Source organism: Rhodococcus sp. IEGM 1318 (genome assembly GCF_033142465.1).
GTDB lineage: Bacteria > Actinomycetota > Actinomycetes > Mycobacteriales > Mycobacteriaceae > Rhodococcus_F > Rhodococcus_F qingshengii_B.
On record NZ_JAWLSC010000005.1, the window covers coordinates 286094 to 401436 of the forward strand.

Annotated in this window: 108 protein-coding genes and 2 tRNA genes (2 of these 110 running past the window's edge); 63 read left to right on the forward strand and 47 right to left on the reverse strand. The window is 62.4% G+C overall.

Features of this window, described 5'->3' with window-relative positions; translation table 11 throughout:
- Positions 1–1054, reverse strand: partial view of a class I adenylate-forming enzyme family protein gene (locus R4P65_RS14570; protein WP_080909408.1) — the 5' portion only. Its footprint begins 452 nt before the window's first position; 1054 of the gene's 1506 nt are visible here — the first part of the coding sequence; the start codon lies at positions 1052–1054; its stop codon lies beyond the left edge, outside the window.
- Positions 1055–1090: 36 nt separating this feature from the next.
- Complete coding sequence (locus R4P65_RS14575; protein ID WP_007735239.1) at positions 1091–1726, reverse strand: TetR/AcrR family transcriptional regulator C-terminal domain-containing protein; 636 nt, start codon at positions 1724–1726, stop codon at positions 1091–1093.
- Between the two features lie 175 nt (positions 1727–1901).
- On the opposite strand from R4P65_RS14575, the gene R4P65_RS14580 reads away from it, so the two are divergent.
- The 11 genes from R4P65_RS14580 (at position 1902) to R4P65_RS14630 (ending at position 14090) form a co-directional block, all read left to right on the forward strand.
- Positions 1902–2882, forward strand: coding sequence for a helix-turn-helix domain-containing protein (locus R4P65_RS14580; protein WP_317827042.1), 981 nt, complete (start codon positions 1902–1904; stop codon positions 2880–2882).
- Positions 2883–3086: 204 nt separating this feature from the next.
- The gene (locus tag R4P65_RS14585) at positions 3087–4148 is read left to right on the forward strand and encodes a phenylacetaldoxime dehydratase family protein (RefSeq protein WP_317827043.1); all 1062 of its coding nucleotides are present in this window, start codon (positions 3087–3089) and stop codon (positions 4146–4148) included.
- 114 nt (positions 4149–4262) lie between these two features.
- Complete coding sequence (locus R4P65_RS14590; RefSeq protein ID WP_230817753.1) at positions 4263–4631, forward strand: ArsR/SmtB family transcription factor; 369 nt, start codon at positions 4263–4265, stop codon at positions 4629–4631.
- Positions 4632–4676: 45 nt separating this feature from the next.
- On the forward strand, positions 4677–6083 hold the full coding sequence (locus R4P65_RS14595; protein ID WP_317827044.1) for a substrate-binding protein: 1407 nt from the start codon (positions 4677–4679) through the stop codon (positions 6081–6083).
- A gap of 114 nt (positions 6084–6197) precedes the next feature.
- Positions 6198–7763, forward strand: a complete 1566-nt coding sequence (locus R4P65_RS14600) for an amidase (RefSeq protein ID WP_317827045.1) — start codon at positions 6198–6200, stop codon at positions 7761–7763.
- A gap of 73 nt (positions 7764–7836) precedes the next feature.
- Complete coding sequence (nthA, locus tag R4P65_RS14605) at positions 7837–8460, forward strand: nitrile hydratase subunit alpha (protein WP_317827046.1); 624 nt, start codon at positions 7837–7839, stop codon at positions 8458–8460.
- Positions 8461–8486: 26 nt separating this feature from the next.
- Entirely contained in the window at positions 8487–9125 is a 639-nt protein-coding gene (gene nthB / locus R4P65_RS14610; protein ID WP_317827047.1) for a nitrile hydratase subunit beta, read from the forward strand.
- Between the two features lie 99 nt (positions 9126–9224).
- The gene (gene zigA / locus R4P65_RS14615) at positions 9225–10424 is read left to right on the forward strand and encodes a zinc metallochaperone GTPase ZigA (protein ID WP_317827048.1); all 1200 of its coding nucleotides are present in this window, start codon (positions 9225–9227) and stop codon (positions 10422–10424) included.
- Positions 10425–10455: 31 nt separating this feature from the next.
- Complete coding sequence (locus R4P65_RS14620) at positions 10456–11370, forward strand: SMP-30/gluconolactonase/LRE family protein (RefSeq protein WP_317827049.1); 915 nt, start codon at positions 10456–10458, stop codon at positions 11368–11370.
- 151 nt (positions 11371–11521) lie between these two features.
- Positions 11522–13339 carry an ABC transporter substrate-binding protein/permease gene (locus R4P65_RS14625; RefSeq protein ID WP_317827050.1) on the forward strand — a complete coding sequence of 606 codons (1818 nt, stop codon included), beginning with the start codon at positions 11522–11524 and terminating at the stop codon, positions 13337–13339.
- Positions 13340–13343: 4 nt separating this feature from the next.
- A complete protein-coding gene (locus tag R4P65_RS14630; protein WP_020909781.1) occupies positions 13344–14090 on the forward strand; it encodes an amino acid ABC transporter ATP-binding protein in 747 nt (248 codons plus the stop codon).
- On the opposite strand, the gene R4P65_RS14635 is transcribed toward R4P65_RS14630, so the two are convergent.
- From R4P65_RS14635 to R4P65_RS14665, 7 genes are all read right to left on the reverse strand, one after another.
- Entirely contained in the window at positions 14076–15260 is a 1185-nt protein-coding gene (locus R4P65_RS14635; protein WP_317827137.1) for an RNA polymerase sigma factor, read from the reverse strand. The genes R4P65_RS14630 and R4P65_RS14635 overlap by 15 nt on opposite strands.
- 8 nt (positions 15261–15268) lie before the next feature.
- Complete coding sequence (locus R4P65_RS14640) at positions 15269–15676, reverse strand: YciI family protein (RefSeq protein WP_230817763.1); 408 nt, start codon at positions 15674–15676, stop codon at positions 15269–15271.
- Between the two features lie 153 nt (positions 15677–15829).
- Positions 15830–16444, reverse strand: coding sequence for a response regulator transcription factor (locus R4P65_RS14645; protein ID WP_308371631.1), 615 nt, complete (start codon positions 16442–16444; stop codon positions 15830–15832).
- On the reverse strand, positions 16441–17583 hold the full coding sequence (locus R4P65_RS14650; protein ID WP_317827051.1) for a sensor histidine kinase: 1143 nt from the start codon (positions 17581–17583) through the stop codon (positions 16441–16443). Before R4P65_RS14650 ends, R4P65_RS14645 begins: the two co-directional genes overlap by 4 nt.
- Before the next feature lie 21 nt (positions 17584–17604).
- Positions 17605–18396, reverse strand: a complete 792-nt coding sequence (locus tag R4P65_RS14655; RefSeq protein WP_317827052.1) for an ABC transporter permease — start codon at positions 18394–18396, stop codon at positions 17605–17607.
- Entirely contained in the window at positions 18393–19331 is a 939-nt protein-coding gene (locus R4P65_RS14660) for an ABC transporter ATP-binding protein (RefSeq protein WP_317827053.1), read from the reverse strand. Before R4P65_RS14660 ends, R4P65_RS14655 begins: the two co-directional genes overlap by 4 nt.
- Positions 19328–19564, reverse strand: a complete 237-nt coding sequence (locus R4P65_RS14665; RefSeq protein ID WP_317827054.1) for a hypothetical protein — start codon at positions 19562–19564, stop codon at positions 19328–19330. Before R4P65_RS14665 ends, R4P65_RS14660 begins: the two co-directional genes overlap by 4 nt.
- Positions 19565–19798: 234 nt before the next feature.
- Between R4P65_RS14665 and R4P65_RS14670 the strand changes: the two genes are divergently transcribed.
- Positions 19799–21880 carry a PhoX family phosphatase gene (locus R4P65_RS14670; RefSeq protein ID WP_317827055.1) on the forward strand — a complete coding sequence of 694 codons (2082 nt, stop codon included), beginning with the start codon at positions 19799–19801 and terminating at the stop codon, positions 21878–21880.
- Positions 21881–21883: 3 nt separating this feature from the next.
- Here R4P65_RS14670 and R4P65_RS14675 read toward each other — a convergent pair whose 3' ends face one another.
- Positions 21884–22630: a glycoside hydrolase family 25 protein gene (locus tag R4P65_RS14675; protein WP_084325600.1), complete on the reverse strand. Its 747-nt coding sequence runs from the start codon at positions 22628–22630 to the stop codon at positions 21884–21886.
- A 56-nt stretch (positions 22631–22686) separates the two neighbouring features.
- Positions 22687–24024 carry a glucosylglycerate hydrolase gene (gene ggh, locus R4P65_RS14680; RefSeq protein WP_317827056.1) on the reverse strand — a complete coding sequence of 446 codons (1338 nt, stop codon included), beginning with the start codon at positions 24022–24024 and terminating at the stop codon, positions 22687–22689.
- A 110-nt stretch (positions 24025–24134) separates the two neighbouring features.
- Here ggh and R4P65_RS14685 point away from each other — a divergent pair, with 110 nt between their 5' ends.
- The 4 genes from R4P65_RS14685 to R4P65_RS14700 all read left to right on the forward strand — a co-directional run bounded on the left by R4P65_RS14685 (position 24135) and on the right by R4P65_RS14700 (position 27191).
- A complete protein-coding gene (locus tag R4P65_RS14685; RefSeq protein ID WP_317827057.1) occupies positions 24135–24833 on the forward strand; it encodes a haloacid dehalogenase type II in 699 nt (232 codons plus the stop codon).
- A 114-nt stretch (positions 24834–24947) separates the two neighbouring features.
- Positions 24948–25145, forward strand: coding sequence for a hypothetical protein (locus R4P65_RS14690; protein WP_317827058.1), 198 nt, complete (start codon positions 24948–24950; stop codon positions 25143–25145).
- Between the two features lie 265 nt (positions 25146–25410).
- Entirely contained in the window at positions 25411–25677 is a 267-nt protein-coding gene (locus R4P65_RS14695) for a hypothetical protein (protein WP_317827059.1), read from the forward strand.
- A 119-nt stretch (positions 25678–25796) separates the two neighbouring features.
- Complete coding sequence (locus R4P65_RS14700; protein WP_317827060.1) at positions 25797–27191, forward strand: HNH endonuclease signature motif containing protein; 1395 nt, start codon at positions 25797–25799, stop codon at positions 27189–27191.
- Between the two features lie 74 nt (positions 27192–27265).
- Here R4P65_RS14700 and R4P65_RS14705 read toward each other — a convergent pair whose 3' ends face one another.
- Positions 27266–28267 (reverse strand): PHP domain-containing protein, encoded by a 1002-nt coding sequence (locus R4P65_RS14705; protein WP_317827061.1) that lies wholly within the window; start codon positions 28265–28267, stop codon positions 27266–27268.
- 60 nt (positions 28268–28327) lie between these two features.
- Here R4P65_RS14705 and R4P65_RS14710 point away from each other — a divergent pair, with 60 nt between their 5' ends.
- Positions 28328–28738 (forward strand): TIGR03668 family PPOX class F420-dependent oxidoreductase, encoded by a 411-nt coding sequence (locus R4P65_RS14710; protein ID WP_317827062.1) that lies wholly within the window; start codon positions 28328–28330, stop codon positions 28736–28738.
- 131 nt (positions 28739–28869) lie between these two features.
- Positions 28870–29622, forward strand: a complete 753-nt coding sequence (locus tag R4P65_RS14715) for a cyclase family protein (RefSeq protein ID WP_317827138.1) — start codon at positions 28870–28872, stop codon at positions 29620–29622.
- Here the strand turns inward: R4P65_RS14715 and R4P65_RS14720 are convergent.
- From R4P65_RS14720 to R4P65_RS14735, 4 genes are all read right to left on the reverse strand, one after another.
- Complete coding sequence (locus tag R4P65_RS14720) at positions 29619–31214, reverse strand: GGDEF domain-containing protein (protein ID WP_317827063.1); 1596 nt, start codon at positions 31212–31214, stop codon at positions 29619–29621. The two genes, R4P65_RS14715 and R4P65_RS14720, sit on opposite strands and share 4 nt — an antisense overlap.
- 149 nt (positions 31215–31363) lie before the next feature.
- Positions 31364–32242, reverse strand: coding sequence for a metal ABC transporter permease (locus tag R4P65_RS14725; protein ID WP_317827064.1), 879 nt, complete (start codon positions 32240–32242; stop codon positions 31364–31366).
- Positions 32243–32245: 3 nt separating this feature from the next.
- Positions 32246–32980, reverse strand: a complete 735-nt coding sequence (locus R4P65_RS14730) for a metal ABC transporter ATP-binding protein (RefSeq protein WP_411742544.1) — start codon at positions 32978–32980, stop codon at positions 32246–32248.
- Positions 32977–33903, reverse strand: coding sequence for a metal ABC transporter substrate-binding protein (locus tag R4P65_RS14735; protein WP_317827065.1), 927 nt, complete (start codon positions 33901–33903; stop codon positions 32977–32979). The genes R4P65_RS14730 and R4P65_RS14735 overlap by 4 nt, the downstream gene beginning before the upstream one ends.
- Positions 33904–33980: 77 nt before the next feature.
- Between R4P65_RS14735 and R4P65_RS14740 the strand changes: the two genes are divergently transcribed.
- The 4 genes from R4P65_RS14740 (at position 33981) to R4P65_RS14755 (ending at position 37374) form a co-directional block, all read left to right on the forward strand.
- Positions 33981–34658 (forward strand): SDR family oxidoreductase, encoded by a 678-nt coding sequence (locus R4P65_RS14740; protein WP_317827066.1) that lies wholly within the window; start codon positions 33981–33983, stop codon positions 34656–34658.
- 138 nt (positions 34659–34796) lie between these two features.
- The gene (locus tag R4P65_RS14745; protein ID WP_317827067.1) at positions 34797–35576 is read left to right on the forward strand and encodes a TIGR04222 domain-containing membrane protein; all 780 of its coding nucleotides are present in this window, start codon (positions 34797–34799) and stop codon (positions 35574–35576) included.
- Positions 35573–36496 (forward strand): TIGR04222 domain-containing membrane protein, encoded by a 924-nt coding sequence (locus tag R4P65_RS14750; protein ID WP_317827068.1) that lies wholly within the window; start codon positions 35573–35575, stop codon positions 36494–36496. The genes R4P65_RS14745 and R4P65_RS14750 overlap by 4 nt, the downstream gene beginning before the upstream one ends.
- Positions 36493–37374 (forward strand): TIGR04222 domain-containing membrane protein, encoded by an 882-nt coding sequence (locus R4P65_RS14755; protein ID WP_317827069.1) that lies wholly within the window; start codon positions 36493–36495, stop codon positions 37372–37374. The genes R4P65_RS14750 and R4P65_RS14755 overlap by 4 nt, the downstream gene beginning before the upstream one ends.
- Here the strand turns inward: R4P65_RS14755 and R4P65_RS14760 are convergent.
- From R4P65_RS14760 to pdhA, 5 genes are read right to left on the reverse strand one after another with little or no spacing between them, the layout of a single operon-like run.
- Entirely contained in the window at positions 37303–38409 is a 1107-nt protein-coding gene (locus tag R4P65_RS14760) for a Glu/Leu/Phe/Val dehydrogenase family protein (RefSeq protein ID WP_230816241.1), read from the reverse strand. The two genes, R4P65_RS14755 and R4P65_RS14760, sit on opposite strands and share 72 nt — an antisense overlap.
- Before the next feature lie 24 nt (positions 38410–38433).
- Positions 38434–39828 carry a dihydrolipoyl dehydrogenase gene (lpdA, locus tag R4P65_RS14765; RefSeq protein WP_317827070.1) on the reverse strand — a complete coding sequence of 465 codons (1395 nt, stop codon included), beginning with the start codon at positions 39826–39828 and terminating at the stop codon, positions 38434–38436.
- Complete coding sequence (locus R4P65_RS14770) at positions 39828–41063, reverse strand: dihydrolipoamide acetyltransferase family protein (protein WP_317827071.1); 1236 nt, start codon at positions 41061–41063, stop codon at positions 39828–39830. The genes lpdA and R4P65_RS14770 overlap by 1 nt, the downstream gene beginning before the upstream one ends.
- Entirely contained in the window at positions 41060–42064 is a 1005-nt protein-coding gene (locus tag R4P65_RS14775; protein ID WP_317827072.1) for an alpha-ketoacid dehydrogenase subunit beta, read from the reverse strand. The genes R4P65_RS14770 and R4P65_RS14775 overlap by 4 nt, the downstream gene beginning before the upstream one ends.
- A gap of 2 nt (positions 42065–42066) precedes the next feature.
- On the reverse strand, positions 42067–43194 hold the full coding sequence (gene pdhA, locus R4P65_RS14780; RefSeq protein WP_317827073.1) for a pyruvate dehydrogenase (acetyl-transferring) E1 component subunit alpha: 1128 nt from the start codon (positions 43192–43194) through the stop codon (positions 42067–42069).
- A gap of 154 nt (positions 43195–43348) precedes the next feature.
- Here pdhA and R4P65_RS14785 point away from each other — a divergent pair, with 154 nt between their 5' ends.
- From R4P65_RS14785 to R4P65_RS14795, 3 genes are read left to right on the forward strand one after another with little or no spacing between them, the layout of a single operon-like run.
- Positions 43349–43819: an Lrp/AsnC family transcriptional regulator gene (locus R4P65_RS14785; protein ID WP_042447206.1), complete on the forward strand. Its 471-nt coding sequence runs from the start codon at positions 43349–43351 to the stop codon at positions 43817–43819.
- A 46-nt stretch (positions 43820–43865) separates the two neighbouring features.
- The gene (locus R4P65_RS14790) at positions 43866–44690 is read left to right on the forward strand and encodes a DUF692 domain-containing protein (protein WP_230816235.1); all 825 of its coding nucleotides are present in this window, start codon (positions 43866–43868) and stop codon (positions 44688–44690) included.
- Positions 44687–45013 (forward strand): hypothetical protein, encoded by a 327-nt coding sequence (locus R4P65_RS14795; RefSeq protein ID WP_019746170.1) that lies wholly within the window; start codon positions 44687–44689, stop codon positions 45011–45013. Before R4P65_RS14790 ends, R4P65_RS14795 begins: the two co-directional genes overlap by 4 nt.
- On the opposite strand, the gene R4P65_RS14800 is transcribed toward R4P65_RS14795, so the two are convergent.
- From R4P65_RS14800 to R4P65_RS14835, 8 genes are all read right to left on the reverse strand, one after another.
- Positions 45002–45796, reverse strand: a complete 795-nt coding sequence (locus tag R4P65_RS14800) for a family 1 encapsulin nanocompartment shell protein (RefSeq protein ID WP_230816233.1) — start codon at positions 45794–45796, stop codon at positions 45002–45004. The genes R4P65_RS14795 and R4P65_RS14800 overlap by 12 nt on opposite strands.
- Positions 45793–46851, reverse strand: coding sequence for a Dyp-type peroxidase (locus R4P65_RS14805; protein ID WP_230816232.1), 1059 nt, complete (start codon positions 46849–46851; stop codon positions 45793–45795). The genes R4P65_RS14800 and R4P65_RS14805 overlap by 4 nt, the downstream gene beginning before the upstream one ends.
- A gap of 68 nt (positions 46852–46919) precedes the next feature.
- Entirely contained in the window at positions 46920–47876 is a 957-nt protein-coding gene (locus R4P65_RS14810; RefSeq protein ID WP_317827075.1) for an SMP-30/gluconolactonase/LRE family protein, read from the reverse strand.
- A gap of 33 nt (positions 47877–47909) precedes the next feature.
- Positions 47910–48866 (reverse strand): alpha/beta hydrolase, encoded by a 957-nt coding sequence (locus R4P65_RS14815; RefSeq protein ID WP_317827076.1) that lies wholly within the window; start codon positions 48864–48866, stop codon positions 47910–47912.
- A gap of 1 nt (position 48867) precedes the next feature.
- Positions 48868–49242 carry a nuclear transport factor 2 family protein gene (locus tag R4P65_RS14820; protein ID WP_003942502.1) on the reverse strand — a complete coding sequence of 125 codons (375 nt, stop codon included), beginning with the start codon at positions 49240–49242 and terminating at the stop codon, positions 48868–48870.
- A gap of 65 nt (positions 49243–49307) precedes the next feature.
- The gene (locus tag R4P65_RS14825) at positions 49308–49988 is read right to left on the reverse strand and encodes a HEAT repeat domain-containing protein (protein ID WP_317827077.1); all 681 of its coding nucleotides are present in this window, start codon (positions 49986–49988) and stop codon (positions 49308–49310) included.
- 54 nt (positions 49989–50042) lie between these two features.
- On the reverse strand, positions 50043–51473 hold the full coding sequence (locus R4P65_RS14830) for an APC family permease (protein ID WP_317827078.1): 1431 nt from the start codon (positions 51471–51473) through the stop codon (positions 50043–50045).
- A 98-nt stretch (positions 51474–51571) separates the two neighbouring features.
- Positions 51572–52294, reverse strand: a complete 723-nt coding sequence (locus tag R4P65_RS14835; RefSeq protein WP_007729085.1) for a FadR/GntR family transcriptional regulator — start codon at positions 52292–52294, stop codon at positions 51572–51574.
- Positions 52295–52480: 186 nt separating this feature from the next.
- Between R4P65_RS14835 and R4P65_RS14840 the strand changes: the two genes are divergently transcribed.
- The 5 genes from R4P65_RS14840 to R4P65_RS14860 are packed head-to-tail and all read left to right on the forward strand — an operon-like array spanning position 52481 to position 57429.
- Entirely contained in the window at positions 52481–53287 is an 807-nt protein-coding gene (locus R4P65_RS14840) for a gamma-glutamyl-gamma-aminobutyrate hydrolase family protein (RefSeq protein WP_317827079.1), read from the forward strand.
- A complete protein-coding gene (locus tag R4P65_RS14845) occupies positions 53271–54044 on the forward strand; it encodes an SDR family NAD(P)-dependent oxidoreductase (protein WP_021332597.1) in 774 nt (257 codons plus the stop codon). Before R4P65_RS14840 ends, R4P65_RS14845 begins: the two co-directional genes overlap by 17 nt.
- Positions 54041–55417, forward strand: a complete 1377-nt coding sequence (locus R4P65_RS14850; RefSeq protein ID WP_317827081.1) for a glutamine synthetase family protein — start codon at positions 54041–54043, stop codon at positions 55415–55417. Before R4P65_RS14845 ends, R4P65_RS14850 begins: the two co-directional genes overlap by 4 nt.
- Positions 55418–55448: 31 nt before the next feature.
- The gene (locus R4P65_RS14855) at positions 55449–56912 is read left to right on the forward strand and encodes an aldehyde dehydrogenase family protein (RefSeq protein ID WP_317827082.1); all 1464 of its coding nucleotides are present in this window, start codon (positions 55449–55451) and stop codon (positions 56910–56912) included.
- A gap of 19 nt (positions 56913–56931) precedes the next feature.
- Complete coding sequence (locus R4P65_RS14860) at positions 56932–57429, forward strand: hypothetical protein (RefSeq protein ID WP_317827083.1); 498 nt, start codon at positions 56932–56934, stop codon at positions 57427–57429.
- Positions 57430–57496: 67 nt separating this feature from the next.
- Here R4P65_RS14860 and R4P65_RS14865 read toward each other — a convergent pair whose 3' ends face one another.
- Positions 57497–58945: an MFS transporter gene (locus R4P65_RS14865; protein WP_185564507.1), complete on the reverse strand. Its 1449-nt coding sequence runs from the start codon at positions 58943–58945 to the stop codon at positions 57497–57499.
- Between the two features lie 322 nt (positions 58946–59267).
- Positions 59268–62114 (reverse strand): leucine--tRNA ligase, encoded by a 2847-nt coding sequence (leuS, locus tag R4P65_RS14870; RefSeq protein WP_317827084.1) that lies wholly within the window; start codon positions 62112–62114, stop codon positions 59268–59270.
- 101 nt (positions 62115–62215) lie between these two features.
- Here leuS and R4P65_RS14875 point away from each other — a divergent pair, with 101 nt between their 5' ends.
- Together R4P65_RS14875 and R4P65_RS14880 are read left to right on the forward strand one after the other, a co-directional pair.
- Positions 62216–62710, forward strand: coding sequence for an SdpI family protein (locus R4P65_RS14875; RefSeq protein ID WP_230816221.1), 495 nt, complete (start codon positions 62216–62218; stop codon positions 62708–62710).
- Positions 62711–62715: 5 nt separating this feature from the next.
- Positions 62716–63675: a DUF1648 domain-containing protein gene (locus tag R4P65_RS14880; protein ID WP_317827085.1), complete on the forward strand. Its 960-nt coding sequence runs from the start codon at positions 62716–62718 to the stop codon at positions 63673–63675.
- Here the strand turns inward: R4P65_RS14880 and R4P65_RS14885 are convergent.
- Entirely contained in the window at positions 63644–64339 is a 696-nt protein-coding gene (locus R4P65_RS14885) for a FadR/GntR family transcriptional regulator (protein ID WP_317827086.1), read from the reverse strand. The genes R4P65_RS14880 and R4P65_RS14885 overlap by 32 nt on opposite strands.
- A 62-nt stretch (positions 64340–64401) precedes the next feature.
- On the opposite strand from R4P65_RS14885, the gene R4P65_RS14890 reads away from it, so the two are divergent.
- Both R4P65_RS14890 and R4P65_RS14895 read left to right on the forward strand, forming a co-directional pair.
- Complete coding sequence (locus R4P65_RS14890) at positions 64402–65679, forward strand: MFS transporter (protein ID WP_317827087.1); 1278 nt, start codon at positions 64402–64404, stop codon at positions 65677–65679.
- Positions 65676–66656 carry a bile acid:sodium symporter family protein gene (locus R4P65_RS14895; protein WP_230816217.1) on the forward strand — a complete coding sequence of 327 codons (981 nt, stop codon included), beginning with the start codon at positions 65676–65678 and terminating at the stop codon, positions 66654–66656. The genes R4P65_RS14890 and R4P65_RS14895 overlap by 4 nt, the downstream gene beginning before the upstream one ends.
- 266 nt (positions 66657–66922) lie before the next feature.
- Here the strand turns inward: R4P65_RS14895 and R4P65_RS14900 are convergent, their stop codons facing one another.
- Together R4P65_RS14900 and R4P65_RS14905 are read right to left on the reverse strand one after the other, a co-directional pair.
- On the reverse strand, positions 66923–67528 hold the full coding sequence (locus R4P65_RS14900) for a YqgE/AlgH family protein (protein WP_003942572.1): 606 nt from the start codon (positions 67526–67528) through the stop codon (positions 66923–66925).
- A 53-nt stretch (positions 67529–67581) separates the two neighbouring features.
- Positions 67582–68277, reverse strand: a complete 696-nt coding sequence (locus R4P65_RS14905; protein ID WP_317827089.1) for a TetR/AcrR family transcriptional regulator — start codon at positions 68275–68277, stop codon at positions 67582–67584.
- A gap of 134 nt (positions 68278–68411) precedes the next feature.
- Here R4P65_RS14905 and R4P65_RS14910 point away from each other — a divergent pair, with 134 nt between their 5' ends.
- On the forward strand, positions 68412–69353 hold the full coding sequence (locus R4P65_RS14910; RefSeq protein ID WP_317827090.1) for an NAD-dependent epimerase/dehydratase family protein: 942 nt from the start codon (positions 68412–68414) through the stop codon (positions 69351–69353).
- A 12-nt stretch (positions 69354–69365) separates the two neighbouring features.
- Here R4P65_RS14910 and R4P65_RS14915 read toward each other — a convergent pair whose 3' ends face one another.
- Complete coding sequence (locus R4P65_RS14915) at positions 69366–70523, reverse strand: hypothetical protein (RefSeq protein ID WP_317827091.1); 1158 nt, start codon at positions 70521–70523, stop codon at positions 69366–69368.
- 60 nt (positions 70524–70583) lie between these two features.
- On the opposite strand from R4P65_RS14915, the gene R4P65_RS14920 reads away from it, so the two are divergent.
- Genes R4P65_RS14920 through R4P65_RS14930 form a run of 3 tightly spaced genes read left to right on the forward strand, consistent with a single transcriptional unit; the run spans position 70584 to position 74150 of the window.
- On the forward strand, positions 70584–71207 hold the full coding sequence (locus R4P65_RS14920) for a TetR/AcrR family transcriptional regulator (protein WP_317827092.1): 624 nt from the start codon (positions 70584–70586) through the stop codon (positions 71205–71207).
- Positions 71191–72828: an acyl-CoA dehydrogenase family protein gene (locus R4P65_RS14925; RefSeq protein ID WP_317827093.1), complete on the forward strand. Its 1638-nt coding sequence runs from the start codon at positions 71191–71193 to the stop codon at positions 72826–72828. The genes R4P65_RS14920 and R4P65_RS14925 overlap by 17 nt, the downstream gene beginning before the upstream one ends.
- Before the next feature lie 23 nt (positions 72829–72851).
- Positions 72852–74150, forward strand: a complete 1299-nt coding sequence (locus tag R4P65_RS14930; RefSeq protein WP_317827094.1) for an MFS transporter — start codon at positions 72852–72854, stop codon at positions 74148–74150.
- On the opposite strand, the gene R4P65_RS14935 is transcribed toward R4P65_RS14930, so the two are convergent.
- Positions 74147–75598, reverse strand: coding sequence for a CCA tRNA nucleotidyltransferase (locus R4P65_RS14935; RefSeq protein WP_230816210.1), 1452 nt, complete (start codon positions 75596–75598; stop codon positions 74147–74149). The genes R4P65_RS14930 and R4P65_RS14935 overlap by 4 nt on opposite strands.
- 192 nt (positions 75599–75790) lie before the next feature.
- Between R4P65_RS14935 and R4P65_RS14940 the strand changes: the two genes are divergently transcribed.
- From R4P65_RS14940 to R4P65_RS14960, 5 genes are read left to right on the forward strand one after another with little or no spacing between them, the layout of a single operon-like run.
- Positions 75791–76312 (forward strand): NUDIX hydrolase, encoded by a 522-nt coding sequence (locus R4P65_RS14940; RefSeq protein ID WP_317827096.1) that lies wholly within the window; start codon positions 75791–75793, stop codon positions 76310–76312.
- Positions 76309–78663 (forward strand): DUF6049 family protein, encoded by a 2355-nt coding sequence (locus R4P65_RS14945; protein WP_317827097.1) that lies wholly within the window; start codon positions 76309–76311, stop codon positions 78661–78663. The genes R4P65_RS14940 and R4P65_RS14945 overlap by 4 nt, the downstream gene beginning before the upstream one ends.
- The gene (locus R4P65_RS14950) at positions 78660–82661 is read left to right on the forward strand and encodes a lipid II flippase MurJ (protein ID WP_317827098.1); all 4002 of its coding nucleotides are present in this window, start codon (positions 78660–78662) and stop codon (positions 82659–82661) included. Before R4P65_RS14945 ends, R4P65_RS14950 begins: the two co-directional genes overlap by 4 nt.
- Positions 82662–82708: 47 nt before the next feature.
- Complete coding sequence (sigM, locus tag R4P65_RS14955; RefSeq protein WP_230816207.1) at positions 82709–83335, forward strand: RNA polymerase sigma factor SigM; 627 nt, start codon at positions 82709–82711, stop codon at positions 83333–83335.
- 53 nt (positions 83336–83388) lie between these two features.
- Positions 83389–84105, forward strand: a complete 717-nt coding sequence (locus R4P65_RS14960; protein ID WP_317827099.1) for a hypothetical protein — start codon at positions 83389–83391, stop codon at positions 84103–84105.
- Positions 84106–84114: 9 nt separating this feature from the next.
- Here the strand turns inward: R4P65_RS14960 and R4P65_RS14965 are convergent, their stop codons facing one another.
- Entirely contained in the window at positions 84115–84681 is a 567-nt protein-coding gene (locus R4P65_RS14965) for a helix-turn-helix domain-containing protein (protein WP_230816205.1), read from the reverse strand.
- A 98-nt stretch (positions 84682–84779) separates the two neighbouring features.
- Here R4P65_RS14965 and nox point away from each other — a divergent pair, with 98 nt between their 5' ends.
- The 4 genes from nox (at position 84780) to R4P65_RS14985 (ending at position 88822) form a co-directional block, all read left to right on the forward strand.
- Complete coding sequence (gene nox / locus R4P65_RS14970) at positions 84780–85988, forward strand: 4,4'-dithiodibutanoate disulfide reductase (protein WP_317827100.1); 1209 nt, start codon at positions 84780–84782, stop codon at positions 85986–85988.
- A 145-nt stretch (positions 85989–86133) separates the two neighbouring features.
- Positions 86134–87141: a thioredoxin-disulfide reductase gene (gene trxB, locus R4P65_RS14975; RefSeq protein ID WP_230816203.1), complete on the forward strand. Its 1008-nt coding sequence runs from the start codon at positions 86134–86136 to the stop codon at positions 87139–87141.
- Between the two features lie 38 nt (positions 87142–87179).
- Positions 87180–87503 (forward strand): thioredoxin, encoded by a 324-nt coding sequence (trxA, locus tag R4P65_RS14980; RefSeq protein ID WP_003942530.1) that lies wholly within the window; start codon positions 87180–87182, stop codon positions 87501–87503.
- 128 nt (positions 87504–87631) lie between these two features.
- On the forward strand, positions 87632–88822 hold the full coding sequence (locus R4P65_RS14985) for an N-acetylmuramoyl-L-alanine amidase (RefSeq protein WP_317827101.1): 1191 nt from the start codon (positions 87632–87634) through the stop codon (positions 88820–88822).
- 20 nt (positions 88823–88842) lie between these two features.
- Here R4P65_RS14985 and R4P65_RS14990 read toward each other — a convergent pair whose 3' ends face one another.
- The 4 genes from R4P65_RS14990 to rsmG all read right to left on the reverse strand — a co-directional run bounded on the left by R4P65_RS14990 (position 88843) and on the right by rsmG (position 92587).
- On the reverse strand, positions 88843–89526 hold the full coding sequence (locus R4P65_RS14990) for a GNAT family N-acetyltransferase (RefSeq protein ID WP_317827102.1): 684 nt from the start codon (positions 89524–89526) through the stop codon (positions 88843–88845).
- Positions 89527–89781: 255 nt separating this feature from the next.
- Positions 89782–90822 (reverse strand): ParB/RepB/Spo0J family partition protein, encoded by a 1041-nt coding sequence (locus R4P65_RS14995; protein WP_317827103.1) that lies wholly within the window; start codon positions 90820–90822, stop codon positions 89782–89784.
- Position 90823: 1 nt separating this feature from the next.
- Positions 90824–91825 carry a ParA family protein gene (locus tag R4P65_RS15000; protein ID WP_003942510.1) on the reverse strand — a complete coding sequence of 334 codons (1002 nt, stop codon included), beginning with the start codon at positions 91823–91825 and terminating at the stop codon, positions 90824–90826.
- 81 nt (positions 91826–91906) lie between these two features.
- On the reverse strand, positions 91907–92587 hold the full coding sequence (rsmG, locus tag R4P65_RS15005; protein ID WP_019746204.1) for a 16S rRNA (guanine(527)-N(7))-methyltransferase RsmG: 681 nt from the start codon (positions 92585–92587) through the stop codon (positions 91907–91909).
- Between the two features lie 998 nt (positions 92588–93585).
- Here rsmG and R4P65_RS15010 point away from each other — a divergent pair.
- Complete coding sequence (locus tag R4P65_RS15010) at positions 93586–93774, forward strand: hypothetical protein (protein ID WP_317827104.1); 189 nt, start codon at positions 93586–93588, stop codon at positions 93772–93774.
- 109 nt (positions 93775–93883) lie between these two features.
- Here R4P65_RS15010 and R4P65_RS15015 read toward each other — a convergent pair whose 3' ends face one another.
- The 6 genes from R4P65_RS15015 to rpmH form a co-directional block, all read right to left on the reverse strand.
- Complete coding sequence (locus tag R4P65_RS15015) at positions 93884–94174, reverse strand: hypothetical protein (protein ID WP_317827105.1); 291 nt, start codon at positions 94172–94174, stop codon at positions 93884–93886.
- A 158-nt stretch (positions 94175–94332) separates the two neighbouring features.
- A complete protein-coding gene (locus tag R4P65_RS15020) occupies positions 94333–94896 on the reverse strand; it encodes a protein jag (RefSeq protein WP_317827106.1) in 564 nt (187 codons plus the stop codon).
- A gap of 20 nt (positions 94897–94916) precedes the next feature.
- Entirely contained in the window at positions 94917–96023 is a 1107-nt protein-coding gene (gene yidC, locus R4P65_RS15025) for a membrane protein insertase YidC (protein ID WP_317827107.1), read from the reverse strand.
- 4 nt (positions 96024–96027) lie between these two features.
- Positions 96028–96408, reverse strand: a complete 381-nt coding sequence (gene yidD / locus R4P65_RS15030) for a membrane protein insertion efficiency factor YidD (RefSeq protein WP_007729147.1) — start codon at positions 96406–96408, stop codon at positions 96028–96030.
- Positions 96405–96785, reverse strand: coding sequence for a ribonuclease P protein component (gene rnpA, locus R4P65_RS15035; protein ID WP_317827108.1), 381 nt, complete (start codon positions 96783–96785; stop codon positions 96405–96407). The genes yidD and rnpA overlap by 4 nt, the downstream gene beginning before the upstream one ends.
- Positions 96786–96811: 26 nt before the next feature.
- Positions 96812–96955 carry a 50S ribosomal protein L34 gene (rpmH, locus tag R4P65_RS15040; RefSeq protein ID WP_003942540.1) on the reverse strand — a complete coding sequence of 48 codons (144 nt, stop codon included), beginning with the start codon at positions 96953–96955 and terminating at the stop codon, positions 96812–96814.
- Between the two features lie 780 nt (positions 96956–97735).
- On the opposite strand from rpmH, the gene dnaA reads away from it, so the two are divergent.
- From dnaA to R4P65_RS15115, 15 genes are all read left to right on the forward strand, one after another.
- Entirely contained in the window at positions 97736–99298 is a 1563-nt protein-coding gene (gene dnaA / locus R4P65_RS15045; protein WP_003942491.1) for a chromosomal replication initiator protein DnaA, read from the forward strand.
- 585 nt (positions 99299–99883) lie between these two features.
- Positions 99884–101068: a DNA polymerase III subunit beta gene (gene dnaN / locus R4P65_RS15050; protein ID WP_007729165.1), complete on the forward strand. Its 1185-nt coding sequence runs from the start codon at positions 99884–99886 to the stop codon at positions 101066–101068.
- A 44-nt stretch (positions 101069–101112) separates the two neighbouring features.
- Positions 101113–102021, forward strand: coding sequence for a phosphogluconate dehydrogenase (NAD(+)-dependent, decarboxylating) (gene gnd, locus R4P65_RS15055; RefSeq protein WP_230816195.1), 909 nt, complete (start codon positions 101113–101115; stop codon positions 102019–102021).
- Positions 102022–103251: a DNA replication/repair protein RecF gene (recF, locus tag R4P65_RS15060; RefSeq protein ID WP_317827109.1), complete on the forward strand. Its 1230-nt coding sequence runs from the start codon at positions 102022–102024 to the stop codon at positions 103249–103251.
- Positions 103244–103789, forward strand: a complete 546-nt coding sequence (locus R4P65_RS15065) for a DUF721 family protein (protein ID WP_003942471.1) — start codon at positions 103244–103246, stop codon at positions 103787–103789. Before recF ends, R4P65_RS15065 begins: the two co-directional genes overlap by 8 nt.
- Positions 103790–103913: 124 nt before the next feature.
- Positions 103914–104825 (forward strand): metal-dependent hydrolase, encoded by a 912-nt coding sequence (locus R4P65_RS15070; RefSeq protein WP_003942578.1) that lies wholly within the window; start codon positions 103914–103916, stop codon positions 104823–104825.
- A complete protein-coding gene (locus R4P65_RS15075) occupies positions 104825–105946 on the forward strand; it encodes a PDR/VanB family oxidoreductase (protein WP_317827140.1) in 1122 nt (373 codons plus the stop codon). The genes R4P65_RS15070 and R4P65_RS15075 overlap by 1 nt, the downstream gene beginning before the upstream one ends.
- Positions 105947–105986: 40 nt before the next feature.
- On the forward strand, positions 105987–106910 hold the full coding sequence (locus R4P65_RS15080) for an alpha/beta fold hydrolase (protein ID WP_317827110.1): 924 nt from the start codon (positions 105987–105989) through the stop codon (positions 106908–106910).
- 197 nt (positions 106911–107107) lie between these two features.
- The gene (gene gyrB / locus R4P65_RS15085) at positions 107108–109144 is read left to right on the forward strand and encodes a DNA topoisomerase (ATP-hydrolyzing) subunit B (RefSeq protein WP_003942515.1); all 2037 of its coding nucleotides are present in this window, start codon (positions 107108–107110) and stop codon (positions 109142–109144) included.
- Between the two features lie 95 nt (positions 109145–109239).
- Positions 109240–111771, forward strand: a complete 2532-nt coding sequence (gyrA, locus tag R4P65_RS15090) for a DNA gyrase subunit A (protein ID WP_019746215.1) — start codon at positions 109240–109242, stop codon at positions 111769–111771.
- A complete protein-coding gene (locus tag R4P65_RS15095; protein ID WP_317827112.1) occupies positions 111771–113186 on the forward strand; it encodes a DUF3566 domain-containing protein in 1416 nt (471 codons plus the stop codon). Before gyrA ends, R4P65_RS15095 begins: the two co-directional genes overlap by 1 nt.
- Before the next feature lie 75 nt (positions 113187–113261).
- A tRNA-Ile gene (locus tag R4P65_RS15100) sits at positions 113262–113335 on the forward strand.
- A 176-nt stretch (positions 113336–113511) separates the two neighbouring features.
- Positions 113512–113584: transfer RNA gene (locus tag R4P65_RS15105), tRNA-Ala, on the forward strand.
- A gap of 262 nt (positions 113585–113846) precedes the next feature.
- The gene (locus R4P65_RS15110; protein WP_317827113.1) at positions 113847–114956 is read left to right on the forward strand and encodes a hypothetical protein; all 1110 of its coding nucleotides are present in this window, start codon (positions 113847–113849) and stop codon (positions 114954–114956) included.
- Between the two features lie 62 nt (positions 114957–115018).
- Positions 115019–115343, forward strand: the 5' end (the start) of a protein-coding gene (locus R4P65_RS15115; RefSeq protein ID WP_317827114.1) for an alpha/beta hydrolase. Its footprint extends 1340 nt past the window's final position; only the first 325 of its 1665 coding nucleotides appear in the window; the start codon lies at positions 115019–115021; its stop codon lies off the right edge, out of view.

A 115343-nucleotide genomic window follows, 5' to 3' on the forward strand; every position in this document is an offset into this window, starting at 1 on the left:
CGCCGATCTGATCGGGCTCCGCGTCGGTGCCGTCATCGGCAACCAGGCGCAGGTCGACGCCGGCCAGCGCGACGCGGCCGATCGAGCCCGCCTTACTCAACTGCTCCTCGGGGTACAGCACAGTGCCCACTGGCCCGGTCTCGGTCATGCCGTAGACCTGCCGGAATTCGGTGGTGCCGTACGACTCCACCAGTCGCCGAGCGACATCCGCGCCGATCGGTCCGCCGCCGTACAACCACGCACGAACGCTTCCGAGGTTGTAATCGGCAAAGTTCGACACGAGGTTGAGTGCAGTGGTGTAGATGACCGGCGGGCCGAAGCAGAGGGTAATACGTTGTTCCTGAACAGTTTCCAGGAATTTGACGGGATGGTACTCGCGCAGCAGCACGACGGTTCCGCCCATGTAGAGCGTGGACATGAACCAGTTGTTGAGCGGGGAAGCGTGCCAGATCGGGACGGCCATGAGCAGTCGCTCGTCCCGAGTCGTCGACACGGCGAGGGCAGCGGTGACGGCAACACCGACGACGTTGCGGTGGCTGTGGACGCAGCCCTTGGGCGAGCCGGTAGTCCCCGAGGTGTAGAGGATTTCAGCCGGATCGTTCTCGTCGATGTCGATACCGTCAACGCCCTCCTGGCGGGTGATGGCGTCGTCGAAGAAGTCGAAACCGTCTGCGACAGAGTCCGTGCTGATCAGCTTGGCCGTTGTCTCCAGTCGACCGACAACCGGCGCCAACTCACCGTCGAAGACGCACACCGACACCTTCGCGTGTCCCAGCACGTAGGCAACTTCCGGAGTCTGCATCTTGTGGTTGATGGGGACCACGACGGCGCCCAAGCGCCAGGCACCGAGCATCGCGTACACGAATCCCGGAGTGTTGTAACACATCAGCGCGACGCGGTCGCCCGGCTGCACGCCCAGCGACTGCAAATAGCCTGCGGCGCGTCGACTTCCGTCCTGAACCTGGGAGTACGTGTGATCGTGACCGTCGAATATCAGGAAGGGTTTGTCCGGGGTCTTGGTGACGTTGCTGTCGAATACGCGAACGATGTTCATCGAAGTCCTTGTCGGAGAATCACGCTCGAAGAGAGTTCATTCCATCGAGCTGTTGAGTACGGCGTCGGGTATCTGGAGAGTGGCGAAGATGACGGCGACCGCCTCCTCGAGGGAGTAACCGAAGCTTTCGCCGGTGGCAGTCTTCTGAATGACGAGGCCGAAGATCGCAGACCAGAAGGCCTTGGATTCGACGTCGATGCCCGCGCGCAGCTGCCAGCCGGTGCGGATCAAGGTACGGAGGAGGGCTGTTTCGCCCGAGGAATGAAGAGTGCGAAGCGTCTCGGAGATCAGATCGCGGAGTTCACCACGGCGACCCGTCATCATCATCGCTTCCACGAACAGCTCGACGCTGGGAGCGCCCGAGCCGAGGAGTGATCCGACCAGCTTCTCGGTGTAGTCGCCCACGGTGTCGGCGTCGGCGGCATCGACCTCGGCACGCTTGCCTGCGCGCAGAACGGCTGCACACGCCACCTCGACGAAGAGCTTCTCTTTTGAGCCGTAGTAGTAGGTCACCTGGTTGGGATGGGCGCCGGCGGCGGTGCAGATCTGCGCGATGGACACGCTGTCGCCGTGCTCGAGGAAGAGCTCGGTTGCAGCGTTGAACAGTGCCATGCGCGTCTGCTTGCCCGACTCACGCGTGGCGCGCGCTGCGGGAACTGACTCGGTGACCATCACGAACTCCTACTTGTTTGTATGACAAACAATAACTCGGCGTTGTTTGTATGGCAAACAATTTCTCCCAACGCGATGACATGTCGACTCCTATCGACATGTCCGATGTGCGGGATTACTCTCTGAACATCGAGCACCCGAGAACTTCTGCTTTTCTGCGAGGAGGCGCCCTGCAATGCTCGCGCGATCCGGCTTCTCCCTGCCCACACGCACGACTCTCACGGGCGACTGGGCAGATTTGTTGCGTGAGCACTTTGTCGCGCTCGACGTATCCGATATCGAAGACGGCGATGGATTCAGCGGGGCCGTGCACTCGGCCCAACTCGCACACGTTCGGGTGTCCGCAGTTCAATCGATGGAACAACGAATAGTCCGTAGCAGCAGCCTGATCAAGAGCGACGGTGCGGACTATCTGCAAATCGGCATGATCCGCCGCGGTAGCGCGGTAGTGCGGCAAGACGACCGCGAATGCGTCCTACGACGTGGCGACTACGTCCTGTACGACACCACGCGCCCCTTCGATTGGCAGATCGAGGGACACGCACACGACGGCATCTGGGGACTCGAGGTGTTCACCTGGCCACGGTCGTACCTGTCACTCAGCGACGCGGAGGTCACGAGCTTGACCGCCATTGCCTTCGACGGACACGCGGGCCTGAGTGGCCTGCTGGGTCGCTTTCTTCACGATCTTGCCTCCGTCCGCATGACGTCCGACGCGAGCGGAGACGAAGAGGAAGTCGTCAACGAGATCGGCAGCCTGGTCAAGTCGGTTCTTCACGCAACCGCGCGTCCGATCGTCTCCCGGCGAACTGGCCTGTACGAATCCGCTCTGTCCGTCATAGACGCCCGCATCGCTGACCCGGCCCTGTCTCCGGTGGACATCGCGGGATCAGTCAAAGTCTCCATTCGCCAGTTGCACCGAGCCTTCGCCGAACACGGCACAACGGTGTCGCGTTCGATTCGCAGCCGTCGACTCGACGGTTGCCGTCGTGAGATCGTGCAACGCCACGGTGTAGAGCGGTCGCTGACCCAGATTTCTCACCGCTGGGGATTCACCGACCTGGCCGCCTTCAGTCGCGCATTCAAGGCGGAGTTCGGGATCAGCCCGCGGCGATACCGGTCGCAAGCAGTGGCCCCCACAAGCACTGCCCGCTGATCTGTAACATCATCGGACACTTACCCATTCAACATGATGTTCAAAACGTTCTGTCGCCGACGCCTATCCACAATTCTCGGCGCGGTAGGCCAAGTATCGGGCGCTGACGGCCAAGTTTGCTCGGCCTCGCGGGCGTAGATTTTCGGCACGGCGTTGCCAAGTGCCAGGCACCCGATCCGACCACCTACATCACAGGGAGCACTCATGGAATCTGCAATCGGTGAACACCTTCAATGCCCGCGCACGCTGACCAGGCGCGTTCCGGATACCTATTCGCCACCATTTCCCATGTGGGTCGGGCGTGCGGACGACACATTGCACCAGGTCGTGATGGGCTATCTCGGCGTGCAGTTCCGCGGCGAGGATCAGCGCTCGGCAGCACTGCAGGCAATGCGGGATATCGTCGCCGGCTTCGACTTGCCGGACGGACCGGCACACCACGATCTGACCCACCACATCGACAACCAGGGCTACGAGAATCTGATCGTGGTCGGGTACTGGAAAGATGTTTCGTCCCAACATCGTTGGAGCAAGTCGACTCCAGTGGCATCCTGGTGGGAGTCCGATGACCGCTTGTCCGACGGATTGGGGTTCTTCCGAGAGATCGTGGCACCACGAGCCGAACAATTCGAAACGCTCTACGCGTTCCAGGACGATCTCCCCGGAGTGGGAGCCGTCATGGACGGTGTCAGCGGCGAGATCAACGAGCACGGCTACTGGGGTTCGATGCGCGAGCGATTTCCGATCTCCCAGACCGACTGGATGCAGGCCTCGGGCGAACTACGGGTCGTAGCCGGTGACCCCGCCGCGGGCGGACGCGTAGTAGTGCGGGGGCACGACAACATCGCACTGATCCGGTCCGGGCAGGACTGGGCCGACGCGAAAGCAGACGAGCGCAGCCTCTACCTGGACGAAATTTTGCCCACTCTTCAATCGGGCATGGATTTCCTCCGCGACAACGGCCCTGCCGTCGGGTGTTACAGCAACCGATTCGTACGCAACATCGACATCGACGGAAACTTCCTCGACCTGAGCTACAACATCGGCCACTGGGCCTCGCTCGACCAACTCGAGCGGTGGTCGGAATCCCACCCGACCCATCTGCGGATCTTCACGACATTCTTCCGAGTTGCCGCGGGTCTGTCGAAATTGCGCCTCTACCACGAGGTCTCGGTGTTCGACGCCGGCGATCAGCTGTACGAGTACATCAATTGTCATCCCGGCACCGGAATGCTGCGCGACGCGGTGACCACCGCCGAACACTGAACGTAAACGCCAGAGCATTCGGCCACGTTCTTTCCCTCGGAGGCAACTCGAGATATGTTGACGAGTGTCGACATATCCCAATAGAGGCCATCGAGGAAGCGCGGACAGCAGACAGTGACTACTCAACGAAACGAAGAGTTGGCATTTGCTGTGCTGGCCGACCAAGTGCGTCGACAGATTCTCGACACTCTGGCTACCCACGGCGAGTGCAACGCAGGCTTCATCAGCGATCAGATTTCGACAGTCGGTCGCACCACGGTATCCACACATCTCAAGGCGCTGCGGCTGTCCGGAGTGATCGTCGAACGACGTCAAGGACGTCATCGCTTGTTCTCGATCGATCCGGCGGGGCCGGCCAACGATGCACTCCAGTTCCTGCGCGACGTCCTCGGGCGAGCATTGGAAGCCGGTTCGAACTCCTCCGACTCACCGACCACGGCGACTGAGGATTCCGACGTCGCGTCGGAGCGTCGCCGGGCGTGAGGCCCTGTTTGAGCCCCAGCATCTATTTCAGGCAGGAAGTAGAACGTGCCAGGTCTCTCCGTAACGGCACAGATCGTGACAACCGACCCACCAGGGTCAGCCTTCGAGCGCCTCGAAACTGGGCAACTGCTCGAACTCGAATGTGAGCAACTGACGGTCGGGGCCGCTGTCGCCATCTCCCTTCCCGTAGGCGACGGCGCACGCGCAGATCTAGCCGGAATGCCGATCACGCTGTTGGGATACGTCGCCGGCGTGAAGCGGGGCCGATCGGTAATGATCGTGCACCACCAACCGTGGCGCGGCCGCCTGACGATCCGGTTCTTTCCCGACGGCACCGGGACCCGGATCGTTCTCGAATCCAGCCTCGATCAGGACGGCATTTCCTGGCTTGCGAACAAGCGTGGATTTGCCCCGCCCGAGCCGCCGCGCTCCGACCGCCATCGCATTGGACTGCTGGTCAGCAAATCCGGCTCGGCAGCTGTATTCGCGCAGGCCACAGAGACACTCGCCGCACTGGCTGTCGAACAGATCAACGCCGACGGCGGTATCGGGGGTGTTGTCGTCGATTTGGTGATAGGCGACGATGCTTCCGACTCCGCGGCCGGAGCGGCGACCGCACTACGACTGGTGAAGAGCGGATGCCGCGCAGTTTTCGCGTGTGTGACCTCGTCAACCTTCAATGCCGCTGCATCTGCCTTGCAGAACACCGGTGTGCTGTTGGTGCACACAGTTCTCAACGAAGGAGGTCGATCGCGTCCAGGGGTTCTCCGCTTGGGGGAGCGACCACTCGACCAGACGCGAGCGGGCATACCCGCAATGATGTCCGAAACTGATTCTCGCACTTGGTTCCTGGTCGGGCAGCAGTACTCTTGGTCGTTCGGAGCACATTGGGCGGCCCGGCGCGTGATTGCCGAATCCGCCGGATCGGTAGCCGGTGAAGCCTACGTACCGTTGGGGACAACTGACTTCTCACGCGTCATCGAGTCGATAGCCGACTCCGGCGCCGAACTGATACTTTCCTCCCTGGTCGGTCACGACGAGGTCTTCTTCGAAAGACAATGCGCCCAGCAGGGACTGCGAGCCACCACGCGCACCTTTGCACTGGTCCTCGACGAAGCCACTCAACAACTCATCGGCAATTCCGACGCCGACGGAGTCTGGGCGGCATTCGGCTACTTTCAAACCGCAGCCGGCAATCACGACCTCGAAAAGCGATACAGCGCAAGCTCGAACGACCTCCTACCTCCGCTGAGCTCTCTGTCGGAGACAACGTACGAAGCGATCGTGGCTTACGCCCGCGCAGCCCGGACAACGTCGATCGGCGATCCCGAAACCGTGCTTCGGCAGCTCGTCACTACGTCGAAAAGCTCCACAGGCAACGAAGTTCCACTGCATCGGCCGATTCTGATCGCTGAATCACGCCGCGGGCGCCTGTACCCCCGCTCTCTCTGAGCGCGCGTAACCCGAACTTAACGAGTCAATATGTCGATACCTATTGACGCAATTGCAGATCTGGCCCTAGTCTGAGCAACAAGTGAAGCCGATCACATCAGGAGCACACTTCTCATGGCGACAATCCGACCTGACGACAAAGCAATAGACGCCGCCGCAAGGCATTACGGCATCACTCTCGACAAAACAGCCCGGCTCGAGTGGCCGGCACTGATCGACAGAGCACTGGGCTCCTACGACGTCGTCGACCAGTTGTACGCCGACGAGGCAACCCCGCCGACCACGTCACGCGAGCACGCGGTGCCAACTGCGAGCGAAAACCCTTTGAGCGCTTGGTATGTGACCACCAGCATCCCGCCGACGTCGGACGGCGTCCTGACCGGCCGACGCGTGGCGATCAAGGACAACGTGACCGTGGCCGGAGTTCCGATGATGAACGGATCTCGGACAGTAGAGGGATTCACTCCGTCTCGCGACGCGACTGTGGTCACTCGACTACTGGCGGCCGGTGCAACTGTCGCGGGCAAAGCTGTGTGTGAGGACCTGTGTTTCTCCGGTTCGAGCTTCACGCCGGCAAGCGGACCGGTCCGCAATCCATGGGACCCACAGCGCGAAGCAGGTGGATCATCCGGTGGCAGTGCAGCTCTCGTCGCAAACGGTGACGTCGATTTTGCCATCGGCGGGGATCAAGGCGGATCGATCCGAATCCCGGCGGCATTCTGCGGCGTCGTCGGACACAAGCCGACGTTCGGGCTCGTCCCGTATACCGGTGCATTTCCCATCGAGCGAACAATCGACCATCTCGGCCCGATCACACGCACGGTCCACGATGCCGCACTCATGCTCTCGGTTATCGCCGGCCGCGACGGCAACGACCCACGTCAGCCGGACAGTGTCGAAGCGAGTGACTATCTGTCCACCCTCGACTCCGATGTGGACGGCCTGCGAATCGGGATCGTTCGAGAAGGTTTCGGGCACGCGGTCTCACAACCCGAGGTCGACGACGCAGTCCGCGCAGCGGCACACAGTCTGAGCGAAATCGGCTGCACAGTAGAGGAAGTAAGCATCCCGTGGCACCTGCATGCTTTCCATATCTGGAACGTGATCGCCACTGACGGTGGCGCCTACCAGATGCTCGACGGCAGCGGATACGGCATGAACGCGGAGGGTTTGTACGATCCGGAACTGATGGCACACTTTGCTTCTCGACGCATTCAGCACGCCGACGCTCTGTCCGAAACCGTCAAACTGGTGGCCCTGACCGGCCACCACGGCATCACCTCCCTCGGTGGCGCGAGCTACGGCAAAGCGCGCAACCTGGTGCCGCTCGCCCGCGCCGCCTACGACACTGCCTTGAGACAGTTCGACGTCCTGGTGATGCCCACAGTGCCCTACGTCGCATCCGAGTTGCCGGCAAAGGACGTGGACCGCGCCACCTTCATCACGAAGGCTCTCGGGATGATCTCCAACACAGCACCATTCGACGTGACCGGACATCCGTCCTTGTCCGTTCCGGCCGGCCTGGTAAACGGGCTTCCGGTCGGAATGATGATCACCGGCAAGACCTTCGACGATGCGACGGTCCTCCGGGTCGGGCGCGCATTCGAAAAGCTTCGCGGCGCGTTTCCGACGCCTGCATACCGCACCTCCGATTCTGCATCACAACTCAGCCTCACCTAGTTCTGTATCCGCACTTGCACAACGAATTCCACCGATTCACACATGATCAGCCCGCATAGAAAAGGTGAACCAGATGTCAGTAACGATCGACCACACAACGGAGAACGCCGCACCGGCCCAGGCGCCGGTCTCCGACCGGGCGTGGGCACTGTTCCGCGCACTCGACGGCAAGGGATTGGTACCCGACGGTTACGTCGAGGGATGGAAGAAGACCTTCGAGGAGGACTTCAGTCCAAGGCGCGGAGCGGAATTGGTAGCGCGCGCATGGACCGACCCCGAGTTCCGGCAGCTGCTTCTCACCGACGGTACCGCCGCGGTTGCCCAGTACGGATACCTGGGCCCCCAGGGCGAATACATCGTGGCAGTCGAAGACACCCCGACACTCAAGAACGTGATCGTGTGCTCGCTGTGTTCATGCACCGCGTGGCCCATCCTCGGTCTGCCACCTACCTGGTACAAGAGCTTCGAATACCGTGCGCGCGTGGTGCGTGAACCACGGAAGGTTCTCTCCGAGATGGGAACCGAGATCGCGTCGGGCATCGAGATCCGCGTCTACGACACCACCGCCGAAACTCGCTACATGGTCCTCCCGCAGCGTCCCGCCGGCACCGAAGGCTGGAACCAGGAACAACTGCAGGAAATCGTCACCAAGGACTGCCTGATCGGGGTTGCAATCCCGCAGGTTCCCACCGTCTGATCACCCCGACAAGAAGGAAGCACACCATGGATGGAGTACACGATCTTGCCGGAGTTCAAGGCTTCGGCAAAGTCCCGCATACCGTCAACGCCGACATCGGCCCCACCTTTCACGCGGAATGGGAACACCTTCCGTACAGCCTGATGTTCGCCGGCGTCGCCGAACTCGGAGCATTCAGCGTCGACGAAGTTCGATACGTCGTCGAGCGGATGGAGCCCCGCCACTACATGATGACCCCGTACTACGAGAGGTACGTCATCGGCGTCGCGGCTCTGATGGTCGAAAAGGGAATCCTGACGCAGGACGAGCTCGAAAGCCTTGCGGGAGGCCCGTTCCCACTCTCACGGCCCAGCGAATCCGAAGGCCGACCGGCTCGCACCGACACAACCACCTTCGAGGTCGGTCAGCGAGTACGTGTGCGAGACGAATACGTTCCCGGGCATATTCGAATGCCTGCTTACTGCCGTGGACGGGTGGGAACTGTCTCTCATCGGACCACCGAGAAGTGGCCGTTCCCCGACGCAATCGGTCACGGCCGCAACGACGCCGGCGAAGAGCCCACCTACCACGTGACGTTCGCTGCGGAGGAACTGTTCGGCAGCGACACCGATGGCGGGAGCGTGGTGGTCGACCTCTTCGAGGGTTACCTCGAGCCGGCGGCCTGATCTTCCAGCAATGCCGGTCGGCGGTCATGCGATCACAGCGCTTCGCATGACCGCCGTCTGCCCACAGCGATTCACTCATTCGGAAGGACACTGGAAATCATGGTCGACACACGACTTCCGGTCACGGTGCTGTCAGGTTTCCTGGGCGCCGGGAAGACGACGCTACTCAACGAGATCCTGCGCAATCGGGAGGGTCGTCGAGTCGCGGTGATCGTCAACGACATGAGCGAAATCAACATCGACAGTGCGGAAGTCGAACGCGAGATCTCGCTGAGTCGATCCCAGGAGAAGCTGGTCGAGATGACCAACGGCTGCATCTGCTGCACTCTGCGAGAGGATCTTCTCTCCGAGATCAGCGCCTTGGCCGCCGACGGCCGATTCGACTATCTGCTCATCGAATCTTCGGGCATCTCCGAACCGCTTCCCGTCGCCGAAACGTTTACCTTCATCGACACCGACGGTCACGCTCTGGCTGACATCGCCCGGCTCGACACCATGGTCACCGTCGTCGACGGCCACAGTTTTCTCCAGGATTACGCCACAGGGGGCCGAGTCGAAGCCGATGCCCCGGAAGACGAACGAGACATCGCGGATCTGCTTGTCGATCAGATCGAATTCGCCGATGTGATCCTGGTGAGCAAGGCCGATCTGGTCTCGCGGGAGCATCTGATCGAGCTGACCGCGGTCCTACGATCTTTGAATGCCACTGCCGCGATAGTGCCGATGACGCTTGGCCGCATCCCACTCGACACGATTCTCGATACCGGTTTGTTCTCGCTCGAGAAAGCTGCACAGGCCCCCGGATGGCTACAAGAACTCCAGGGTGAACACATCCCCGAAACCGAAGAGTACGGAATCAGTTCGGTGGTGTACCGCGAGCGCGCGCCCTTCCACCCCCAACGGCTACACGAATTCCTGAGCAGCGAGTGGACCAACGGGAAGCTACTTCGCGCCAAGGGCTACTACTGGAATGCCGGTCGGTTCACCGAGATCGGGAGTATTTCTCAAGCCGGGCATCTCATTCGCCACGGATACGTCGGCCGTTGGTGGAAATTCCTGCCCCACGACCATTGGCCCGCCGACGAGTACCGTCGCGACGGGATCCTCGACAAGTGGGAAGAACCCGTCGGAGACTGCCGACAAGAACTCGTCTTCATCGGCCAAGCCATCGATCGGGCTCGGCTTCACGATGAACTCGATGCCTGCCTACTCACCACAGCCGAGATCGAACTCGGGCCAGACGTGTGGACCACCTGGAGCGACCCCCTGGGCGTCGGCTATACCGACCAGACCGTTTGATATTGGTCCGGTTTGCCGTAAGTTGTGCGCAATGGGGGTATCACGCAACCGAACTCAGGCGTTGTTGATCGTCGCGGCGATCGCAGCCGGGACCGTGGCCGCAGCTACGCCGGCGGGGGCCACCTGGACAGTCGCGCCGATGTGCGGCGAGTGGCGGGTCGAAACCGTAGCGCAAGGGTTGGAGCAGCTCGAAAACCTCGAGGCCGATGACAACGGCGGGTTCTACCTCTCCGGCGAGTCGAAGATCTATCACGTCGACGCCGCAGGGCAGGTGCGAACTGTCCTCGACGGCATGGCTGCCCCTGGCGGTTTGCAACTCGATGGTTCGAGGCTGTCCTTCCTCACCAGACAGGACGGCAAGCTGTGGCACCTGGACACCACGACGGATCAGCTGTCCGCACCCGTCGACTTCGCGGGCAACGGCCTGCTCCGCCTACCCGACGGCGATCTACTGACCACGTGGGTCGGAACAGAAGGCGGCCAGTCGAAGGGTGTGTCGCGCTATGACCACGACTCCGGAACCGTCGTACCCAATTGGTCTGCAGTGCCGCGTTCGGAGGGACTCGCACTCAGTCCGGATCAGCGAGCCGTGTACACAGATGATCTGTTCACCGGTCAGATCATCCGGGTCCCCTTGGATACCCCTGACTCGTGGACAGTTGTAGCGACGGTCCCGAGCCTGATACCCGGCCTCGACGATTTGACCATGTCGCAGGATGGAATGCTCTACGCCGCAGCTCACGTCGAAGGCTCGATCTATCGCGTAAACCCTGAAACCGGCGCGTCCTGCGTCGTCGCTTCGGGTCTTTCGAATGGGTGGACCGGACCGAGTTCAGTGCGTATAGGACAGGACGGCGACGGCTGGGCGCTCTACGTCACCGGGTTCGACGGGACGCTGCGTCGCCTGGTACCTCCGTCGGGCGTCGAACTCGCACCCGTCCGCTGACGCCGATCTCTTCAGCACGAGATTCTCCGACCTGGCGATACTTAAAATCACGCTGATTTGAATGCATGCCCGCAGCGCAACGGCCGCTTGTCCGCAAACTGTCAACAGTTCTACACGGAGAAATGGCTACCCTTAGGTTTACGCTGCACGCATGTTTTCTTCCGTCGCAGCGAAGATCCGCCTGGTGGTGGCACTGCTCCTCACTGCCCTCCTGGCGCTGACTCTGTCATCGTGCTCGAGTGGCTCGGATTCGTCGGCAGCCCCCACAGACCTGTGCGCACCTCCTGGAGTGGGAGCCGCAACCGCGGCGCCCACCAATCTGGACGCGGCAGCGGGTGCGGGCGCCGAAGACCGCTACACTACGGCCACCGTCACCCCGGTCGATCAGATCGACACCTCGAAGCTGAACTTGATCAAACCCGGGGTCATCACGGTCGGCACGCTCGGTGACGCGCCCCCGAGCATCTGCGTCAACTCCGAGAATCAGTACACCGGATACGACAACGAGCTGCTGAAAGCCGTCGCGGACAAGCTGGGCCTGAAGGTCGAGTTCGTCGGCACCGAGTTCGCCGGTCTCCTCGCCCAGGTTGCCGGCCGACGCTTCGACGTCGGCTCGTCGTCCATCACCACCACAGACGACCGTCGCAACACCGTCGGCTTCACCAACGGCTACGACTTCGGATACTTCTCCCTCGTCGTACCTAACGGCAGCGCCATCACCGGCTTCGGCGACCTGGACGCGTCCAAGCGCATCGGCGTCGTGCAGGGAACCGTTCAGGACGACTACGTCGTGAACACGCTCAAGCTCGATCCCGTGAAGTTCCCCGACTACGCCACGGCGTACGCGAACCTCAAGTCCGGCCAGATCGACGCCTGGGTAGCTCCGTCTCAGCAGGCCGAAGGCGCAATCGCTCCCGGTGATCCGACCTCGATCATCCAGAACACCTTCTCGGTCAACAACTTCGTCGGCTGGGCGGTGAACAAGGAGAACCAGCCGCTGATCGACGCCCTCAACTCGGGCCTCGACGCAGTCATCGACGACGGAACCTGGTCTCAGCTGTACGCCGACTGGGTACCGCGCCAACTCCCCGAAGGCTGGAAGCCCGGATCCAAGGCCGCGGCCACCCCGGAGCTGCCCGACTTCGCAGCCCTCGCAGCAGAAAACGCGGCCAACGGCGACGGTGGAGATACCGCGTCGTACCAACCGAAGTCGACGCTCGAACAGCTCAAGGACACGTTCTTCGACTGGGATCTGTACAAGAAGGCATTCCCCGATCTCCTCAAGACCGGTCTGCCCAACACCCTGATCCTCGCGCTCGCGTCGGGCATCATCGGCACGATCCTCGGCATGCTGCTCGCTGTGGCCGGTATCTCGCGCACCCGTTGGCTGCGCTGGCCGGCCCGCGTCTACACCGACATCTTCCGTGGCCTGCCCGCCGTCGTCATCATCTTGATCATCGGGCTCGGCGTCGGACCGATCGTCAAGGGAATCACCGGCAGCAATCCGTACTGGCTGGGTGTCGCGGCGCTGTCGCTGCTCGCGTCGGCGTACATCGGTGAGATCTTCAGATCCGGTATCCAGAGCGTCGAGTCCGGGCAGCTCGAGGCTTCCCGTGCCCTCGGTTTCAGCTACCGAAAGTCCATGTCGCTGGTCGTCATCCCGCAGGGTGTACGACGCGTTCTGCCGGCGTTGATGAACCAGTTCATCTCGCTGATCAAGGACTCGTCGCTGATCTACTTCCTCGGTCTCCTCGTCACCCAGCGGGAACTCTTTGCCGTCGGACGTGACCTCAACGCCCAGACCGGAAGCCTGTCCCCGCTCGTTGCGGCAGGCTTGTTCTACCTTGCTCTGACCATCCCGCTGACGCACCTCGTCAACTACATCGACAACCGGCTCCGGACCGGACGCGCCGACACTTCAGGCACGTTGGATCCGCTCGAGCAGGCCATCGTCGTGGAAAGGGGCTGAGGATATGACCACCAGCTCTGAACTGAAGTCCGTATCGCTCACCGGCAAGGACCTGCATCTGTCCTTCGGCACCAACAAGGTGCTTCGCGGCGTCAACCTGCACGTCGACGCCGGAAACACCGTCACCGTCATCGGGCCCTCCGGTTCGGGCAAGTCGACGCTCCTGCGGGTGCTGAACCGTCTGCACGAGCCCGAGCAGGGTGACGTACTGCTCGACGGGAAGTCCGTCTTGAAGGACAACCCGGACGAGCTTCGCCAGCGAATCGGCATGGTGTTCCAGCACTTCAACCTGTTCCCGCACAAGACCGTCGCCGAGAACATCGCACTGGGGCCGAACAAGCTCAAGGGGTTGTCCAAGGAGCAAGCTCGGGCGCTCGCACTCGAGCAGCTGGATCTGGTGGGGCTCAAGGAGAAGGCCGACTCGCGGCCCGGCAACCTTTCGGGAGGTCAGCAGCAGCGCGTCGCCATTGCCCGCGCCTTGGCGATGAAGCCCGAGGTCATGTTCTTCGACGAGGCGACGTCGGCTCTGGACCCCGAGCTGGTCAAGGGCGTTCTGGCGTTGATGGCCGACCTGGCGAAGTCCGGCATGACCATGGTCGTCGTGACGCACGAAATGGGCTTCGCTCGCTCGGTGTCCGACAAGGTGCTCTTCATGGATCGTGGCGCCGTCGTCGAAACCGGAACTCCTGAGCAGCTTTTCGACGATCCCGAAACCGATCGACTGCAGGCGTTCCTGTCACAGGTTCTCTGACTCGGGCGTGCTTGCGCGAGATCGACGGGCGTTGATCCTGGACGCCTGAAGCATCAGATGGTCACGTTCGGCGAGGTTGGATGCCTTGTGCGCTGCATCGGCATACAACCTCGCCGCCGTCACCAGGTCTCCGTCGCGCTCACGGAGATAGGCCTCGACTGCGGCATGGCGCGGAAGTGAATCATCCAGCGCTGCAAGAGCTGCCAAGCCGGCGCGTGGTCCGTCCGCCTCGCCGACGGCCACCGCTCGGTTGAGCCGGACGATCGGGCTGTCGGTCAGGGCTGCGAGTTCGTCGTACCACTCCACTATCTGCACCCAGTCGGTCTCGTCTGCTGTGAGAGCGTCGGCGTGGAGCGCAGCAATCGCGGCCTGGGCCTGGAACTCACCGAGCCGGTCGCGAGCGAGAGCTGCCTGGAGGATCACGACTCCTTCGGCAATCGAATCGGTGTCCCACCGGCTGCGATTCTGCTCCGCTAGCGGAACCAGGCTGCCGTCCGCGGCAGTGCGCGCGGCGCGGCGAGCGTGATGAAGCAGCATCAGAGCGAGCAACCCCGCCACCTCGGGATGATCGATCGCAGCGGCGAGCTGCAGGGTGAGCCTGATGGCCTCGGCAGCCAGGTCGACGTCGCCGGAGTACCCCTCGTTGAAGACCAGATAGAGAACGCGCAGAACGGTGGCGACATCGCCGGGTTGGTCGAACCGCACGCCGGAGACCGTGCGCTTGGCTCGGCTGATGCGCTGAGCCATCGTCGCTTCGGGCACCAGGTAGGCCTGCGCAATCTGGCGAGTGGTCAGCCCGCCGACAGCGCGCAGCGTGAGTGCAACGGCAGACGACGGCGTCAACGACGGGTGAGCGCACAGAAAGTAGAGCTGGAGTGTGTCGTCCACGCCCGGCACCGACCCGCTGACCGGCCGCTCGCCTGGCTGCTCGTCAACCAGAAACTCCCGCTTGCGACGAGCCGCATCCGACCGGATCCCGTCGAGGAACCGCCGCCAGGCCACTGTGACCAGCCAGCCCTTGGGATCCCTCGGCGGGTTGTCCGGCCAGGCCCTGACCGCCTCGAGCAGAGCGTCCTGCACGGCGTCCTCGGCCGACGCGAAATCTGCTCCGCGGCGGACGAGGATGCCGAGCACGCTCGGAGTCAGACTTCGAAGCAGGGCGTCGTCCATGAGAGTCGTCAGTCCGTGATGGTCGGCGGCTCGGTCAGGAACGGGCGCAGTTCGAGCCATTCGTGAATCGGCTTCCCGCCTGCGCCGGGCGCGGCCGAGAGCTCCCCGGCCAATTCGACAGCTCGGTCGTAGTTGTCGACGTCGATCACCATCCAGCCGGCAATGAGGTCCTTGGTTTCCGCGAACGGGCCGTCGGTGACCGGCGGGCGACCCTCACCGTCGTACCGGACAAAGGTGCCCTCAGGAGCGAGAGCCTGACCGTCGACGAATTCGCCCGTCCCCTCGAGCCGATCCGCGAAGTCCTGCATGTACTTCACGTGGGCCGTGATCTCGTCCGGTGTCCACTGGTCCATCGGCACGTCGTTGACTGCAGCCGGAGCGCCGCGGTAGTGCTTGAGCAGCAAGTACTTGGCCATCGTGAATCTCCTCTGTGTCGGTGCCACCCATTCTGGTCGCACGTCACTACAGGGACGAAGCAAGTCGGGGATTCTCGACATCGCGGGGCCTTCGGCCCTGTGCGCCTTTTTGGTAGTGCCCGCAACCAGAAAGGCGCACGGGGGCCGGAGGCCCTAAATCCACCCCTGCCGGCGGGCGATCACTGCAGCCTCGTGCCGATTCGCAGCACCGAGTTTGGTGACAGCTGACGACAAATAGTTTCGGGTGGTACCCGCAGACAGGTGTGCCCGGGAAGCGATCTGCTCGATGGATGCCCCGTCGGCCGCGTACTCGAGTACGTCCGCCTCGCGCGGAGTAAGCGGTGAGTCGCCGGCGCCGATCGCCTCGGCAGCCAACGACGGGTCGACGTACCTCCCACCGGCATGGACGCTGCGGACCACCTCGGCGAGCGTCGCCGCAGGCGTCGTCTTCGGTAGAAATCCGCGGACACCTGCTGACAGTGCCTTCTTCAGGTACCCAGGACGCCCGTGGCTCGTCACGATGATCGAGACGCACCCCGAGACCGTCTGCGCAATCTGCTGCGCTGTCTCGATGCCGTCGATACCCGCCATCTGAAGGTCGAGCACGGCTACGTCAGGTTGATGCTTTGCAGCAGCGATCACGGCATCCTCGCCGGATTCGGCTTCCGCCACGACAACGATGTCGTCCTCGAGCGACAACATCATGGCCAGAGCCGAGCGGATCAGGTTCTCGTCGTCAGCCAGCAGTACCTTGATCGGCTCGGTCACCGAGACTCCTTCGTTCGGGACGGAAAGTGGGCGGTGAGGGTGAAGCGATCTTCGTCCTGCACGGTTTCGACAGTTCCTCCGACGGCGCCGACGCGCTCGCGCAATCCGTTCAGGCCGGTTCCGTTGTTCGGCTCTGCGATACGTGCGCCGTCGTTGGCGATCACGACACCGTCCGCCAACACCTCGATGCTGCAATTCTCGGCACTGGAGTGCCGGAGAATGTTGGTCACGCCTTCACGGACGACCCAGGCAGCGGCTTCGGCCAGTCCCACCGGCAGTTGATCTGCCGATCCACGTATCGCGGTGGAGATTCCGGCGGCCTCGAGCAGAGACTGCGCACCGGCCAGCTCGGACGCCAAGGCGATGGACCGGTATCCGCGAACCAACTCGCGCGCTTCGTCGAGTGAATCTTGCGCAAGTTCGCGCACTTCGTCCATCTGCGCGGCGGCACGATCGTCGCCGCGTCGTGAAAGAGTGGCTGCAAGTTCACTTTTCACAGCAATTGCAGACAGTGCCCGCCCGACGACGTCATGGAGATCGCGCGAAAATCGCAACCGCTCCTCGGCGACGGACAGAGCGGCGGCGGCTCCGCGTGCCTCGTCCAATTCGGTGACCATGCGAAGCAGCCACACCGACATGTAGACGGTCAGCCCCATGAAGCCAGCGACGATTCCGACGGACACTCCACTTTCCGGACCCGCAAGCAGGCCCAGTACAACCCCGGCGGCCACCGAACCCACGATCAACCAGCGCAACGACGTCAACCCCGCAAGGGGAACGACAAGGATTGCCGCCAGCCAGAAGTACGGGCCGTTCTCGGCATTGCTTCCCAAGGCAATTCCCGCCGAGCAGAACGCCGACAACGTCATCACGGCAAGAGGAATCTGGACGGGCTTCGCCACGATCCCGCCCAGATCAGGCATCCGGGACACGGCGACGGCGCACGCAATCGCACTGATTCCCAGGAATGCCCCCGACAGATACCGATCCGTCACGATCTCGGTGAACGTACCGAAGCCACCGAAGACGAAGGCGAACATGATGAACGACTGCCGCGTGTAGAGACGTACCTTGTCGACGTTCGACGCGGTTCGCCATGTCCGTCTCGGATTCCAGCGTCCGAAGTTCTGCGCGATCATGCCCACTACCTTCTCAGAGTTCTACGAACGCGGTTCCCAGCGGAAGTGGACGTTCGCAATCAGAACCGAACCGACGATCCACGCCAGCATGACCAACAGCGGTTGCCCAGCCGAACCGAAGGTGTCGACAAATCCGGCCGCAGCACCGGGCGCATCGCCCAGATCGGCCAGTTCGCCAGTGGTTCTCCCCAGCCATCCAAGATTGAGAAGGTCGACTATCGCGGCCAGCGGAGTGAAATCGAGAATGCGAGCAACGTTGTCCGGCACGACGTTCCTGATCGAAGACATACCTGCCGTCGCCAGAATCAGAATCGGCATGCAGGTGATCTGCGCCGCCTCTGCGTTCCGAGTGACAGCCGAAGTGATCAACGCCAGCGCGGTGAAGAGCGCAGCGCCGCCGATCACCGCGACCAGCACCAGCACCGGATTGACCGGAGCACTTCCGCCGAGAACCATCACGGCAATTCCGATGACCACCGTCAACAGGCCGGTGAGAACCCACGACGGCACTGCCGGGCCCGCAAGGATCTCGGCATCGCTGCATTCCCCGGTGCGTAGTCGCTTGAGAACCAACTCGTCACGACGCGTCGCATACACCGACAGGAGGTTGTAGAAGACCACAAAAACGAGAAGGAAGAGCGCAAACACCTCGAGGCCTGCCGACACCGACTTGTCCGACAGCCCGCCATCTCGCGACAGATACAGCATTCCCACGGGAAAGATCAACGGGAGAACGATTGCGTTGAAGAGCAACAGTCGATTTCGTCCCAGGAGCGTGAACTCCGAACGAGACAAGGTTGCTATGCGGTTCATGCCGACACTCCTTCGAGAGTTGCGTGATGATCGAATTGGTCTGCAATGGAGAGGAATACGGTCTCCAGGGATGCCGCGCGGGCATCCAAGCCGGTCAGCAGGATGTTGTTGTGCTGCGCCCACAGCAGCAGTTCCGTCAGGGTCTCCTGGACTGTACGAGTCGTGATGACCACAAGATCGTTTTCGACGCGTATCTCGGCGCCGACCAGGGCGGGGAGCGGAAGACCTGGACGGTGCAGTTTGATCTGAGCAGGATGATCCGCGACGACGTCCGCCACGGTACCGCTACGCACCACCGCCCCACGGTGCATGATCGCCAATTGGTCGCACAAGGACTCGGCTTCGTCCAGGTAGTGCGTCGTCAACATGATGGTGACGCCCGACGCTTTCAAATCAGCGATCAATTGCCAAGTGTTACGACGACTTTCGGGATCCAAACCAGTAGTCGGTTCGTCGAGAAACAGGACGAGTGGCCGACCGATGATCGCGCACGCCAGATCCAGTCGCCGCGCTTCACCGCCCGAGAGGAACTTCACGCGGGTCTCCCCACGGTCACGCATGTCCACGCGCTCGAGCACCTCGTCGACGGGAAGCGGATTCGAGCACGTCCCGGCCCACATCGCCAAACTCTCACGAGCAGTCAGGTCTTGAGGCAAGCCACCCTTCTGGAGCATGATGCCAAGCGACGGGCGAATCTGCTTGCGGTTGCGCACCGGATCCATGCCCAGAACGCGCACCGTACCGGCACTGGCTCGTGAAAGACCTTGAATTACTTCGAGAGTGGACGTCTTGCCGGCACCATTTGTTCCGAGGAGGCCGAACAGCTCGCCTTCCTGAACACTCAGATCCAGATTGCGAACAGCATCGAATGCCTCCTTACCGGAGCCGTAACGCCGCGACATTCCGACAACGTCGATCACGGGATCGCCCTTCATCGCTGCGCCTCCTCTCGGTTCCAGGCGCGCAGTCCGATCGCGAATCGAATACCCGCGTAGACAGCGAGAGCGGCAACAAGAATCCAGAACACCGGATTGGAACCGATGATCGCGAACACCACTCCGATGATCGCGATGTTCACGACGATCACTACAAGTTCGCGGCCCATCGTGGGTGCGGGTCCGATATCCATCAGGTCCGTCAGGAGGCTTCCCTCATGTGGTTCTCTCATGCCTCCAAGCCTCGCGGGAAGTCCGCCACGAAAACAGTGCACAGCGTCATCACCTGCGGTGACACCGTCATGGATCGGCGATGACAAATGTCATGCGAGGTTCCCGCCGGGACGCGTCGCAAATTGCAGGTAAGGGTCGACTCGTTGTTTTACTGTTCATTTTGACGTTCCTTTACCCTCGCTTAGAGCTTCTACGGTTCCCGAAGTCCGTACATCGAATCTCGGGAGTTCACGGTGGCTATCAAGCCTTTGGCCTTGTTCGTCAAACACGACGGTGTGTCTGCACGCGCGTCGATCACCTGCCAGTACAAGTGCGGAAATGCGTGCTCTCACGAGGCCCCCAACACCTCGGGCGGCGAGTACTTCCGCGACATCGCACGCACGGCACTGACTCGTCGCGGCATGCTTCGGGGCAGCGGCATGGCGGTCCTCGCGGTGGGAGCTGGTAGCGCCCTCGTCGCGTGTTCGGACGAATCTGCAAGTGCCGAAACGGGAACCGGTTCGACGAGTGGCAGCAGCAGCGGATCGACACCGGCGGGAACGAACTTCAGCGCTGTCGCTCCCAACAAAGAAGACAAGGTCACCGTCCCTGACGGATACGATCAGGCCGTCGTGATTCGTTGGGGTGACGCCGTTCTCGCCGGTGCCCCGGCCTTCGACTTCGACAAACAGACTGCAGCAGCGCAGGAACTGCAGTTCGGATTCAACAACGACTTCGCCGGATTGCTTCCGGTCGACGGGCAGCCCAACACCTACCTACTCGTGGTCAACCACGAATACTCCACCGAGCCCGCGATGTTCCGCGGCTACGATGCGGAGAACCCGACCGAGGAGCAGTTCAAGATCGGCCTGGCCAGCCACGGATTGTCGGTCGTCCAGGTCAAGGGAGAATCCGACAACGGCAAGCTGGTGCCCGAGATCGGATCGAACAACCGCCGCATCACCGGAACCACGGAATTTGTCGTGACCGGCCCCGCTGCCGGTAGCGACTTCCTCAAGACGAGCGCCGATCCCACCGGAACCAAAGTGCTCGGCACCCTCAACAACTGCGCCGGCGGCGTCACGCCCTGGGGCACAGTGCTTTCTGGCGAAGAGAACTTCAACCAGTACTTCGCGAACGCCGAGGGTGTCACCGATCCCACGGTCGGAGCGCGACTGAAGCGCTACGGTCTTGCCGGCGCCGCTTCCGAGCGCAAGTGGGAACGCTTCGACAAGCGGTTCGATCTGGTCGCAGAACCCAACGAGGTCAACCGATTCGGATACGTCGTCGAGATCGATCCCTGGGATCCGTCGTCGACTCCGATCAAGCACACAGCGCTCGGACGTTTCAAGCACGAAGCCGCCACCATTTACATCACGTCGGACGGCACCGTCGTCGCCTACAGCGGCGACGACGAGCGCTTCGACTACATGTACAAGTTCGTCTCCAGCCGAAAGATGCAGGACGGCAAGAGTCAAGCAGCCATGCGTCACAACATGACTCTGCTCGACGCCGGAACGCTGTACGTCGCAAAGCTCAGCGGAAACTCTGCCGGTGAGATCGACGGCAGCGGCAAGCTCCCCTCGGACGGCAAGTTCGACGGAAGCGGCGAATGGGTAGCCATCCTGCGCACCGGCGAAGACGGCAAGGGTGAATCGCTGGTCGACGGCATGAGCGCCGAAGAGGTAGCCGTCTTCACCCGCCAGGCCGGCGACAAGGTCGGGGCAACGAAGATGGACCGCCCCGAGGACTTCGAGGCAAACCCGAAGAGTGGCAAGGTTTACGTCGCACTGACCAACAACACCAAGCGCGGCGTCGACGGCGGCGCAGCGGCCGACGAGGCGAACCCACGTAACAACAACAAGAACGGCCAGGTCCTCGAAATCACCGACGACCACGCCGGCACCACCTTCGGCTGGAATCTGCTTCTCGTCTGCGGAGATCCAGCCACAGCCGATACCTACTTCGGTGGATTCGACAAGAGCAAGGTCAGTCCCATCTCGTGCCCGGACAACCTTGCCTTCGACCCGCACGGAAACCTGTGGATCTCCACCGACGGCAACGCCCTCAAGTCCAACGACGGACTGTTCAGTGTTGTCCTCGAAGGCGAAAATCGGGGTGAGACAAAGCAGTTTCTCACCGTCCCCGTCGGCGCCGAAACCTGCGGACCGATTGTGGACGAGAAGCGCGTCATCGTCTGCGTCCAGCACCCCGGCGAGACCGACGACGCCAGCATCGAAAGCCCCGCATCCCATTGGCCCGACGGCGGTTCAGCACAGCCACGCCCGTCGGTAGTTGCAGCGTGGAAGAAGGACGGATCTCGTCTCGGCTCGTAGAGGTCAGCTACTCCCGAACCCCACGCTGTTGGCATAACGATCGAAATCGCCCTGGGCTCCGCTGTAGACGTTGATGTCGGTATTCCCGGTGATACCGGGGATGCGTCCGGTGCTGGTGTACTGCCAGAAGGTCCAGTTGGACCAACCACCGGGTAGCGGTCCCGGGGCATTCTGCCCGTTGTAGTCGGCGATCCACAGCGGGTAGTGGTTGAACTCAGTGGTGTTGGCCATCTGAGTGCGCCAGAAGTTGGGGTACGTGTAAATGATGGGCTGCCGCCCGGTGAGTGCCTGGACTGTATTCAGGTAGCGATGAGTCCAGTCGATGACCTGCCCGGCGGGCAGTCCCTTTGCGTCCTCGAGATCCAGGACGGGAGGGAGGTCGCCAGGTCCGTTGATACCCAAGACGATCGCCGAGTAGAAAGCGGCCTGGGCTTCGGGGGACTGGCGAACATCTGCGTAGTGGTACGCCCCGCGCGAGACACCGGCAGCACGCATGACCAGGCAATCCTGGATGAAGTACGGATTGACGTAGTTGAGCGACTCGGTGGCCTTGACCATCGCGAACTCGTGCCCTGACGCCTTGACCTGGAACCAGTCGATTCCGGTTCCGTCCACGTGCTGCCACGAAGAGACGTCCGGGCCGCGTGGAGCGTCGGCCGCGGCGAGGCCGGGTGCCGTGATCGCGATGGCAGCAGCCATCGCGATCGGGGTGAGCTTGCCCAGTGTCCTGACGATCCGTCGCTCGGCCATTTCCCGAGGGTAAGGTTAATTAGTCCGTTTTGTCGGCTAATTCAGGGAATGTTCACTCAACCGAGCCAGTCGAGAACGGCCGCCGCGGTCCACGACTGTTGCATGCTCCCCAACGGTTCTCCGGTGAAAGGCTCGTAGTACTCGGCAAATGTACCGTCGCTGGCCTGCCTCAACCCCTCCGAACGCAAGACGTGTGATCGCTCGGCCCATCCCCGGCGCGCGAACGCCCACGAGAACAACCACGTGATGACCGGCCACACCGGACCACGCCAATACTCGCGCGGGCGAAAATCACCGGAAACCGGAGACGTCGACGGCGGAACGGCAAAACGCATGTCCGGGTGCCCACAGAATTTAGGCCCCTCGAAAGTGCGCAACAAAGCGCGCTCGGCATCGCGACTCAAACCGCCGCAGAGCAACGGCGCAAACATCGCGATGGTCTCGGTATGAACCCACCGTCCAGTGCGCAGGTCGAAATCCTTTGCTGCACCCGATCGTTCATCGGTGGTGGCAATCACGCCCTGTCGGAAGCGATCTGCCCACCCGCGTAGATCTCGGACGTCGGAGTTCGGCCGGGAATGCTCCTCGCCGATCGTCGCCAGGACGTCGCACGCCATCGAGAAAACCGCGCTGACAAACACGTCCTCGACGGCAAAACTCATGGCCGTGGCAAGCTGCGAGTCCTCGTACCGCACGGCCTTCATCTCTTCGAGAAGCCAAAGGTAGCGGTCGTATTCGTGATCTGTGGGCCGCTGAGACAGGTCGGTCACCACCGCGAGATCCGCCCGCTGATACGCAGGCACTCGTCCCGAAACAACATTCGCGTAGGCCAGATCCCAGCGCGGGGAATTGTCCATCCCCGATTCCCACCCGTGGTAGAGCGCGATGCGGCCGTTACCGTCGAGATCCCGCGCCTCCGCCAACCACCGGTGCCACCGAACAAGATCGCTCCAGCGACGGTCGAGAAACTCTTCGGCCACCGCACGCGTCGTACGTCCGTGCCGACGCGAATGATCGAGAATCCGCTGCACCGCGATCGCATGGACGGGGGGTTGGGTGATTCCCGACGTAGCGGTGCCCAAAGGCGCATGCGCTGCCAAGGCGTTGACGTCCCACCGCGTCGGCCCGGGGAAGTAGCCGTCGACACCGTTCGCGAACACGATGTGCGGAATCATCCCGTTCTTCCACTGAGCAGAGAGCAAAGTATCGAGCTCTACCACCGCCCGTTCGACGCTGAGCGGCGCCAAACCTACCGCGACAAACGCCGCGTCCCAGCTCCACATGTGGGGATACAGCTTCGGGGCGGCGCTGGTCATCGTGCCCAGGTCGTTTCCGCGCAGCAGGTAGGCAGCTCGGGCGGCGAGCTGAGTCGGGGTGAATCCGCGGTCGGCCATAGATGTCTATTTTGCGACGCGTCGAGCCTTTGCGCTCATCGAGCACGAATCGGGCGCTGCACCCGCGCTAGGGTGGCATCACCGTCAGGCGATCTCGGGTTGGAGGCCTTGTGCGCGAGAAGATCAAAGCACTGCTGTTCGACGTCCAGGGCACAGCAACAGATTTTCACAGCACTCTCTGTAGAGAGGCCGGTCGAATCACCGACGCCGACGTCGACTGGCCGCAATTCGTCAATCTCTGGCGCGCTGAATACTTTGCGAACACCTCCGACGCCGGTGACGCTACAGGCGAGTGGGTGACAGTACATTCGGTGTACCGCGAGGCCCTGCGCAAGCTGCTGGCCCGTGAGGACATCGAACTTTCGGACGCGGAACAGGAAGAACTGACCGCCGCCTGGAAATTCCTGGACCCCTGGCCGGACACCGTCGCCGGTCTGACAACCCTGCGTCAGCAGTACACCGTCGCTGCCTTGTCCAACGCCGACGTGAACGCTGCAGTCAGCATCTCGCGGCACGGAAACCTGCCCTGGCATGCCGTCTTCACCGCCGAGATGGCCGGCGTGTTCAAACCCGATCCGAAGATCTACCATCTGGCTGCTCGATACCTCGGATACGACCCGGCCGAGATCATGATGGTTGCCAGCCACAAATACGACATTCGGGCGGCCAAAACTCTCGGATTCCGCACCGCCTTCATCGCCCGACCCCTCGAATTCGGAGCCAGGGGCAATCCCGATGTGTCATTCTCCGACGAGTTCGACATCAACGCCGAGGACTTTCTCGATCTGGCAGCGCAATTGGTTCTCTGATGCCGTCGCTGCGCGTCGTTGCTGGTATCCCTACGTGAAGGAATATCGAAACGCACAGGCGGTTTGGAATTCAGGGGAACCAAGCAAGACAGCGCTACCCGCGAAAGCAAGGCCATGCGGTACTCGCTCGTGGTCGCCCCGGCGTTGGCTGTTCTCGCCGCATTCTGGGGCTGGATCTCACAGTCCCAGGTGATACTTCTCGACGGTGTGTCCGCCCTCATCGGAATGGTGCTGACAGCGTTGTCGCTACGGGTCTCGCGGATAGCCGACTCGGGCCCACGGCGCGCTTCCCGTTCGGTAAGGAGGCATTGATCCCGGTAGTCATCGCGGTCCAGGGCATGGCACTACTGGCGACGCTCGCCTACGCCACAGTCGAGGCAGTTCGTGTCATCCTCGCGGGCGGGGCCGACGTCACACATCCGATCTGCTCGTCGCCGAAGCCAGGCAGTGGGGAGCGTCGGCTGCCTTCAGTGCGCTGGTCGCAGTCGGTGCTGTCGTCGCAATATATTGGGCCGCAACGACTTCTCCGACGCCGACCGATATGTCGACTCCGTCTTAGTCCTCCTCGGGCTGCGCGATGTTGGCCCCACAACCGTACGCACTTCTGCGAACCGCACTGACCGAACCCCTCGAAGGTACTCCCGGAGAACACGTTCCGACTCACACCATGAGCAAGGTGGGCCGCAAGCTGTATATCGAAGCGACGTTCATGGTCGCACCGTACAGCTGGGACATCGACGGCGAAGACGCAGCACGACGCTCGTTCGCCACCAACCTCGCCTACCTTCCCTACGAACCATGGCTGAACATCGAACTGACCACAGATCCGGCGCTGATGCTCTAGCGACGGGATCTGCTCTCGAACAACAGAATCACGTCAACGCGATCGTCTTCGCCTTCCCGGAAGAATCCTTGACTCGAAAGTTTGTTCGAGTATGATGGGAGATGGAACGGGGGGTTCTCATGACGATCAACATCACCGACGACGCTGTCACCGGCGACGCTGTCACCGGCGAAGATGCTGTCACCGACGTGGTCAACAGCTCCGCCGTGGGTGTGCGCGGACGATTGTGGCGGCTGCACCCCACCGACGTCCGCGAGATCGCCATCGCCGCATCAGCGGAAATCCTTCGCCTGGAAGCCATTCGAGTGGCCGCCGTCGACACCCTGACATTGAACCCGGACGAACAAGTACTCTGCTACCGCGGCACCGGAGAATGGCTCGCGAACCACACCATGCTGCAAATCTCCGCCGGCAGAAGAATCGCAGCCCTGGGCAAAGCCCTACGGTCGTTCCCCGAGGTCGAGGACCAATTCGATGCCGGTGACCTTACTTTCGAGCACGCAGCACTGGTCGTGGCGTTCTGCGAATCCCCACCCAAGGCAATGCCCGACGCCGCGCTACCGTACTGCCGCGACACACTCCTCGCCGCAGCATCCGGCGTCGAAGCGACCACGGTCAAACTGCGCTACGCCATCAGCGTCCTCGAGCACATGTTCGAATCCGACGACATACCGCCAAGCGAAGACACCGACCGCAACGAACTACGCATTTCCCCGACCCTCAACGGAAGAGTAGCCGTACGAGGCGATTTCGACGGAGTGACCGGCGAGATGCTTCTCTCCGCCCTCTCCAACCTCTCGATGCCCACCCCCGGCACAGACGGCACACCCGACACACGACCCGCCGCCACACGCAACGCAGACGCCATGGCAGAACTCATCCGGCGCTACCTCGACAACGCTGCCACCGGTATCGACGGCGGCCAACGCCCGCACCTGAACGTGCACATCAACGCCAAAGACCTGGCCTACCATCGTGAATGCGCCACAACGGGTGATGGCTCAACACCTGGCCCGTCCGAGGACGACGATCCCGGCATGCTGGATCTCGACATTCACGATCTCGACAAACAAGATCTCGATGTCGGCCACATGCCCTGGATGGGACCACTGAGCGTCGGCCGCACCCGCATGATCGCCTGCGACTGCATGCTCGGCGCCATCCTCCTCGACGAAAACGGCGCCCCACTCGATGTCACCCCACTGAAAAGGCTTGTCACCGCAGCACAACGCACCGCCCTGATCGCCCGCGACAAAGGATGCGCCTTCCCCGGCTGCGACTGCGTCCCCGCCTGGACCGACGCACACCACATCAAACACTGGGCCGAAGGAGGACCGACAGTCATGGACAACCTGGTCCTGCTCTGCCGATCCCACCACACCCTGATGCACCGAAAACCCGGATTCACCGGGCAATGGGAAATCCAGATAGGCGCTGATCACCTGCCCTGGTTCATCCCCCCGCCGGGCATCGACCCCGACCAGAAACCCCGCCGCTCCACCACGCGGCTTTGAACCCGGAGGTCACCGAGCACACGCCTCGGTGACCCATTCCGGCGTGCTCGGAGTGCTCTCAACTGCCTGTGATCTCAATTGCCCGCCCACTCCAGAAGATCTTCGGCGGTCCAGGTATTGATCACCCGATCCGCTTCGACCCCGCACTTTTCGGCCCGGTCACAGCCGTAGCCCTGCCAGGCCAGCTGACCAGGAGCATGGGCGTCGGTGTCGATGGAGAAAAGACAATCCAGATCGCGGGCCAACTCGATCAAACGCGAAGGCGGGTCACGACGCTCCGGTCGGGAGTTGATCTCGACGGCGGTGCCTGATTCGCGGCAGGCCTCGAACACTTTCTCCGCGTCGAACTGCGACTCGGGGCGGGTTCCGCGAGCACCCTCGACAAGACGCCCGGTGCAGTGTCCGAGAATATCGACACGCGGGTTTCGCACTGCAGCAAGCATTCTGCGGGTCATCGCTTCGCTCTCTGACCGCAGCTTCGAGTGCACGCTCGCCACCACGATGTCGAGTTCGTCGAGCAGATCGGGATCTTGGTCGAGTGAACCGTCTTCGAGAATGTCCACTTCGATTCCAGTGAGGATGCGGAAGGGGGCCAGCTCGACGTTCAACCCTGCAATGACGTCGAGTTGAGAACGTAGTCGCTCCGCGGACAACCCGTTGGCGACTGTGAGCCGAGGCGAATGGTCGGTGAGGGCGCAGTAGTCGTGGCCCAGTGCTGCTGCGCGTCGCATCATCTCTTCGATGGGGCTTCCACCGTCGGACCAGTCGGAGTGTGTGTGGAGATCGCCGCGCAGGGCTTGGCGCAACGGGCCATCCCCGATGGGCTCGGCCTGCTCGCGCAATTCTGCGAGATATTCGGGGACGCCGTCGTACGACTGGGCGATGATCATTGCAGTCTTGGGCCCGATGCCGGTGAGAGCCTTCCAACTGTCGGATTTCCGGCGAGACTCCTTCTGCTCGTCCGACAATCCCGCAAAGACGTCCGCGGCTCGGCGATAGGCCTTGACGCGGTGCGTTTCGGCGCGTGATCGTTCGAGCCAGTAAGCGATCTCCCGAAGCGCTTCATCCGGTTCCATGAGACCACTGTTCCGTCAGCAGCGGCTTGCGGCAACCCTTGATCCACTTACGCTGTGGTTATGGACGATCCGAGAGCACGCTTCGAAGCCGCGCGGGTGGCTCACCTGGCGACGGCTGACTCAGCCGGCGTTCCGCACATTGTGCCCCTCGTATTCGCCCTACTCGGCGATACCGTCTATTCCTGCGTCGACCACAAGCCGAAAACCACGACTGCTCTTCGCCGGCTCCGGAACATCACAGAGACGGGGCGTGCGAGCCTGCTGGTCGATCATTACGACGACGACTGGTCCGCCCTCTGGTGGGTCCGCGTCGACGGCCGCGCAGAGGTCCTCGACCCCGGCACCAAGGAGTCCGAGAGCGCAATCGATGCTTTGGCCGCAAAGTATCCGCAGTACGTGGATCACCGACCGCACGGACAAGTGATAGCTGTCCGCGATGTGGAGTGGTCGTCATGGTCCTCAGCAGCCTAAGGTTCAGGGAGCGAAAGTGATTGCAACACTCTCAATTCGGGCAAAATGGTGGGGGATCGATGAAACGACGACAGTTACTTCAGCGCGCAGCCACAGGCCTGGCGCTGGTAGCGGGGCCTCAGGTGATCGACATGGGTAGCAGTTCCGGAAGCAGTCAAGACGCAACAACGCCGTTGAACGAGCTCTTGTCGGTTGTTTCGCTCTCACACGTGAACGACCCAGCGTCGACGCCGATCTTTCCCGGCGATCCCGAGTTCACTCTCGAAACAGCGGCAACCATTGCCGACGACGGCTACTACCTCCAGTACGTCAAGGAAGGTGAACACACGGGTACGCATTGGGGCGCACCCGCGCACTTTCAGGAAGGTGGACTCACAGCCGACCAACTCGATCCGGCCGACCTCTTCCTACCCGCAGTGAAGATCGACATCCGGGACAAGGCTGCCGCCGAATCGGACTACGCCCTCACCGTCGCAGACCTTGAGGAGTGGGAGAGGCGTAACGGCAGGATTCCCGATGGAGCGGCCGTAGTCCTCTGGTCCGGATGGGAATCGCGCTGGGGTACCGAAGAATATGCCAACGCCGACGCCGAGGGTGTCACCCACCAACCCGGCTTCTCGGTGGACGCAGCGCAGTGGCTGATAGACACCGGGCGCTTGGGCACGCGTGGCGCATTGGGAACCGACACATTCGGTCCCGACCTCGGAAACGACGAAACCTACCCCGTCTCGACGCTCCTGTACGACAAGCGTCGAATCAGCCTGGAGAACTTGAACAATCTTGCCGCCCTGCCAACCACCGGGGCGAGCATCCTCGTCGGTAGCGCCATCAACAGAGCCGGATCTGGTTCGCCGGCAACGATCTTCGCTCTCCTGCGGCGCTAGGCTTCGCCGCGATCCCCGTAGACGACGACAGCGCCCTTCCCACTTCTCTTCGCCTCGTACATCGCCGCATCTGCTTGGCGAAGCAGAGTGTGCGCGCTGAGCGGCTCATCCGCGGACCCGAACCCCGCGGCCCCGAACTGCGCGGCCCCGAACTGCGCGGACTCGAACTGCGCGGCCCCGAAGACCGCGACACCGACGCTCGCACCCACCGATACCGAATTCTCGCCTGCAATCCCATCGCTGCTGAGGGCGTCGACGATCCTCCGAGCGACGACGACGGCATCGTCGAGCGGGCCCTGCAGGAGCACAGTGAACTCATCGCCCCCGAATCGAGCGACAAACGCACTTTCGGGAACCGCCTCGCGCAAACGCGCACTGAGAGCAACCAGTAAACGATCACCGGCCGGATGCCCGTATCGATCGTTGACCTGCTTGAAATCGTCCAGATCAACGAGCATCAGCACCCGTCCGGTCTTCGTGAGGCGGTAGTCTTCGACGGCACTCGCGAAGTGTTCGTCGAACGCGGCCCGGTTGGCGAGCTCGGTAAGTGGGTCGTGATGCGCTCGGTACCGGAGCTCGTCCTGGGCAGCGGAGATCTGTTGGAGGAGCGCGTCGTTCTCGAGGAGCGTGAGAATTTGGCGCACCAGCGCGAGAACCAGCACGACGACGCCGAGTATCACGACCACGGCATCGAGGTTGCCGACGATGAGTGCCTGAACCGTCACGATCGTCGCGATGACCGCGATCAAGAGATACGGCAGCAGCAATTGAGTCCGATCGCTTCGCCAAGGTTGTAGGGCTGCGCGCGGTCGGGGCTCGGCTCGTTCGGCCAACGCCGCCAGCGCGATCAACGGCGGGCCGGCGATGAACCCGGCGTCGGCGATGGTCGGCATACTCTCGGCGCCGATCGCCACCAAGTACGCGTACACGCTGTCCGAAAGGGAGAGCATCACCAACCCGCACCCGAGGAACGTCAGCGGTTCGCGAACCTCGGCAACTGCCTTCGGTCCGATGACCATCAGCAAGACCATCGCGATCAGAACGAAGTCGGTAATCGGGTACATCACCGCGACGAGAAACCCGAGAGACCCCGTAGGACCGGTATGAACGACGGCGCCGAGGGCAGTCGTCCACGTGAGGATGAACAACCCACCGATCACGACAAGACCGTCGAGCGTCAGCACCAGCCACAGATGGATCGGACCGATCGCCTCACGCCGGGGCGACTGGCGCACCAACGACAGAAGCGCCGGCACGGCAAACACCGGGAACATGAAGAAACCGATGTCCGCGATCGACGGCGATGGAAGGGGAACGTGCAGAACCGAGCGGTAGAACGCCCAAAAGAACATCCCGAGAGTCCAGCCGGCCATACCCAGAGCCATCAGAGTTCGCCATCGACGCTCGACGCCGTGATGGCGCCGCGATGTCCACCAACAGACCGCAGTCGCGGTGGCGCCCCCGACGAGCTGGGCGATATCGTCCACCAGAACCGAAGTTCGTGGGCTGAGCAGCCCGGATCCGGCGAGGACGATGACCGCGACTACGACGCCGAGAACCAGCCACGTGCGTCGCGCTCGGAACTGCGTCATCGAAGAACCCATCGGTGTTCAAGGCGTCACCACCGATTGTCTTGCAGCCGGCATCGTTGCGGCCGAAATGTTTGTGGTGACGAATGCCCGTACGAACCTACCCGATTTGGTAGCGGATTGTTAACTGGACGAACGATCAAGTCCGCCCGCTACGCCATGGCGCTGTGTTCCACCCGGGCCCTACGCCGCTGCGAAGTCCATTTCGCGATGACCCCTTGCGACGGACTGAACAGGTACACCAGGGCGAACACGATGCCCTGCGTCATCACGACCATGCCACCGGAAGCCGTGTCGAGGTAGTAGCTGACGTAGATGCCGGTAATCGCGCATATTGCGGAGACGACGGGAGCTATCACCAGCATCCGTGAGAACTTGTCGGTGAGAAGGTAGGCCGTCGCCCCAGGGATGATCAGCATCGCCACCACCAGCACAACCCCGACAGCTTGCAGCGCCACTACCGAGGTGAGTGCGAGAACCCCGAGGAGTAAGGCGCCGAGACGTTTGGGCGAGAGACCGATCGCGTTGGCATGGACCGGGTCGAAAGCGAACAACGTCAGATCACGACGCTTGATCAACAGAATGCTCAACGCCAACGCGCCGAGTATCGCGACCTGCATAAGATCGGACGAACTCACCCCCAGCAGGTTGCCGAAAATGATGTGGTTGAGATCGGTCTGGCTGGGGGTCACCGAGATCAGAACCAAACCGAACGCGAAGAGAGTCGTGAAGACGATACCGATCGCGGCGTCTTCCTTGACGCGGCTGGTGTTCCGGATCAGCCCGATCAGTGCGACGGCGATCAACCCGAAGATCAAGGCCCCTATGGCAAATGGAGCGCCGACGACGTAAGCGAGGACAACACCGGGCAGGACGGCGTGTGAGACGGCATCGCCCATCAGTGACCACCCGATGAGCACCAACCAACAGCTGAGCACCGCGCAGACGACCGCAGCCACAACGGCAACGGCCAACGCGCGCACCATGAATCCGTACTGGAGAGGATCAAGTAGGAGTTCTACGAGGTTCATCGATCAGGTCCTGTCCATCACGTCGAGACCGAAAGCCAGGGCGAGGTTTTCCGGTTGAAGAACGGTGTCCGGGTCGGAATGCACCAGGACCGTGCGCATGAGCAGTACCGCCTCGTCGCAGAGTTTCGGCACCGCGTGAAGATCGTGGGTCGAGACCAAGATCGATCGGCCGTCGGAAGCCAACTCTCGTAGCAGTGTCGAAATCGTTGCCTCGGAACGCTTGTCGACGCCCGCAAACGGCTCGTCCAGCAGCAGTATCGATGCGTCCTGTGCGATGCCGCGTGCCACGAACGCGCGCTTTTTCTGACCACCCGAGAGCTGTCCGATCTGGCGATCCGCGAATTCGGCGAGTTCCACCCGCTCGAGCGCCTCGGCCACCGCCTCGCGATCTGCACGTCGCGGGCGCCGCAAGAACCCGAGATGGCCGTACCTGCCCATCATCACGACGTCACGGACGCTGATCGGGAAGGTCCAGTCGACGTCTTCACTCTGCGGCACGTATCCGACGCGCCCGCTCTTGCGCGCAGCGGCTGCGTCGAGACCGGCGATTCTCACAGAACCGTTGTCCGGCTTGATCATTCCCATGATCACCTTGAACAGGGTCGACTTTCCTGAACCGTTCATACCGATCAGTCCGCAGACGCTTCCGGAATTCAATGTCAGATCGACATGGTCCAGTGCGTGGACCTCACCGTAGTGAACGCTGACATTTTCGACGCGAATGGCTTGTTCCGTCATGATTTACCGCCGGTGAGGCCGCCGAGGATGACGTCGGTGTCGTGGCGAATCATGTCCAGGTAAGTGGGCACGGGACCGTCGGCTTCGGACAGCGAGTCGACGTACAACGTCCCACCGAATTTCGCCCCGGTCGCCCCGACGACCTGCTGCATGGGAGCATCCGAGACCGTCGACTCGCAGAAGACTGCGGGAACCGAATTGGCCCGGACAAAGTCGATCGCGGCGATGATCTGCTGCGGCGTCGCCTGCTGCTCGGCGTTGACCGGCCAGATGTACGCCTCGTCGAGTCCCGCATCCCTGGCCAGATAGGAGAACGCACCCTCACAGCTGACAAGCGCCCGCTGACCTGCGGGCAACGCCGCCAGGCCACTGACCAGGCCGTCTTGCACCGCTTGCAGTTCCGCCTTGTACTTCGCGCCGTTCTCCGCAAATGCCGCGGCATTGTCCGGATCGAGGTCACTGAACGCCGACACCATGTTGTCGACGTAGATCTGCGTATTCAATGGAGACATCCACGCATGCGGATTGGGCTTGCCCGCATAGGCATCGCCGGCGATCGGAATGCCTTCGACGCCGTCGCTGACAACGACGTGTGGCGCATCCAGTCCGTCGACGAACTTGGCGAACCATGCTTCGAGGTTCATGCCGTTGTCGAGGATCAGATCGGCTTCGTTGGCCCGGCGAATGTCGCCAGGCGTCGGCTCGTAACCGTGAATCTCCGCTCCCGCCTTGGTGATCGACTCGACGCGCAGATGATCGCCAGCGACGTTCTGGGCGATGTCCGAGAGCACGGTGAACGTGGTGAGCACTACCGGGCGGTCGTCGTCGGAAGAGGAATTCATTGCCGAACAGCTGGAAAGAAGCAGGGCGGCGAGGGCAGCAATTCCCAGGCGGCGGAAATTCTTCGCGTCGCGAGTCGTCATGATCAAACTCTAATATGTGGGTAAACAAATACACAAGTTCGTCTAGCCGAACATTTCCCACTCGATAGGCTCGGACCATGCGTCCAACTGCCTTGATCACCGGTTCCAGTCGCGGCCTCGGAGCTGCCATCGCACGCGAACTGGCGCCGACCCACGACCTGCTGCTCGGTGCACGATCCGCGCAGGCCCTCGAGCCGATCTGCGCCGAACTGCCCGGGTCTACGCCCCTACCCCTCGACCTCACGGACTACGACGCCGTCGCGGCCGCAGCCTCCTCCATCACGACGCTCGACGTGCTGGTACACAACGCCGGCGTGGCCGACATCGGCACCATCGAGGAATCCTCGGTCGATCAGTGGCGACGAACCCTCGAGGCCAACGTCATCGCCGTCGCCGAGCTCACGCGTGTGCTCCTGCCCGCACTTCGTGCAGCCGGAGGCCACGTAGTGCTGATCAATTCGGGTGCCGGGTTGCGCGCCAACGCTGGATGGGGGTCGTACGCGGCCAGCAAGTTCGCGCTGCGCGCTTTCGGAGACGCACTGCGCCTGGAAGAGCAGTCCTTGCGGGTCACCTCCATTCACCCCGGCCGGATCGACACCGATATGCAGCGCGACATCGTCGCCGGTGAGGGCAACGAGTACGACCCTGAGCGCTTCCTGAAGGCCTCCACTGTGGCGCGTGCCGTACTCACTGCCGTCGAAACACCGTCGGACGCACACCCCACGGAGATCGTGCTTCGACCTACCGGCCGGTAATCCCCAGTTCGCCGGTAACGGAATGATGACGATGGCCACCCGGATATCGCTTTTCCGGGCACTGGCCCGATACTGACATCAGTTGTCGGACAAAGAGACTGGACTGGTTCTCAGGAGTTCATCGAGAGGTGGTGGGCAATGCATAATCATACGGATACGTGGGGAATTTCCACCGAGGCTTTCCTTGGGTGGTACGTCGCCGCTGCCACCGGAGCGGTGGTGATCGCGCTTGTGATCAGAGGCGTCGCCCTGCGCAAGCCCACACCGGAATTTCGCACGCTCACACCGCCGGAGATGGGTGTACTGACCAGCGACGAGCGTGCAGTACGCGCTGCCGTGGCAGAACTCGAGAGTGCTGCACATCCTGCCGGCCAGGGTCAACACGATCGCTTCACCCGCATCGTCCGCCAGCGGATCGACGACGCCAGTGGAACTGCCGTGCCCTCGCAGCTCGTGCCGACACTTCCCCTTCCGCTGTTGGAACTTCGTAGCGACCTGGTGAAAGCCGGCTACCTGAACGGCAATCGTGAACGCACTCTGATGCAGTTGTCCGTGGTACCGGTCATGATCGTCGCCGTGGTCGGCACGATCCGAACCGGATTCACTCTCGTGAACGAGAACCCGGCGGGATACCTTCCGCTCGTTGTCATCTGCCTGGCCCTGATTGTCGTCTCCCTTCTCCGCGTGAGTCGACGCACCCGTTTCGGCCAGGTCGAACTGCGCCGCCTGAAGGACGAATACTCCTACCTCACACCGATTTCCCCACCCTCGTTTGCCACCTACGGGGCGACGTCGGCGGGCATTGCGGCGGCACTCTTCGGTCCAGGTCGCGACGGCAGTTGGGCACCCGGATGTGGCGGCGGGTCTTCACCGTCCAGTTGCTCGACCTTCTCCAGCACCGTCAGCTGTGGGGGGTGAGTGCTGTGAACAACTACTACTCAGCTGACACGTGGGGGATCCCCAGCCAGACCTTCCTTCAGTGGTACCTGGTGGCAGCCGCCGTCGCGATCGGGCTCTCGCTCTACAGCCGAATGTCTGCGCGCCGGTCACCCGTGGTCGTCGACGCGGTGCGTCGGCCGCTCACTCCTCCCGAGATCGGCGCTTTAACCAGTGACTACCAAGCGGTGCTGGCGTCGATGGCTATTCTGCGCAGCGCCGAGCTGATCAGCACCGAAGGCAAGACCAAGCTGGCGCTCACCGCTGAGGACAAGAGTCGTCTCGACTGGTTCACCCGTACGGTGCACAAGCGGCTCGGCAACGGAAAAGTACCGCTGCGACAGGTGCGCCTGATGGGACGACTGAACGTCGCACTCGCACAACTACGTACGACGCTGATCGACGAGGGATACTTGCAACGCCCGCAGGACGGTCTGACTGCTGCCCTTCGGACCGTTCCGATCCTGGCGGTAATTGGTCTCGGCGTAGTCCGTCTCGTCGCCGGCATCGCCGGCGGTAAGCCGGTCGGGTTTCTGCTCCTCACCATCATCGTTCTCGCGCTGATGATTCCACTTCTTCGCATCAAGCGTCGTCGGACAGCTTTGGGCGACAGCGAGCTTCGACGTCTCAAGCACGAAAACTCTTACCTCTCACCGAAACTGCGGCCCGCGTACACGAGCTACGGTCCCTCGCTCGCCGGGCTCTCGGCGGCGATCTTCGGTTCGGGCGCTCTGGTTCTGATCGATCCGGCGCTGGCAGGAGCGGTGGCTGCGGGCGCCGCGTACAGCCCGGGCGGCGGAAGTTCGAGCTACTACAGTTGTGGCTCCTCTTCCGGATCATCCGGCTCGGACGGCGGTGGCGGCAGCGGAAGCAGTTGCGGCGGCGGGGGGTGTGGGGGATGAGCACTCATGCAGCCGACACGTGGGGGATCCCCAGCGAGGATTTCCTGTACGGCTACATAGCCGTTTCGGTCACGCTCATGGTTCTCACTCTGGTGTGGCGTCTGATGATTCGGGCACGCCGGTACGGGTATTCCGACGAGCAGCTGACCCCTCCGGAAGTCGGAATGCTCACCGGCGAGTCACGCGCCATCGCAGCATCATTGGCAATCCTGCGTAGCGCTGATCTGATCACCACCGACGGCGCTGTCCTGCGCCCATTGGGCCCTGGCGACGAAACCCTGGACTGGTACACCCTCACCGTGTACCAGTGCCTGGCCCAGCAGGCTCTACCCCATCGTCGGCGGCAACTCGCCGAGCGCATGACGGTGGAAACAGCTCGCCTACGAAACTCTTTGGCGGACCGGGGATACCTGACCTCCGACAGCATCAGGCGTTCAATCTTTCTCTCCACAGTTCCGCTGAAAATCCTGGTGGCCGTGGGTATCGTCCGCATTGCTTTCGGACTGCACAACGACAAGCCCGTCGAGTTTCTGATTCTGGCCGTACTCGTCACCGGGTTCAGCATCCCGCTGCTCGGGCTCAACTTCGATCGCACCACCTCGGGCAATGCGGCACGTTCGGAACTCACCACGGCACACGCCCACCTGTCCCCGCGCAACAAGCCTGCCTTCTCCGCCTACGGACCGCGCTTGGCGGGAATGTCCGCCGCCCTCTTCGCCGGATCGGCGATGCTGATGATCAATCCCGCCCTGGCCTCCGCCGCCGGAATCGGTGCCGACGGTAGCGGGGGTTCGGACGGTGGCGGTTCAGACGGGGGAGGCGCCAGCTGCAGCGGGGGTGGCGGATGCGGCGGCGGTGGTGGTGGATGCGGGGGATAGCCGCGCCCGGGCGAGCAGAAGCGCTGCGGCCTCGGTAGTGATGCCACGTTCCTCACTCAACGAATACACCTCAATCAGAGTTCGACCGATCCCTCGGGTTCGTTCGACGACGTCGTCTTCGTTCCACCCCAAGACTTCTCGCCCCACGAGATGAAAGGCTCCGCCCGCGTTCGCGACGAAATCAGGGGCACAGAGAACCCCGCGGCTTCGCAGAACCTCGCCCGCCGCGGCATCGGTCAAGATGTTGTTTGCTGCGCCCGCCACGGCCAGAGTCGGAATCGACGCAGCAGCAGCGGAATCGATGATGCCTCCCATCGCGCAGGGAGCGAAGAGATCACACGGTGTTCGGAGTACCTCGTCCACAGGAACGACCGTGTGCCCCGCGAGAGAAGCAGCCTCGAGGCGCTGCAGGTCCGTATCTGCAACCAACAGGCGTGCCCCAGCCTGCGCTGCGAGACGTACAACTTTCCCGCCGACGGCGCCGAGTCCCTGCACCAGTACCGTTCGGCCGTCGAGTGTTCCGAGTCCACGACGTCGCGCCGTGGCCTTCATCGCTTCGAACACGCCCAGAGCCGTAGCGTGCGCGCTGGAACCGGCGCCACCGTTGTCGACCGAACGCCCGAAGACGTACTTGGTGGTGTGACTGAGCTGATCCATGTCGGACGAATTGGTGTTGACGTCAGGACCGGTCCAATAGTTTCCCTCGAGCTTGTCGATGTTCTCCGCGTGAATGTCGAGGATACGAGTCCAAGTCGCCGAGTCGATCTGATTGCGCGGTGCGGGCAGTGCTATCACCGACTTCCCGCCACCCATCGGCAGGTCCGAGACCGCCATCTTCAAAGTCATTGCGCCGGCCAACTTCCCGGCGTCCGCCAGAGCGTGACCGATCGAGGGATAATGCGCCGCCCGCGTGCCACCCGACGCCGGTCCCAGGCGGGTGGAGTCGATTCGAATCACGAATGTCGTGCCGGTCTCCCGATCATGTCGGGTGACGGTCAGTTCACCGTCCCAGCACAGTTCGTCGTCGATGCTCATTGCAGATCCTCTCCTGGTTATGGGTCAGCTGTGCGCGTGCAGTGGTGTTCCCGCGAGGGCGAGCATGGCCTCGCTCAACGCTTCGTTCTGGCTGGGGTGTGCGTGGATGAAGCGCCCCACCTCATCGGGAAGTGCTTCCCAGGCAACGGCCAACTGCGCCTCACCGATCAGTTCGCCAACGCGATCTCCCACCAAGTGGACACCGACAACAGGGCCTTTCGCTCCGCGGCGAATCACTTTGATTCCTCCGGTAGTTCGCAGGATCTGACTCTTGCCGTTGCCCGCCAGGTCGTAGGTGACGGTGGAGATGTCGCCGTGCTGCGTGCGCGCCGCCTCTTCGCCGAGCCCGACTGATGCAACTTCGGGATGTGAGTACGTCACGCGAGGAATCAGATGTTCGGCGACCGGTATCGGATCCTTCCCCGCGATCTGTTCAGCCACAAAGATTCCTTGTTGGAAACCTCGGTGCGCCAACGCAAGACCGGGCACGATGTCGCCGACCGCGTACACACCGGCTGCGGAGGTACGGAGTCGTTCGTCGGCGTCGACAAATCCCTTCTCGAGACTGATTCCGTTTTCGGCGAACCCGCAGTCGTCCGTGCGAGGTCCGCGGCCGACGGCGACCAACAGTAGGTCGGTATCGAATATCGTTCCGTCGCCCAGTTCGACGCGGACCGAATCGGCTCCTTCTTTCGCGGAAACGATCTTTGTGTCTGTCTTACAGACGATTCCGCGTTTCCGGTAGGCCCGCTCGAGCTGCTTCGACGACCACGGGTCCTCCGCGGCGATCAGTCGGGGGAGTGCTTCGACAATCGTCACTTCGGCGCCGAACGAGCGCCAGAGGCTCGCGAACTCGACGCCGATGACACCGCCACCGAGTACTGTCGCGCTGGTGGGCACCCGGTCGAGTTCGAGCGCCTGGTCACTGGTGAGGATCCGGCGGCCGAGTTCGATGCCGGGCAGTTCCCGCGGATACGATCCGGTGGCCAGAACGAGTGATGTTCCGGTATAGCGGGTTCCGTCGACGTCGATGCTTCGCTCACCGACGTACGTTCCGTATCCGTTGACGATGGTGACCTTGTGTTGCGCCAGCAATCCCTGCAAGCCGGCGTACAGCCGCTCGACTGTCCCGCTCTTGTACTTGTGCACCTCTGCCATGTCGACGCCGTCCAATGTTGCCCGGACTCCGAATTGCTCACTTGTGCGTGCAGAATCGGCAACCTCGGCGGAATGCAACAGTGCCTTGGTCGGGATGCATCCGCGGTGCAGGCACGTTCCGCCGACCTTGTCTGCCTCGATCATCGTGACCGACAATCCGAGTTGGGCGGCGCGGATGGCGCAGGCATAGCCGCCCGATCCTCCACCGAGGATCACGACATCACTGTGCCGTTCGCCAGTAGTCATCGGGGCCTTGGTCATCAGAGCCTTCCCAGGATGCGGATCGGGTTCTCGATGTAGTCACCGAACAGCCTCAGGAATCCGCCGGCTTCGCCGCCGTCACAGACGCGGTGGTCGAAGCTCAACGAGATCTGAGTGACCTTACGGACGGTCAACTCGCCGTTCACCACCCACGGCTTGTCGATGATGCGTCCGATCCCCAGAATTGCCGCCTCGGGGTGGTTGATGATCGGAGTCGATCCGTCGACGCCGAATACCCCGTAGTTGTTGAGTGTGAACGTGCCGCCGGTCAGGCGGGCGGGTTCGAGTTTGCCGTCGCGGGCAAGGTCGGTGGTCACCCGAAGTGCTTGTGCGAGTTCGATAGTGCTCAGGGTGTCGGCATTGCGAATGACCGGTACCATCAATCCCTTCGGTGTCTGTGCGGCGATTCCGAGGTGGATGCGGGCGTGTCGGACGATCTCGCCTCGGGCCGTGTCGACCGACGAGTTCAGTTCGGGGTACTGCGCCAATGCGGCGGTGGTCAGCCGAGCCAGCAGCGCCATCAGGCTGATCTTGTCGGAATCGGGCAGTGACTTGTTGATCTCGGCTCGCGCCGCCAACAGTTCGGTGGCGTCGACGTCGACCCAGGTTGTTGCGTCCGGGATCTCGCGGCGGCTGGTGGACAGCTTGTCGGCAACCACCTTGCGTAGTCCCTTGATGGGGATTCTTTGGTCGGTCGCGTGTGACGTCTCCGTTTCCGTGCCGGTGTTTGCCCCGGCCTCGACGTCAGCTCGCGTGATGACTCCGCCAGCGCCCGATCCGGAAATTGTGGCTAGTTCGATACTGTTGTCAGAAGCCAGTTTACGAACGATCGGCGAGATCACGCGTACCGACGGAGCAGCTCTGCGGCGGCGCAGAGGTGCATCCTCGCTCGTGCCGTACCCGATCAGGACATTGCCCGAACCGGCGCGTTCCTCTTCGCGGTAGCGCTCGTGGTTAGCCGAGACGACCACGTCGACACTGTCGTCTGCCCCGCCACCACCGCTCACAGTGATCAGCGGTGTGCCCACCTTCAGGGTGTCTCCGTCTTTGCCGTGTAGTTCGATCACGGTCCCCGCGAACGGGATGGGCACATCCACAGCAGCTTTCGCAGTCTCGACCTCGACGACAATCTGATCGATGGTGACCACGTCGCCTACCTTGACGTGCCACTCCGCAATGTCGGCCTCGGCCAGTCCTTCACCCAGGTCAGGGAGCATGAATACCTGATTGCTCATGCCGTCACCGCCCAACGGGTGTCGGGAGTGTCGTTCCACTGCAGACGATCGACGGCATCGAGGACACGGTCGACGCTGGGCAGGTGGTGACGCTCGAGCTTCGGCGCGGGGTAGGGGATGTCGAATCCACTGACCCGGAGCACCGGGGCGTGCAGATGGTGGAAGCACCGCTCCTGCACGCGAGCAGCAATTTCCGCACCCACACCGGCAAAGCCCTGCGCTTCCTGGATGACGATGCAGCGTCCGGTCTTTCGCACCGATACGGTGACCGTCTCGTCGTCGAACGGCACTATCGAGCGGATGTCGATCACCTCGATGTCGCGGCCCTCGGCCGCAGCGGCCTCGGCGGACTTCAGTGCAACGTCCACGGACGGGCCGTAGGCAATGAGCGTCGCATCACGGCCGGGGCGCCGGACGACCGCGCGACCGATCGGCTCACGTGCGGTCAGTTCGACATCTGCACGGGAGAAATACAGCTTCTTGGGTTCGAGGAAGATCACCGGGTCGGGGTCCTCGATCGCCGAACGTAGCAGCGAGTACGCATCTTCCACCGTGGACGGCGCCACGACCTTCAGGCCGGGCGTGTGTGCGTAGTAGCCCTCGCTGGAATCACAGTGATGCTCCACCCCGCCGATACCACCGGCAAAAGGAACGCGGATCACGATCGGGATCGATAGCGCACCCTTGGTGCGGTTGCGGATCTTTGCGACGTGGGAGGCGATCTGCTCGAATGCCGGATAGGCAAACGCGTCGAACTGCATTTCCACGACCGGACGAAAACCGGCCATAGCCATACCGATTGCGAATCCGATGATGCCGGACTCGGCGAGGGGAGTGTCGAAGCATCGGTCGTCGCCGAAGTCGCGGGTGAGGCCGTCGGTGACGCGGAAAACGCCGCCCAGGGTGCCGACGTCCTCACCGAAGACGACAACGTTGTCGTCGGCGGTCAACGCAGCCCGTAGTGCGGTGTTGAGGGCCTGGGCCATCGTGAGCATGGGCATTGTCAGTTTCCCCCTGTATCAGCAGCTTCGGCGGCAAGTTCGGTCTCCAGTTGCGCCTGTTGCTCACGCAATTGCGGTGTCTGCTCGGCGAAGACGTACCGGAACAGATCGAGCGGATCGTGTGGGCGGTCGACGTTCATGCCGGCGCGCAGTGTGGCGGCCTCAGCTTCTGCCTCTGCGGTCAGTGATTCCACGAACGCGCCGTCGATCAGATCGTGTGCGCGCAGATACTTTTCGAGACGCGGCAACGGATCTCGCCCCAGCCAGGCTTCCACCTCGGCGCTGTCGCGGTAGCGGGTGGCGTCGTCGGCATTGGTATGTGCGTCGATGCGATAAGTGTGTGCCTCGACGACCACCGGTCCGTTGCCACTGCGGACGAAGCGCGCAGCCTCGTCCATGACGGCCATCATCGCGACGGGATCGTTGCCGTCGACCTGCTCGCTGCCGATCCCGTAGCCGACGCCCTTGTGCGCCAACGTCGGTGCTGCGCTTTGACGTGACAACGGGACGCTGATCGCAAATCCGTTGTTCTGCACCAGAAAGATCACCGGCGCCTTGAAGACGGCGGCGAAGTTCAGCGCTTCGTGGAAGTCACCCTCGCTGGTGGCCCCGTCACCGCAGAGCGCGAGCGCGACGGTCTTCAGGCCCCGTCGGGACTCCCCGTAGGCCACCCCCGCTGCATGCAGCAATTGCGTCGCCAGCGGGGTGCACTGCGGCGCACTGCGAAGCGCTACCGGGTCGTATCCGCAGTGCCAGTCGCCGGCAAGCATGCTCAGAATCTGCACCGGATCGACACCCCTGGCGGCCAACGCCATCGAATCCCGATAGGTGGGGAAGAGCCAGTCACTCGGCTCCAGACTCATCGCTGCCGCGATCTGACATGCCTCCTGCCCTCGCGAGGACGGATACACGGCCAGGCGCCCCTGTTTGGTCAGCGCCGTCGCCTGCTGGTCGAAGCGTCTGCCCAGGAACATCTTTCGATACATCTCGATCAGGCGATCGTCGTTCGGTTTTGCGTAGCGGGCCTCGCTGCGCGTCAGTTCTCCGGCGGGGTCGAGGTACTGCACCGCGGAATCGGCCGGCAGGAACTTTTGATACCGCAGTTCCCCCAAGGGCTCGACAAGAGTCACTTCTACCTCCAGAAGACGTTGTGTCCATCAGTATTCGCAGTTCGACGACGTAATGGCAGAAGGCGTCGAAGATTCAAGACAAACGGCTTATCATGGGGATTCGGGCAGCAATATGTCCATCAACCGACTCAACTACCGAAGCAGGAATGGACAGATGGCCACCGAACCGCACGCTCTCGATGCGATCGACCGCCGCATCATCGCCGAACTGGTCGCAGACAGTCGCATCTCCATGCGTGCACTGGCCGAGAAGGCGCACATATCCCGCGCTCACGCCTATGTCCGCATCGAAAGGCTCGAGGACGCCGGAATCATCACCGGGTTCACGACGCGGATCGCCCACGAGAAGGCCGGGCTCGGCTCCTCGGCGTACGTGGCGCTCTCGATCAGGCAGCACTCGTGGCGGGGTCTGGCGGCGTCCTTGAAGGCCCTGCCGTTTGTCGAGCATTTCTCCCTCCTCGGTGGCGACTTCGACGTTCTGGTGCTGGTCCGCGCCCCGGACAATCAGGAACTACGCCACACCGTTCTCGAAGAACTCCAGGGGCTCGACGGGGTTCTCTCGACCAAAACGTGGCTGATCTTCGAAGAGGGAAACGGACCGGGACCCAACTGGCTGCCCGCCTGATCCGTCTATAGTCGCCGTTAGCAGTTGCACACGGGAGGTGACTCGAATGGCCCTGTACGGATTGGGAATCGGTTGGCGTCCCGAGGTCTCCGGAATCATCGCGCAGCTAGACGGCTTGGCATTCTGCGAAGTCATTGCCGAATCCATCGGTAACGAGGTACCGCCGCACCTCGGTTCGCTGGGAGTTCCGGTGATCCCGCACGGAATCTCGCTCTCGCTTGGCGGAGCCGAGGCGGTAGATCAGGCACGGATCGATCACCTTGCGCAGGCGGCTCAGCTACTGGACGCCCCCTTGGCGAGTGAGCACATCGCCTTCGTGCGGGCGGGCGGCATCGAGGCCGGGCACCTGCTCCCACTGCCGCGCACCTACGAAGCCGTCGACGCCTTGGTATGCAACATCACCCGCACTCAGGACGGTCTACCGGTACCGTTTGCCGTCGAAAACGTTGCCGCCCTTTTCGACTGGCCCGACGACGAGTTGACCGAAGGGGAGTTTCTCGCGGAAATCGTCGAACGAACCGGGGCCCTGCTGGTTCTCGACATCGCGAACGTCTATGCCAATGCCCTCAACCGCGGGCGTGATCCGTGGGCCGAGCTGAGCCGACTGCCACTCGAGCGAATCGCATACTGCCACATCGCCGGTGGCAGTATCAGCGACGGCAAGTACCACGACACGCACACCGATCCGGTGCCCGAAGCAGTGCTGGAACTCCTTGCGCAGTTCACCGCCGCCGGTCACCATCCCGCGATCATGCTCGAGCGAGACGGCAACTATCCGCCGGCAGTGGAATTGCTCGACGAGCTCGATGCCATTGCCGACGCAGCTGGTCTGGATCGCATCACGGCCGGCACCGATTGGTCACGCACATGAGCACGCTCGGTGAGCGTCAAGAGGCGCTGATTCGCGCTCTGGTGGCGGGCGGCGAACTACCCGAAGGCTTCGACAAAGACGATGCTGCCGTTGTCTCGACGGCACTGCTCCGAAAGCGCGCAGGAGAAGTGGCGCACCACCTTCCGGTCGTGCGCCACACCCTCGGCGATCGCTATCTTCGGTTGTTCACAGCGTGGGCGGACGGACGGCCGAAGACGTCTTCGCATGCGGATGCCCAGGCCTTTGTCGCCCACCTCCAGGACATCGGCGAACTGCCTCGCTCGCCCTGGCATCAGAGGTTTCGAAGGCTCTTACGCAAGTGAGACAACAGCTTCGCTGGTGTACATGAGGAACGTCATCGATTCCTGGAAGTACAGCTCGACGGAGTTCGCATCGTGCGAGAGATAGCCGATGGACAGGTCCTGGCCCAGATGCAGTTCGTAGTCGCCACCACGCGTCGACAGCAGGAAAGCGCCGTCGATGGCTGGGGCCCAGATGATCTCGCCGTCGAGAACGCGTCGCAGGTGCTCGCGGATGGGGTAGCCGTGATCGGAGGTCTCGTTGATCGCGGTGAACGCGTCGGCATTCAGGAGCAGTGAGTACGGTCCGTTGACACCGGCCAAGCGCAGCGACGTGATCGCCTGGCTGATGGCCTCCGGGTAGTCCTTGGCGTCGATGGGGAGCTTCAGTTCCGGGTTGGAACCGCTGGCCCGGACGCCGGTGATGCTGGCTGCGGGGTATCCCTCGAAGATGGCGCGGTCCTCGGCGAAAGCGATCTGCTTGGCCGCGTCCTTGACGGGCTGCCAGTCGGAGTCCTTGGCGCCGCGTTCGACGTCGTCGATGGCCTGTCGACTGATGGTGAACGGAACCCGCAGTTCGATGATCGGCTGCGACTGACGAGCATGTGCGATGACGCCGTCGGCCAAGGGATTGATCGGCACCTGATGCCCGAGCGGGATGGCCGCGAGATCGTCACCCGACGGTCCCTCCACGTCCACGACACGACGACCGGCGACGTGACGCTTGAAGGTACGGCTGGCCTCTTCCTCGATCTCGGCCCAGGCTGCTGCCGAAATGGGTGCTAGGTCGCGGTGCAGGTTTGTCATTGCTGGGCACTCCTTTTGAGGCTGCCGATTCCGAGAGAACCGTCAGAGATGGGCGCTGTGAAGGTCGCTTCGGGAACGAGCCTGGTCGGCAAGTCCGGGGGATCGTCGAGAAAGTCCGCCGTCGGAACGAAGAAGTTGATTCCGGTGACGGCGGTGGAGAAGTCGAGAATGCGGTCGTAGTTCCCGACGGGATTCCCGATGAACATGTTGGTGAGCATCTGCTCGGTGACCGTCGGGGACGCCGAGTAACCGATGAAGTAGGTTCCCATTTCAGCGGAGCCGACGTGGCCGAACGGCATGTTGTCGCGCAGGATCTGGATCTGCTCACCGGATTCGTCCTCGATGACGGTGAGTGCGGTGTGGGAGTTGGCAGGTTTGGTGTCGTCGTCCATCTCGAGGTCTTCGAGCTTGGAGCGTCCGATGACGTTCTCCTGCTCCTCGACGGGCAGTGAGTTCCACTCAGACATGTCGTGGAGGTACTTCTGGACGATGACATAACTGCTGCCCGCGAAGTCCGGATCCTCGTCACCGACAGTGACCGCGACGTATGCGGCCTGCCCGGACGGGTTCTCGGTGCCGTCGACAAAACCCATGAGATCGCGTTGCTCGAAGTACTTGAACCCGTGGACCTCGTCGATCACCGACGCGGCGCCGGCCAACCTGTTGGTCACGACCGTGGCGAACTCGAAGCACAGGTCCATCTGACGGGCCCGGATGTGGAACAACAGATCGCCCGGCGTACGCGGAGCGTGGTGTTTGTCACCGGTCAACTCGACAAATGGATGCAATTCTGCCGGCCGTGGCCCCTCGAAAAGCCGGTCCCACGCGTCCGAACCGATGCCGACGACGGCGGCCAAGCCACCTGCAGGCACCCGGAATCCGATCGAGCGCTGCAGCCCGGAAATATCCGCCAGAACGTCGTGAACTGCCTGCTCACCACCCTCGTCGATGGTGAAAACCAGGAAGATCGCAGCTTCCGTGAGCGGGGTCAACAACGGCTGCGGTATCGCGGGAAGGGCCACCTCGGCCTCGTCGATCTCACTCGTTTCCGCCATGCAGACCAGTATGGACGATTCCGGCAGTCCCGGCATCAGTAGTGGGTAAGTCGCGTCAGGATGTCGCGTTACGGGGTTGCCGCCTGGGCGCCCGCGTCGAAGCCAGCCGGAATCTCGAAGATCTTTCCGTCGAACCCGGCGCGGTAGAGATGCCCGCCCGCGAAACCGGAATTGCCACGCCCGTAGGTCAACACGCTCGACGCCTGCAGTCCGCTGGTGAGCGAGCAGTACTGGCCGGGTCCGTCGATCCGCCACACCTCACCACTGATGTCCGTGGGAACGATTGCGCGATCTCGCGAGTCCAGGGTCAAACCATCTGGGGCAGAGAAGGTTTCGAGACCGCCGAGATCGACCAACGATTCCGAATACCCTGGATTGTCGACGGAGATGCGGCTGACACCCGGGTTTGCGAACGTGCGCGAGACGTAGAGCCAGCGATTATCGGCGCTCAGGGCGGCGCCGTTTGCACTCGGGAAGGTTGCCCACGCCGGGTCGACGGCACCGCCTGGGCTGACCTTACCGATCAACGAACCGAAATCGTTGGTGGCATAGATCGTTCCGTCGTGCGCGACGGCGAGGCCGTTTGCAGCGCTCAGACCACCGGCGATCGGCGTCACAGCACCCGAGTTCACGTCCACCCGCGCGACCGACGCAGCACGCGTCAGATCGCCGATCAGCACGCCGGCGTTTGCTCCGGTTCCCACCAGCAGTGAACCGTCCGGGCTCCACGCGAGTGCGCCCGCACCGCCGGGAACCGTCGCGATCGGAACTGCGGCCTGACCAGGCGCGTCGACGCGGAAGATTCGGCCACTCACCAGGTCTGTCGTGTACAGGCGACCCTGCCCGTCCACGGTGACACCCTCGAGGGCTGCGCCCGGAATCTGGGCGCTGAGGATTGCGGGGGACGATCCAGGGCAGGGCGGCGCGGCCGCGGCACCGGACACACCCAGAGCCAGAAGCGAACCGGCAACAAGAGCACCGGTGATACCTACCCGAATACCGCGATCGAAGATCCTGGTGCGCATCTGCGCAACGCTAGACCTTCGGCCCGATTTCGCCTAGAGCGACCGAAGGAAAGAGATCAAAAGTTCATTGACCTCGGTAGCACGTTCCTGTTGTACGAAGTGCCCCGCGCCGCTGAGAAGGTGCACACCCCGCAGGTCGGGGACGGTGTCCTTCATGCGGTCCAATGCCTTGGGGCCGCTCATCGCGATGACCGGATCCTCGGCGCCCGCGACGAAGAGCGTCGGGACGTCGATGTGCGCTCCGTCCAGATCCGCGCTGCGTTCCCAGTTGGCGTCGTACGCTCGGTACCAGTTCAATCCACCTGTGAAACCTGTTGCAGTAAAGGCCTTTACATAAACATCCAGATCGTCCTCGGTGAGCCACGACCACGGCAATGCAGGACCCTCGGGAAGTACGTCGAGGTAGCCGTTTCCTTCGGACGGGTTCTTCCAGACGTCAAGGTACCGGTAAGCCCCGGAGAGGGCATGGAAGAGCCGTTGAAGGAATTCACGTGGACGGGCGTCGAGTTCGCGCTCCGCGACACCCGGTTCTTGGAAATAGTGAATGTGCAGAAAATGCTTGCGCGCCATCGCGGCGTAGATGGTCGAGGGTTTTGCGGGGAACCTGTCGGGCGCATAGGGGACCGCCAACGAGACAAGCCCCGCAACACGATCGGGGTGGCGCAGAGCGGTGGTCCACGCGACGGGCGCGCCGAAATCGTGGCCGACGAACACCGCTTTGTCGATTCCGAGAGCGTCGAGTAGGTCGGTCAGCCGGTTCGCGACGGCATCGTTGGTGTAGTCGTCGACGGTATCCGGGCGCGTGGTGCCGCCGTACCCGGGCATGTCGAGCGTAATCGCTCGAAAGCCAGCTTCCGCCAACGCTGCCGACTGATGGCGATAGCTGTACCCGAGGCCGGGAAAGCCGTGACACATAATCACAGCTGTCCCAGAACCGGAATCGTCAATCTGCCAACGGAATCCGTCGACATCGATCGTTCTCACCGTCATGTCAGGCGGTGATCATGTCTTCCTGGTTCCAGAATGCGCGCATCGACAGGATCTTTCCGTCGTCGTCGAAGGTCATGACGTCGATGGGTGCGATGGTCAACGTCTGCTCGCCGAGCTTGGTGATCAGCGAGAAGTGGAATGCCGCTTCGTTTCCGGCAATGCGGAGGGTCTGAAGGTGAGCTTCCTGGTCGAAGTTCTCGATCACAGAGTAGAACTCGAGAATGGACTCGCGGGTGGTGCGCACGTCGGTGCCCACCGGATCTTCGACGGTTGCACCCTCGGCATACAGGGCCACAACCTGGGCGGCAGTGCCCGTGGCAACTGTCTCGATGTAGGCGTCGACGGTCTTGCGGATTACCTCTGCGGACGGTGCCATGGTCTACCCCTCGTAGTTAGAACAGGTTCTAATTCTGAGGATAACCTACGTCCCTGATCCACGGGTCAGGTTTCGAGCACCTTGCGCAGCCGGGCCTTCTTCCGGTTCTCCCGCACGATCCAGACGACATCGGCGTCGTCCGACGCCTCCAGGGAGACGAACGCCGGCAGTGCATTCTCCGGATCCGCTGCGACCGCGACGCTCCAGCAGTACCCGAGCGCCTGGCGGAGAGTGCGTGTGTCGGCTTCACGACGGGCATCAGCTGGTTGCGCGACGATCCACTCGGTAGCGTCTCGGCACACCTGAACGGCCAGCGCAGCGTTCACCTTGTCCTTGAGCAACCGCGGCTCGCAGATCCCGGCGGCCGCTGCGCGAAGCGTCAATGGATGAGCGGAACGTGCCCACTGCTCGATGATCGCCCGCAACAATTCCGGATCAGTGTCACCTATCGCCTGAACGGCCATCGCGGCAGCTTCACGTGCACGCCACGACGCACTAGTGGTTGCCTCCGTCAGACTGTCCAGAACAGCCTTGTCGCGTGAACGAACGAGGATGAATCCGAGCCCGACGATCCCACAGCAACGGATGTATTCGTCTTCGGACTCCACCGCCTGCAGAACGTCGTCACTGTCGGCGCCGCGCGCGAACTCGAGTATGAGCGCGAGGTTCGCACGCTGGCCGGGCAATCCTGAACGCTCCCTCAGGTAACTCCACAGTTCATCGCCGTCCAGATCCGCGAACGTCATGGGAGTCCTGCTTTCTCGAGTGCGGGTGCACACATCATTTCACCGAAGGCCCTCTCACGAGGGGAGTTCGAAGCTCACTTGCTTGCGTCGACGCGCATAGAGGAACCCACCGACAAACGCGAGCACCAGTACTCCGGTCATCACCACGGCCAGTACGTTGCCACCCAGAAGAAGCGGGAGGTTTCCGGCAATGGCGATCGCAAATCCGATGAGGCCGACGAGCCCCAGGCTCGGGGCAAGTTTGGTGTGCCAGAAACGCTGATCAACTTTCGTACGACGAAAGAAGACGAGAACTGCAAGGCACGTGAGCAACATGAGAGCCACGATCCCCACCGTTGCGACACCGGCGAACCACGCGAAGATCTGTGTCACCGGATCCAGACCGATGACGATGCAAGCGCCGAGAAGCACCAGAGCACAGCAGGATTGCACCACTGACGCGATGTGCGGCGAACCATGCACGCGGTGCGTACGCCCACCTGCGCCCGGCAGAACGCCGGTGTTCGACAGAACAAAGATGTATCTCGCCAAGACGTTATGGAGAGACAGAACTGCGGCAAAGAGACTGGACACCAACAAAATTTGAATCAGATGGGCCGTCACCGATCCGGCAAAGTCGGTGGCAGTGGTGATCAACATGCCGTCGGGGTCGGTGCCCGCAATGTCCACGGCACCCGTATCACCCCAAGCCGTCACGACCGCCCAACTGGAGAGAGCATAGAAGCCACCGATAAGGATCAAGGCGGCGTACGTCGCTCGTGGGATCGTCCGCGCCGGATCCTTCGCCTCGTCGCGGAAGATCGCCGTGGACTCGAAGCCGATGTAACCAGCAAGCGCGAATACCAATGCGACGCCCGGGGATCCGGAGAAGATCTCCGACGGGGAGAACATCGCCGTCGACGGACCTTCCGGACCACCGTCGGCGATAATGAAAGCGTCGAGGACGACGACGATCCCGACCTCTGCGATCAACAGGATGCCGAGCACCTTGCCCGACAACTCGATATGACGAAATCCGAGGACGGCGACCAGAGCCAACGAGGCGAGCGAGAAGATCCACCACGGCACCTCCGGACCACCGTACGAGGTGATCAACGAACTCATTGCCGGGCCGAGGTAGCCGTATACGGCCAATTGCACTGTGCTGTAACTGACAAGCGCCAACATCGCACTGCCGACGCCGGCACCACGGCCGAGACCATGTCCGATGTAGAGATAGAACGCTCCGGTTCCCGGGATGTAACGCGACATCGCGGTGAATCCGACTGCGAAGAGCAGAAGTACACCGGTTGTCACGGCGAAGGTCATGGGGAAGCCCGCACCGTTGCCCCCGGAAATGCCCAGCGGCACAAGCCCACTGATCACAGTCAGGGGAGCGGCCGCGGCAACGACCATGAGGACTATCGAACCGGTACCCAGCGAGCCTCGAAGAGTTCGGTCATCGCCGGATGCATCGCGTGAAGCATTGACGGAAGTATGGGTCATACCGGCGATGTTAGAACCATTGAAGTCGATTCGGGACCCAATTCACAAAACTTTTACTTGCGAAAAACGGGACGAACCGTCCGTTAGTCGCGCTCCCGTCAGCCTTCTTCCTGCAGCGCCAAGCGTTTGAGCTCGTCTTTTGCGTGCAGAATGTGACGTTCCATCGCCTCCGCCGCGCGAGCGCTGTCGCCCCGCTTGATCGCCTCGAAGATCTCCTTGTGCTCCACCCTCGAAGCCTCGACCTGGTCTTCGAACACGAGATGATCGACGGGGACGAACATTTCGCCGCGAGCTTCGACCACAGCGGCCTCCAACCTGCTGTTTCCCGCCGCTCTGGCGATACCGCCGTGGAACCTGGCGTCACAAGCCCGGAACGATCCCCGACTTCCGGAAACCCCCAATTGCTCAATGGATTCGAGCAACTCGAGAAGATGACGATCGGTTCGCCGGACCGCCGCGAGGCTTGCCGTTCGCATTTCCAACCCGATACGGAGGTCGACGATCTCGTCGATATCTGCTTCGCGCGCTTTCAACTGGCCAACCCAGTCTTCATAAGGCCTGGTCAACTCCGAAACGAACGATCCGCCCGTGGCTCCTCGCCGCACCTCGATGTATCCCATCGCCTGAAGGATTCGGATGGCTTCTCTCACACTGACTCGACCGACTTCGAGTTGCTGAGACAGTTCACGCTCGGACGGCAGGCGATCACCGGGACTGAGCGCGCCGCTGTGAATGAGCAGTCGCAAGCGTCGAGCGATATCCTCCCCCAACGTCGGTGCACTGACCATGAATTCGATGGCCGGCAGCTTGTCGATCTGCACGTCTCGTACCCCCTACTCGGCGCCTGGACCGACTCTTACGCTTCGTCTTGACCTACGAAATCGAACGCTCCCATTCGCAACTGTCCTTGAATAGATACAGCAGCGCGCGGCACTTCGAACCCGTTACCCCAACTTTACAAGCCAAACTCTAGCGAAAAGCCATTCAATGGTTCTATGCTCGCTCCTATGACCCAATTCACGATGACGGCGGAGGCACTCCCCGCCATGCCCCTGATCGGAGTCACCGGCCGCGTCGACCGTGGCGGGCCGTCACTACCCAACGTCGTCGGCGACGCGCTGATGGAAATGTTCTTCACCGATTTTCCCTCGAAGATCCGCGCCGCTGGTGGTCAACCGATCCTGCTGAGCATCCACAGTGATCCGCGCCGAATCGTCGAGCATCTCGACGCCCTCATCCTCAGCGGTGGTTCCGACGTGGACCCCAGGCGATACGGCCGCACCCCCGGACCAAACTCCTCGATGATCGACCCCGCTCGGGACGAATTCGAGTTCGCCCTGGTCGATGCGGCCTGGGAAATCGGACTGCCGATCCTGGGAGTATGCCGCGGACACCAGGTCGTCAACGTCGCCCGCGGGGGCACACTGATTGCCGATCTTCCCACCGACGCCGGTGAGGCGCACAGCTTCTTCGGCTATCCGCGTACCTACCGACCACAACAGGTCGCCCTGGAGTCCGGCTCCATCCCATACAGTCTGTTCGGCAACAGCATTCACGTGAACAGCCTTCACCACCAGGCAGTGGATACCCCGGGGAACGGGTTGCGGATCGTCGGACGCGCGCTCGACGGCGTCGCCGAAGCCATCCAGGCCGACGATCGCCCCGTGGTGGGCGTGCAGTGGCACCCCGAATTCTTCGTCGACATCGACCCGCTCTTCTCGTGGCTCGTCAACGCTGCAACCTCTCGCCAGACCGATCCTTCTCGCCAGACCGATCATCACAGAATGGAAGACAACAATGTCACGTACGCATGAGAACAAGGTCGCCCTCATCACCGGTGCAGGTTCCGGAATCGGCCGCGGTATCGCACTGCGCCTTGCCTCCGACGGTGCCCGCGTCGCGGTCGTGGACCTTCACATCGAAAGTGCAAAAGAGACCGTCGCACTGATCGAATCGCAGTACGGCACACCCGCGCTCGCTCTCGAGGCCGACGTGCGCGACCGCGCCGCCGTGAGCGCCGCTTTCGAGGCCACCGTCGCCGAATGGGGACGCTTCGACTACCTCGTCAACAACGCCGGTCTGATCACGATGAGTTCTCTGGAGAACCTCACCGACGAAGAGTGGGACCTCGTCCTCGACGTCAATCTCAAGGGCATGTTCATCGTCACGCAGATCGCCACCCCGTACTTCCGCGACGGCAACAGCGGCGCTGTGGTGAACTTGTCGACGGTGGAAGCGGACGTCGTCGTGTCCTCCCAGGGCTTCGCCCAGGTCCACTACAACGCGTCGAAGGGTGGAGTGAAGATGCTGACGAAGGCTCTGGCCGTCGAACTCTCTCGGTACAACGTACGAGTCAACGCAATCGCCCCCGGGCCGGTCCCCACCGCCTTCCTGCCTGGCATCGACGTCTCCTCCGGCGAAGTTCTCGACTTCATGAAGTCCAGGCTCCTGGTGCCGCGCGTCGGACGCCCCGAGGACATGGGTGCTGCAGTCTCCTTCCTGCTCTCCGACGACGCCTCCTACATCAGTGGAGTCCAGCTGCCCGTCGACGGCGGATGGCTCGCCCGATGAAAGGCCGGCTCACCACGGCCGAGCTCGCCGAGTCCGACATCGACACCGTCCTCATCGCCGGTATCGACCTCTACGGACGTTTGATCGGCAAGCGAGTTCCGACGCGAATTTTCCTCGCAAACATCGACGAGGGCCTGCATGTGTGCACCTGTGTGTACGCCTGGGATGCCAACCAACGCATGGACAAACTGATAGTCGACTACGCCGGCGGACACACCGGCTGGCACGACTTCCGCCTGCAACCTGACCTGGGAACACTACGACGCGCGTCGTGGCTCGAGTCCACTGCCATCGTCATCGCAGACTCGGTCGACGAACATACCGGCGAGCTGGTCCCGATCGCACCGCGAACGATCCTGCGCAAACAGATCGACAAGCTCGAAACCGACGGCCACACCGTCTACGCGGCAACGGAACTCGAGTTCCACCTCTACCGGGGTACCCCCGACGCGTTGCGGCGCAGCGGCTATCGGGATCTCGAACCCACTACCCTGGTGCCCTCGGACTACACCATCACCGCCGGCAATGCGATGGAACCCTTCTTCCGCAAGGTACGAACCGCTTTGGAGGAGAGCGCGATTCCCGTCGAGGTCTCTCAGGTCGAATACGGGCTGGGCCAGTGGGAGATCAATCTCGAATACGGAACCGCCCTCGAGATGGCCGACCGCCATGTGCTCTTCAAGCAGGTGATCCACGATGTCGCGGCGGCGGAAGGGCTCACTGCGACCTTCATGGCACGCCCGAGCACCGACGGCATGGGCTCGTCGTGTCATATTCACGCGTCCATGCGTAGCGACGACACCTTTCCGTTCCACGACGAAAACGCAGAAAACACGGCGAGTGCCGAACTGCTGCACGCGGTCGGCGGCGTTCTCGAACACTGCCCGGAACTCATGCTGTTCTACACGCCGACCATCAACTCGATGCGCCGGACCAGAGCCAGCCACGACTTCTCAGGGAACGGCTTGACCTGGGGTTTCGACAACAGGACGACGACCTGCCGACTCATTACCGGGGCGCCGTCCGCCAACCGTCTCGAAATGAGGCTGCCAGGGGCGGACGCAAATCCGTATCTCGCACTCGCCGCCGTTCTGGCGTCGATGAACGACGGCCTGAGCCGAAAGCTCGATCCCGGCGCACCAGTACGACGCGACGGATACAGCGACACGGACACACTCGAGAAGGTGAAGCAGAAACCGCTGCCCAGCACACTCGACGAGGCGGCGCGTGCGCTCGAAGCCAGTGAGTTCGCACTCGCGGCGTTCGGCGCCGAGGTCGTGTCGCACTACGCGGCGGTCGCCAAGGACGAATGGGATTCCTTCATGTCCGCAGTCACCGACTGGGAACGCGAACGCTACCTCGACAACATCTGACCTACACACGATTTCGCCACGAAGGACAGTCATGACCACTTCATGCTCACTCGTGCCCCAGAACAACACGATCGACGGAAACGTCGAACCACCGGCTGTCGAACTCGGCGAATTTCTCTCCGATCCCGACACCGGAGAGAAACTGCAAGCCCAACTCTCGTCTTCCGCCGATCAGGTGGAGAGGGCAATCACCGCCGCGACAGAACTCCATCGATCGGGTGTCTGGACCCGTCGATCGGTAGCCGACCGAGTGCTCTTACTCGAGAGAACTGCCGAACTTGTCGAGGAACGAACAACGGCGATCGCTCGTGAGGACTCAAAGAACAACGGTCTCCCCCTATCGATCAGCACGCTGTTCGCGGGCGGACTTCCCGATCTGTTCCGTAGTGCTGCAAAGCATCTGGAAGACTCCTCGGGGTTCGAGCAGTTGGCGTCGGGCGCACAATTACATCGTCTGGCTTGGGGCCCGACCGCTGTGATCGCACCGTGGAATGCACCGAGCTTCATCACCGCGAAGAAGACCGCATTCGCATTGGCCGCGGGCGCTCCTGTCATCGCCAAGCCCTCCAACTGGGCTCCGTCAGGCCCCAATGTGCTCGCCGAGGCGATCTCGCGTGCCATTGCCGAACTCGACGCACCGAGAGCTCTGTTTCAACTCGTTCACGGCGGCGGGGACGTCGGGCATCTACTGGCCGCCGATCGACGAATCCGAGCACTGGCGTTCACCGGCGGCCGAGCATCCGGCAGTTCCATCGCCGCTGCGGCCTCGGCCGACTTCAAGGCGCTTCAACTCGAACTCGGCAGCAACAATCCCGTGATCGTCCGCGCCGACGCCGACATCGATCTGACTGCGACCGCACTCGTCGACGGGTTCACCAAACTCAACGGGCAATGGTGTGAGAGTCCGGGAAGCGTCTTCGTGCCGCCGCACCTTCACGACCGTCTTGTCGACGCAATACTCGACCGCACGGCCGAAATCGCGCTCGGACGAACCGGTGACGGCAACACTACGATGGGGCCGCAGGCGAACGAGCCTCAACTGCAACGAATGCGGGCGACTGTCGACTACCTCCTCGGCGTGGGCGGCACGGCCGTCTCGAGCACCCCTGTGCCGGACCTTTCCGGATGGTTCTTCCCTCCGACAGTGGTGCACGGGATCTCGTCGGAGCACACCAAGTCGGAGACCTTCGGGCCGATCCTGACCGTGCACCGAGCATCTACCGACGAGCAGGCGCTGCTCGAGGCCAACGCTCTCGATACCGGCCTGGCCGGATACGTGTTCGGCGCCGACGTCGACGCCGCTCGTGAACTTGCGACCCGAATCGAGTGCGGTGAGAACAAGATCAACAGCACCAGCCTCCTGGACCTCGACGACCACTCGACCCAGAGTTTCTGGGGCGGAAGCGGTATCGGCGCACACGGCGACAGAGAGCTTCTCGACTTCTTCCGGGGATCGCGAATCGTCGGTGTCGATGCGCCCGGACTGCCTCTCTAAGCCGAAAGAGGTCGTGGGAATGGGTGAAACGACACGGGTTGGCACCATGGTCGTCGAATGCCATGACACCGCAGCAGTTCTCGCCCGTATTTCTTCGCTGGGGTGGAAGCTTGGCGTAGACGTCGTCAGTCTGTCCACGTGGGTGTCCGTGACATCGCCGGGAGTCACCGGAATGTCGATCGCGTACCGTTGTCCGGCAACCATCTCCGACGCTATGTTGATCAAGCGTCTCAACAAGATCATCGGGATAGTTCGCATCAAGACGGACCACGGCCCGTTCGTTCCGGTGACACCACAGGTCGGCCTACACGTCACCGCGACTTTCCAACGCGTCGATCCAGTGGCGCTGGTGGCGTACCGGTACGGCGCAACAGTGTGCAGTCAGGCGAACAATGTTCTGTCGGTTCAACTCACCACTACCCGATCGATCGCGGACACATTCGTCTCTGATCTGGCGCAGGTTGCAGAGCGTCCGCTGCGGGGTGAGATCTCGCTGCAGAAGATTCATCTTGCATGACATCGAGGTGCCACCATGGAGATGTGCGGCTACGGGCGTTGGCCCGTAGCCGCAGGTCATCGCGTGATCAGTGAGCCGGCAGGAGGGACGTCTCCTGCGCCGCGCCGTCCTCTGCGCCGATCTGGACGATGTTTCGCGGCAGGAATACGGCTGCGATCGCACCGAGAACTGCTGCAGCAGCACCGATCAGGAACGCGATGCGCATGCCCTCGTCGGTGTAGAACACAGCGCCCTCCATCGCCATCGCGATGTGCGAGTTCAAGACCGTGAAGGCGATGACGGGAAGCACAGCGGGGAAGATGCTCTGGAAGACCGCAACCATGCTCGCCGTGGTTGCCTGCAACTGCGGCGGCACTGCCTCGATGAGCAGGTTCGGGATAGATGCGTAGCCCATACCCATTCCGACACCGAAGATTCCGGCAAAGATGATGAGCAGCGGCTTGTTGTCGTGAATGGTGGCCGTCAAGGTGAATCCGACTGCCATGAGGATCATCCCGATGATCATCAGCAGACGCGGTCGGATGTTGCGGCCCACGAGGAAACCTACGATCAAGCCGCCGACCACCACCATGCCACCAAGGGGCGCCTGGAAGATCGCGAATCCCTCTGCCGTGACCCCGAATCCGTATCCCAGGCCGAGAACTGCTGGGGTCATCACCATCATCGGCAGCAGAATCGTGAAGACTCCCGAGGCGCCGTAGCAGAACCCGGCACCGACGGCGGTGAGCATCACCGAACGCTTGCCGAAGTAGCGCAGGTCGATCAAGGGCTCACGGATGGCTCGGGCAGAGGCAACCCAAGCCACCAGCAGTGCGACGCCGCCGATCAGATAGGCCAGTGTCGAACCGTTCTTCCAGCCCCAGGTCGGTCCGAAGCTGACGCCGATCAGAATTCCGGCGATGCCCGATCCGAGCAGTACCGCACCGATCAGGTCCAGCGAAGAGCGCAGTCGCACAGCTGATTCCGCCGTCGAAGCGAAAATCATGCCACCGAGCAGAACCAAACCGATGACGAAGAACCAGAAGATGCTCCGGAACCCGTGGTTGTCGATCAACCAACCGGTGAGGAACGGCGCCGGAATCGCGATCAGACCCATGCCGGAGGTCGCGATACTGACAGCCAAGGCAACGGTTTTCGGCGGAAACACGTCGCGGATGAGGGAGTAACTCAAGAACAGGCAGGGAACGAGTAGGCCCGTCAGCGACCGGCCCAGAATCAAGACGGCATAGCTCGGCGCAATCGCCGAAATGAACGATCCGACCGCTGCACCGGCGACCGCCAAGAGCAGGACTTTACGTTTGCCGTACATGTCGGCGAGCTTGCCGAGCAGAGGAGACGCGACCGCGCCCAGCAGCAGGAACGACGTGAGCAGCCAAGCTCCCTGCGTCGTTTGATAATGCACCGAGATGGCGGGCAGCGCAGTGGAAATCATCATGTAGCTCACCGCGAGCATTTCGAGAAGTAGAACGATCGACGCCAGCGAGAACACCAGTCGCGGAGTCCACCGCTCCGGCATCGACGTCGATTCGGGCAGACTGGGAGACGAACCGTCGCTGTGGACATGAGACGCCATGGCTGGAGAATCCTTTCGGGACACCTGCGAATTCGATTGACCCCCTGCCGAATACCGTCGGCCGGGGCCTTGCGGGGAAGTGCAGTGGAACGACAGCTACCGTTCTCGGCAACGTGTTACCTGCATCACAGCCCTCGCGTCGAACACGCGCTACAGAATGTTCCGCGGAGCGGGAGAATCAGGACAACGACTGATTGGCTCCAGATACGACTGTGCGCCGTTTCGGTAGCGGTAACTACCAAAACGGCGCACGTGCGCGAAGCGCCTACAGAACTATGTTCACCATCTTGCCCGGCACAACGATCACCTTGCGTGGTGCGTTGCCCTCGAGCAGAGCGACAATCTTCTCGTCGGCCAGCGCGATCTCCTCGACAGCCTTGCGATCGGCATCCGCCGGCACGCTGATGCGGCTACGAACCTTGCCGTTGACCTGGATCGGGTACTCGACGGTGTCCTCGACGAGCCACTTCTCCTCGACGGCGGGGAAGGGGCCATGCGCAAGAGATTCCGTGTGCCCCAGACGCGACCACAGCTCTTCCGCGAGGTGCGGCGCCAGGGGAGCGAGCATCAGCACCAGCGGCTCGACGGCAGCACGCGGCGCGCCACCCGGGAACGCCTTGGTGAGGTGGTTGTTGTACTCGATCAGCTTCGCAGCGGCCGTGTTGTCGCGCAGCGCCGTGTAATCCTCGATGACACCGGAAATCGCCTTGTTGAGCGCACGCAGCGTCTCCTCACCAGGAGCTTCGTCGGTGACACGGGGCTTGCCGGTCTCCTCGTCGATGACGACGCGCCACACTCGCTGCAGGAATCGCGCAGCACCGACGACATCCTTGGTCGCCCACGGACGCGAGGTGTCCAGCGGACCCATCGACATCTCGTACACACGCAGGGTGTCTGCACCGAACTCGGCGCAGATCTCGTCCGGCGCAACGGCATTCTTCAGGCTCTTGCCCATCTTGCCGTACTCGCGGTTGACCTCGGCGCCCTCGTAGAAGAACTTGCCGTCACGCTCGACGACCTCTTCTGCGGGCACGTAGACGCCGCGGGCATCGGTGTATGCGAATGCCTGGATGTAGCCCTGGTTGTACAGGCGACGGTACGGCTCGCTCGAGGACACGTAGCCCAGGTCGAACAGGACCTTGTGCCAGAAGCGCGAGTACAGCAGATGCAGCACCGCATGCTCGACGCCGCCGACATACAGGTCGACTCCACCGGGATCGTTGGGGCCGTGCAGTTCCGGACGCGGACCCGTCCAGTACGCCTCGTTCTGCGGGTCGCAGAAGGCGTCCTGGTTAGTGGGGTCGATGTAGCGCAGCTGGTACCACGAGCTACCTGCCCACTGCGGCATGACGTTGGTGTCGCGGTGGTAGGTCTGCAGACCGTCGCCGAGATCGAGCTCGACGTTGACCCAGTCGGTCGCCTTGTTCAGAGGGGGAGAGGGCTCGGAGTTGGCGTCGTCCGGATCGAAGGACACCGGTGCGTAGTCCTCGACCTCCGGAAGCACCACGGGCAGAGCCGAATCCGGCAGGGCGTGCGCGTTGCCGTCCGCGTCGTAGACGATCGGGAAAGGCTCGCCCCAGTAACGCTGACGCGCGAAAAGCCAGTCGCGCAGCTTGTACTGGATTGTGCCCTTGCCCTGGCCGCTCTCCTCGAGGCGACTGATGACGGTCGCCTTGGCCTCGGCTACGTCCAAACCGTCGAGGTAGTCGGAGTTCACCAGCGGGCCGTCACCGGAGTACGCAGCCTCCGAAACATCGCCACCGGCAATAACTTCGAGAATGTCCAGACCGAACGCGTTCGCGAACTCCCAGTCACGATGATCATGTCCCGGAACTGCCATGATCGCGCCGGTGCCGTAGCCCGTCAGAACGTAGTCGGCGATGAAGATCGGAACCTTGTGTCCGTTGACCGGATTGACGGCGTAGGAACCGAGGAAGACGCCCGTCTTCTCCTTATTTTCCTGACGCTCCAGGTCGGTCTTGGCGGCAATCGACTTACGGTATGCAGCAACAGCTTCCGCCGGAGTCGTGGCACCGCCAGTCCAGCGTGCGTCGACACCATCAGGCCACTCGTCCGCAACGAGCTTGTCCACCAGATCGTGCTCGGGAGCCAGCGTCACGTAGGTGGCGCCGAACAGCGTGTCGGGGCGCGTCGTGAACACATCGACGCCGTATTGGCCTGCGGCAAAGGTAACTTCGGCGCCGTACGAGCGTCCGATCCAGTTACGCTGCATGGCCTTGACCTTGTCCGGCCAATCCAGGTACTCGAGGTCGTCGACCAGGCGGTCTGAGTACGCGGTGATGCGCATCATCCACTGCTGGAGGTGCTTACGGAAGACAGGGAAGTTTCCGCGGTCACTACGACCGTCGGCAGTAACTTCCTCGTTGGCCAGGACGGTACCCAAACCGGGACACCAGTTGACCATCGAATCCGACTGGTAGACAAGACGGTACGAATCCAGAACCTTGGCCTTCGCGGCCACGTCCAACGAAGCCCACTCGCGTCCGTCTTCCAGAGCGCGCTCACCGGAATCGAACTCGGCTTCCAACTCCGAGATACGACGCGCCTTGCCGGCTTCCTTGTCGTACCAGGCGCCATGGATCTGCAGGAAGATCCACTGCGTCCAGTGGTAGAAGTCGACATCCGTCGTCGCGAGGCTACGACGCTCGTCGTGTCCCAGACCCAGGCGTCGCAGCTGGCGCTTCATGTTGGCGATGTTGGACTCGGTGGTGGTCCGCGGGTGGGTACCCGTCTGCACGGCGTACTGCTCGGCCGGGAGCCCGAAGGCGTCGTAGCCGAGGGTGTGCAGGACATTGCGGCCCTGCATGCGATGGAAGCGCGCGAAGACATCCGTGGCGATGTATCCGAGTGGGTGACCGACGTGCAGGCCCGAACCCGAGGGGTACGGGAACATGTCCTGAACGAAGAGCTTGTCGGCAGGAACACCGTCGGGCGAGGAGAGCGGACCGACCGGATTGGGCGCGTTGAACGTGCCTTCCTCACTCCAGCGGTCCTGCCAGTGCTGCTCGATCTGGCCGGCGAGCTCCGCGGTGTAGCGGTGCTGCGGAGTTGCGTCGGCTGGTGAATCGGGGGACTGCGGAGACTCGGTCACTATGGTCGCTATCTACTTGGCTGACGGAAATACCGATAACCAGGGTAGAGCCTGCGCGACCCGGGCATACCATCAACTCCACTCGCGCCTATCCTGTATGGGTGATCGTTGTCGCTGTGGTGCTATTCGTGCTCGCTGTCGCCGTCGGTGGAGTTGCTGTCGCCGGACTGATCGGCAAACTCCCGCGCAACCGCTGGGCCGGTGTCCGCACCGAAGATTCCCTGCGGAGCGAGGAGTCGTTCGCCCTCGCCAACAAGGTGGCCGGTCCGACCATGCTCGCGGCCGCCGGAATGTTGGTCATCGGCGGAGTCGCAGCACTGACCATCGGCGGAGTCTTCGGCGTCGCGGTCGCGATCATCGCCGTCGTCGTCGCCGTCCTCACTGCCGGTTTCGGTGGAGGCATCGGTGCCCGCGCTGCCGCCGCACTCCCGCAGCAGAGCGGATGCGGTAACGACTGCAACTGCGGCGGACACTCCGAGCCTGCCGCAGACGAGCAGGTGGCGGAGACCCCCGAGGCCAAGGCGAACGCTGCCGCTTGCGGCACCGCTTCCTGCGGTGCCTGCGCGCTCAAGGATGCTTGCCAGCCGGCTCATTGATTCACGTGAAACATCGCGTGGTCGACCCGGCCGGGGTCGTATTCGGGCTAGTCGTTCCGCTGTTGTGTGCGGTCTTCGGCTTCGTCCTGACAAAAATGTGGGAGCCTCGCCTCCCGGAGCAGATCGCGACTCACTGGACCACTACCTCGCCGGACGGGTTCTCCACCCCGTCTTCCAACGCGTGGACCATTGCACTTCTGACGCTGCTCTTCGGTGGCGGTCTCAGCGCAATTGCCGCTCTTGCTCCCGCGATGTTGATGATGCGTCGATTCATGTTGGTTGTCGGACTGAGCGTGGTCGGGCTCATTACGACAGTGAACTTCGCTCTGCTCTACACCCAACTCGATGTCACCGATCCGACTACGACGTCACTCCCGCTGTGGTCTCTCGGTGTCGGCTTTGTCGTCGGCGCGGTGCTGGGTTGGATCGGTGCCTCATTCCTGCGCGACTACCGCGTCCGCACGCTTGCCGCGACCAAACCATCGGCCGGGTTGCCACGAAGCAGCTGCCCTTTACCCATCTCCGACGACGTCGGATTCAGCACCAAGGGTTCGGTGATCATCACTGCGATCACTCTGGCACCCGGAGTCGTCATGGCGTTGTCGATGCGGTCACTCTGGCCGCTGTTCATCTTCGGGACACTCGGACTGCTCGTCGTCAGCCTGGTGCGCTTCCGGGTGATCGTCGGCGACCGGGAAATCCGGGTGATCAACATGGGGATGGCTGCGATGACCTACGGCATCGATGAAGTTGTCGGAGCCGACGTCGCGGAAATCAAACCGTTCGCGGACTTCGGCGGCTGGGGACTCAAGGCCAAGGGTCGTCGCAACTACGGCGTCGTCACCCGCACCGGGCCGGCGGTGGTCGTCACCTTCGCCGGTGGCGACCGGCTCACGATCACAACACCGAAGGCCGAAGACATCGCCGGGTCCCTCAACCGATTGGCCGACGCCCGGACTCGGTAACCGCCGAGCCTGAACCGATCGCTTCCTGAGTCTTTTCCAGGTACCCACACGCCGCCGCCCTGGCTTTGCTGACATCTCGTTCGGCAATGGCTTCGGCGACTCCCCGGTGATGCGAGGACGTCAGCGACGGCGGATGCACCCCTTCGGTCACCTCGTAGGTGGCGCGAACGGTTTCGAGGATCCCGGCAAACAGATCTTTCAGAACCGGATTGTGAGCGGCATCGACGACGGCAATGTGAAATGCGAGATCCACGTCGACGAAGTTCTCCGCTGGGATGTCACGCTTGGCGGCCAGCTCACGCAGTGTCCGAACGTCGTCGTCGCCGCGACGCTCACACGCCAAGCGGACTGCTTCCATCTCGAGCGCACGACGCACTTCGAAGACGTATTTCATCTCGTCGACGGACGCGTGTTTGCCGAGCAGGCCGCCGATGTCGGTCCGAGCACGCACGAAGGTCCCTGATCCGCGACGGATCTCGAGGACTCCCGTCGACGTCAGTGTCTTGATCGCTTCGCGCACGGTGTTCCGGCCGACGCCGAGAACACTCATCAACTCCGGCTCGGTCGGAACACGGTTGCCGACGGTCCAGGCGCCGTCGGAGATCTGCGCGCGCATCCAGTCGAGGGATTGCTCGTACGCGGACTCCTTGCGAACAACGGTCATCTACTCATCCTCACAGCATTCGCGGCGATCATTCCACTCACCTACGATACGTAGGACGACCCATGTATTTTCGACTCAGTCTTCAGGAGGGGCTTCCCACGTCCGCCACAGCTGTCGCCACCGAAGAACGCACACGCCGCACCAACCGACACTTCTACGGCGTCGGCTACGTCCTCACCGTGATCCTTCTGGGCGCGAACATGCCCACCTCCGTCTACGGGCTGTACCGGACCGAGTTCGGATTCACGCCCACCATCCAGACGCTCATCTACGGCGTCTACGTCGCCGGCCTCGTTCCGGCGTTGCTCTTCTTCGGACCGCTGTCCGACGCCCTCGGTCGACGAACCGTGCTTCTGGCTGCGCTCGCACTGAGCGTCGTCGGCACGCTCGTCCTGGCATTCGCCGACGCGACGGTGTGGTTGTTCGTCGGACGCGTCGCTCAGGGCATCGCGGTGGGAGCGGCCAGTGCGGCGGGCAGTGCCGCTCTGGTGGAGCAGGAACCGAAGTTCGATCACCGACGGGCAGCGCTCGTCTCGACGGTGACGGGTGCGTTGGGCGGTGCACTCGGACCACTCGTGTCCGGTGCGATCGCCCAGTACCTTCCGCAACCGCTGCGGTTGCCGTATCTGATCTTCCTTGTCGCGTTCATCCCGGCACTGATCGTGTTGCTGTTACTGCCGCGGATCGGGGACGTCACACGCCCGAAGCGGTTCTTCCAGATGCCGCATGTTCCCGCCACCATTCGAGAGACGTTCTGGCTCAGCTCGCTCGCCGTCGCGCTGTCGTGGGGCGCAGTCGGGCTCTTCCAGTCGGTGGTCCCGTCGTGGATGACCAGCCTGCTGAACATCGACAACCTCCTACTCGGCGGCGGGGCAGCTGCACTGGTCATGATCTGCTCGGTGATCGCGCAGCTCGGCGGGAGTCGCATGGACCCGAGGACGTCCGTCACCGTCGGACTGGGGATCCTCGCCCTCGGAATGATCGGCCTACTCGTGGTCGACCTCGTCCCCAGCCTTGCGCTGCTGAGCGTCATCACCGTCGTGGTCGGCGCCGGACACGGTCTGGCCTTTGCCGGCGGCATGAAGCGAGTCAACGCCGCCGCCCGAACCCACGCCCGCGAGAGCCACGGCGGAGTTCTGGCCGCGTTCTTCACCGTCAGCTACGCGGGACTCGCGATTCCGTCGATCATCGCGGGTATCGCCATCACCATCCAGGGAATGCAGACGGCCATCATTGAACTGTCGATCGTCGGGACGCTGCTGTGCCTGGCCGTGATGGGCTTCAACCTTCGTGGGGCTCGAGAGACCCGTCGACGCACGCCGTTATCCTTAGCCAGGTGAAGTTTCTCAGTAGGTTCTACATCGACGGGTTCATCCTCGGCATCATCATCGCCGGCGTGCTCGGAAGTGTGTTCCCGGTATCGGGTACCGCGGAGAGCATTCTGAACTGGGCCACCAAGATCGCCATCGGCTTCCTGTTCCTGCTCTACGGCGCACGGCTCTCGCCGCAGGAAGCGTGGAAGGGCGTCAAGCACTGGCGACTGCACACCGTCGTCCTCGCGGCGACGTTCGTGCTGTTCCCACTGATCGGCCTAGCACTGCGATTCCTGTCGCCGACCCTGATCAGCGACGACCTCTACACCGGCATCCTTTACATGTGCCTGGTTCCGTCGACGGTTCAGTCGTCGATCGCGTTCACCTCGATCGCCAAGGGGAACGTCGCGGGCGCGATCGTCAGTGCGTCGTTCTCCAACCTGATCGGCGTCTTCGTCACGCCGCTGCTGGTGGTTCTGCTGATGAACACCACCGGCCAGGCGACCGTCGACTTCTCGTCGATCCTCGACATCGTCGTGCAGCTGCTGATCCCGTTCATCGTGGGCCAGCTGATCCGCCCACTGGTGATCGGATGGCTGCAGAAGTACGCCGAACCCACCAAGTACGTCGATCGCGGATCGATCCTCCTCGTTGTCTTCGCCGCCTTCAGTGAAAGCATGAAAGAGGGGATCTGGAGCACCATCACGATCTGGCAGATCGTGATCCTCACAATCGTGTGCTGCCTGATCCTCGCGCTGGTTCTCGGCGTGACCACCTTCGCGGGGCGCAAACTCGGCTTCGATCTGCCCGATCAGATCGTCATCATCTTCTGCGGGTCGAAGAAGTCCTTGGCGACAGGCCTACCGATGGCAGCCGTGCTGTTCGCGGGCCAGCCCGTCGGCCTGATCGTGTTGCCGCTGATGATCTTCCATCAGATCCAACTGATCGTCTGCGCTGCGATGGCGCAACGCTTCGCGAATCGGGATCCGGTGAGCGTCAGCTAGCGAGCAACTCGTCCCGGGTCGCGTCGACGCAGCCGCAACCGCCCTGCAGTTCAGCACAATCGATGGACAACGCATGGCGACTCGATGCCAGGTCGACACAGTTCACGCCGGTGCATTCGAGCGATCCGTCGACATGTCGCAGCAAAGAATCGTGGCAGTGATCGACATCCGAAACACAATCCGCGCACTGGATCTGACGCTCAGCGATCATTCCTGCCACCTCTCTCGAAAACGATGACACAGGAATATCATCGACCTCCGACAGATCAGTTCCGTTCGACCTCGATGGGGTGGCTGGCCAGCATCGCTACGGGCAGCGGCTGGCGTCGTAGCACCCGTGCCCAGACATCGACTCGGGGCGGCGTCAGCACATCCGACGGCAGTGAGCTGATCACCATCCAGTCTTCACGCTCGAGCTCCGAATCCAGCTGCCCCAGAGTCCAACCCGAGTACCCGGCAAAAATGCGGATCCCTTCGACCAGAGGAGCGATGACCTCCGGGTCCGAGTCCAGATCCACCATGACTACCTTGCCGTCCACCCGCCGCAAGCCGGCGACGCCGTCGATCCGTGCACCGTTGCGAGCGATGCCCAGGCAAAGCGCCGAGTCACGCTTGACTGGTCCACCGATGTACAGCGCCGAAGGATGCGCGGTCAACGGCGACCACTGCGGCAGCACGTTCTGCACGGCCGTCTCACTCGGCCGATTGACGACGACGCCCAGGCTCCCGGCGTCGTTGTGCTCGATCATGTAGATGACGGTGCGGCGAAATGCAGGTTCCGTGAGATCGGTCGACGACACCAACAAACTGCCCGGACGAACCTCCGGTTCTATCCAGGCCATTCGATCCTCGGGTTCTTCTGCGTGCGCCACAAAGACATCATCTCACCGACGACTGCGTGCGGAGGAACGAGACACAGGCGTGTTCAGGTCAGACCCGCCACATCGGCAAGTAGTGCCAGATGCCGCTCGAAAATCTCACTCGCATCGGTGAACGTATCGCTTCCGTACTGCCCGAACACCTCGAAGTTCACCGAACCGAACAGCGATACCCAGACGAGAGTTGCGCGCACCGCGGCATCCGGCGGCAGTTCGGTGCCCAGTTCTTTCCGCACTCCCTCGAGGTCCGTTGCCAGCGTGTCACTCAGGTCCGGGCCCTCTCGCATCGTGAGTGCACCCGCGCGATGGGCGGCGTCGATGATCCCGATCAGCCGGGTCACGACGAGGGTGCCAGGGCCGGTGGTCTGCTCGCCCGGAGCGTCGTAGCCGGGGACGGGGCTGCCGAACAGCAGACCGTAGCGGGCCGGTTCCCGGATCGCCCAACTCCGGACGGCACGCCCGAGAGCAACGAACTGTCCTGGAAAATCTTCTGCTGCAACGGCATTCACCGCGGCGTCCACTTCCGCGCCCAATTCCGTGTACCCGTCCACCACCAACAAAGTCAGCAGTTCGTCGCGACTGGCGACGTAGCGGTACACCGCTGAGGACACGACTCCCAGATCGCGCGCGACGGCCCGCAGGGACAAAGCTGCGGCGCCGACGGCAGCAAGATGCTCGCGTCCGATCCGGGTGATGTCCTGAAGCGTCTGTTCGCGCGCCCGCTCGCGGGGAGTCCCAACCATGAGTCCATCTTGCCCCATGACCGAGAGCAGTATCAACAAAAGAGAGCACTGCTCTTGACAGTACTTGGACACGGGTGCATTCTTAAAAACGAGAGCAGTGCTCTCAGTTCACCCGAAACGAAAAGGAACACACCATGTCGAACCTCGAAATCGTCACCGGAGCAGGACCTGTCGGATCCGCCGTCGCGCTACAGCTCGCCGAGCAGGGCATTAATGTCCGCCTCCTGACCAGGTCCGGCAGCGGACCAGAGCACCCGTTGATCGACCGTCGACGCGTCGACGTCTCGGATTCCGAGGCCCTGCGTTCCGTCAGCGAAGGCGCCACGACCATCTACCACTGCATCCACGCCGCCTACAACGCAGCCGATTGGGAGCGGGAACTCCCGGCGGCCGAAAAGGTTGTGCTCGACGCGGCCGCATCCATCGGCGCTGTCGTGGTCTTCCCCGAAAGCCTCTACGCCTACAACTCCGACACCCTGATGACCGAATCCGATCCACGCAACGCCACCGGCGGCAAGCGTGGCGTGCGCACTGCTCTGCTGCGTGCTCGCGAGGCTTCGGCAACACCTACCGTCAGCGTCGTCGCCTCGGACTTCTTCGGCCCCCGCGTCCGGACCGCCCACGCCGGCGAGCGCATGGTTCCGAAGGTCATGGCAGGTAAGAAGATTCGTGTCATCGGTTCCGCAGATCAGCCGCACTCCTTCACCTACATTCCCGATCTGGCAGCAGCGATGATCGCGGCAGCACACAACCCCGAACTCTGGAACTCCGTCATCCACGCACCCACCGGCCCCGCGCTCACTCAGCGCAAGATCGCCGAGGCCTTCGCCCGAGCCGCCGGGGCATCCCCCGCCAAGGTGGGCGTCCTGCCCGCCTGGGTGCTCGACGCCGTCGGCAAGGTCAACACCGACAGCCGCGAACTCGCGGAGATGAGTTACCAGTTCACCAAGCCGTTTGTCATGGACTCGAGTGCCAGCGAAGTGCTGCTCGGACTCTCACCGACACCGCTCGATCAGGCCGCCGAGGAGACCGTCGCATGGTGGCGCGCGGAACAGGCTCGAACCGCTGTTGCCTGAAGTGGCCACACGCTACGCGGGTGCGTACCACCAGGAAAGTCCGCCGTCACCGAGTCCCGCTACCCAGCCACCACCGAAAGGCCGACCCGTTTCCAGGGAATCTACGAGATCGGCGAGCATCCCGCTGATCGAAGTCCACTGAGGTTCGGCGGCGTCCGCGTTCTCACGGGCATACTCGGTCACACAGCCTGACAGCTCCCCTTGCCTTGTGTCGCAGAATAATTCGTATCCGTCGCGGCAGGCGAAGGTTATGTAGTCCGGAAGAAACTTTCCGATCGGGGTTCCTGCCGGCTGATTACGGTCCGACAATGAGGGAACACTCTCCGGGACATCTGGCAGCTCGTACACTGCCGGGGCTCTGCGGTGATTGGCCAACAGCTCGTCCAGATTGAGCATGTCGTGTTGGGGAAGGAACTGCATCCAGGCGCCGGGGGCGAAGCCGTTCTGGACCGAGTAGAGGTCTTTCAATTCGGTTGGCCATGCGATTCCGCTCAGTGCCTCGACCCGGTCGATTTCCGATTGCGCGGCTCCGGGCGCGAACGTATCCAGTGCTTGCGGAAATCCGTTTTCGGAAAACCAGGCGGCGATCCGTTCCCATTGCCGGCGCACTGATGTTGGTTCGGTCACGCTGTGTGGGTGGATACCCTCAGTCGCTTTCTGTTGCACGCCTCCTGGTCGTGGGGGGATCGTGAGGTACCTGTCATCGCTGTAGACGTCCCGTACTTCGACCTTGTCGCCTGACTTGAAGAGATGAATCGGCTCGAATTCCGCGACGGGCCAGATCTGGATGAAAGCTTCAGGGTCGGCTTGATCAAAGTCCCTGCCGCGCACCGAGGCTCGGATGCGATAGAGGCCAATCGGTAGGCGCTCGAGGAATCCGAACTCGTGGACCCGATCGCCTGTCAATCGAAGTGGTGGTAGACCAGCGACAACGCTCTCGAGCGTGCCTTCTTCGATCGTCTCCCAATCATCGAGAGCGGGAATTCCCGGGTCCACATCCAGCGTGTCGACGGTGATCCGGACCGGGCCGGCGGTCGAACTCAACGCCAAGCGAGCGACAACGGGACTCAAACCGATGACCTTGCCGTAAGTGTGGACATACGGTTCACGAGGTCGCGGACCGAGAACCAGAACCGGAACTTCGAAATCGACTTTCGCCGTGGTAGCCATGTCGTCATTCTCCAGCAGTCAGCCTTGACGCAAGAACGGAACGGGTGTTCACTTCTTCGCATGGCCTATCGCCGCACTCCGGCAGTACAGGAAAGATTGGACGCCCAACGCGCCCGACTGCTCGAGGCCGCCACGACGGCAGTGGCAACTCACGGCTATGCGGGGTGTTCCATCGCCGCGGTGGCCAAGAACGCCGGCGTCGGCACCGGGACGCTGTATCGACATTTCGACGGCAAGGGCGAACTGTTCGCCGAAGTGTTCCAATCTGTCTGCAGCCGTGAGGTATCCGCAGCCCGGGACGCCGGAGACAGCGCCCGACATCTGGAAGGCAACCACCGCTCCGCCGTATCAGCGTCGGTTCGTACCTTCGCCGAACGTGCCATGCGCGCACCGGTTCTCGCCTATGCCCTGCTGGTGGAACCTGTGGATCCACTCGTCGACGAACAGCGCCTCATGTTTCGTGAATCGTTCCGCGATTGCCTGGCCACCGCAATTCGCTCGGCAGTCGCCACCGGTGAGATACCGCCACAGGAAGCCACTCTGACGGCAGCGTGCATCGTCGGGGCAATCGGCGAGGCCCTGATCCTTCCGCTTCGCGGCGGCACCACCGATCCCGCCACGATCGACGCCATTCTCGCCTTCACCCTTCGATCGTTAGGGAGCTTCGATGACACCCACGCATGAGGTCACTAATCAGGTTCCGCCCCTGATCGATTACGACGCAGCCGAATACGCGCCGATTCTCGAGGCACTGCACCGCGAGGGAGCTTCGGACGCGCTCGAAGAGGTTCATCGCGTCGGGGTCCGCGCCGGAAGCGCGCAAGCCCAGGAGTGGGGCGATCTGGCCGAGGAGCACCCGCCCGTCCTACGAACCCACGACCGCTACGGCAACCGTATCGACGAGGTCCGCTACGACCCCGCCTATCACCAACTCATGAGCACCGCAGTGGAATTGGGACTGCACGGCGCTCCGTGGGTGGACCCGAATCCACACGCACACCTCGTCCGCGCCGCGAAGATGGCCGTGTGGGGTCAAACCGACGCCGGTCACGGCTGCCCCATCTCCATGACGTACGCCGTGATCCCCGCGCTGCGGCACAACACGGATCTGGCCGCGCAGTACGAACCCCTCCTGACCACGCGGCACTACGATCCGGCGCTGAAAGCTCCCCTCACCAAACCCGGATTGATCGCCGGTATGTCGATGACGGAAAAGCAGGGCGGTTCGGATGTTCGTGCCGGAACCACAAGGGCAGTGCCACAATCCGACGGCAGCTACCTGCTGACGGGCCACAAGTGGTTCACCTCCGCGCCGATGTCGGACGTGTTCCTCGTCCTCGCCCAGGCACCGGGTGGCCTGTCGTGCTTCTTTCTTCCGCGGGTCCTGCCGGACGGCTCGCTCAACAACATGTACCTACAGCGCCTGAAGGACAAGTTGGGGAATCATTCCAACGCGAGCAGTGAGGTCGAGTACCGCGACGCTCTCGCGTGGATGGTCGGCGAAGAAGGCCGGGGCGTGCGCACCATCATCGAGATGGTCAACATGACCCGGTTGGACTGCACGATCGGCACGGCCACCGGCATGCGCGTCGGTACCATGCAGGCAGTTCACCACGCGAATCATCGAAGTGCGTTCGGCGCCAACCTGATCGACCAACCTTTGATGCGCAACGTTCTGGCAGATCTGGCGGTGGAATCGGAAGCGTCGTCTACCGTCGCGATGTGGCTGGCCGCTCTGACCGACCGCGCAACCGCGGGCGATGCCCACGCGACCGCGCTACGACGCATTTCGTTGGCCGTGAGCAAGTACTTCGTCTGCAAGCGCGGACCGATCCACGCTGCCGAGGCACTCGAATGTCTGGGCGGAAACGGATACGTGGAGGAATCCCGGATGCCGCGCCTCTATCGCGAGGCTCCGCTGCTCTCGGTGTGGGAAGGGTCGGGCAACGTCGCGGCGCTCGACACACTCCGGGCGATGGCGAAGCAACCCGAAACACTGCAGGTGTTCTTCGACGAATTGAAACAAGCGAGTGGCGTGGACGCCCACTTCGATCAGGCCGTGCGGGATCTCGAGGCGGCATTCGGCGAATTCGACGACATCGAATACCGGGCGCGAAAGATTGTCGGCGACATGGCACTCGCACTGCAAGCCTCGCTGCTGCTTCGGTACGGGCACCCCGCGGTGGCCGACGCATTCTGCGCGAGTCGGCTCGGAAATAGCTGGGGGAGCGTGTTCGGAACCCTGCCGAGGGGGATCGACGTCGCGCCGATCCTCGAGCGGGCGACCGTCAAGATCGGCGCCTGACCCACCCACTACAGTTTCCGCTTATGAACCGAGCCTCGAACCGCCGCGAGGCCTGGCAGCGCATACTGCACACCCTGCGTGAATCACCCGGCCTCGGAAGGCTGGCGCTCGTCCGCTTTTCCAGCCAGTTCGGCGACGGAATGTTCCAGGCCGCGCTCGGCGGCGCAATCCTCTTCAACCCGGAACGCGAAACCGATCCGGTGGCGATAGCGGCCGGCTTTGCCGTACTGCTCCTTCCCTATTCGGTGATCGGGCCCTTTGCCGGCGCTCTGCTGGATCGTTGGGACCGCCGCCTGGTGCTCCTGTGGGCGAGCGTGCTCCGCGGGCTCTTCATCCTGACCACTGCGGTGCTGTTGGTGGCCGGCGGCGGTGACACTCTGTTATTGACGTGTGCGCTTGCTGCAATCGGAGTCAGCCGCTTCGTCGGGGCAGGCGTATCCGCAGCCCTGCCGAAGGTCGTCCGACAATCGTGGCTGGTGGCAACTAATTCCGTTCTCACAACCGCTGGTTCGGTGGTAGCAGCTCTGGGCGCTTCGGCAGCGGTAGCGATCATCGGCGTGATCGGCGCCGGGGATCGAGCGTCAGGCGCAGCCGTGGCCATCGCAGCACTGGGATCGGTGATCGCAGCCCTCGCCGCGGCCAGGTTCACCGCCCGCTCACTTGGTCCAGTGGCCGACGAAGTGATTCGTGCCAGCGCCATCCGTTCGGTAACAGCCGGACTGCGCACTGGTGCAACCGCTGTGTGGGAAGCGCCCGGCGTCACCACGGCAATGATCGGGATCGGAGCACACCGCATCTGCTTCGGCATCAACACCCTCATCATGGTGCTCGTCCTACGCGACACCTCGAACGGATCCCAACTACCTAGAGGGATGGCCGGATTCGGCGTCGCCGTCGGCGCAACGGCCATCGGAATGCTGATCGCGGCATTGGTCACACCGTTCCTCATCCCGCGGGTCGGTCGCTCACGAACGATCACGTACGCCCTCGTGTGCGCGGTTCTCGTCCAGCTCGTTTTCGTGACCACCCTGACTCAGGGATCGCTGCTGGTCGCCGCTTTCCTGCTCGGAATCGCCGGCCAGTCCGTGAAACTCAGCGGCGACGCGGCCATGCAGATCGACATCGACGACGACCGTCGTGGCCAGGTATTCGCCTTGCAGGACACCGTGTTCAACGTCGCGTTCATCGGCGCGATCGCGGCCGCGTCGACGGTGATCGCACCCGACGGCAAGAGCGTCGGCCTGGCCCTTACCGGTGCGGGCGTCTATGCCGCCGGCTTGTCAGCGGTGCTGATCAACCGCAGAAGACGAGAAACTAACTAGCCCTGCTGGGTAGCCCACCACTTCAACAGTTCGGCTTCGGCCTCGTCACGATCAAGCGGGCCGCGATCCAGACGCAGTTCCTTGAGGAACGTCCATGCCTTGCCCACCTGCGGGCCCGCCGGGATGTTCAGCAGTTCCATGATGGCGTTACCGTCGAGGTCTGGACGCACCCGAGCAAGGTCTTCCTGCTCCGCGATGCGCGCGATCCGCTCTTCGATGTCGTCGTACGTGGCCTGCAACTGCGCGGCGCGACGCTTGTTACGCGTGGTGCAGTCCGCTCGGACGAGCTTGTGCAGCCGGGGGAGCAGCTCGCCCGCGTCGGTGACGTACCGCCGCACCGCGGAGTCGGTCCACTGCCCCTTGCCGTAGCCGTGAAAACGCAAGTGCAGGAACACGAGCTGCGAAACGTCGTCGACCATCTGCTTCGAAAACTTCAAGGCACGCATGCGCTTACGCACCAGCTTGGCACCGACCACCTCGTGATGGTGGAAGCTGACGCCACCGCCTGGCTCATTGCGCTTGGTATCCGGCTTTCCGATGTCGTGGAGCAGTGCAGCCCAACGCAATACGAGGTCGGGATCACCTTCTTCGAGGTCGATCGCCTGCTGAAGCACGGTGAGAGAGTGTTGGTAGACGTCCTTGTGCTGGTGATGCTCGTCGATCTCGAGCTTCATCTGCGGAACCTCGGGCAGCACGTACGCGGCCAGCCCGGAGTCGACCATCATGTTGATGCCGTCCACCGGGTACATGCCCAGCATCAGTTTGCTCAGCTCCACCTGCACGCGCTCGGCTGTGATCCGCTCGATCTGCGACGCCATCTCCTTGATGGCCTCGAAAACGCGATTGTTCAACGTGAAACCAAGCTGCGAGACGAACCGGGCCGCGCGCAGCATCCGCAGCGGATCGTCGTTGAACGAGTTCTCCGGCGCCGACGGCGTATCGAGCTCTCCGGCCAGCAGGGCGTCCATGCCATTCAGTGGATCGACAAAAGTGTAGGACCCGTCCGCGCCGATCTTCATCGCCATCGCGTTGACGGTGAAATCGCGGCGCACCAGATCGTCGGCCAACGTCGTGCCGTACTCGACTATCGGATTACGTGAGACGCGGTCGTAAGCGTCGGCCCGGAAGGTCGTGATCTCGATCTCCTGGCCGTGCTTGATGGCGCTGATGGTCCCGAACTCGATGCCGGTGTCCCACTGCTTGTCCACCCAGCCCTTGAGCAGAGCCTGAACCTTCTCCGGCCTGGCGTCCGTCGTGAAGTCCAGATCTCCACTGAAGCGGCCGAGGATCGCGTCGCGAACACTGCCACCCACCAGGAACAGCTCGTGACCGGCCGCAGCAAAACGCTCACCGAGCGGGTTCAACACGTCGGACAACGTGCCGAGCGTTGCAGTGGCGTCGGCAAGCAGTCGTAGGCGGCGATCAGCGTCGGAGATAGGGACAGTCACGTGAAAGGAGCTTACTTAAGGTGCGCAAATAGCAGAACGCGCATACGAACGCGATAGACCGCTTTGCGCGGGTTACCGGGCAACGCTGCAAGGCCAACTAGTATCGATGAGGTGTCTGGTGCCGAACGAACAAACAGGAGTCGCCGCAACCCGCGGCGTCGACCTGCCGTCGGCAACCCCGATAAACCTTTGATGCGAACCGTCCGTGAAACTTCTGCGGGCGGCTTGGTCGTCGATGGCTGGGGCGGACCTCCGGAACGCCTCTGCGCTGCACTGATCGGCCGAACCGACCGGCGCGGACGCCTACTCTGGTCGCTACCCAAGGGCCATATCGAGCAGGGTGAGACCGCCGAGCAGACCGCGATGCGTGAGGTCGAAGAAGAAACCGGTATCCAGGGAACCGTCCTGGCACCGCTGGGCAGCATCGACTACTGGTTCGTGACCGAGGGTCGACGTGTCCACAAGACCGTGCATCACTATCTCCTCCGCTTTCTCGGCGGTGAACTCTCCGACGAGGACATCGAGGTCACCGAAGTCGCCTGGGTGCCGCTGACGGAACTGCATTCGCGGCTTGCATACGCCGACGAGCGCAAACTCGCAGAACTCGCGTCGCAGATGATCGCAGAGATGCCGAGACCTGAAATACACCGACCTGAAATGCAGCGATCTGAGATTCTGCGAACACAGCACCCGAAGGAACCGGACGCCGGATGAGAATGGCTCTGCGGCGGGCCGGTGTGGCCGCTCTGGTGATGGCCGCTGTCGGTTTCGGGCCTGCAACGACGGCCGTCTCCTGGGCCGCTCCGTCCAGCCAGCCCAGTGAGCGCGCCCCGGCGCGAAACACCAACGATGCCAAATTTCTGCAGCTGACAATCGACTCCACCGCACCGACCACGGTGACGACCACCAGCGACCGCAACGTCGTGGTCAAGGGCACGGTGAAGAACGTCGGTGACCGTCCCGTCGAGGACGTCGGAGTGAGGCTGCAACGCGCTCCCGCGATCGACTCCAGTTCGGACGTGCGCGCAGCACTCGATTTCGACCAGGCTGTTTTCGACACGGTCGGCGAATTCGACACCGTCGCCACCACCCTCGACACCGGCCAGTCCAAGCAGTTCACACTGACCCTGCCGCTCCGGAGCACAACCGGGTTGTCCCTCGACATCACCGAACCCGGCGTCTACCCGATGCTCGTCAACGTGAACGGCACCCCCGAGTACGGCGGTGCCGCCCGGCTCGACGACGCGCGCTTCCTGCTCCCCGTCCTCGGTGTTCCGGCCGCAGCCGAATCGAACGCCACAGCCGGAACGCCCAGTTCGTCGGCGACGGCCGTCGTTCCCCCCGACACATCCGCCCCGATCGGCGTCACGCTGATGTGGCCGCTGGCCGACGCTCCTCGACTCGTCGGCGGAATCCCGGGCGCGGTCAACGAGCCCGTACGCCTGATCGACGACGAACTTGCCACCGAACTTTCCGACGGCGGACGCCTGGACGCGTTGGTCGATGCGGTGGAGAACGCCACCAAACCCGAAAGCGATACCGATCGCCGCGTCACGGATGCGCTCTGCCTGGCAGTCGACCCCGACCTTCTGATCACCGTCGAGAACATGACTCGCGGATACCTCGTGGCCGACAACTCGTCCGATCCCACCGGACCGTCGCACGACGGCCGCGACAGCGACGCCGCCAACCAGTGGCTCGGCCGGGTGAAGACGCTCGCCTCCTCGATGTGCACGACGGCGGTTCCGTTCGCGCAGGCCGATCTTGCCGCGGTCACCTCGGTGGCCAATCCGGAACTGACGGCTACCGCGCTCGCACGCCCGGCGGACATCGTCGACAACATCCTCGGCGTGACTTCACTGCGAGATTTCGTCTGGCCCGATTCGGGTGTCCTCGACTCGGCCACCGCAGAGGTGCTGAGCGTGAATCCCACCACAGCGATGGTGGCTGACACCTCCGTCGACTCGGCAGCCCCGCAGCTGTCGTCGCGGATAACCGGCTCACTCGACGCGCTTGCCTTCGACACCTCGGCAGCCGCAGCCTTGGCCGCCACCGGCTCGGAACCGCAGGTCCCGTCGTACATCCCCGACGACACCGCGCCGACCATCGACATCGAATCGCGCAGCGCGCGGCGTCAGGACGCGCTGGGGGCGATGGCCTGGGCCGCGTTGACGCCGACGTCACTGCCGCGCAATCAGATCTTCGCGCCGCCGCAACTGTGGACCGCAGACAGCAACGACGCCACCGCGGTGCTCTCGATGCTCGCGACCCTCATCCGGTCCGGGCTCGCCTCACCTCAGGCCCTACCTGCACTGCTCGGCCGACAACCGGGCGCGACGGACGCCGCCACTCTCGACTACCCGGACCGGGCTACCCAAGACGGTCCGCAGACGTCCGTCGTCGAGACCGCAACCACCCAACTTCCGCGTATCGACGGGCTCGAAGCATCGCTCGTGGACGATCCGGCGGCTTCGCTCACCCCCCGGGGATTCACGGCGCCGCTCCGCGAAGATCTACTCCGCTCGATGACTTTGGCCGATCGCCGCAACGTCGACTCCGCTTCGATCGATCGGGCGGAGCGCGCTGCGACCATCCGCGCCGACAACGTCACCGAAGCCGTCGACGGGATGTACCGGGCCGTCAGTGTCGTGTCGCCGGGCGGCGTCTACACACTCGCGTCGGGGCAGAGTCCGCTCCTGCTGGTCGCGCGCAACGAACTGCCCATCGCCATCAACGTCGACCTGCGTGTGGAAGCCCCACCCGAGATGCAGATCAGTGACATCGGTCCCAAACAGCTGCCGCCGCGAGGTAGCCGACAGTTGACTGTGCCCGCGGAAATGAACGATTCTCGCAAGCTGGAAGTCAACTTCTCGCTGACCACGACAGATGGCCGCCAATTGGGTACGCCGACCAGCGTGACCGTACGGTCGAATGCGTACGGTCGTCCCCTGGCCGCCGTGACGGCGACAGCGGGAGGGTTGCTGCTGTTCCTGGCAGGGCGACGGCTGTGGCATCGATTCAAGGGTCAGCCGGACCCAGCAGATGAAGGGTACGAACGCTCATGACCGGGAATCCACCCGAGGAGGGTCGCCGCTCGGCGATCACCCGCAAGAGTGCCACGACCCGCTCGCATCCTCGGATGCCACCGTGGGAGCGCGGCTACCCGATTCAGCCGGTCAACCCGGACGCACGTTTCGACGACGCACCCACCATGACCATCCCGGTGATCCGCGACTACCCCAGGTACCGCGAAGCCGAGATGGAATTCGCCGATCGGCAGACGACCAAGTCGGACGAGTTCGACACCGACGCCCATGTTCAGGTCGGGGAACGCAAGGAGACGAACTCTCGACTCCTCGCGGCGACGGGTTCCATCGCGATCGCGACGCTGACGAGCCGCATCACGGGATTCGCCAAGCAGTTGATGATCCTGATGGTCCTCGGCCCGGCCATCGCCAGTTCGTTCACCGTCGCCAGCCAGATCCCGAACATGATCGCGGAGCTCGTCTTGGGCGCCGTTCTGACCGCGATCGTCGTCCCAGTGCTGGTCCGCGCCGAGCGGGAGGACGCCGATCACGGCGAAGCATTTGTCCGACGCCTCTTCACGGCATCGCTCGTCCTACTGGGCATGGCCGCGCTGCTCGCGACCCTGGCAGCACCCGTACTCACCAAATACGTCTTCCTGTCCGAAGACGGCAAGGTCAGCACCGACCTGACCACGGCGCTGTCGTATCTGCTTCTGCCGGCGATCCTGTTCTACGGGCTGTCGGCACTGTTCACAGCGTTTCTGAACACCAGGCAGATCTTCAAGCCCGGAGCCTGGGCTCCCGTACTCAACAATGTCGTCGTCCTCGTGGTGCTCGTGGTCTATCGCTTCACTCCCGGTGAGATCTCGCTTGATCCGGTCTCGATGGGCGATGCAAAACTGCTCACCCTCGGTATCGGCATCACCATCGGCGTCATCGTGCAGGCCGCCAGCCTGATCCCCGCGCTTCGCCGCGAGAAGATCTCGCTCAAGCCGCTGTGGGGCCTCGACGACCGCCTGCGCCAGTTCGGCGGCATGGCCGTCGCCATCGTCTTGTACGTCCTGATCAGCCAGATGGGCATGATCTTCGCGACCAAGATTTCCTCACATGCCGACGAAGCCGGCCCTGCCATCTACAGCCAGGCCTGGTTGCTCCTGCAGCTCCCGTACGGCGTGCTCGGAGTGACGGTTCTGACCGCGATCATGCCGCGCCTGAGCCGCAACGCTGCGGCCGACGACACCCCGGCCGTCGTGGACGATCTGTCGGTCGCGACGCGTCTGACCATGATCACGCTGGTTCCGATCATCATGTTCCTGACCTTCATGGGTCCGCAGGTCGGTGAAGCGCTCTACGGTTACGGCCGCTTCGGACCCGAACAGGCCGAACGACTCGGCACCGCCGTGAGCTGGTCGGCATTCACGTTGATTCCGTACGCGCTGGTCCTGATCCAACTTCGTGTGTTCTACGCCCGCGAACAGGCCTGGACGCCGACGTGGATCGTTCTCGGCATCACTGCAGTGAAGATCGCTTTCTCGGCGCTGGCTCCGGTCTTCGCCTCCAACAGCGATCAGGTCGTGATCCTGCTCGGTGCGGCTAACGGCCTCGGCTACATCACCGGCGCCGTCATCGGCGGATACCTCCTGCACCGCAGCCTCGGAAATCTGCAGATGGCCAACGTGGGCAAGACGGTCTGGTCCGTAGTACTCGCCTCGCTGGCCGGTTCGCTGACCATGCTCGCGGTCGACCGAATCCTCGGATTCGATCAACTCACCGAGCGTTTCGGCGGACCTGGCTCGATGGTTCGCGTCGCCGTCGGCGGCATCCTGATGCTCGCGATCACCTTCACGATTCTCTACTTCAAGAAGGTTCCGGAGGTTCTGTCGGTAACGGTTGCGGTCTCCCGCAAGATTCGTTCACTGACAGGTCGCGCCGAACCGGATACACGTAACAACACCGACGACGACGTCACCGAGCTGATTCCTGCAATCAGAACGAAATCAAACGAGCAAGAACGACCGGGTGCGCTCCCGTACCCTGGTCATGGGCGTACAGGATCGCAACCCGCGCGTATTCGGGGACGGGCTATCGATGGAGAAGGAGCGAGGGTGAGCGACGACAACGTTTCCGGCAACAAGAGTGCCGGGACTTCTGCCGTGAAAGCGTCCGAACAGAAGTCAACGGCATCGTCGGGCACACCTGCATCCACGAGTTCCTCCGCATCTGCCGGCCATAAGCCGCAGCAGGGTCAGAAGCCACAGCAGCCTGCCCAGCGGCCGGTCCAGAAGCCACAGCAGCCGGTGCAGAAGGCCGCTCCGCCGGTGCCTCCGGTCAGTGTGTCGAATACACCTTCGGCGCCCGTCTCTAAGACACCTTCAGCACCTGTGTCGAAGACACCCACACCGAAGACGCCTGCTCCGGACAAGAAGGCACCCGAATCTCAGAAGACGGCTGCCGCTCGGACATCATCGCCCGCTGCGCCTCGCACCGCTGCCGCCGGATCCGCATCGCGACCGGCACAGCGACCGATGCCCCGTGGACCCAAGCTCATCCCTGGCGCTTCTGTGGCCGGCGGACGCTACCGTCTGCTCGCTCCGCACGGCGGAACCCGCGGACTGCAGTTCTGGGAAGCTCTCGACGTCAAGCTCGATCGTGAAGTAGCCCTGACGTTCGTCGACGCCGATCAGCGCGGCGACGACGACAGCCAGTCCGGACCGCAGGCAGTTCTCTCACGCACCCTTCGCCTGGGACGAATCAACTCGCCCGGTCTGGCTCGCGTCCTCGACGTCGTCCGCGGAAGCTCGGGCGGCATCGTCGTCGCCGAATGGACTCCAGGCCGCTCGCTGCGTGAAATGGCCGAGACCACGCCGTCACCGATCGGTGCCGCGCGCGCCATCCGCGCCCTCGCGGCCGCTGCCGAAGCTGCTCACCGCACCGGCGGTGCGCTGTCCATCGATCACCCTGACCGCGTTCGCATCAGCATCAACGGTGACGCCGTACTGGCGTTCCCGGCGACGCTTGCCGACGCCGATTCCACCAGCGACGTCCGCGGCCTCGGCGCCATGCTGTACTCGCTCATCACGGCGCGCTGGCCGCTCGCCGAGCCGTCCGCCGGTCCAGTCGGTGGTCTGCTTCCCGCCGGCCGCGGCGCCGACGGCAACATCGTCGAACCTCGGGTCGTCCGTCCGGAGGTCCCGTTCGACATCTCGGCCGTTGCGGTTCGAGCTTTGCAGTCGGAGAGTGGAATCCGCACTGCTGCCACCGTGCAGCACATCCTCGATCAGGCGTCCGTCGTCAACGACAAGACGGAAATGATTCCGGCACTTCGTCTCGGCCACCGCGAACAGGGAGCGTCGGGTCATGCACTGAACGACCCGGAAGCCATCGAGGCCGAGAAGAAGAAGTCGACGCGAATGCTCGCGGCACTGACGGCGCTCGGCGTCTTCACCGTGATCGTCTTGATTCTCCTTGTGGTGTGGGTTGCGAGCTTCCTTTCGGGCGGCAGTAGCGACACCCCTCTCAGCGAGCAGAGTTTCGGATTGACCACCGAAGCCACTGCGCCCGAGAACAATTCACCCGCGCCCGCACCGGCGGCGGCAACCGTACCGGTAGCCGCCTCGGCCGTAACGGTGTTCTCACCCCAGGGCACGCCGGATCAGCCGGCAACGGCGAAGAACGCCATCGACGGCAATCCAGCCACTGCATGGTCGTCGGATTCGTACTTCCAGCCCTTCCCGTCACTGAAGAACGGCGTCGGCCTGATGGTGACGCTCGCCGATGCGGCCAACCTGAAGAACATTGCGATCACGTCTGATTCGCCCGGAACTGTCGTTGAAATCCGTTCTGCCCCTTCTGCGAATACTTCGCTGGATCAGACCAAGGAAATCGGATCCGGTGTGCTGAAGAACGGTGTGACCGACATTCCGCTCTCGTCGGACGGCTCGGGTCAGTATGTCCTGGTTTGGATTACGCAGCTCAGCACCGAATCCGGACAAAACCAGACATCCATCTCGGAGATTGCATTCACTGCTGCAAAGTGATCGCCCTTAGCCCTTCTGAAACCTACCGACTGGGCTAATATCCGCCCGTGCACAGTTATCGGGGGGGCACCGGGGGCGGAGCCGGAAAATTCGAATCCAGGAGTTTCGAGAACACAAATCTCGAGACGACGGATTTCGAATTGTTGACTGCTCATGTGGCGGGCGATCGGCATGCGTTCAGTGAACTTCTGACCCGGCATCAGGATCATCTATGGCACGTTGCCCGGCGTACGAGCTACTCGGACGAGGACGCGGCGGACGCGCTCCAGGAGGGTCTGCTGTCCGCGCATCGCAAGGCCGCGAAGTTCCGCGGCGACGCGGCGGTGCGAAGCTGGCTCCACACCATCGTGGTCAATGCCTGCCTTGACCGGATCCGACGCAACAAATCACGGGCCGCGTTCTCTCTGTCTTCCGAGAATGCGGAGGAACCTCGAGATCACCGCGATTACGCGGCGGGAGTGGACATGAGCCTGACCGTCGAACAGGCACTGGCATCGCTGCCCCCTGAGCAGCGTGCTGCCGTCGTCGCCGTCGATGTCGAGGGGTATCCGGTAGCCGAGGCCGCCGAGAGATTGGGAGTGCCCGTAGGGACCGTGAAGAGTCGCTGCGCCCGCGCCCGAAAGCGCCTCGCCGCCCAGTTGGAGGACTTTCGCGAAGGCGGGAACCATTCGTGAACCGGCCGCGTCCTATCTTGTAAGCGTCCACACCGACTGCCGAGGGAGCGTTCATGACAGATCCGTCTGTTCGCGTTCCGTCTCCTCCGTTTCCGGAAGACCTCTTGGCGGATCTTCACGCCGGGGTTCTCGATCCCGAAACCAGTGCATCTCTGTGGCCACTGGTACACGCCGACCCCGCCGCCCAGGCGTTTGTCACCACTCTCGACGGCGTCACAGCATCACTTGCGGCACTGAACTCGAGTGAGGCCTCTCGCGATCGGATTCCGAATTCGCTTGCCGAGCGGATCAATTCGGCACTCGATCTTCAGTCCAGCCACGTCGAGCCGCCTGCAGAGACAACAGTCGTGCCGTTCCGGCGGCGCCCACAAGCGTGGGTTCTCGGTGCCGCAGCAGCCGTAGCGGTGGCTTTCGTGATTGTTGTGATCGGAACCCGAGATTCCGGACCTCCCGAAAGCGTTGTCGCTCAACCGAGCACACCGACGACGTCTGCTGTCGACGATCCGGATTCGGCGTCGCTGCTCTCACTCATCGGATCCAGAGACCTTGGACCACTCGATGATCCGTCCAAACTAGCCGGCTGCCTACGCGCCAACGGCATCGACGAGGGCAGTCCCCTGCTCGGATCGGGTGAGGTACACATCGACGGGGCACCGGCGATAGTCCTACTCTTCACGGGATCGCAACCGCGTCAGATCACTGCTCTCACTGTCGGTACCGACTGCAGCGCCGATGATCCGAATACTTTGTCGGTCAAGAGCATCGGCTGACGGCGACGTTCATCGCGGCGTTGCCGCCGGTAGCAGGAGTTCGAGAATTCTCCCGCGCAATGCATCCGTATCGTCTTCGACCGCTATCAGACTCGAGAACATCGCTGCTCCGGCCGCCAGAACCAGCACGGCCTTGGCGTCGAGCAGCGCCGATTCGGGATCTTCGGCGTTCTGAAGGAAGAGTTGTGTACTCGGCCCACTGAACCCGCGCCACAATTCGTTGCGAAGGTCATCATGGTCTCGCAGCGCCGCCAGCAGTCCCGGCGACGCGGCGCGAACCTCGGGCCGCGAGAAGAGTTGGGCACTTCCCTCCACCACCCAACGGATCCAGCCGTCGCGATCGGTGCCCTCGAACGGTGTCAGATCCGGTGTTGCGCCCAGGATCGATCCCAGCACGAGGTGCGCCTTCGACGGCCATCGCCGCGCCATCGAGGCCCTGCTGACCCCCGCTCGGGCCGCGATCGCGCGGAGGCTGAGTTGCTCCCAACCGACCTCGAGGAGCATCGCTCGGGTGACCTCGAGAACTGTGTCGTCGATGCGCGGGTCTCGTGGGCGACCTGATCCTGTGGCATTCATCGTGTCGAATTGTCGGACAGATTGGGAGAAGGCGCTATATCGTCATATATACGAGTCCACTGGCATCGTAATGATCAGGCCGCCGCAGGAAGCAGAAAATGACCACAGTGCCCACACCGTCAATATTCGAACCCGCACGTCTCGGCCCTCTGACCTTGCGCAACCGCATCGTCAAAGCTGCCACTTTCGAGGGTGTCATGCCCAGGGGAGCAGTCTCCGACGATCTGATCAACTTCCACGCCGAAGTGGCCCGCGGCGGAGCCGCGATGACCACCGTCGCCTACTGCGCCGTCTCACCGGGTGGACGAGTCCACCGCGACACCCTTGTCATGGACGAGCGCGCACTACCTGGGCTGCGCAGACTGACCGATACCGTCCACGCCGAAGGCGCACTGGTCGCGGCGCAGATCGGCCACGCGGGACTGGTCGCCAACACGCTCTCCAACAAGACGAAGACTCTGGCGCCGTCGACCCGGCTGAGCCCACCGGCAATGGGCCTCGTCAAAGGCGCGACACTTGCCGAACTCGACGGTGTTGTCGCCGACTTCGAACGGACCGCCCGCGTCGCGGTGGACGCGGGATTCGACGCCATCGAGATCCATCTCGGTCACAACTACCTACTCAGTTCGTTCATGAGCCCCAACTTGAACAAACGCCACGATCGATACGGCGGCAGCGTCTCCAAGCGCGCCGAGTATCCGCGTCGAGTCATCGAAGCGGTGCGACGAGCTGCTGGACCCTCCGTGGCGGTCACCGCGAAATTCAACATGTCCGACGGGGTTCCGAAGGGTCTGTGGCTCGACCAGAGCCTGCCGATCGCACAGATCCTCGAAGACGACGGGCATCTTGACGCGATGCAATTGACCGGTGGCAGTTCACTTCTCAACGGAATGTACTTCTTCCGCGGTGAGGTCCCACTCGCAGAATTTGTTGCTTCCCAACCCAAGCTCGTCGGGTACGGGCTCAAGTTCTACGGCCCCAAACTCTTTCCGACGTACCCGTTCGAAGAAGGCTTCTTCCTTCCCTTCGCCCGCCAGTTCCGGCAGGCGCTGAAGATGCCGCTGATCCTGCTCGGCGGAATCAATCGCGTCGACACCGTCAACCACGCGCTGGATGAAGGGTTCGAGTTCGTCGCTATGGCGCGCGCACTGCTCAGGGACCCGCAACTGGTCAATAAATTTCAGGCCGAGAGCGCCGTCGAGGGTCTGTGTATTCACTGCAACAAGTGCATGCCCACCATCTACACCGGCACGCGCTGCGTGGTTCGGGACGCACTGGTGGTTCGGGAAGTACGCCCTGCGCTGTGAACCCCTGATTCTGAGCTGCGGACTGTGAGCTGCGAACTGTGAGCCACTTTCCAGCCGGGTGCGGGAACAACACCCCTTATTCTGGTGTTGATCGGTACGGCTCTCCAAGAAGCGGAGGGTCTGCACTCACTATTGGAAGGCTCGCATGACCACCCAGCTGGAAAACACGCCCGCGGTCCATGACGTCATCATTGTCGGTTCCGGACCGGCCGGTTACACCGCTGGTGTCTACACCGCGCGCGCTGAGCTCCAGCCCGTGCTCTTCGAGGGAACCCAGTTCGGTGGCGCCCTCATGACCACCACCGAGGTCGAGAACTTCCCCGGTTTCCGTGAGGGAATCATGGGCCCCGATCTGATGGAACAGATGCGTGAGCAGGCACTGCGCTTCGACACCGACATCCGCACCGAGGACGTCGAGGAAATCGATCTGAGCGGCCCGATCAAGACGGTCGTCGCGAACGGCGAAACCTACGCCGCGCACGCGATCATCCTCGCGATGGGCGCGGCAGCGCGTTACCTGGGGATTGAAGGTGAAGAGCGTCTCCTCGGCCGGGGCGTCAGCGCCTGCGCCACCTGCGACGGGTTCTTCTTCCGCGACCAGGACATCGTCGTGGTCGGCGGCGGCGACTCCGCGATGGAAGAGGCAACATTCCTGACCCGTTTCGCTCGCTCGGTCACCCTGGTGCACCGCCGCGAGGAGTTCCGGGCCTCACGGATCATGCTCGAGCGCGCCAAGGCGAACGAGAAGATCCGCTTCCTGACCAATGCGGAGCCCGTCGAGGTGCTCGGTGAGAACAGTGTCACCGGGCTCGTCGTGCGCGACACCGTCACCGGTGAAACCTCTACACTCGAGATCACCGGCATGTTCGTCGCCATCGGCCACGACCCGCGCAGTGAGCTCGTCAAGGGCCAGGTAGACCTCGACGACGCCGGATACGTCCGCGTCGCACCCGGTTCTACCGCGACCTCCGTCGACGGCGTCTTCGCTGCCGGTGACCTGGTCGATCACACGTACCGTCAGGCGATCACCGCTGCCGGCACCGGATGCTCCGCAGCAATCGACGCCGAACGCTGGCTGGCCGACCGCGGCGACATCACCGCCAACACGCTCGACGCTGCCGGCCACACGGTCGACGTCGTCGGCGCTCCCTGATTCATCAAGCTGTCGTACCCAACCCTCGAGGAGTAACAGTGTCGAATACCGTCACCATCACCGACGATTCCTTCAAGCAGGACGTCCTGGGCAGCGACAAGCCCGTTCTGGTCGATTTCTGGGCAACCTGGTGCGGCCCGTGCAAGATGGTCGCCCCGGTCCTCGAGGAGATCGCCGGCGAGAACAGCGAAAAGCTGACCGTCGCGAAGCTCGACATCGACGCCAACCCGGCGGCCGCCCGCGATTTCCAGGTCATGTCGATCCCGACGATGATCCTGTTCAAAGACGGCAAGCCGATCAAGACGATCGTCGGCGCCAAGGGCAAGGCTGCACTGCTCAAGGACCTCGCAGACGTTCTCTGACGGCTGGTTGAGCATCGTGGATTCTCGCAATCCACAGAATTTCTGAGATAATCGATCGATGTGCCTGATCGGGTCTACGACCAGGCACATCGATCGAATTCGTTAACCGATCCGAGAGGCTTTCACGCATGCACAGACTCCGACGCGGCGATCACGGCCCGGCCGTCGCCGAGATTCGGGGCACATTGACGAAGCTGGGATACCTCCATCACGGAACTTCCGGCATTCGACGTGAAAGCGCCGACGGTGCCCACTGGGTTGCACCCGACGCCATCTTCGATCATCAACTCGACAGCGCCGTTCGCGCCTTCCAGCAGCAGCGTGGGCTCCTTGTCGACGGCATTGTGGGGCCGGCAACGTATCGCTCACTTCGTGAGGCCTCGTACCGCCTGGGTGCCCGTACGTTGATCTACCAGCTGTCAGCGCCGCTGTACGGCGACGACGTCGCAGCTCTGCAGGCAAAATTGCAGGACCTCGGCTTCTACGCGGGCCGGGTCGACGGGTTCTTCGGTCCGCAGACCCACGAGTCTCTCTCGTCTTTCCAGCGTGAAATCGGTATCGCCGCCGACGGTATCTGCGGTCCGCAGACACTACGTTCGCTGGAACTGTTGGGAACCCGCGTCACCGGTGGTTCCCCGCACGCAATCAGCGAACAGGAATTGGTGAGGCGCAAGGGCCCGCAGCTGGGCGGCAAGCGCATCGTCATCGATCCAGGCCTCGGCGGGCCGTCCACCGGCACCATCGTCAACGGCATCTCCGAAGCCGACATTCTCTGGGATCTGGCCATGCGCCTCGAGGGACGGATGGCGGCAACCGGGATGGAAACTTTCCTCTCCCGCCCGCACAACGCCGATCCGACCGAGGCCGAGCGCGCACTGACGTCCAACGCCTTCGACGCCGATCTGATGATCTCCTTGCGTTGCGACAGCAACTCGAGCCCATCGGCAAACGGTGTCGCGAGCTTCCACTTCGGTAATTCGCACGGTTCGGTCTCGATGATCGGGCAGGTGTTGACCGGTTTCGTTCAGCGCGAGATCGTTGCGCGAACTCCGTTGCGGGACTGCAGAACTCACGGTCGGACGTGGGAGTTGTTGCGCCTGACCAACATGCCGACGGTGCAGATTGATCTCGGCTACCTGTCCAACGCGTCCGACGTTGCGGTACTGACGAATCCGCGGATGCGTGACACAATCGCCGAAGCCATTTTGATCTCGGTCAAGCGGCTGTACCTGTTGGGTCAAGACGATCAGCCGACCGGCACCTTCACCTTCGCCGAGCTTCTCGCAGAGGAACTTTCGGTAGCCGACCGCATTTCGTAGGTCCTGCGGTCGGCACCTGCTCACACTCTGGCGAGCTCGCTGATCTCCACCATCTCGAGAGCTGCGGCCTTCAGTAGACGGTCGAGGGCTTCTTCGACGTCAACTTTCCATTCGTGGTCTCGATCGAGTTCGAGACGGAGCCGCGGATAGCGATGGTGTGGAGCCACGACCTCGAAACCGTAGTCCTCGAGGAACTCGGCACTGATCATGCATTCTGCGGGTGAACATTCCAGAGCAGCGGTTGCGCTGGCCACGTCGGACGCGGGACCCAGTCCGTCGCTGCGGATACCGAACGCCTCCAGCGCACGAACTCCGCGTCGAACCAGATCTGTCACGACAGCGGCCAGCAGGCTCGGCCCAAGTTCTTCTTCTATCCCCGAAGGCTCGAGACGAAGGCTTGTCAGGAGCACTGCGTCCGAACTGACCGGGCTGGTGGGAAACAGTTGCGCGCGCGGGATCATGCGGGGAGGGGCGTACAACGCACTGCCGAGCGGCTTTCCGTCGCGGACGGCGACCTGTCCACACGAACCCCACTCGAGCATGACCATCGACAGCCAGGCTTCCTTCTCGAATTCCTGATCACAGAATCCTCGGGCGTCATGAAGCGCGCCCGGGTCCATCTCCCAGAACACGCAACGACGCGCATGGGCGGAAAGCTGATCGAGGCTGTCGAGTGTGAGAGAGGTGATGACGTGAGTCGACACTGACTAACTCACTCTCCGTAGGTCCCCGAAGCGGTTTTGATGCTCGCCCGCCGCTTTTCTCTTCTCCAGGATAGGCCAGCTACGACAAGTCGGCAGCGGCACGAGAGTTGATCGCCCTAATATATTGCTGTTCAACATCTTTCGTCCCGGTTCAAGATTTCGAGAAGCTCGGACCACCTAGATTTGTCACAGTGACGAAAATAGGTGGTGTGCCCGGTCATCGTCATTACGTCACCAACCGGGATTCCGACTTCACTACGTGGATTTCTGCGCTTCCATCATTCCGACGATGCGTTGCAAGTCGTCGACCGAGCCGAATTCGACCACAATCTTCCCCTTCCGCTTGCCCAGACTGACAGTCACCCGGGTGTCGAACGAGTCCGACAACCGCTCGGCCACATCCTGCAGACCCGGCATCACGATCGGCTTCCGCTTCTGTGGGGGAGCGATCTCATTATCCGCCCGGTTGGCGAGAGTGACTGCTTCCTCCGTCGCGCGAACCGACATTCCTTCCGCGACGATGCGCGCCGCCATGACTTCCTGAGCGTCGGCACCCGCCTCGAGGGACAGTAGTGCGCGAGCATGGCCGGCCGAAAGTACACCGGCCGCAACGCGGCGCTGAACCGCCACCGGCAGCTTCAGCAGACGAATCATGTTGGTCACGACGGGACGCGAACGTCCGATCCGATTGGCCAATTCTTCGTGGGTGACTTCGAACTCCTCGAGCAACTGCTGATACGCGGCTGCCTCCTCGAGAGGGTTCAACTGCACTCGATGGATGTTCTCGAGGAGCGCGTCGCGCAACATCGAGTCGTCATCGGTTTCACGAATGATCGCCGGAATCTTCTCCAGCCCGGCTTCCTGGCTCGCACGCCAGCGACGCTCACCCATGACAAGTTGGTACTTGTCACCGTGACGACGGACCACGATCGGCTGCATCAAGCCGAACTCGCGGATCGAGTGAACCAACTCCGCGAGTGCTTCCTCGTCGAAAACACTGCGAGGCTGCTTCGGGTTCGTCTCGATCAGGCTCGGTTCGATCTCGAGATAGACCGCGCCGGTCGGCTCGAGTTCGGTCTCCGGCTCCGCTTCGACGGCGGCCTTGGCAGCCGCCGCCTTGGTGGCTTTCGACGTTTTCGGGGCGGCCTTCGTCGGTGGGGGAGGGGAGGGGTTGCGCTTGTCGACGCCGATTACGACGTCCGCTGCAGCCGATCCCAGACCCGGCGCCGTGGCCGGCCCAGTGGGGATGAGAGCAGCCAAGCCGCGGCCCAATCCACCCTTGCGTGCTTGACTCATCTCACTGCTCCTGGGTCGTTGTGGTGGCAGAGCGGGCGGCAAGTTCACGGCCGGCGTCGAGGTAACTCATGGCGCCACGTGAACCGGGGTCGTAATCGAGAACTGTCATCCCGTATCCGGGAGCCTCGGACACCTTCACGCTGCGCGGAATCACAGCGCGCAGGACGGCCTCACCGAAGTGTTTGCGTACTTCTTCAGCCACCTGGTCGGCCAGCTTGGTCCGTCCGTCGTACATCGTCAGTAGGACGGTGGAGACATGCAGATCCGGGTTGAGATGCGCCTGGACGAGTTCGATGTTGCGGAGCAACTGACCGACCCCCTCGAGAGCGTAGTACTCGCACTGGATCGGGATCAGCACTTCCTTGGCAGCGACCATCGCGTTGACGGTCAGCAGTCCCAGCGAGGGCGGGCAGTCGATGAGGACGAAGTCGACGTCGAGCTCTGCGAGCACCTTGTCGTTGAGCGCGCCTTTGAGTCGATTCTCGCGGGCGACCATGGAGACCAATTCGATCTCGGCGCCTGCCAGATCGATCGTCGCGGGTATGCAGAGAAGCCGCTCACTGTGCGGGCTGGTCTGGATCGCCTCCGGGGCCTTCACTTCGCCTATGAGCAACTCGTAGCTCGACGGGGTGCCGGAGGTATGGACGACGCCCAGCGCCGTGCTGGCGTTGCCCTGAGGGTCCAAATCGACTACCAGGACCGTGAGTCCTTGAAGAGCGAGCGCTGACGCAAGGTTCACCGTGGTCGTCGTCTTGCCGACGCCACCCTTCTGGTTCGCGATGGTGATCACGCGGCGGAACGCCGGCTTCGGCAGTGTCACCGAATGGGGATGAAGCACCTGGCTCGCTCGATGCGCAGCGGCCCCGATGGGAGTCTCCTCCGAAGAGATCGCCGCATAGGGGGCGGTGAAATTGTCGTCGTCGTTGACGATCTGATCCGCACCCGCGCTCGTGTGCTGCTTCGGTGTTTCACGTGAAACGGCGGATTCAGATCGACCCGACATTGACTGCTCCTTCGATTGGGAATCGATCACTAGGTGCTCTCATCATCTGTACATTGTTCTCGATTGCATGCGTGCAAATCATCAACGCTGGCGACGCTTCGGGAGACGTTCGGCCTTCACCACCACCGTGGGGGTGCGGAGAATCTTGGCTCCACATTCGAGTATTTCCAACTTACCTGCGCCCAACTTGGTGAGCGCCGTACGGTCCCGCTCGATCTCCTCGGCGGCGCTGGAGCCCTTGAGCGCAAGCATCCGACCGTGCTCGTGGATGAGTGGAAGGGACCAACGGGCAAGCTTCTCGAGGGGCGCCACAGCACGCGAGGTAACCACGTCCGCGCCGCCCGCTTCCTTCACAACACCTGATTCCTCGGCTCGCCCTCGGACAACCAAGACGTCCAATCCGTTGGACTCGATGAACTCAGCGAGGTACACCGAGCGTCGAAGCAACGGTTCGACCAGAGTCACCTTCAAATCCGGGCGGGCGATTGCGAGAGGGATACCGGGTAGGCCGGCGCCGCTTCCAACGTCCACAACCGACTCACCTTCGGCAATCAACTCACCGATGACAGCGCAATTGAGAAGGTGCCGCTCCCACAGCCGAGGAACTTCACGAGGACCAATCAGCCCGCGCTCGACACCATCAGTCGCCAGGGATTGGTAATACCGTTCCGCGATCTCATATCTGTCACCGAACACTGCGCGCGCAGTCTCTTGTTCGTCCCAGTCAACCGACGCCGCACCATTCTGTTCCACGTGAAACATCCTCCCGCGTAAACCGCGAAATCAACAATCAAGACCGAAATCATTATCCGCTCTGGAGCCGACATGTGTTCGCTTCTGCACACCGACTCGCTGTGAGTCTGCCGACTCGTTCATTCTTTGGGAAGTATTCGGCCCAAAATTCAAGCGGGGGAGGGGAGGGGTTCACGTTCCACGTGAAACATTGCACTGACAAATCTCTCACTTCTGAGGCGTTTCACGTGAAACATGGCCCGGCGATCGAATGCAGATAGCAACGCGATTCTGAGTATCATCACAGTGACGAAACTGGCATGGGTAGTTACATGGATGGAATTCTGACCCAAAATGGACACTTTTCAACGAAAAGTGGTTGCCGAAATTGCTCCCGTTGGCCTGCGGAGCGGACTCGGTCAGTCTGACCCAGTCTGTTTTTGGACGCGGATGATCTTCGATTTCCAAGTCCCGGACAGCTGCGGTATCTCATCGCCGGTTGCAACGAGCCATTCATCCGTCGGCTTGACACTCCCGTTGCGGGGGACCGGAGACTTGGCATCACAAACCGAGAATCAATCCAAGGAGCTTCGCACCACAGGATGCGAATCGGGGAGTTCGCACTCGCCTCTGGACTGACAGTGAAAGCACTACGCAACGACGGCCTCGACATCGACGTCGTCGTAGAAGCATCTCGCGCAACCCGCACTAGATAACTTCCTTCATCGAAGGACACCGAGCACATGTCGCTGACGAACACGCGCAACAAGATGCTGACGCAGCGCAAGGGTCTGCGTTTATCGACTCACTTGAACTCGACTACACCGTGCACCGTCGTTCCATGCTGGCTCAACACTGGGTTGGAATCCAACACGAAATCCGGAACCTCGCACTCGAATAGGTTGGTCGAAGCTGAGGTCGTCGAAGTTCTGTTCTGCTAGTGGACTGCCCAGATCCCCGCCGAGCCAGTTGGCATCTCCTGAACGATCTTCGAATCCGGCACACTCCCGGCGCGCGACGAACTGTTCGTGACACTCGAAACATCCGAAGACGATTCCGATCTCGGCGATCTGGGCGCCGAAACCGCACAGATCGCGATGATCGATCAAGCAAACGGTGACGGACTGAAGTTGGTTGACGGCAGCATCCGTCAGGTTGGGGTTCTCGCTGACGACGGCACACCCGAAGCAATTGAACTCGTGATCGCCATCCAATAGGCGTCCAATACCAATCTGGGATAGAGATCGAGGGCTCGGGGCAACAACCATCGATCCGGTTTCACGTGAAACGAAGGGCCGAACATTCCAGCTGGGGGAGGGGAGGGGCTCACATGTAGTACGGCATGTTGTCGATCGAATATCCGAACATGCACAGTGCGCCGCCGACAGCCAAGAAGGCAATGATGAAGCTGAGCATGACTGCTCTCCCGGATCGCCATGCCAGTGCAAGCGGAATGAATACGACGGCGACTACTCCCAGCGGCAACAACCAGCAGAGCCAGTACTCCACACCGCCCGGCGGGAAGGACTGGACTTCCATTCTCTGCTGCAGTTCGAAGACCACGGGCCAATAGCTCAGGCCGCACACGAGCATCCCGATCGAAGCACCCAAGACCATCAATCAGAGAGGGATTCCGGAGCGCTCGTGCGATATGTCGACAACGATAGGCACCTAACCTTCACCGTGCCGCCGGGTTCGGTTTCACGTGAAACACCTCTCGGACACAAAAGCGGGCCCCGGAAAATCCGGGGCCCGCGTTCGTTCAAGGGGGAGCGTCAGTCTTTGAGGACAACCACTCGACGAGACGGCTCAGCGCCTTCGCTCTCGCTAGAAACACCGGCGACCTTGGCGACGGCGTCGTGCACGATCTTGCGTTCGAACGGCGTCATCGGAGCAAGCTCCTCGCGTTCGCCGGTCTCGAGAACACGATGTGCTGCTTCCGCACCGAGAGCACTGAGTGCTTCGCGACGGCCTGCACGCCAGCCAGCGATGTCGAGCATCAAGCGGCTGCGCTCTCCGGTCGACTGCTGAACTGCCAGACGAGTCAGCTCCTGGAGAGCATCCAGAACCTCACCCTTGCGTCCCACGAGCTTGGTCAGGTCGTCGCCGCCGTCGATGCTGACGATCGCCCGATCGCCCTCGACGTCAAGGTCGATGTCTCCGTCGAAATCGAGAACGTCGAGCAACTGCTCGAGGTAGTCGCCGGCGATCTCGCCCTCTTCGATCAGGTCGTCATCGGAATCGTCGATGTCTACATCCACATCGGTAACCGGCGCAGTGGTCTCGGTGCTCACGTCTGCGTTCTCTCCATCCACAACGATGTCAGCTTCACTGGACATTGGTCGTTCTCTTTCCTGGATCAGCGCCGTTTATTGCGCTTGGGGGAGTTGCCGCGGTTGCTCTGTGGCCGGTTCTGTTTAGGTTTCGACGTGGACCCACCACTGGAACCCGAGGGCTTCGGCTGTGGCTTCTTGAGCAAAACTTCCGGTGCGTCGCCGTCGTCGTCAGCTGATTCCGCGGTCTTCAGCGCAGCCGGGGATCCCTTCTTCTTATTGGGATCCGGACGGGCACCGGGCTTAGGCGCATTGTCGTTGCGGCGAGTGATCGCTTCCTGCTTCTTGGCTTCTTCTTCGGCGTCGATCTTGCGGAAGACGAGGTGCTGCTGACCATAGGTCCAGATGTTGTTCGACACCCAGTACAGGAGGATCGCGATCGGGAGGAACGGTCCACCGACCAGAACGCCAAGCGGGAAGACGTACAGCGCGAGCTTGTTCATGATCGCCGACTGCGGATTCGCGGCAGCTGCTTCACTCTGACGGGCAACGGAAGCGCGTGAGTTGAAGTGCGTCGCGATGCTGGCGATGATCATCAGCGGAGCGGCCACGAGAATGATGTTCAGGCGTGACGGAAGCTCGGGAACATTCTCGGTGACGTAAGCCTGAAGCTGCGCGACCGGCGTCGTGATCGCGGCCGAGATGGGCGCGCCGAACAGACGAGCATCCAGGAATGACTGGACGTCAGTGGCCGAGAAGACGTAGTTCGGGGTGTTGAGGTTGTCCTCGGCGCTCATGCCCAGCTGGCCCATGCCGGTGCCGGTGCGGTTGAACGAGCGCAGGACGTGGAACAGACCGATGAATACCGGGGCCTGAGCCAAGACCGGAAGGCAGCCCATGATCGGGTTGAATCCGTGCTCCTTCTGGAGCTTCTGCATCTCGGTGGCCTGGCGCTGGCGGTCGCCCGAATACTTCTTCTGCAATGCCTTGATCTGCGGCTGCAATTCCTGCATCTGGCGGGTCGTGCGGACCTGCTTCACGAACGGCTTGTACAGAACCGCACGCAAGGTGAACACCAGGAACACCACGGAAAGCGCCCAAGCTATTCCGTTGTCCGGGCCGAGAATGAACCCGAAGACCTTGTGCCAGACCCACAGAATCGCGGATACCGGATAGTAAATGAAATTGAGCACGGCTCTAAGTACTCCTCTGTTCGTCCGTCGGACTGTGACACGCTGCGCGTGCTTCCGGACAGCTATGGCGGCTACCCGCATCACGGTCACGACGGGCAGGGACAGGGTCCCACCCTCCAGAATGCCAGGGGGCACACTTCGCCAACCGCACCACAGTCAAGAAAAGGCCTTTGATCGCCCCGTGAGTGCGCAGCGCTTCGACTGCGTATTCACTGCAGGTGGGGGTGAACCGGCAGGTCGGCATCCTCAAGGGCGACACATACGTCCGGTACAACTCGATACAGAAGATGAGAACAGTGGCGGGAGCGCGACGCACAGCCTTCAACACCGTGATGACACGGGAGGCTCTGGGAGTCTCGATCTGCTCAGAGAGCGGAGTACTCATGGCTCTTCACTTACCGACACCAATAGGTTCATTTTGGTCAGGCCCCCACGCAACTGCTTGGCCAGTTCGGCTGAACTGGCGGTAGCTGCGCCCGGAAGTGCGCGGATAACCACGTCTGTCTCCGGCGAAACCTGTCCGACGAAATCTGCACAGATATGACGAAGCCGGCGTGCGACTCGATGTCGAATCACCGCCGGCCCGACAGCCTTGCTCACGATCAGCCCGAAACGGGGACCGTGATTTGTTACTACCAGCGCCTCTACTTGCCCGCGATTGAACGCGTGCACGACAAGGTCGCGTCTTCCCATACGACGCCCACGTCGCGTCGCCACGGAGAAATCCGCGTGGCGACGCAACCGGAACGGCTCAGGCAACACCCCGAGCTCCTGAACTCGAAATCAGATCAGGCGGTGAGGGAATCGCGGCCCTTACGGCGACGCGCCGAAACGATTGCACGACCCGCACGGGTACGCATACGAAGACGGAAGCCGTGAACACGCGCGCGGCGGCGATTATTCGGCTGGAACGTCCGCTTGCCCTTGGCCACGGTCAACACTCCTCGAAGTTCATTGACGCCTCCCGGCGTCATTCAGTGATCGACGCCTTACGGCGCCTTTGGATCCAACAGGTACAGAACAATCAACTTCACTCGTTGTGGCTTGGAAGACCGATCCGACCTGACATATGTAGCCAGCACGAAGCGATCACCACCAGCGGGTGACCGTTCGAGGTTACTTACCACCGTTGCCAAGGTCAAACCAGCCCGATTCGAAGCCCTTCCGCGGCAACTGCGACGACACGCCGACAGTTGCATTATTCCGTAGATTCCCAAACTGGTGTGCATACGGCCGTGACCTCGAGCGAGGCGGCAAGTGTGACCTTGGCAACAGTTCCGCTACGGACTGCAGGTGGCCCGCACGCAAGCCGGACAGTTCCACCTGCGCGTGCTCTCCACAAGGCCTCATCAGCACATACGGGCATGAGCGCCGGACGCGACCCCGAATCCCGAGTTTCCACATTCATCCACAGGGCTGTGAGTGTTGACGCATCCCCGACACCAAGTGGCGAACGCCTCGAGTTCCCACAAAGTTGCAGGTAGATCAATTTCTCGGTCACTTCAGCGAATTTGGTTGACGAAAAAACCGACTCAGTGCAGGTTTGTCCACATCTGTGGATAATTGTGTGGAAACACAGCCCAGGTGGCATATTCGTAGCCTGTTACGGGGTTCTCACCCCGGGTGGTAATCCACCGAATCATTCGACGCCGCAGCCATACGCTCGGCAGCTGCAGCACACCCACTGTCGGCGAAACACGGGAAGGAACCACGTGAACGACGATCCCAACGCGCTCGCACGGGTCTGGGTCGACGTGGTTGCAGAACTCACGAGTGATGACCCCGGAAGTAATCTTCCGGCTTTGAGCAGCAAGCAGAAGGCGTTTGTCCGTCTGGTGAGGCCTCTCACACTTGCTCAGGGTTTTGCACTCCTCTCGGTTCCATCGCCATTTGCTCAAGAAACGATCGAGCGCGATTTACGCGAGCCGATCCTGCAGGCACTCGGACGCCATCTCGGCGGTCAGGTCGAAGGACTCGGTGTCCGCATCGCACTCGAAGACGATGCCGACGCACCCGCCGAACCGGTCGAGGAGCGCACGGGCAGCCGTCAGTTCGAGTCGGTCAACAGCTCGGGCGCATACCGTCGTCGCAGATTCACCGAAGGCGACGGCGAACCGTCGGACTCCGAGACTGCCGAGACCGAAGAAGTCGACGACGACCGCGAAGCACTCGCGAGCGTTCACGAATCGTGGCCGTCGTACTTCACGAAGCCGCCCGCTACTCCTTCTGCTTCGGGGTCCGGCGCCAACAGCCTCAACGCGAAGTACACCTTCGACACTTTTGTGATCGGTTCGTCCAACCGATTCGCTCATGCCGCTGCCGTCGCGATCGCGGAGGCGCCGGCGCGTGCCTACAACCCCTTGTTCATCTGGGGAGCTTCGGGACTGGGCAAGACGCATCTTCTTCACGCCGCCGGCCACTACGCACAGCGCCTGTTCCCTGGCATGAGGGTCAAGTACGTCTCGACCGAAGAATTCACCAACGACTTCATCAACAGTCTTCGTGACGACCGCAAGGTCGCGTTCAAGCGTCGCTACCGAGAAACGGATGTCCTGCTGGTCGACGACATCCAGTTCATCGAGGGCAAGGAAGGTATTCAGGAGGAGTTCTTCCATACCTTCAACACCTTGCACAACGCGAACAAGCAGATCGTCGTTTCCTCGGACCGCCCGCCCAAGCAGTTGGCAACTCTCGAGGAGCGTCTGCGGACGCGCTTCGAATGGGGCCTGATCACCGACGTTCAGCCGCCTGAGCTCGAGACGCGTATCGCGATTCTGAGCAAGAAGGCGCGGATGGATCGCCTCGAGGTCCCGCACGACGTCCTCGAGCTGATCGCCAGCCGTATCGAACGCAACATTCGTGAACTCGAGGGCGCGTTGATCCGCGTCACCGCTTTTGCCTCGCTCAACCGTCAGCCGTTGGATCTGACGTTGGCCGAGGTGGTCCTGCGAGATCTGATGCCCGATTCGTCGAGCCTCGAGATCAACGCGGCGACGATCATGGCGGTGACGGCCGAATACTTCAACATGTCGATCGACGACCTGTGTGGGCCGGGTAAGGCCCGGCCGCTCGCTCAGGCCCGCCAGATCTCGATGTATCTGTGCCGTGAGCTCACTGATTTGTCATTGCCGAAGATCGGTCAGACGTTCGGCCGTGACCACACGACGGTCATGTACGCCGACAAGAAGATCCGTAAGGAAATGACGGAACGCCGCAAGGTGTACGACCAGGTTCAGGAGTTGACCGCAAGGATCAAGCAGCGCTCCAAGCGTTGACCTGCACTTATTTCGATCGATGCCGCTCGAGGCAGAGGTTTCCCTCGAGCGGCATCGGTGTATTCGAAAGGTTCCACGTGCGGTCCCCTCGAGGGCGGTTGTCCTCCTCGAGAGACGACACGCCGGAGTCAGACACGCCGATGAGAACAAACTCTTCGTTTCTTGTGAAAAGTATTCACATCTGTGGATAACTGTGTTGATAACTCTGGAAGTCTGTGGAGTTCTCGAGGAGGAATCCGAAAACTTTCAGAGAGTGCACAGAGGGGGTCGATTGGTCCTCGAGTCTGTCCTCGAGAAGTGCACAGGCCCTCGAGGGGACCTACCAGCGTCGACGACCGTTGCTCCACAGATTGCACAGGACTTATTACTACTACTGAGAATTTCCTAGGAAAAGCTCTTTGAAAATAGTTCTGGGGACAACTCCTGTTGAGAACCTCGCCTCAGGCTGCGCTCGTCCCGGCTTCGGCTTTCCACTTGCGCCCTCGAGGGCATACGGTGGGCATCGCTTGGTCTGTGTCAGACTTCAAGTGAGCTGATGCAGATCCGCAGCAGACGAACATGCCTACCGAGAGGAATAACCCGGCGATGGAGCTTGGAAGCCTGAAGTTTCGCGTTTCCCGGGAAGAGTTCGCTGATTCAGTAGCGTGGGTTGCTCGTAGCCTGCCCTCGAGGCCGCCCGTGCCGGTCCTCGGCGGAGTTCTTCTCGACGCAACCGAAGCCGGCCTCACCGTTTCCGGGTTCGACTACGAGGTATCCGCGCAGGTCCGCGTCTCGGCAGATGTCACCACTGCAGGTCAGGCACTCGTCTCCGGTCGCCTCCTTGCCGATATCACCAAGTCGCTTCCCAACAAGCCGGTCGATGTGACCCTCGAGGGCACTCGCGTGCTCATCTCGTGCGGAAGCGCCAAGTTCTCCCTGCCCACGATGCCGGTCGAGGACTACCCCCAGCTTCCGACGCTTCCGCAGCAGTCCGGGTCCATTCCCGTCGACCTGTTCTCCGAAGCCATAAGCCAGGTAGCCGTTGCAGCCGGCAAGGACGACACCCTTCCGATGCTCACGGGTATCCGTGTCGAGATCGAACAGAATTCGATCGTCCTCGCCGCTACCGACCGCTTCCGTCTCGCCGTGCGTGAACTCGAGTGGACTCCAGCAAACCCGGACGTCCAGGCAGCTGTTCTCATCCCGGCCAAGACTCTGTCCGAGTCCGCGAAAACGCTTGCCGGCAATGCAAATTCGCCGGTCGAGTTGGCTCTCGGTTCCGGTACGACCATCGGAAACGACGGACTCCTCGGCATCGTCAACGACGGACGCCGCACCACGACGCGTCTCCTCGACGCCGAGTTCCCGAAGTTCCGTCAGTTGCTTCCCGCTCAGCACACCGCGATGGCAACGGTCGAGGTCACGCCTCTCATCGAGGCCATCAAGCGTGTAGCACTCGTCGCCGAGCGTGGCGCACAGGTTCGCATGCAGTTCTCCGCTGACGGCCTGCTCCTCTCCGCTGGTGGCGACGACGCCGGCCGCGCGGAAGAGACGCTCAACGCGTCGTTCCAGGGCGAAGCACTCACCATTGCGTTCAACCCCGGTTACCTGATCGACGGGTTGAACTCGCTTCACAGCGAGAACGTTCTGTTCGGCTTCACCACTCCCAGCCGTCCGGCTGTTCTTCGCCCCGCGGCCGAGGAAGAGCCCACGGCGGACGAGTCCGGTAACTTCGCTGCGCCCTCGAGCGAATACACGTACCTGCTGATGCCGGTTCGCCTTCCGGGCTGAGTGGTACCCCGCACTTCAGTTCGCGCCTGACCAGGGAGAACAGTATGAAGATCGGACTCGTAGGTCTCGGCAAGATGGGTTTCAACATGCGTGAGCGCTTGCGCGCGCATGGCCTCGAGGTGATCGGATACGACCCTCGACCAGAAGTCACCGATGTCGGGTCACTTACCGAACTCGCTGCTTCCCTCGAGGGACCTCGAGTCGTCTGGGTGATGGTTCCGGCTGGTGACATCACCCAGAGCACCATTGCCGAACTGGCGGATGCCCTCGAGGGCGGCGATCTGGTCATCGACGGTGGAAACTCTCGCTACACCGACGACGCTGTCCATGCTGAGCTGTTGGGCGCCCGTGGGATCGGTTTCCTCGACTGCGGTGTCTCCGGTGGCATCTGGGGCCGTGAGAACGGCTACGGCCTGATGGTGGGCGGATCCGAGCCCGACGTGGCGAAGGCAATGCCGATCTTCGACGCTCTTCGCCCCGACGGCGACGCTGCAGACGGCTTTGTCCACGCAGGCCCGGTCGGTGCTGGTCATTACGCGAAGATGGTGCACAACGGCATCGAATACGGCCTGATGCAGGCGTATGCCGAAGGGTACGAGCTCCTCGAGGCGGAAAGCCTGATCGCGGACGTTCCCGGTGTGCTCCGAGCCTGGTCGAAGGGAACCGTCGTACGTTCGTGGTTGCTCGATCTGCTTGTCGACGCCCTCGAGGAGGATCCGGAGCTTGCGCAGATCACGGGCTATACCGAGGATTCCGGTGAGGGCCGCTGGACGGTAGAGGAAGCCATCAAGCACGCGGTCCCCGCTCCTGTCATCTCTGCTGCGCTGTTCGCGAGATTTGCTTCGCGACAGGATGATTCACCGGCCATGAAGGCAGTGTCGGCCTTGCGCAATCAGTTCGGTGGTCACGCGGTCAAGAGCGCTTCGCCCAAGAATTCGGCTTCTGGAAGCTAAGTGTTCGTTCGTAGATTTTCGCTGCGTGACTTCCGATCCTGGGATTCGCTGACGCTCGACCTCACGCCGGGAACAACCGTGTTCCTCGGTTCGAACGGGCACGGAAAAACAAACGTCCTCGAGTCGCTCGGGTATCTGTCGACGCTGTCGTCACATCGAGTGTCCGCGGATGCGCCGATGATCCGCAGCGGTTCCGCCAGTGCCTTTGCCGGTGCAACAGTGGTCAACAACGGGCGCGAACTGACCATCGATGTCGAACTGATCGAGGGAAAATCCAACCGCGCCAGGATAAATCAGTCTCCGACGCGTCGTCCGCGTGAAGTTCTTGGGATTCTGCAATCGGTGATGTTCGCGCCGGAGGATTTGTCGTTGGTACGCGGCGATCCTGGTGATCGTCGACGCTATCTCGACGAGTTGTTGACGTCCCGGATTCCCCGAATGGCCGCTGTCCGTGCGGATTACGACAAGGTGTTACGCCAGCGTTCGGCGCTACTCAAAACTGCCGGCGCGGCTTTGCGTCGTGGTTCCCGTGGTGGCGAGTCCGACAACGTTCTCTCCACCCTCGAGGTGTGGGACGGGCATCTGGCCGCTCACGGCGCACAATTGTTGGCCGGGCGCCTCGAGTTGGTCCACGATCTGGCGCCGCATCTGGCAGAGTCGTATCGTTCCATCGCACCCGAATCCCGGCCGGCGTCGATTCGATACAAGAGCAGCCTGGGTGCGTCGTTGGATCCCGAATTCACCGACCCCGCAAGGATTTCCGGTATCGATGACGTTCCGTACCTCGAGGAGCGATTTCACCTCGAGTTGGCGCAGATGCGGTCGAAGGAAATCGATCGTGGAGTGTGTCTGGTCGGTCCGCATCGGGATGATCTGGAGCTGATTCTCGGCGACAGTCCGGCGAAAGGCTTTGCCAGCCATGGTGAATCGTGGTCTTTTGCGCTTTCGCTGAGACTGGCAGGTTTTGCCCTACTGCGGGCAGACGGCAGCGACCCGGTCCTGATGCTGGACGACGTCTTCGCGGAATTGGACAGGCGTCGCCGTCGTGCGCTCGCCACTGTTGCCGCCACCGCAGAACAGGTACTGATCACGGCTGCGGTTCCTGAAGATGTGCCGGACGAACTCGAGGCGGCCAAGTTCGGCGTCGAAGCCTCAGATACCGGAGACGGTCGGATATCCCGGATAGTGCCCGTAGGCTCGACAGATCAGGAGGTCGAGTTCGATGACTGAAGACAGCAGCGCGGCTCCGGAGCCCGAGCTCAAAGGGATCGATCTGGCGCGCCGCGCCCTCGAGGAGGCGCGTGCGACGGCCAAGGCCAATGGCAAGGCCGTCGGGCAGGGGCGTTCGTCGCCCAAATACGGAAGCGGCCGCCCGCGTCGGCGCAGCGGTTGGTCGGGCCCTGGCCCGGATGCGCGGGACCCTCAGCCGTTCGGTGCTCTCACCAGTGCGATCTCCAAGTCGCGTGGGTGGTCCCCCAAGGTGTCCGAGGGCACGGTCCTCGGCCGGTGGCCGCAGGTCGTCGGTGAAGACATCTCTGCCCATGCCGAGCCGATTTCCCTGAAAGAAGGTGTACTCAGCATCTCCGCCGAGTCGACGGCGTGGGCGACCCAGTTGCGCATGATGCAGTCGCAGATCCTGGCAAAAATTGCCGCTGCCGTGGGTGACGGTGTCGTGAAGACGCTGCGCATCACCGGACCGAGCGCGCCGAGCTGGCGCAAGGGTGAAAGGCATGTGAAAGGCCGCGGACCTCGCGATACGTACGGCTGAGGAAAACTCAACCAGGCCCTGGTTCTACCTATTACTTCGTGTTACAGTTAAAACTCGCTAGTGAGTGAACTGTGTCACAAGGCTGTCGTTCCCCACCGTTCGGCAGGCATGAAGGAGTAGCCAGATGTCGCAGAAGATATCGACACCCGCTTCGTCGTTCGCCGAGCCGGATCACATCCTGTTGCAGGCTCGCAATGTCGAGTTCGACTGGTCCGATCTGCCCATGCACTGGATTCCGGGCGATCCGTTCAGCACACACGTTCTCAACGTGCTTCACCTTCTCCTCCCTGCCGGTGAGGAATGGTTTGTCGAGACCTTCAAGGAAGCTCTTCCTCTCATCGAGGACGAGAAGCTCCGTGAAGATGTCGTCGGATTCATCGGCCAAGAGGCGATGCACTCCAACGCGCACTCGGGCGTCCTGGTCCATCTCAAGGAAAACGGGCTCGATCCGACGCCGTACACGCAGCAGATGGAGTGGACCTTCTCGAAACTGCTCGGTCCGCGCCCGATGACAGGACTGCGTGCCGAGAATCACCTGGTGGAGCGCTTGGCGATCATCGCGGCCATCGAACACATCACGGCTTTCCTCGGTGACTGGGTGCTCAACGCCAAGGGACTCGACAAAGCCGGCATGCACCCGACCATGCTCGATCTGCTCCGCTGGCACGGCGCCGAAGAGGTCGAACACCGCTCCGTCGCCTACGACGTGATGCGTTACTTCGACAAGCGCGAGACACGCCGCATCCGAACGCAGATCGTCGTCACGCCGGTACTGGTGTGGCTGTGGATTCGTGGCACCAGGTTCCTCATGCGCAACGATCCCGAACTTGCCGCTCAGGCTCCCAGCCGTCGACGCCCTCACCTGTCCGATTTCATCGCGGCGGGTAAGCGAGGCACAGTTCCCACGTCGTTCGAGCTGGCCAAGCGGATGTCGACCTACTTCAGCAAGTCGTACCACCCCAGCAAAGAGGGCTCGACCGCCCAGGCGGTGCAATACCTGGCGTCGTCACCCGCAGCCCAGGCGGCCGCACGGTGATTTCACTCTCGAGGGTCAAGGACGTAATCTCCGGTCACGACGGGTTGCCGCGGTTTCCGGCGCCACCCGATCTGTCCGGCAAGAATCGTCCCGACCGCGCCATGCGTATCACGGAGTTGTTGGCGGACAAGTACCTTCGGGTATTGACGGCCTACGACTACAACCCCGAGATCGCGGGCCACAACCCCGACACGGCCATGACCATGGTGGTCACTACGCGTGAGGTGGTGGCCACCGACGAGAACGTCGTTCGCCTGCGTTTCGAATCCGCCGACGGCTCTCCGATTCCGCCGTGGCATCCGGGTTCGCACCTGGATTTCCATCTACCTTCGGGTCTGCGGCGTCAGTATTCGCTGTGCGGCGATCCCGCTGATCGCACGGGATACAGCGTCGCGGTGCGCCGGATCCCCGATGGCGGTGGCGGTTCCATCGAGATGCACGCTCTCCAACCTGGTGAGCACGTCACTGTTCGCGGACCTCGCAACGGCTTCCCCTTTGTGGGCGAAGGCAGCGCGTTGTTTGTTGCCGGCGGTATCGGCATCACACCGATCATCGCAATGGTCCGTGCGGCAAGAGAATTGGGGATGGACTGGTACTTCGTGTACTCGGGCCGCTCCCGTGAATCCATGCCGTTCCTCGACGAAATCGCAACCTGGGATCCCGAGCGTGTCTTCGTGCGCCCTGACGACGAGTTCGGATTGCCCACCACCGCAGACCTTCTCGGGCGAGCACCGGTCGGCGGCGCCGTGTACTGCTGTGGCCCGACGCCGATGCTCGACGCCGTCCGCCGCGGATTCCGCGATACACCTTCTGCCGCTTTGCATTTCGAGCGGTTCGGGGCTCCGCCGGTGATCGACGGCAAAGAATTCGAAGTGCAGCTCGTCAATTCGGGTCAGGTGCTCACCGTGCCCGCCGACGAGTCCGCGCTCGACGTTATCAAGAAGACGTTGCCCGGGGTGGGGTACTCGTGTCAGCAGGGTTTCTGCGGAACCTGTCGTGTGAAGGTGCTCGCGGGTAAACCCGATCACCGCGAAAGGCGTCTGACCGACACCGAGCAGGAAACGGAGATGCTCATCTGCGTATCCCGTTCCGACGGTGGACGTCTCGTTCTCGATCTCTAGATTTCTCAGTCCGAAGGATTTACAGCCGAAGGGTCAATCAATGTCCAAACACTCTCCTGTCCATGCCGTGACCGCGCGTCGGGTGACCAACGGTTCCGTCAGCCTGGCCGTGTTCGAGCAGGGCAAAGCGGACGGTGAGACCATCGTCCTGGTGCATGGTTGGCCCGACACCCATGAATTGTGGAACCGCGTCGTGCCTTTGCTCGCAGACGAATTCCGCGTCGTCAGCTACGACAGCCGCGGGGCCGGCGAGAGCACGATCCCCTCGAGGGTGCAGGACTACCAACTGAGCGCACTGGCCGGCGATCTGTTTGCCGTCATCGACGCGGTCAGCCCGGGTAAGCCGGTGCACGTTCTGGCACACGACTGGGGATCCGTCGAAACCTGGGAGGCAGTCTGCGAGCCGGGTGCCGAAGAGAAGATCGCGTCGTTCTCTTCCATCTCGGGCCCGAATCTCGATCATCTCGGTAAGTGGGTCCGGGCGAGCGCGTCCAAGCGTCGTTTCCTCGGCCCGGCGACGCAGGGAATTGCGTCGGCCTACACCGTTCTGTTCCAGATTCCCGGCCTGTGCACCCTTCCGTTGCGTCTGTGGTTCTCCAAGCACTGGCCGGCGTTTCTGGGGTTCTTCGACGGTCTGGACCCCCGTGTGGTCAACACCGCGCCCACCATCGCCGACGACATGGTGAACGGACTCAAGCTTTATCGCGCGAACATCCGGCCGTCTCTCGGCAAGCCGCGGGATCGGTACACGGACGTGCCCGTTCAGCTCATTCTGAACAAGTACGACAAAGCCGTTCGTCCGGTGGGATACGAGGACGCCGAAAAATGGGTCTCCGACCTGCAGCGACGTGAAATTCCCGCGGGACACTGGTCGCCGTTTTCACATCCCGGCGAGGTTGCCGAACATGCGCGGGCATTTATCGCGAGCCTGAGAGAGCGTCGCTTGGAGAAGCAAACTTCCTAGCGTTTCACCTTCCGGGGATCGTAAAAATTCGTCTGCGGCGCAGCCAGGGGTGTCATTGGCCGCTTCTAGTCGGTGCTTACCAGTAAGATGGTCAACGGTAACTAGCGGCAACATTCTCGAACCCGCTCCGACGACACCCGCAAGGGCTTGCTGACGGCTGCGCTCGAGTATTGACGGAGAAGGAGAGCTACCCACCCGTGGCTGCCCAGAAGTCAGATACAAGCACTTCCAGCAAGGACTACAACGCGTCGTCCATCACTGTCCTCGAAGGACTCGAGGCGGTACGTAAGCGTCCAGGCATGTACATCGGTTCCACCGGTGAACGCGGCCTGCACCACCTCATTTGGGAGGTCGTCGACAACTCGGTCGACGAGGCGATGGCCGGACACGCCACCAAGGTCGAGGTCACTCTCCTCGAAGACGGCGGAATCCGCGTCATCGACGACGGCCGTGGCATCCCGGTCGGCATGCATGCCTCCGGAGTTCCCACCGTCGAGGTCGTGCTGACCCAGCTGCACGCCGGCGGCAAGTTCGACTCCGACTCCTACGCCGTCTCCGGTGGTCTGCACGGCGTCGGTATCTCGGTGGTCAACGCGCTCTCCACCCGGCTCGACGTCGACATCAAGGTCGACGGCTACCGGTGGCAGCAGACGTACACCGATTCCAAGCCGGGAGAGCTCGTACAGGGCGATCCGACGAAGGAGACCGGCACCACCGTCAGTTTCTGGGCCGATCCCGAGATCTTCGAGACCACCCGCTACAACTTCGAGACCGTTGCGCGTCGTCTGCAGGAAATGGCCTTCCTCAACAAGGGCCTGACCATCACGCTGACCGACGAGCGCGCCGAGGTCATCGACGACGAAGCTGCCGAGGTAGCCGAGGCTCCCAAGTCTGCTGCCGAAGAAGCCGAAGAAGCTGCTCAGGCAGCGCCGCGTAAGTCCAAGACCCGCATCTACCACTACCCCGGTGGACTCGAGGACTACGTCCGGCACATCAACAAGAGCAAGACCCCGATCCACAACTCGGTCGTCGGATTCACCGCCAAGGGCACCGGCCACGAGCTCGAGGTCGCAATGCAGTGGAACTCCGGTTACTCGGAGTCCGTCCACACCTTCGCCAACACCATCAACACCCACGAGGGTGGTACCCACGAAGAGGGCTTCCGCGCCGCACTGACCGCAACGGTCAACAAGTACGCGCTCGAAAAGAAGCTGCTCAAGGACAAGGATCCCAAGCTCACCGGTGACGACATCCGTGAAGGACTCGCGGCCATCATCTCGGTGAAGGTCGGTGAGCCCCAGTTCGAGGGTCAGACCAAGACCAAGCTCGGCAACACCGAGGTCAAGTCCTTCGTCCAGAAGGCGTGCAACGAGCACCTCGCGCACTGGTTCGAGGCGAACCCCGCCGACGCGAAAACCATTGTGAACAAGGCTGTTTCGTCGGCACAGGCCCGCGTTGCCGCACGTAAGGCACGTGAGCTGGTCCGTCGTAAGAGCGCGACCGACCTCGGTGGCCTGCCCGGCAAGCTCGCCGACTGCCGCTCCAACGATCCGGAGAAGTCCGAGATCTACATCGTGGAGGGCGACTCCGCAGGCGGCTCCGCCAAGTCCGGCCGAGACTCGATGTACCAGGCGATCCTCCCGCTTCGCGGAAAGATCATCAACGTCGAGAAGGCGCGTATCGATCGCGTCCTCAAGAACACCGAAGTCCAGTCGATCATCACCGCGTTCGGCACGGGCATCCACGACGAGTTCGACATCGCCAAGCTGCGCTATCACAAGATCGTGCTCATGGCCGACGCCGACGTCGACGGTCAGCACATCGCAACGCTGCTGCTCACGCTGCTGTTCCGCTTCATGCGGCCGCTCGTCGAGCACGGCAAGGTCTACCTCGCGCAGCCGCCGCTGTACAAACTCAAATGGCAGAAGGGTGCGCAGCCGGAATTCGCGTATTCCGACCGCGAGCGCGACGCGATGGTCAAGGCCGGCCTCGAGTCCGGCAAGAAGATCAACAAGGACGACGGCATCCAGCGCTACAAAGGCCTCGGCGAGATGAACGCCAAGGAGCTGTGGGAAACCACGATGGACCCGACGGTGCGCGTTCTGCGTCTCGTCACGCTCGACGACGCGGCTGCTGCCGACGAGCTGTTCAGCGTGCTGATGGGCGAAGACGTCGAAGCACGACGCAGCTTCATCACCCGCAATGCCCGGGACGTTCGTTTCCTCGACGTGTAGGGCCTGCGGCCCTGTGCGCGGTTGAGGAGTCCTCGGACTCCTTTTCCGCACACAAGGCGCCCTCGCCCCTTCGTTCTTCTTAAGAAAGTGAGCTCATGACCGACACCACGTTGCCACCGGACGGTCCGCAACACGACCGGATCGAACCGGTCGACATCCAGCAGGAAATGCAGAACAGCTACATCGACTACGCCATGAGCGTCATCGTCGGTCGCGCTCTGCCGGATGTTCGCGATGGACTCAAGCCGGTGCACCGCCGCGTGCTCTACGCGATGTACGACAACGGATATCGCCCCGACCGCGGATACGTGAAGTCTGCCCGACCGGTCGCCGAGACCATGGGTAACTACCACCCCCACGGCGACTCCTCGATCTACGACACGTTGGTCCGTATGGCCCAGCCGTGGTCGCTGCGTTACCCGCTCGTCGACGGTCAGGGAAACTTCGGCTCCCGCGGCAACGACGGCGCAGCCGCCATGCGTTACACCGAGTGCAGGCTCACGCCGCTCGCGATGGAAATGCTGCGCGAAATCGACCACGAGACAGTCGATTTCACCCCGAACTACGACGGCAAGACTCAGGAACCGACGGTTCTGCCCAGCCGCATCCCGAACCTTCTGATCAACGGTTCCAACGGCATCGCCGTCGGTATGGCCACCAACATTCCGCCGCACAATCTGCGTGAAGTTGCCGAGGCCATCTACTGGGCGCTCGAGAACTTCGAGGCGGACGAGGAAGCCACCCTCGCTGCCGTCATGGAGCGCATCAAGGGACCCGACTTCCCGACGCACGGGCTCATCGTCGGTGGACAGGGCATCCAGGACGCCTACACCACCGGCCGCGGCTCCGTTCGTATGCGCGGCGTCGTCGAGATCGAAGAAGATGCCAAGGGCCGCACCACGATCGTCATCACCGAGCTGCCCTACCAGGTCAACCCGGACAACCTGATCACTTCCATCGCGGAGCAGGTTCGTGACGCCAAGATCGGTGGCATCTCCGACATCCACGACGAGTCCTCGGACCGCGTCGGCATGCGCATCGTCGTCACCGTCAAGCGTGACGCCGTTGCCAAGGTCGTGCTGAACAACCTTTACAAGCACACCCAGCTGCAGACCAGCTTCGGCTGCAACATGCTCTCCATCGTCGACGGAGTGCCGCGCACGCTGCGCCTCGACCAGATGATCCGTCTGTACACGACGCATCAGCTCGAGGTCATCGTTCGTCGTACCAGGTACCTGCTTCGCAAGGCACAGGAGCGCGCCCACATCCTGCGCGGTCTGGTCAAGGCGCTCGACGCTCTGGACGAGGTCATCGCCTTGATCCGTGCGTCGCAGACCGTCGACATCGCTCGCGCCGGATTGATGGAACTGCTCGACGTCGACGAGATCCAGGCCGACGCCATCCTCGGCATGCAGTTGCGTCGTCTGGCCGCCCTCGAGCGTCAGAAGATCGTCGACGAATTGGCCGAGATCGAACTCGAAATCGCGGACCTCGAAGACATTCTGGCTCGCCCGGAGCGTCAGCGCGCGATCGTTCGTGACGAGCTCAAGGAAATCGTCGACAAGTACGGCGACGACCGTCGTACCCGCATCATTGCCGCCGACGGAGACGTCAACGACGAGGATCTGATCGCCCGCGAAGACGTCGTCGTCACGATCACCGAGACCGGCTATGCCAAGCGCACCAAGACCGACCTCTACCGTTCGCAGAAGCGCGGCGGCAAGGGTGTTCAGGGCGCCGGCCTCAAGCAGGACGACATCGTCTCGCACTTCTTCGTCACCTCGACGCACGACTGGCTGCTGTTCTTCACCACGAAGGGCCGCGTCTACCGCGCCAAGGCTTACGAACTGCCCGAGGCGAGCCGTACTGCTCGCGGTCAGCACGTGGCGAACCTGCTGGCCTTCCAACCGGACGAGCGCATCCAGTCCGTCATCCAGATCAAGACGTACGAAGACGCGCCATACCTGGTGCTCGCCACTCGCAACGGTCTGGTCAAGAAGTCCAAGCTCACCGACTTCGACTCCAACCGCAGCGGTGGCATCGTCGCCATCAACCTGCGCGGTGAAGACGAACTGGTCGGCGCTGTTCTCTGCTCCGCCGACGACGACCTGCTTCTCGTCTCGGCACAGGGCCAGTCGATCCGCTTCTCGGCCACCGACGAGGCACTGCGTCCGATGGGCCGCGCCACTTCCGGTGTCCAGGGCATGCGTTTCAACGGTGACGACGAGCTGCTCTCGCTCAACGTCGTTCGTGAAGGCACGTTCCTCCTGGTCGCCACCTCGGGCGGTTACTCCAAGCGAACCGGCATGGAGGACTACCCGGTGCAGGGTCGAGGCGGCAAGGGCGTGCTCACGATTCAGTACGACAAGAAACGTGGCACTCTGGTCGGTGCGCTCATCGTCGACGACGACGACGAGCTGTACGCGATCACCTCGGGCGGCGGCGTCATCAGGACGGCTGCCAAGCAGGTTCGTAAGGCGGGCCGCCAGACCAAGGGCGTGCGTCTGATGAACCTCGGCGAAGGCGACACACTGCTCGCGATTGCGCGCAACGCCGACGAGCCCGAAGAGCTCGCTGCAGAGACCACCGACAACGCAGACAATGCCGATGGAGCTAAGGAGTCCTAGTGAGCACTCCCAACCAGCCGGGCAGTGACCAGAAGAGCGAAAGCCCTTCAGGTTCGACGCCACCGAAGCCGGAGCAGGCAGCTGCTCCGGCGGGGCCGCAGACCTCGAAACCTGCAGCTCCAGCGGACGGCGGACCCAAAGCTTCCGAGGCAGCTCCGGCGCCCAAGGCACCTGAGCCGCCTCGTGGCCCGTCGGCTCAGAAGCCGGCAGGTGGAGGTTCCGACGCTGCGGGTGCGGCCAAGGGTCAGGCTCCTTCCGCTCCTTCTGTGGCTCCGGCTGCGCCGGTAACCCCGGCGAAGGGTGACGGTCAGGCTCCGCCGCAACCGGTTGCCAATCAGGCTCGTGGCAGCCAGGCACCGCCGTGGCAGCGCGGACCCCAGCCGTCAGGTCAGCCGCAGGGGAAGCCAGCTCAGAATCCGGCTGCTCAGAATCCGGCTGCTCAGAATCCGGCTGCTCAGAATCCGGCTGCTCAGAATCCGGCGTCGAAGGCCCCGGCGTCGAAGGCTCAGCCACCGCAGAATCAGGCTCCGCAAAGTCAGCCGCAGACCAACATCACGCGACCAGCTGGTGCTTCTGCGGGTCGACCGGCAGGTCCTGCCGGGGGTAAGCCACCTGCCGGTCCGCAGCGTCCTGCAGCGGCCGGCCCTGCACAGGGTGGCCCGGCCAAATCTCCCGCACCGAAGGGACAGCCTCAGGCGGGTCGTTCTACGGGTGCACAGGCAGGTCGCCCTGCCGGCAACCCTTCGTCCCGTCCCGTCGTGACGGGAACGGCGGCGGCCGCAGCTACCGGTGGCGTCGCTGGTGCGGCAGCAGCCAAGAGCAACGCACCGACCGCCGCAGCCAAGGCAGTTGCACCCCCGGGCGCAAATCCGAAGGCTGCAAATCCCACCGTCGCAAATCCGAAAGCAAAAGCTGCCGCGATCGACGGGCCCACTCGGCACATCGATCGCAAGGATCTGCCGAAGGACATGCCTGACCTCTCCGAGGCCAAGCATCCGTTGCCTGCTGCAGTGAAGGGTGAGAAAACTCACGCCGTATCGGCTTCGGTCGTCGACGGTGCGCCGCTGCGCGCAACGGTTCAGATCCGTCGCATCGACCCGTGGTCCACGCTCAAGATCACGTCCGTGATCTCGGTGTCGCTGTTCTTCGTGTGGATGGTGGCCGTCGGACTGCTCTACGTCGTCCTCGACGGTATGGGCGTCTGGGATCGCCTGAACAACGCGTTCACCGACATCGTTGCCGACGGCGGCTCCGACGGTCTGGTGACGGCGGGCCAGGTATTCGGCTACGCCGCGCTGATCGGCATCGCGAACATGGTGCTTTTCACGGCACTCGTCACGATCGGATCGTTCATCTACAACCTCTGCAGCGACCTGGTTGGCGGCGTAGAGGTAACTCTCGCCGACCGCGACTGACCTGCGAAAACATTGCTCCGCCGGGCCCGTTTTGGTGTCAGCGGCCCGGTGGGGTAATCTTTGGAATCGGTTCAGGGGCCTATAGCTCAGGTGGTTAGAGCGCTTTACTGATAATGAAGAGGTCGGAGGTTCAAGTCCTCCTAGGCCCACTCCCATGTGCCGAAGAAGGGTTGCTGGAATGAAGGTTTTCCTGCTTGTCGGGGCCGGAATTCTGGTAGCTCTCGGGGTCACCAAGCTGATCAAAAGTCAGCGCGGAGACAAGGTTTGGCATGATTTGGAAACAGGATAGAACCTAGGTACTCTGACTCCGGTCAGAAAACCGAACGGGGCCTTAGCTCAGTTGGTAGAGCGCTGCCTTTGCAAGGCAGATGTCAGGAGTTCGAATCTCCTAGGCTCCACAGTAAGAAAACACCCTCCCGGTATCCGGGAGGGTGTTTTTGTATGCCGATGTCCGGCCAGTCGGTGCCCGACTCGTGGCCCTCCCCTTTTGAGCGAACGGTACTTTCGGCGCACTGAAGGCGATGAACGTGCCGTTCGCTCGGAGTGGGGTGGCCAGAACCGCGCCCACGATGGCCCGTTCGTCCCGAATTCTCCGGAAAGTCTAGTGGTCATAACCAGCCGGGCGTAGCGTGAGGAGAACCCAATTTCAGGAGGTTCGTAGTGCTTCACAACGACATTCCCAGCCACGGTGAAATTGCCGCACTCGCGGAGGTGGAAGGGCCCACCTGCATCACCATCGTGACTCCGACTGAAGATGCGCCGCAGGATTACGACAAAGCCCGCATAGCCTTCAAGGACCAGGTCCGCTCGGCACTCGCATCGGTGGAGGATCCCGCCGAGCGCAAGCAGTTCGAGGCCGAATACGCAGAGCTCGACGATGACGACGATTTCTGGCGCTTCCAGTCGCGCTCATTGGTCACGTACGCGACGCCGGAGCGTCTGGTGACCTTCCGCCTCCCCAACCGTCTGCAGGCGCTCGAAACGGTCAGCGATCGGTTCCATCTCAAGCCACTGCTCCGTTCGGTGACGTTCCCCCAGACGGCGTTTGTTCTCGCTCTGGCAGAGGGTTCGGTGCGACTGATCGAGATCGCTGCCGATCAGCCGGCCGACGAGGTTCGTGTTCAGGGAATGCCGAAGAATGCTGCGGATCACGCGGGCAAGTCGTCGATCAACAGCCGTACCGAGGCGGGTCGGTTGTCGGGGTCGGACAGCCGAAAGTTGCGCGTCAATCAGTACGCCCGTGCAGTCGATCACGAGGTCCGCGGTGTCCTCGCGGGCCGTGACGTCCCCTTGATCCTGGCTGCTGCCGAACCCATCGCGTCGGTGTATCGCTCCGTGAATTCGTACCGCCACCTGGTCGACAAAACCGTCGAGGGAAACCCGGAAGCCTTGTCGACGCAGGAAGTGGCGGACGGTTCGCGGCCGGCGCTCGACGATTTCCACGCCGAGCAGTTGGCGGCGGTGCGTGAGACCTTCAATGTGCGCACGGAACAGGGGCGCACTCAGACGGACGTCGCCGACGTGGCAACAGCCGCGACGTACGGACAGGTCGATACCGTTTTCATCGACATCGATTCCGTCGTACCCGGAAGTCTCGATCCCCAGACGGGCGCTCTCACGACCGGTGAGTCGACCAACGGAAGCACCTACGGTGTCGTCGACGAGATCGCTCGTCGTTCGCTTTTGACGGGCGCTCGGGTGCTCGCTGTACGTGCGGAGGACATTCCGGGCGGCGGCGCAGTTGCCGCGATTTTGCGCTTCGCTCCGTAAACAGGCTGGACGCGTGTGCGCCTCGTGACCTGATTCGGTCACGGGGCGCATACGATTCCGGCATGAAACGTGTGTGGGAACGGCTGCGCCTCTATTGCAAGACGCTGCACCCGGTCGGGCTTGCCTTTGCTCTGGTCTTCTTCACCTGGTCGATGAGTCCGTCCCTGTTGCCGCGCGCGTGGTACCTGCAGGGCGTTGCGACGGGCATCTCGCTCGCGATGGGATACGGCGTCGGCGTGACGGTTGCCTGGATGATCCGCAAGTGCGGAGTGGAGCCGCAGTGGTCGAATCGCACCAAGAAGATCGGCTGGCGAATCCTGTTGGTCGCGGCCGTCATCCTTGTTCCGACGTTTTTGGTCCTCGGTTCGTGGTGGCAGCAGATCGTTC

Bases quoted from the DNA above. Each gene is read 5' to 3' on its own strand.
- R4P65_RS14950 (WP_317827098.1), top strand. From the start codon at position 78,660: ATGACCGGGAATCCACCCGAGGAGGGTCGCCGCTCGGCGATCACCCGC.
- ggh (WP_317827056.1), bottom strand. From the start codon at position 24,024: ATGGCCGACCGCGGATTCACCCCGACTCAGCTCGCCGCCCGAGCTGCC.
- R4P65_RS14695 (WP_317827059.1), top strand. From the start codon at position 25,411: ATGTTGGCCCCACAACCGTACGCACTTCTGCGAACCGCACTGACCGAA.
- R4P65_RS14585 (WP_317827043.1), top strand. From the start codon at position 3,087: ATGGAATCTGCAATCGGTGAACACCTTCAATGCCCGCGCACGCTGACC.
- R4P65_RS14740 (WP_317827066.1), top strand. From the start codon at position 33,981: ATGCGTCCAACTGCCTTGATCACCGGTTCCAGTCGCGGCCTCGGAGCT.
- R4P65_RS14655 (WP_317827052.1), bottom strand. From the start codon at position 18,396: ATGAACCGCATAGCAACCTTGTCTCGTTCGGAGTTCACGCTCCTGGGA.
- R4P65_RS14905 (WP_317827089.1), bottom strand. From the start codon at position 68,277: ATGGTTGGGACTCCCCGCGAGCGGGCGCGCGAACAGACGCTTCAGGAC.
- R4P65_RS15020 (WP_317827106.1), bottom strand. From the start codon at position 94,896: ATGTCCAGTGAAGCTGACATCGTTGTGGATGGAGAGAACGCAGACGTG.
- R4P65_RS15080 (WP_317827110.1), top strand. From the start codon at position 105,987: ATGTCCAAACACTCTCCTGTCCATGCCGTGACCGCGCGTCGGGTGACC.
- R4P65_RS14840 (WP_317827079.1), top strand. From the start codon at position 52,481: ATGACCCAATTCACGATGACGGCGGAGGCACTCCCCGCCATGCCCCTG.
- R4P65_RS14675 (WP_084325600.1), bottom strand. From the start codon at position 22,630: ATGGCCGAGCGACGGATCGTCAGGACACTGGGCAAGCTCACCCCGATC.
- lpdA (WP_317827070.1), bottom strand. From the start codon at position 39,828: ATGACCAAGGCCCCGATGACTACTGGCGAACGGCACAGTGATGTCGTG.
- R4P65_RS14825 (WP_317827077.1), bottom strand. From the start codon at position 49,988: ATGACGTTCGCGGATCTGGACGGCGATGAACTGTGGAGTTACCTGAGG.
- R4P65_RS14795 (WP_019746170.1), top strand. From the start codon at position 44,687: ATGAGCACGCTCGGTGAGCGTCAAGAGGCGCTGATTCGCGCTCTGGTG.
- yidD (WP_007729147.1), bottom strand. From the start codon at position 96,408: ATGAGTACTCCGCTCTCTGAGCAGATCGAGACTCCCAGAGCCTCCCGT.
- R4P65_RS14725 (WP_317827064.1), bottom strand. From the start codon at position 32,242: ATGAACCTCGTAGAACTCCTACTTGATCCTCTCCAGTACGGATTCATG.
- R4P65_RS14665 (WP_317827054.1), bottom strand. From the start codon at position 19,564: ATGAGAGAACCACATGAGGGAAGCCTCCTGACGGACCTGATGGATATC.
- R4P65_RS14700 (WP_317827060.1), top strand. From the start codon at position 25,797: ATGACGATCAACATCACCGACGACGCTGTCACCGGCGACGCTGTCACC.
- gyrA (WP_019746215.1), top strand. From the start codon at position 109,240: ATGACCGACACCACGTTGCCACCGGACGGTCCGCAACACGACCGGATC.
- R4P65_RS14850 (WP_317827081.1), top strand. From the start codon at position 54,041: ATGAAAGGCCGGCTCACCACGGCCGAGCTCGCCGAGTCCGACATCGAC.
- R4P65_RS14790 (WP_230816235.1), top strand. From the start codon at position 43,866: ATGGCCCTGTACGGATTGGGAATCGGTTGGCGTCCCGAGGTCTCCGGA.
- R4P65_RS14800 (WP_230816233.1), bottom strand. From the start codon at position 45,796: ATGACAAACCTGCACCGCGACCTAGCACCCATTTCGGCAGCAGCCTGG.
- R4P65_RS14710 (WP_317827062.1), top strand. From the start codon at position 28,328: ATGGACGATCCGAGAGCACGCTTCGAAGCCGCGCGGGTGGCTCACCTG.
- dnaN (WP_007729165.1), top strand. From the start codon at position 99,884: ATGGAGCTTGGAAGCCTGAAGTTTCGCGTTTCCCGGGAAGAGTTCGCT.
- R4P65_RS14720 (WP_317827063.1), bottom strand. From the start codon at position 31,214: ATGACGCAGTTCCGAGCGCGACGCACGTGGCTGGTTCTCGGCGTCGTA.
- R4P65_RS14965 (WP_230816205.1), bottom strand. From the start codon at position 84,681: ATGAATGCCACAGGATCAGGTCGCCCACGAGACCCGCGCATCGACGAC.
- nthB (WP_317827047.1), top strand. From the start codon at position 8,487: ATGGATGGAGTACACGATCTTGCCGGAGTTCAAGGCTTCGGCAAAGTC.
- R4P65_RS14690 (WP_317827058.1), top strand. From the start codon at position 24,948: ATGCGGTACTCGCTCGTGGTCGCCCCGGCGTTGGCTGTTCTCGCCGCA.
- zigA (WP_317827048.1), top strand. From the start codon at position 9,225: ATGGTCGACACACGACTTCCGGTCACGGTGCTGTCAGGTTTCCTGGGC.
- R4P65_RS14985 (WP_317827101.1), top strand. From the start codon at position 87,632: ATGCACAGACTCCGACGCGGCGATCACGGCCCGGCCGTCGCCGAGATT.
- R4P65_RS14715 (WP_317827138.1), top strand. From the start codon at position 28,870: ATGGGTAGCAGTTCCGGAAGCAGTCAAGACGCAACAACGCCGTTGAAC.
- R4P65_RS14745 (WP_317827067.1), top strand. From the start codon at position 34,797: ATGCATAATCATACGGATACGTGGGGAATTTCCACCGAGGCTTTCCTT.
- R4P65_RS14860 (WP_317827083.1), top strand. From the start codon at position 56,932: ATGGGTGAAACGACACGGGTTGGCACCATGGTCGTCGAATGCCATGAC.
- R4P65_RS14810 (WP_317827075.1), bottom strand. From the start codon at position 47,876: ATGCGCACCAGGATCTTCGATCGCGGTATTCGGGTAGGTATCACCGGT.
- R4P65_RS14915 (WP_317827091.1), bottom strand. From the start codon at position 70,523: ATGGCTACCACGGCGAAAGTCGATTTCGAAGTTCCGGTTCTGGTTCTC.
- R4P65_RS14785 (WP_042447206.1), top strand. From the start codon at position 43,349: ATGGCCACCGAACCGCACGCTCTCGATGCGATCGACCGCCGCATCATC.
- rsmG (WP_019746204.1), bottom strand. From the start codon at position 92,587: ATGTTTCACGTGGAACAGAATGGTGCGGCGTCGGTTGACTGGGACGAA.
- R4P65_RS14575 (WP_007735239.1), bottom strand. From the start codon at position 1,726: ATGGTCACCGAGTCAGTTCCCGCAGCGCGCGCCACGCGTGAGTCGGGC.
- R4P65_RS14890 (WP_317827087.1), top strand. From the start codon at position 64,402: ATGTATTTTCGACTCAGTCTTCAGGAGGGGCTTCCCACGTCCGCCACA.
- R4P65_RS14640 (WP_230817763.1), bottom strand. From the start codon at position 15,676: ATGGCCAAGTACTTGCTGCTCAAGCACTACCGCGGCGCTCCGGCTGCA.
- trxB (WP_230816203.1), top strand. From the start codon at position 86,134: ATGACCACCCAGCTGGAAAACACGCCCGCGGTCCATGACGTCATCATT.
- R4P65_RS15015 (WP_317827105.1), bottom strand. From the start codon at position 94,174: ATGGTCTTGGGTGCTTCGATCGGGATGCTCGTGTGCGGCCTGAGCTAT.
- R4P65_RS14770 (WP_317827071.1), bottom strand. From the start codon at position 41,063: ATGAGCAATCAGGTATTCATGCTCCCTGACCTGGGTGAAGGACTGGCC.
- R4P65_RS14960 (WP_317827099.1), top strand. From the start codon at position 83,389: ATGACAGATCCGTCTGTTCGCGTTCCGTCTCCTCCGTTTCCGGAAGAC.
- gnd (WP_230816195.1), top strand. From the start codon at position 101,113: ATGAAGATCGGACTCGTAGGTCTCGGCAAGATGGGTTTCAACATGCGT.
- R4P65_RS14995 (WP_317827103.1), bottom strand. From the start codon at position 90,822: ATGAGTCAAGCACGCAAGGGTGGATTGGGCCGCGGCTTGGCTGCTCTC.
- R4P65_RS14600 (WP_317827045.1), top strand. From the start codon at position 6,198: ATGGCGACAATCCGACCTGACGACAAAGCAATAGACGCCGCCGCAAGG.
- R4P65_RS14625 (WP_317827050.1), top strand. From the start codon at position 11,522: ATGTTTTCTTCCGTCGCAGCGAAGATCCGCCTGGTGGTGGCACTGCTC.
- R4P65_RS14820 (WP_003942502.1), bottom strand. From the start codon at position 49,242: ATGGCACCGTCCGCAGAGGTAATCCGCAAGACCGTCGACGCCTACATC.
- R4P65_RS14910 (WP_317827090.1), top strand. From the start codon at position 68,412: ATGTCGAACCTCGAAATCGTCACCGGAGCAGGACCTGTCGGATCCGCC.
- R4P65_RS14760 (WP_230816241.1), bottom strand. From the start codon at position 38,409: ATGAGCATCGACGACGAACTGTGCTGGGACGGTGAACTGACCGTCACC.
- R4P65_RS14815 (WP_317827076.1), bottom strand. From the start codon at position 48,866: ATGACGGTGAGAACGATCGATGTCGACGGATTCCGTTGGCAGATTGAC.
- nox (WP_317827100.1), top strand. From the start codon at position 84,780: ATGACCACAGTGCCCACACCGTCAATATTCGAACCCGCACGTCTCGGC.
- R4P65_RS14705 (WP_317827061.1), bottom strand. From the start codon at position 28,267: ATGGAACCGGATGAAGCGCTTCGGGAGATCGCTTACTGGCTCGAACGA.
- R4P65_RS14650 (WP_317827051.1), bottom strand. From the start codon at position 17,583: ATGATCGCGCAGAACTTCGGACGCTGGAATCCGAGACGGACATGGCGA.
- R4P65_RS14930 (WP_317827094.1), top strand. From the start codon at position 72,852: ATGAACCGAGCCTCGAACCGCCGCGAGGCCTGGCAGCGCATACTGCAC.
- R4P65_RS14855 (WP_317827082.1), top strand. From the start codon at position 55,449: ATGACCACTTCATGCTCACTCGTGCCCCAGAACAACACGATCGACGGA.
- R4P65_RS15070 (WP_003942578.1), top strand. From the start codon at position 103,914: ATGTCGCAGAAGATATCGACACCCGCTTCGTCGTTCGCCGAGCCGGAT.
- R4P65_RS14580 (WP_317827042.1), top strand. From the start codon at position 1,902: ATGCTCGCGCGATCCGGCTTCTCCCTGCCCACACGCACGACTCTCACG.
- R4P65_RS14635 (WP_317827137.1), bottom strand. From the start codon at position 15,260: ATGGACGACGCCCTGCTTCGAAGTCTGACTCCGAGCGTGCTCGGCATC.
- R4P65_RS14865 (WP_185564507.1), bottom strand. From the start codon at position 58,945: ATGCCGGAGCGGTGGACTCCGCGACTGGTGTTCTCGCTGGCGTCGATC.
- R4P65_RS14845 (WP_021332597.1), top strand. From the start codon at position 53,271: ATGTCACGTACGCATGAGAACAAGGTCGCCCTCATCACCGGTGCAGGT.
- R4P65_RS14730 (WP_411742544.1), bottom strand. From the start codon at position 32,980: ATGACGGAACAAGCCATTCGCGTCGAAAATGTCAGCGTTCACTACGGT.
- R4P65_RS15065 (WP_003942471.1), top strand. From the start codon at position 103,244: ATGACTGAAGACAGCAGCGCGGCTCCGGAGCCCGAGCTCAAAGGGATC.
- R4P65_RS14660 (WP_317827053.1), bottom strand. From the start codon at position 19,331: ATGAAGGGCGATCCCGTGATCGACGTTGTCGGAATGTCGCGGCGTTAC.
- R4P65_RS14830 (WP_317827078.1), bottom strand. From the start codon at position 51,473: ATGACCCATACTTCCGTCAATGCTTCACGCGATGCATCCGGCGATGAC.
- R4P65_RS15000 (WP_003942510.1), bottom strand. From the start codon at position 91,825: ATGTCGGGTCGATCTGAATCCGCCGTTTCACGTGAAACACCGAAGCAG.
- R4P65_RS14940 (WP_317827096.1), top strand. From the start codon at position 75,791: ATGCGAACCGTCCGTGAAACTTCTGCGGGCGGCTTGGTCGTCGATGGC.
- R4P65_RS14630 (WP_020909781.1), top strand. From the start codon at position 13,344: ATGACCACCAGCTCTGAACTGAAGTCCGTATCGCTCACCGGCAAGGAC.
- nthA (WP_317827046.1), top strand. From the start codon at position 7,837: ATGTCAGTAACGATCGACCACACAACGGAGAACGCCGCACCGGCCCAG.
- R4P65_RS14920 (WP_317827092.1), top strand. From the start codon at position 70,584: ATGGCCTATCGCCGCACTCCGGCAGTACAGGAAAGATTGGACGCCCAA.
- R4P65_RS14755 (WP_317827069.1), top strand. From the start codon at position 36,493: ATGAGCACTCATGCAGCCGACACGTGGGGGATCCCCAGCGAGGATTTC.
- R4P65_RS14775 (WP_317827072.1), bottom strand. From the start codon at position 42,064: ATGCCCATGCTCACGATGGCCCAGGCCCTCAACACCGCACTACGGGCT.
- R4P65_RS14885 (WP_317827086.1), bottom strand. From the start codon at position 64,339: ATGACCGTTGTTCGCAAGGAGTCCGCGTACGAGCAATCCCTCGACTGG.
- R4P65_RS14805 (WP_230816232.1), bottom strand. From the start codon at position 46,851: ATGGCGGAAACGAGTGAGATCGACGAGGCCGAGGTGGCCCTTCCCGCG.
- R4P65_RS14945 (WP_317827097.1), top strand. From the start codon at position 76,309: ATGAGAATGGCTCTGCGGCGGGCCGGTGTGGCCGCTCTGGTGATGGCC.
- R4P65_RS14735 (WP_317827065.1), bottom strand. From the start codon at position 33,903: ATGACGACTCGCGACGCGAAGAATTTCCGCCGCCTGGGAATTGCTGCC.
- R4P65_RS14620 (WP_317827049.1), top strand. From the start codon at position 10,456: ATGGGGGTATCACGCAACCGAACTCAGGCGTTGTTGATCGTCGCGGCG.
- R4P65_RS14925 (WP_317827093.1), top strand. From the start codon at position 71,191: ATGACACCCACGCATGAGGTCACTAATCAGGTTCCGCCCCTGATCGAT.